Here is a 111,732-nt window from a genome sequence, read left to right as displayed (position 1 = left end):
TCATATTCTGGCATGGCGCGATTGGACCGAACCTGCGGATGTCGTAACCGAGGCCGGTGGCTTCGAACATTACGGCGTTCTAGACGCGCTGGACATTGCCCGAGGCATTGCCGAGCCTTTGCCGGGCGGAGGGCATCTATACATCGAACCCACCCGCGCGCTTATTGCGGTGGATGTAAACACCGGAGCCGACACGTCGCTGGCAGCCGGGACAAAAGCCAATTTCGCCTGCGCCAAGACCCTTCCTCGCGCCCTGAGGGTGCGCGGTCTGGGCGGGCAAATCACCATCGACATGGCCCCAATGCCCAAGAAAGAGCGTCGTGGTCTGGAGCAAGCCCTACGCGCCGCTTTCAAGGCGGACGGGATCGAAACGACGCTCTCAGGCTGGACACCGCTGGGCCATTTCGAGCTGCAACGCAAACGTGGGCGCATCCCTCTAAGCGAGGTGCTCGGATGACTTGCCCGATCTGTCAGGAAAAGACGGTTTCCAAATACCGCCCGTTCTGTTCCAAACGCTGTGCGGATCTGGATTTGGCAAAGTGGCTGAACGGATCTTACGCCGTACCCTCGCAGCGCGAAGAAGGTATCGAGGACGCGATTTCCGAACCCGAAGGCATCCCCCGCCGTCCGCACTGAAAAAATGTCAAAAAGCCTCTGGACACTGCTTGGTGCAAGTCATAGAAGGCGTCCACCCAATGGCTATTGCCATTCCCGTGCCCGGGTAGCTCAGGGGTAGAGCAGTGGATTGAAAATCCTCGTGTCGGTGGTTCGATTCCGCCCCCGGGCACCATTCCCAACAGGTAAGCTACTGTTTCCCTTCAGCTTTAACTGGAGCTGACCAAGGGTGTAGTACATGCTGGAGAGCAAAACCGCTGCCTTCTCATTTGTGAAAGCAGGCGGCTTGTACTTCACACGGCGGGTCCCGAAGGACCTCGATCACCACTATGCCACCGGAAAAATATCGTTCTCGCTGCGGACAAGATCAGCGGCGTCCGCAAAGTCCCGAGCGCAAAGAACATCTCAGCAATTGGATGATCACTGGTATCATCTACGTATCCAACACGTAGACCTACCGGGTAAGCATCTTCTGAGGATGACTGCCCTCTCTGGATGAGACGAGACTAGGTCCCGTCAGATTCACTAAACTTTCGACTCTATGATGTTTTGTATTCCAGACTTAGGGGATGCTTACCCTATGGGCCAGCGATGACCGCAGCGCCCAGTTCTCAGCGGTCAATATTTTCAGGGGTGACTGGAAACGAAGTCCAAACCGATATCAAGGCAGGGTGCGCTGTGGGTGATCCAGCCCATGGAAATCAGATCGACTCCGGTTTCAGCCACGACGCGCACGGTGTCGGGTGTGATCCCGCCGGAGGCTTCGGCAATGGCTCTCCCATCAATCATACCCACTGCTTCGCGCAAGGTGGCCGGGGTCATATTGTCGAGCAGCACAGCATCTGCACCAATTTCCAAAACCTGCTCCAACTGCGCGAGCGTATCGACCTCGATCTCGATCTTGACCATATGGCCGACCGTTTGTTTCGCGCTGGTCAGCGCTGGGCCGACGCCTCCGGCAATGGCGATGTGGTTGTCCTTGATGAGCACCGCGTCGCTTAGGGAATAGCGGTGATTCATGCCTCCGCCAGCGCGCACGGCATATTTTTCCAGCGCGCGCAGACCCGGGGTTGTTTTGCGGGTACAAGCGATCGAGGCACGTGTGCCTTCGACACGGCGCACCAGATCAGCGGTTACACTGGCAATGCCCGAGAGATGACCCATGAAATTGAGCACGGTCCGTTCAGCGATCAACAGGCTGCGGGACGGCCCTTGGAATGTTGCGATTTCAGTGCCGATTGCAACAGGGTCTCCGTCCTTGACGTGACGAGTCACCGTGATGGCCGGATCAACCAAGGCGCAGGCCAGTTCGGCACAGTCCAGACCGGCGATGCAACCGGGTTGACGAGCGCTCGCGACGACTTCGGATCGGTGATCTGGCGGAATGACGGCGGCAGAAGTGACATCGCCCGCCAGGCCGAGATCTTCATCCAGAGCGCACCGGATCATCGGCTCGAGCATCGTGCGCGGCAACGGGGAAAGGGGCATGGCAGTCATGGGTCAGGCTGTCCTCAGCTGGGGCTCTTGGTCGACCGAACCCGCATGCGACAGGATTTCGGTCAGGTTCATCAGGTTTGATCGCGGATTGGTCTCTGGAACAGGGAAGTCGCTACGATAGTGCCCGCCGCAGGAGCCCCGGCGCTTTTCGGCAAAAACCGCGATTGCAAGCGCCACCAGGGCCGGGTCCGAGGCAGGCTCGCATGACCGAACATGCGGCAACAGGTTCGAGATCGCGTTCCGCAGCCCAGCGCCATGGCGGATCACACCCAGATGCTGCGACATTATCGGCCGGACAGCGCCGGGATCGGGATCAGGCAATGCAGCGGGGTTGGGAACAAAGGACCGGGCGCGCATCGTGCTGGCGGCAACATCGCTGGCGGCGCGACGCGCCATCACAGCAGCCTCAAGCAGAGAATTGCTGGCAAGGCGATTGGCCCCGTGCAAGCCGGTCGCTGCACATTCACCGATGGCCCACAACCCGGGCAGCGTGCTCTGGCCGGTCTGGTTAACGGCAATGCCACCCATGTGGTAGTGCGCAGCCGGACGTATTGGAATCGGGTCGCGCGCAGGGTCGATGCCTTGGGCTGCGCACAGGGCCTGAATGCCGGGGAAACGTTTGGCAAAGCCCGCACCCAGCGCGGCACGAGCGTCAAGAAACGCGCGCCCTCCGCCTGCGATGACCTGATGCACAGTGCGGGCCACCACGTCCCGTGGGGCCAGTTCGGCATCCGCGATATGCGCCATGAACCGCTTACCAGTCTGGTCGATCAGAGTTGCCCCCTCGCCCCGCACCGCCTCGCTGATCAGGGCCAAGGGTGCTTGGGAGGTGGCCAGCGCGGTCGGGTGAAATTGCACGAATTCCATATCGCGCAGAGCAGCGCCTGCAGGTGCGGCCATCGCCAAACCCTGCCCGAAATTGACGGACGGATTGGTGCTGGCGTCGAACAGACCCCCGCAGCCTCCTGTCGCCATGATGACCTGAGCGGTTCGCAATACGGCCGCTTGACCCATCGCTTGCAGATGAACACCGGCGACGCACCCCTCGGCGGTCACAAGCCGCCGGGCTTCGACCCCCGTCAGACAGGTGATCGAGGGGCAATGCTGCACTGCGCGGGTCAGAGCGAACATGATCTCGGCCCCGGTCCGGTCGCCGCCAATGTGCAGAATGCGGCGGCGGGAATGCGCGGCTTCGCGCGCCAGGGCAAATGTGCCATCTTGCGCCCTGTCAAAGCGAACGCCGTATCGCTCAAGCACCTCGATCGCCTCGGCGGCCTCTGAAAGGATGCCTGAGGCGACCCTTGCATCACAAAGCCCGTCTCCGGCCCGCAGTGTATCGGCCAGATGCCGGGCAGGATCGTCATCGGGGCCCAACGCGGCTGCAATCCCCCCTTGCGCCCAGGAGCTTGAGCATTCCTGCCCCAGCCCGGCGCGGGTGATCAGCACCACAGGCTGCGGCACCAGTTCCAGTGCGGCTACCAGCCCTGCGATACCGCCACCGATGATGGCGATCCGGTCATGGAGCCGCTCAAGCCGGATCATTTCACGGCCAGCATCCGCTCGACCGAACGGCGCGCATCGTCGGCGATGGCCGGATCGACGGTAACTTCGTGGCGACCCAATTCCAAAGCTTCGCGGATATTGCCCAAACTGATGCGCTTCATATGCGGACACAGATTGCACGGGCGCACAAACTCCACATCTGGGTGGTTCAGTGCCACATTGTCGCTCATGGAGCATTCGGTCAGGAGGCAAACTCTTGCAGGTTTCTTTTCGCCGACGAAGTCCGACATCACGGCGGTAGAGCCTGAGAAATCCGCCTCGGCCACGACCTCGGGTGGACATTCCGGGTGGGCCAGCACCGTGACACCCGGCCATGCCTCGCGCATCGCCCGAATGTCGTCCGGGGTGAACAGCTCATGCACCTCGCAATGCCCGTGCCAGGCGATCAGTTCGACATCGGTCTCTTTGGCGACGTTCTTGGCAAGGTACTCATCCGGTATCATCAACACACGCGGCACCCCGAGGGATTCCACCACTTTCACCGCGTTACCCGAGGTGCAGCAGATATCTGAGGCGGCCTTCACCGCGGCCGATGTGTTGACATAGGTGATCACCGGCACACCCGGATGGGCTTCGCGCAACAGCGCGATATCTTCGGGCGTGATAGAATCTGCCAGCGAACATCCCGCCCCCATATCCGGGATCAGCACGGTCTTCTCCGGGTTCAGCAGCTTGGCGGTTTCGGCCATGAAATGCACGCCCGCCAGCACGATGACGTCAGCGTCGACCTCGACGGCTTCGCGCGCCAGAGCGAGGCTGTCGCCCACGATATCGGCCACGCCGTGAAAGATCTCGGGCGTTTGGTAATTGTGCGCAAGGATGACGGCATTCTTCTGCCGCTTCAGGTCGAGGATGGCTTCCAGATCCTCTTCGTACTGCATCCATTCAGCTGGCGGAATGATTTGTTTAACCCGATCGTACAACTCTGGCAGGCGGAAATCTTTCATTGGCTCCTCCATTTATACTCGATTCGAGTACATTCGAGCTGTGATTATTCTCGATTCGAGATTATGTCAAGCGCAACTCAGGATTTGGACAGAGGCAACCTTGCGCCCGACAGCATGCGGGCCTCAAGAATAGCAGGTCGATATCGGAACAGACGCGCCGGGCGGCCGCCGGTGCCGCTCGAGATTTCACCTGTTTCTTCAACAAGTTCCTGCTGGTCGATCTGGCGGCGGAAATTGGGTTTGTGCAAATGCAGACCCGACAGCGCCTCTACCGTGCGCTGCAATTGAAGCAGGGTAAAGCTCTCAGGCATCAGCTCGAACACGACCGGAGAATATTTGATCTTGGCCCGCAACCGCGAAATGCCAGTGGCAAGGATTCGGCGGTTGTCGCCCGCCATGGGCAGGCCAAACTCAGGCACATCGACCAGACCGGCCTCATACATCAGCTCATAGCGCTGCAGAACCAGTTCCTCGTTCCACGTCTTTCCGTTCAGACCGAACAGATAGTCGACACGCTGAGCCTTGAGCGGATCTGCCCCCGCCCAAGCCGTTAGGCCATCGGCGATGCGCGGCACTTCTTCGGGGATGCTGTCGCGATGATCTTCCCACGGGAAGTACCGGTACCAACTTCGCCAGGACGGGCGCCCTGCCCCGGCTGCATCCTGTTCGCGCACCAGCCCTAGATAGCTGATCGAGATCCGCTGCGAGGTTTCTACATCCCCAGACCGAGGATCGCGATCCCTGTCCGCAAAGGTATAAAGCTGTTCGAGATACCCCACAGGATGGCCGGTCTGCGCTTCAATCCAAGCACGCAGGCTGCTCTGTAGGCTGCGATGAGAGGATTCGAACGGCCCCGATGGCAGCGCCTCACCCCCCCGCAAGGTCATGACACGCGGCTGGTTGTCGGTCACGGCGACAAGGATTGCGATCAGTTCGGCAGGGGCTAGTCCGCTGGGCAAGAAGGTACCTGTGTATTGCGCAATGCCAGTCATTGACATCGTGTTTGATTTCTAACCCAGATTTCAAACCTTTGCTTGAGGAAAATGCCTTGGCGCCAACACCGACCTCAAGATGAGGTTTTCGCCGTTGATTGAAGGTATTTCCGACATCGGCAGTGGCGACCCCGGCAGGATTCGAACCTGCAACCTGCCCCTTAGGAGGGGGCTGCTCTATCCAGTTGAGCCACGGGGCCGTGCAAAGCCCTCTGTACCTTTGTTTTTTCGGCTTGTCATGGGGTTTACTGTGGGTTTGCTGTGGGCGTGCTGAACAGTTGTAAACTGCAGGGTGTTTACGCTAGCATCAGATAAAACAACAACGCAGGTGCCCTCCGTGAACACAGAAACAAAACGCCCGCTTACCCTTCGCGATGTCTCTGAGGCCTCTGGGGTATCCGAGATGACGGTCAGCCGGGTCCTGCGCAATCGGGGCGATGTGTCGGATGCGACGCGCACCCGCGTTTTGGCCGCCGCGAAAGAACTGGGCTATGTGCCCAACAAGATCGCGGGCGCGCTGGCCTCAAGCCGGGTCAATCTGGTGGCGGTTATCATTCCATCCCTGTCCAACATGGTCTTTCCCGAGGTTCTGACCGGCATCAATCAGGTGCTTGAGGACACCGATCTTCAGCCTGTGGTCGGCGTCACCGACTACCTGCCTGAGAAAGAGGAAAAAGTGCTGTATGAGATGCTCTCCTGGCGGCCCTCGGGGGTGATTATTGCCGGGCTCGAGCATACAGACGCGGCGCGGGCGATGCTGGATTCGGCCGGAATTCCGGTGGTCGAGATCATGGATACCGATGGCAAACCGGTTGATGCGATGGTCGGGATCTCTCATCGTCGTGCGGGGCGCGAAATGGCGCAGGCGATCCTGAAAGCGGGTTATGAACATATCGGCTTTATGGGCACCAAGATGCCGCTGGATCACCGGGCGCGGAAACGGTTCGAAGGCTTCACCGAGGTTATGGGCAAGCACGGGATCGAGATTGAAGATCGGGAGTTTTATTCCGGCGGCTCGGCTCTGGCCAAAGGGCGTGAGATGACGCAAGCCATGCTGGAACGCTCGCCAGATCTGGATTTCCTGTATTATTCCAATGATATGATCGGCGCTGGGGGGCTGTTGTACCTGCTAGAGCAGGGCATAGACATTCCCGGCCAGATCGGCTTGGCGGGTTTCAACAATGTCGAACTGCTGCAGGGCCTGCCCCGCAAACTGGCGACGATGGATGCCTGCCGACTTGAGATCGGACAGCAAGCGGCCAAGATCATCGCCACGCAGCTTGACGATCCGAATGCCGAGATCGAGACCCGCGTGACTCTGACCCCCAAGGTCAACTTTGGGGACACGCTAAAACGGCGCTGATATCGTGGCGCTGAAACGGCTGGACAATCGCACGGCGCGGGCGATCTTCATGGATCGCCACGCGCTGGCCGAACCTCCTTCGGGCGGCTCTAAAGGCACCGATCTGCTGGATCTGATCCAGAGGCTGGGCTTCGTTCAACTCGACAGCATCAATACGGTGGCGCGAGCGCATGACATGATCCTGTTCTCGCGCAGGCCCAGCTATCGCAGCGGGAACCTCAAGCGTTTGTACGAGCGGGACCGGGCGCTGTTCGAACACTGGACCCACGATGCCGCCGTCATACCGATGGAGTATTACGCGCATTGGCATCTGCGGTTTCAGCGCGATGCGGATCTGCTGAAATCGCGGTGGAAGAACTGGCGTCGGGATGGGTTTGAGCAGCAGTTCGAAACCGTTCTGAGCCATATCCGCGATCATGGGCCAGTGTCCTCGTCCGACGTGGGGAAGGATGAAAAGAAGGGCTCTGGCGGGTGGTGGGATTGGCACCCGTCCAAGACCGCGCTTGAGTATCTGTGGCGCTCGGGCGCGCTGACAGTTGTCGGGCGAGAGGGGTTTCAGAAACGCTATGATCTGACCGAGCGGGTGATCGAAACGCATCTCTGCCCCGGTCAGCGACCCTGTGATGCTGAGGCGACGGTTGATTGGCTGTGCAATTCGGCGCTGGACAGGCTTGGCTTTGCCACTTCGGGTGAGTTGGCGGCGTTCTGGGACACGGTCAGCGCGGCTGAGGCAAAGGCGTGGTGCGCCCGAGGTTTGCAATCAGGCGCATTGGAGGAGGTCGAGGTTGCTTGCGTCGACGGGCGCATGCGCAAACTGTTTGCTCGCCCCGATCTGACCGATGGTCTGAGCGATCTGCCCGCACCAACAGGCCGCATCCGGGTTCTCAGCCCGTTCGATCCGATGCTGCGTGACCGGAGCCGGGCCGAGCGACTGTTTGGTTTTCACTACCGGATCGAGGTCTTCGTGCCCGAGCCCAAGCGGACCTATGGCTACTATGTTTTCCCGCTGCTGGAAGGCGACAAGCTGATTGGCCGGATCGACATGAAAGCCCATCGCGATGAAGGTATTCTGCGTGTAAAAGCCTTGTGGCCGGAGCGCGCGATACGGTGGTCGGATGCGCGCACGCGACGGCTGGATTCCGAGTTGGACAGAGTGCGCCGGTTTGCCGGTCTTGATACGGTCGAATTTGCCAATGACTGGCTGAAAGAGCCTAAATAGGGTCTATTCTGCATCCGTCAGTGTCAGGTGAATGGGCTCCAGCCCATCAATCCCACCTTCAATTTCGTCCCCTGCAGCAACCGGACCGACCCCGGCAGGGGTGCCTGTCAGGACAACATCGCCGGGGCGCAGATGATAGAAACTGGACAGGTGGCAGATGATCTCATCAATTTTCCAGATCAACTCATGCAAAGTCGCGTCCTGCCGGACCTCGGCGTTGACGTTCAGGTGAATGCGCTTGTTGTCCTCCGGGGACCACTCGGTGGCTCGGGTCAAAGGCGCAAAAACAGCGCCGTTCTCCACATCCTTACCCAGATCCCAAGGGCGCTGTTTGTTGCGCTCGCGGATCTGAAGATCGCGGCGGGTCATATCCAGCGCGCATCCATAGCCATATACCGCTTCCCACGCCTCTGCAGGGGTGGCGCGGAACACGGAGCGACCGATGGCGACGGCCAGCTCCATTTCATGATGGTAGTTTTCGGTGCCCGGCGGGTACGGCACGCTCGCTCCGGTCAGAACGGCGTTTTCGGGCGACTTGGTGAAATAGAACGGTGCCTCGCGGTCTACCTCGTGGCCCATTTCGGCGGCATGCGCCGCATAGTTGCGCCCAACGCAGAAAATCCGACCGATGGGATAGGTTGCCTGTTCGCCGACCACGGGGATCGAGATTGGTTCGGGTAGAGAAAACAAATGTGGCATGGCGATCCCCTGAGTGTTGCGCCGCGCAGCTTATCGTCTGGCTCGCAACTGGCAAGCCGTAGCGATGCGCCGGTTCACGCCGACATCTGCAGCGAGATCAGGCGCAAAGCCGCCCAATTCCTACCGCGACGCATCTGGGCGTATGAATCCCTTGGAAACAGGTAAAATCGCGCTAGATGCCTTGTAGATTCAAGAATTGATGGCACCCCCACCACCTGCCCGGCACAGAAGTTCTGCCGGAAAGATCAATACGACTGAAGTGACCTGAAGATACCTCTTGCGGACGGCTAAACATGTCGGCATTGGGACGTGAACGTATCGGAGACGGCAGGCGAATACGCCCATCCCCCTGGGAGTTTCGCCCGCGTTAGACCCTGTTTCAGGGCTGAGGCGCCCTCCGACACGTGGGCCGGGCCGTCGGGTAAGACGACACGCAACGGCCTTGGGCCAGGCACAGAATCCAACCCGGGTCTGGCCACCCCGCCGGAGAATTCCCCCTACCTTCTCCGGCGGGGTTTTAATTCAGAGGGTCACTCTTCGAACTCTTTCAGCTCGTTGAGGATATCCAGAAGCGTTTCATGCTTTTCGGGACCAAGATGCGCGCGCATGCGATCGGCCTGTTGGACAATCCCCGTCAGATTGTCCTGAATGATCTGTTCCCCCTTCGCGGTGATCTCGACGATCTGACGCCTTCGATCCCTGGGGTGACAGCGGCGCTTAATCAGGCCCTTATCTTCCAGTTTTTGCAGGATGCGCGTCAGGCTGGGCAACAACAGGCAGGCCCGTTCCGAGATATCCGTCGGCTCACTTGCACCTTCTTCTTTCAGCAAGCGCAGCACGCGCCATTGCTGCTCGGTCACCCCGGCATCAATCAGTAATTTGCGAATAGGGCCCATCACCCTTTCTCGGGCGCGCAACAAAGCGATGGGCAGGGATCGCGATACCAAGGGGAGTTGATCGGACATGCTGAATCATTACTGAAAAAGCAGAAGGCCTCAAGCCACATAGCGAGGAAAGACCTATAAGGCGCTGATAAATATCAATTTAAAATCACTAGTGGCAAGCTACACTCGCATCGCCTCGGCAGCTTTTGCATATCCACCCGAAGCCCCATCCACGAAATGCACATGATCGTCACGCATGGCTGAGGGGACAAAGCAGGTCATCATCGCCTCATCCTGTACGTGCAATCCGTAGCGGATTTTGCCGCGTCCGCGGGCTTCATCCAGCATACGCTGGAGGCGATCCAACGTGGCAGGGTCACAGTCCAGTGTCATTTTCAGACCATCGTCGAATTTACGGTAATCCGCGTTTTGGCTGACCATGCGACGATAGTGACCGGGTTCGAACTGCCCCAACCGCTTGCCCGTCAGAAATAACAGGGCGATCAACAGGTTCTGCCCAAGCAGTTTCAGCTTTTGCGCAAACAGATTGCCCCCCGCGCGCGAGACATGAGCATCCAGCCCAACATCCGGAGGCGGCCATGTCATCGGAGGTCCGTTTTCCGGAACCGGATGCCCCGACCGATCCAGTTCGGCGGCCATGGTGACAACGGATTGCGCCAAATCCGCAAAATCCCGCTCGGTCGCCTGAGCCGTCGGCTGCACCACGACCGAGACAATCTGGCCATGCTGCGCAGGACTGTTGGACCAGCGGCAGGATAGGCCAGTCAGGTTTGGCTGCGCGTTGGGCGCCGCGGGGTCGACCGAATAGTGCCCGGATTTCATCTGTGCCTCGGCCCAGGCCAGTCCCCCGCCTGCGAACATGGCATAGTCCACCCCGGTGGACGGAGCATAGCGCGCGACCCTCAGGTCCTTCCCAGCTTTGCGCAGTTCCGCCACCGGAACGAGGGCCGCGCGCAACGGCATCTCAAACTCCTCTTCGGCCCAGCGCCGCAGGGTTGCCAACGCTCCCGCTGCTATATCCGCCGCACTGGGAGGCACGGCAAAGCCAGCCCCATCGCCACCAAAGACATAAGGAAAAGGCTTGCTTTCCAATGCATTGATCATGGCCGAGATCACTGCAGCACCGACCATGTTGACGGTTTTATACCGTCCCTGGGCGATCTGCGCGGTCGAATCCACAATGTCGGCAACACCCACAACCCAATCGTCCGGAACTGAGGCAAACTGCGCCGGGTCCGACAGAAGGGTAAAATCGCGCCAAAGCGGCAGGGACTCGTAAAAATCTGAATGGAGGTCTTTCATCGTCCCCCCTTTGTTCCAATTGGAGGTTAAGCTAGCCCGAATGTGATCGCTGTCCTCCCCTTGCAACATAGTACACGTGCTTGTGCGTTTTGCCACGGCGTGCCAATCAGGGCGGTGGAAATGCGCAGGAAAGGGCCGTTCATGCAGGCAGGTTTGGTTGTACTATGTCTGGCTTATGTCCTGAGCCAGTTTTTTCGCGCGTTCCTTGCCGTTCTCAGCCTTGATCTGGCGCGTGATATCGGCGCCTCGCCCGAAGATCTGGCCTTCGCCTCGGGCCTGTGGTTTCTCGTCTTTGCCGCGATGCAGCTGCCGGTGGGCTGGGCGCTGGACCGTATTGGACCACGGCTCAGCGCATCCGTCCTGCTGCTGATCGGTGGGGCCGGAGGGGCGCTTGTTTTTGCCGCCGCCACCAGCCCGCTGCATGTCAGCATTGCGATGGCCCTGATCGGTGTTGGCTGTTCCCCGGTTCTGATGGCCTCGTACTTCATCTTTGCACGCGAATATCCGCCGGCCCGGTTCGCCACGCTTGCGGCGCTGATGCTGGGCGTCGGGTCAGTTGGTAATCTGGTCGCGTCCTACCCAACCGCGCTGGCGGTCGAGCTGATGGGCTGGCGCGCCACGATGGTTGGGTTGGCGGTTCTGTCCGCCGCAATCGCCTTGGGCATCTGGTTCAGCGTGCGCGATCCGAAAAAGGTCGAGACCGACCACAAAGGATCTTTGCTGGACTTGCTGAAAGAGCCTGCCTTGTGGCTCATCTTGCCTTTGATGCTGGTCGCCTACGCCCCGGCAGCGGCATTGCGCGGGCTTTGGGCGGGGCCATATCTGAACGACGTGTTCAGCCTGACCACCACGCAGATCGGCACGGCCACGTTGGTGATGGGAACCGCAATGATCGCGGGAACTTTTGTCTACGGCCCGTTGGACCGTCTTCTGGGCACCCGCAAATGGGTGATTGTCGGTGGCAATGTCCTCTGTGCGGTCGCGCTTGGGCTTTTGTGCCTGTGGGTCGATAGCGCTGTCTGGGTGTCAGTCGCGATGTTGTCGTTGATCGGGTTTCTGGGCGCGAGCTTTCCGGTCATCATGGCCCATGGTCGAGCCTTCATCCCGCCGCATCTGACCGGGCGCGGCGTGACCTTGTTGAATCTCTTTGGCATCGGCGGGGTAGGGCTTGCGCAATTTGCCACCGGGCAGATTCACGCCGCCTATGCAGGCGTAAACCCTACGGCCCCCTATACGGCGATATTCGGCTTTTTCGCGGTGACCCTTGCCATTGGATGCCTGATCTATCTATTCAGCCGGGATAGCGTCGACTGACGCAACGATCAGGAGAGCCCGGTGAAAGACCCCGTCGTCATTGCCCCCAATCTCAAACGCAGGCTTTCGGGCGTGACCGCAACGATCGCACGGCTGGTCCCTTTGCAGGCGCAACAGATCGATATCGCCGCTACCGGACCGGGGCTGCCCGCCGACATTCCGCATATCCCGCTGGCCCGCCTGCCCTTCCTGTCCCGTCGCACGCTGCGGGTCTGGCATGCGCGCCGCAATACCGAGATGCTCCTGGGCCTGATCCTGCGCAATGTGTTACGGTTGAATCTAAAACTGCTGTTCACCAGCGCCTCGCAACGGGCGCATACGGGTTATACCAAATGGCTGATCGACAAGATGGATGCGATTGTCGCGACCTCGCGCAAGACCGCGGGCTATCTGGAACGAGACGCGCAGGTGATCATGCATGGCATCAACCTGGACGACTTTACCCCGCCTGAGGACAAAGCCGCCCTTCGCGCACGGCTGGGCCTGCCGGATGGCCTGCTTCTGGGCTGCTACGGTCGCATCCGCCACCAGAAAGGCACGGACGCGTTCGTCGACGCCATGATTGATCTGTGCGGTCGGTTCGAGGACGTCTCGGGCATCGTCATGGGCCGCGCGACGGAAAAACACACGGGTTTTCTGGCCGAACAAAAAGACAAGGTCGCCAAGGCGGGCCTGTCGGACCGTATCCTCTTTATGCCCGAGGTGACGGTCGATCAGATTGCCGAATGGTATCAAGTGCTAGACCTGTTCATCGCCCCCCAACGGTGGGAGGGTTTCGGCCTCACCCCGCTTGAGGCGATGGCCTGCGGTGTGCCCGTTGTCGCAACCGATGTCGGCGCGTTTTCCGAGATCGTGACCGACCCGTCTCTGGGCCGGGTGGTGACTCCGGGTGACATCCCGGCACTGGCCAATGCGGCGGCAGTAATGCTGGAAAACCGTGATTCCCTGTCTCAGGCCGGACAGGCCGCCCGCACCCATGTTGAGCAGAATTTCGACATCAACGGCGAGGCACAGACCCTCGTGGCCCTCTACAAGCGGCTGCTGAGCGAGTGAAGCGCCTCAAATCGGCGTCATTCGTCGAAATACGGTGCGAAAGCTCTTTTGTCCCGGCGGCAACGCGGCTATGAACGCGCGTCCTTAACTTTGGAGACATGAAATGGGCTATCGCGTCGTCGTCGTCGGCGCCACAGGTAATGTGGGCCGCGAAATGCTGAACATCCTGGCGGAACGCCAGTTCCCCGTGGACGAAATTGCCGTGCTGGCAAGCCGTCGTTCGCTGGGTACTGAGGTGACATTTGGCGACAAGACACTCACGACCAAAGACCTGGACACCTTTGATTTCACTGGCTGGGATATGGCCCTGTTCGCTGTAGGCTCTGCCGCGACCAAGGACTATGCACCCAAGGCCGCGGCGGCGGGCTGCGTGGTGATCGACAACTCGTCGCTTTATCGCTACGACCCCGAGATCCCGCTGATCGTGCCGGAATGCAACCCGCAGGCGATCCACGACTACAAGAACAAGAACATCATCGCCAACCCCAACTGCTCGACCGCGCAGATGGTCGTCGCGCTGAAGCCGCTGCATGACCGCGCCAAGATCAAACGCGTTGTCGTCTCGACCTACCAGTCGGTGTCAGGTGCAGGCAAAGAGGGCATGGACGAGCTGTGGGAACAGACCAAAGCCGTCTACAACCCGATCAACGAGGTTGAGCCGAAGAAGTTCCAGAAACAGATCGCCTTCAACGTCATCCCTCAAATCGACGTCTTCATGGAAGACGGCTCGACCAAGGAAGAGTGGAAGATGGTTGTCGAGACCAAGAAGATCGTCGATCCGTCGATCAAGGTCACGGCTACCTGTGTCCGCGTGCCTGTGTTCGTTGGCCACTCCGAGGCCGTGAACATCGAATTCGAGGAATTCCTCGACGAAGATGAAGCCCGCGATATCCTGCGCGAAGCGCCGGGCATCATGGTGATCGACAAGCGTGAGGCCGGCGGCTACGTCTCGCCCACCGAATGCGTTGGTGATTTCGCAACTTTCATCAGCCGCATCCGTCAGGACTCGACCGTTGAAAACGGCATCAACCTGTGGTGCGTCTCGGACAACCTGCGCAAGGGTGCCGCCCTGAACGCGGTCCAGATTGCCGAGCTTCTGGGTCGTGAGGTTCTGAAAAAGGGCTGATCCCTGACCTAATATTCTTCGCAAGGGGCCGTTTCGTCAGAAGCGGCCCTATTTCTTTGCTTGTGCTCAGCCATGATCCTGTTCAAGACAAAGGACAGACACAGCAATCCGTGCTAAGTTGCGCCCATAGCCTTAAGAAAACCATCCAAAGGGTTTCACGATGCGCATTTTCTCAGTTCCTTTCATAATACTCGCCACTCTTTCTCCGCTGTCCGCGACATCACAAGAGATAGCCGATACGATCTATTCCGGCGGTCCCATTCTGACGATCAATGATGACCAGCCCTCGGCCGAGGCCGTGGCGGTCCGCGATGGCCGCATTCTGGCAGTTGGATCGCTTGCAGATATGGCCGCGCATCAAGGCGATGGGACCACAGCGTTTGATCTGGCAGGGCGCGCAATGTTGCCTGGATTTGTCGACAGCCACGGGCACGTTGTGATGGGCGGGCTGCAAGCCTTGTCGGCCAACATGCTGGCACCTCCGGACGGAGAGGTGACAGACATCGCCAGCCTGCAGGCCACTCTGACAGCTTGGGCCGAGGCAAATGCCGAAGCCGTGGAAAACGCTAACATGATCATTGGCTTTGGGTATGACAATGCGCAACTGGCCGAATTGCGGCATCCCACACGCCAGGATCTGGACGCTGTTTCAACGACCATACCCGTCGTGATCATCCACCAATCCGGACATTTGGGCGTTGGCAACTCAAAAGCGCTGGAACTGGCGGGCATCACCGCCGAATCCGAGGCGCCGCCGGGTGGCGTTATTCAACGGGACGAGAACGGCGAACCTAACGGAGTGCTAGAGGAATACGCGTTTTTCGCCTTGTTAGTGCCTCTTCTTGGTGATCTGGGCGAAGACGGTCTGGCTGAATTTGCCCGCGCCGGCAGCGCGCTTTGGGCACGGTTCGGATATACAACCGGGCAAGAGGGCCGATCATCCGGTGAGATCGTCGAGGTGCTGAAAAAGGTTGGAGCCGATGGCGAACTGCCCATTGACGTGGTTGCCTTTCCCGACGTTCTGGAGGCGCAGGACTACATTGGCAGCAATGTCTCAGGGGACTACACGAATAGGGTCCGCGTCGGCGGCTGCAAGCTGACTATAGATGGCTCGCCCCAGGGTTTCACGGCGCTGCGCGACCGTCCCTACTACGATCCGGTTGGCTCTTACCCTGCAGGCTATGCGGGCTATTCCGCGATCACGATGGAGCAGCTTCAGGACGCGGTGAACTGGTGCTACGAGAACGGCATTCAGATCCTGGTGCATTCGAATGGCGAAGGCGCATCGGACATGCTGATCGCCGCTCTGGAAGAAGCCCAAATGAAATACGGCGACCCCGGAAACCGCCCGGTTCTGATCCATGGCCAGTTTCTGCGCGAGGATCAGGTCGTCAGTTTCAAGCGCTTGGGCGTTTTCCCATCTGTGTTTCCCATGCACACGTTTTATTGGGGAGACTGGCATCGCGACCATACCGTCGGCCCGATCAATGGTGAGAACATCTCACCAACCGGATGGATACGAGAGCGTGAAATGATGTTCGGAACCCATCACGACGCACCGGTCGCCTTGCCCAACAGCATGCGCGTTCTGGCCGCGACAGTGACGCGACGTACCCGGTCAGGCGACATTCTTGGCCCGCATCAACGTGTCGATGTCATGACTGCCCTCAAGGCCATGACGATTTGGCCCGCATGGCAGCATTTCGAAGAGGATCACAAGGGTTCAATCGAAGTTGGGAAGGTCGCCGACTTCGTCATCCTTTCGGACGATCCGACGGCGGTAGACCCGGAGACCCTGGCCGAGCTACAGGTTCTGGTGACCGTGAAAAACGATACAGTTGTCTACGAAGCTGAAGACGGCATCCAAGAAGGCAAGCTGGACGTCTCGCCCTTTTCCAGCGATCCGGTTATTGCGCATACTTTCCTGCACGCGATTTATCAGGGCATGAAAGTCGAACAGCCTTGGCTGACGACAGAGCCAAAACGCAATTGAAGGGCGTTTCCCAGGGCAGGGTTATCCCTGCCCTTCCACCAAAACCTTGAGGTTCATCAGACCGCGCTCATAGTCGGGGCCAAGCCAACGGTCCGTCATCACCCCCATCCAGCGAGACATCGGGTTCATGCCCAATTCAGACGTGAAGCCCCATGTCACCTGCGTCTGATCCCCATCGGGCTGCAGGAGGAACGCGGCCGAGGCTGTTCCCATCGGACCGAAATCAAGCGCGGTCTGGACGCTTTGGTTTTCGACGCTCGCCACGATCTCCTGCGATCCGGTACCGACCTGCGGGTCGTCAGAGCTCCAGTTCAAGATATTCCCCACCCCCGACTCTGGCCCGGAATAGGACAGCTTCGTCTCGGGGTCCCGGTGAAGCCAGGGCGACCAATGCTCGGTCTGCTGCATTGAGTTCACATAGGGAAAGATCGCCTCGGGTGGCGCGTTGATGGTGATGCTGCGGGATACATCAGCTTTTGAGGGCAGCAAGTACGCAATGCCGACCAGTGCCAGTACAAGAACGATCAGGCCAAGAAAAACGCGTTTAATCAATTTCATAATATGCTCCAAAGGGTAATTCCCTTGTCCGGAGCATATCATAGAAAATTGGATGGAACCGCCGCTTAACGCGAAACCGAGACGTCAGACCGGAACAAACTTTTTCTGATAAGGATCGAAACACTCCAACCCGCCCGCACCGATATCGGTCCACAGCCCGTGCAGGCTGAGCGTGTCGTTCTTGACCGCATCGGACACAAACGGGAAGGTCATCAGGTTTTCCAGCGACGCAACGACGGCCTGACGTTCAAACTGGCGGGCCTGCTCGACGCCATCTTCGATATCCGCAACCTGTTCAAACTTGGGTTTGAGGATGTCCATCCAACGGCCAACAAAGCTCTCTTTTGCTTCCAGCTGCGGGGCTTCACCCTTGCACATGTCAATGCAGCCCTGCACCCCTCCACATTGCGAATGGCCCAGCACGATCAGATGGGCCACTTTCAACGCGGTCACCGCATATTCGATGGCTGCACTGGTTCCGTGGTGATCCCCATCCGGGGCGTAAGGCGGCACGAGGTTGGCAATGTTCCGGTGAATGAAGAACTCACCCTGATCGGCACCGAAGATCGAGGTCACATGAACGCGGCTGTCGCAACAGGAAATGACCATTGCACGGGGGCGCTGCCCCTCATCCGCCAGACGTCGATACCAGACCTGATTTTCGGAATAGGTCGTCGCTTTCCAGCCGTGATACCGTTTCACCAGATAGGTTGGCAAAGGTTTGGCTATATCCATTTTCGGCATTCCCGTCTTTCGTTGTGTAGGCTGCTGTAAACCGAATTCAAGAAAAATTCGAGCCATTATCCAAAGTCATCGCAAGGTTTTGCAAAGGAATTCACAGCAAGGATTAATGTCACGCCGTGGGGGCGTCTAAACTAGGGTGAATGTGGTGGAAAACATACTCAGGCTTGAACACAAGGTAACCGTGCGACTGGATCTGGATCGCCTCAGCGGGCTGTACCGGCAATTGGGTGACAAGAACGCGTTGGACGTGCTGTGCCGCACGGTCGAGGAGCTGGCCGTGCGCTTGTCGAATTGCGAACGGCACTGGCGGCAGCGCGATTGGGAGGCATTGCGCAAATGCGCCAAATCGCTGGTGGCAATCGCCGATCAGATCGGAATGACGGCGCTGGCGCGGGTTGCGAGCGACGTCACCGGCGCCGTGGATGCGGGCGATGCGGTTGCAGCAGGTGCAACGCTGGGTCGGTTGATCCGGGTTGGAGAGCGCTCTCTGACTGCGATCTGGGATCAGCAGGACCTTTCGGTGTGACGGGGGTTGCGGGCAGACCGCAGGCGGATAGTCTGGTCGCAAATTCACTCAGCCCGAGACGTTTATGACCCTCAGCTTCGCCCAACCCTCTGACACCTCTGTGCCGCTGCATGTGGTGGCGCAACCTGATCTGGACGATTGGCTGGCCGGTCAGTCCGATCACATCCGAAATTGGGTTGCAGCGAACGGGTTCAAGGGCGCGCTGGGTCAGGTCCTGACGGTGCCAAGCACGGAGGGCGGTGCGGGGTTCGCGCTGGCTGGATATGGAACCGAGGGCAAGCGCGCCCGCAAGCGGTTCCCTCTGGCCGCTGCGGCGGATGCGCTGCCCGGAGGCAGCTACCACATCGCGGCAGGCGTCCCCGCCGAGCACCTGGAGATGGAGTGTCTGGGCTGGTTGCTGACCGGCTACGCCTTTGATCGTTATGCGCCTCAATCCGCCGCCAAGGCGCGACTGGTTGCCCCTGAAGGCGTTGATGCCGCGCGGTTGGAGGTACTGGCAAATGCCGAGGCGCTGACCCGCGATCTGGTCAACACGCCAGCCTCCGATATGGGGCCGGATCAACTGCAAGCGGCAGCCGAGGCGTTGGCGGACGAATTCGGAGCCACGTGCAAAACGATCACCGGCGACGCGTTGCTGGAACAGAATTTCCCGTTGATCCATACGGTTGGGCGAGCCGCAGATCAGGCCCCGCGCCTGATCGAGATGAATTGGGGCGCGACCGGGCCGACGCTGACGCTCGTCGGCAAGGGTGTGTGTTTCGATACCGGCGGGCTGAACCTGAAACCGGGCGCGTCGATGGGTCTGATGAAAAAGGACATGGGCGGGGCCGCCAATGTTCTGGGCCTTGCCCGGATGATCATGGCGCTGAACCTGCCGCTACAGCTGCGGGTGCTGATCCCGGCGGTCGAGAATGCGGTCGCAGGCAACGCCTTCCGCCCCGGCGATGTCCTGACCTCGCGCAAGGGTCTGACCGTCGAGATCAACAACACCGATGCCGAGGGGCGCTTGGTTCTGGCCGACGCGCTGGCGCTGGCGGATGAGGGGAAACCGGACCTCGTGATCTCGATGGCAACCCTGACCGGCGCGGCGCGCGTGGCCGTGGGCCCCGATCTAGCGCCGTTCTACACCGATGATGACCGCGTCGCCGGTGCATTAAGCAACGCTGCCACCCGGTCCGCTGATCCGGTCTGGCGCATGCCCTTCCACACGCCCTATGAGGCGATGATTGAACCCGGCATCGCCGATCTGGACAACGCGCCTTCGGGCGGGTTCGCGGGCTCCATCACCGCAGCCCTGTTCCTGCGCCGCTTTGTTGAAGACAGCAATTACATGCATTTCGACATCTATTCCTGGCAACCCAGCAAGCAACCGGGTCGCAGTAAGGGTGGTCTGGGGCAAGGCCCACGCGCCGTACTGACCGCACTGCCCGAGATTTTGGGCCTATGACCCGCCTAAGCGTCGTGGACCCCGTCATTGACCTGCTGCGCAGCCCAAACGGCCCGCGCGATCGTCAGTTGCTATTCGGAGACAAAGTACAGCTTTCAGAACAGCAAGATGGGTGGAGTCATATCAAGGCCGACAAGGACGACTATGTCGGTTGGGTTCGCTCGGCCCAATTGGGGCCGCGACAGACCGCGACCCACAGGATTGTTGTGCCTGCCACGCATGCCTATGAGCAGGCGGATATGAAAACCCGCGATCTGGCCTCGCTGAGTTTTGGCAGCTCCGTACATGCGCGCTCTGAAACGGATGGATTTGTTGAAACTGAGCTGGGATTCATCCCCAAGGTCCACACCGCCCCAATTGCCGAATTGAACCGTGATCCTGTCGCTGTGGCCGAGTTGTTTCTGGGCACTCCCTATCTGTGGGGCGGCAACAGTCGGTTCGGGATCGACTGTTCTGGACTGGTTCAGGTGGGGTTGCTGGCCTGCGGTATGGCGTGTCCCGGCGACAGCGGCGATCAGGAAAAGGCCCTTGGTATCAATCTGCCCGAAGGATCAGAGGCCAAACGCGGCGATCTGTTGTTTTGGAAAGGCCATGTCGCATGGGTTTCCGGGCCAAATATGCTGTTGCATGCCAACGCGCACCACATGGCAGTCGCGTATGAATCCTTGGATCACGCCATCACGCGCATTCAGGCGCAGGGTGACGGGCCTGTGACAGCTCACAAAAGACTCTAATCCGGAGAAACTGAGCGGATCAGCTTGCGCTCCAGCACCCTCAGAACGGTGCGCAGGTCATGGCCGCGTTTCAGGATCCGTCCGTCCATCCCCACAACGGAATACATCCCCTGCTTTTGGCGCAGACGGGGATGCTTTTCGATCCGGTAGATCGGATGCTCGGCGGTCCGTCGGAAGATCGAAAAAATCGCCATGTCGCGCAGGTTGGAAATTCCGTAGTCGCGCCATTCTCCGGCGGCGACCATCTTGCCATAGACGGACAGGATATGGGACATCTCGCGCCGGTCGAACGCGACGGGCATCTGGGCCGAGTTTGTTGGGAACCGGCTGGGAGGCTGCATGTTCATACCCCAAGCCTTGCCGGAAAACGCGGCTGAATCAAGCCCGATGCGCAAGCGGGCCATAATTCGTCAACGGGTGTTACCGCCGTCCGACTTGTCGACATATCAGGATCACAGGCAGCAATCCAACAGCCAGAATGACCAAGGATGGTACCGCCGCCCCCTCGAGCCGCTCGTCCGAGGCCAGCCGGTAGGCCTGCACTGCCAACGTGTCAAAGTTGAAAGGGCGCATGATCAGCGTTGCGGGCAATTCCTTCATCACGTCAACAAAGACGATCAACAGGGCCGTCAACAATGAGGGCGTCAGGATCGGCAAATGCACCCGCCTTAGCGTGCCCAGAGGCGTTTGCCCCAAGGACCGGGCTGCGGCGTCCATATTGGCGTGAACCGTACTCTGCCCGCCTTCATAGGCACTTAGGGCTGCCGCAAGGAACCGCACCATATAGGCTGCCACCAGAAGCCAGATGGACCCCGTTACCAACAGGCCCGTCGATACATCAAATGTCGCGCGCATCCACGCATCCAGCGCATTGTCAAAGCTAGCAAAAGGCACCAGCAGACCAACCGCGATCACCCCACCCGGCACCGCATAGCCCAGCCGCGCGATATAGCCCGCGATGGTCGAGGGCCGCCCCGGTCTCAAGCGCTGAAAGAACCCAACACTGACGGCCGCAATAACGGTGATGACAGCAGCCGTCCCGGCGAGGATAAGCGAATTCTGAATGAAGCCGAGGTAGCGGGGTGACAGCAGGTTCTGCTCAGATTTCAACCCCATCTCGAACAGAACAACCACCGGCAGCAGGAACCCGAAAAACACGGGAATGGCGCAGAGGGCAAAAGCCCCAATCGCGCGCCATCCAGTCAGTTGCGCCGCGGGCAGAGCTGCATGTTGCTTGCCCGCTTGATAGTACTTGGCCTTGCCGCGCCGCGTGCGTTCAGCCACCGCCAGCACAAGCGCGAAAGTCAGCAGGCACAAAGCCAGCTGTGCGGCGCCTGCGCGATCCCCTAGTGAGAACCAGCTGGTATAAATGCCCGTGGCGAAGGTCTGGACGCCGAAATACGAGACGGTTCCGAAATCGGCGATGGTCTCCATGATCGCCAGAAGAACGCCTCCGGCAATAGCAGGGCGCGCCATCGGCAGAGAGACCCGCCGAAAGGCCAACCAGGGGCTGTTTCCCAACGCCCGCGCCGCCAGAAATGCGGTTGCGCTTTGCTGCAGGAACGCTGCCCGCGCCAGCAGGTAGACATAGGGGTAAAGCACCAGCGTCAGCATCACCGCCGCGCCTTCGGTCGAGCGGATTTCGGGGAACCAATAGTCGCGCGGCCCCCATCCCGTCACATCGCGCAGCGTGGCCTGCACGATACCGGGATGATCCAGAATGAATGTGTAGGCATAGGCCAGAACGTAGGCCGGGAAGGCCAGCGGCAGGACCAGCGCGATTTCCAAAAGGCGCACGCCGGGGAACCGCGTCATCGTCACCAGCCACGCCGCTCCGGTCCCGATGCTGAACGTGCCAACAGCCACCAGAACCACCAATATGGCGGTGGTCATCGTGTAGCGGGGCAGCACGGTTTCAGCAAGGTGCGAGATGGTTTCCGTTCCACCGGTCAGCGCCGCCAGAACCACCGCGACCATCGGCAACAGACAGGCCGCCGCTACGATATAGGCAATGGCCGCCAACAGCCGCGTGCCACGCACGCCGCGGTTTCGTGATCCATTTTCAGAATATTCGATCTGGGCCATTGTCCGGGCTTGTAAGTGGCGAGGGCGTCCTCTTTCTCGACTAAAACACTAGGAAACGCCAGTGCCCAGAGCAATAAATCTAGCAACAAATCTGCGGCATCAAACGCCGCAGATATCAGTCATAGACGCGCTGATCCTCGATCACCAGGCCATCCTTGGGCAAGGACCCGGGGGCCACAACCTCGATTGCGCCTTTCAGCTTCAGCACTTCGGCCACGGATTTCGCATAGGCCATGTCATCGCCACCCGCGCTTTCGATCTGGACGGTCATCGTGTCCATCTCACCCTGACGGGCCGCGATCACGCGAGCTTTGACGATCTCGGCATGTTTGTCGACCAGCGCGGCCACCTGCTCGGGCCGGACGAACATGCCCTTGATTTTGGTGGTCTGATCGGCACGCCCCATCCATCCCATGATCCGATCGTTCGTACGACCACAAGGCGACTGACCCGGCATGATGGCCGACAGGTCGCCGGTCGCAAACCGGATCAGCGGGTAGTCTGGGTTGAGAGAGGTCACCACGACCTCACCAACCTCACCGGGCGCAACCGGAGTGCCGGTGCCGGGAGTGACAATTTCGACGATGACATGTTCGTCCAGAATCATCCCCTCCATCGCGGCGCTCTCATAGGCGATATTGCCCAGATCGGCCGTGGCATAGCATTGCAGACAGGCAATGCCGCGATCCGCATATTCCTGCCGCAACGACGGGAACAGCGCGCCACCACCCACAGCGGCCTTGGAGAAACTCAGCGCAACGCCCATGGCATCGGCCTTGTCCAGAATAACCTTCAGATAGTCCGGCGTGCCCGCATAGGCCGTGCATCCAACGTCGCGGGCGGCGGTCACCTGCAGCTCGGTCTGGCCGGTCCCGGCAGGTAGAACAGCCGCGCCAACCGCGCGAGCGCCGTTTTCAAAGATCATGCCCGCAGGCGTCAGGTGATAGCCAAAGCAATTCTGAACGATGTCGCCCGCGCCAACACCGGCGGCGTTCAGGAAGCGACCCATGCGCCACCAATCGTGGTCGGTGCTGCCCGGCTCATAGATCGGGCCGGGGGATTGGAACACATGGTGAAAGTGCCGCGCGGGTTTGACTGTAAATCCCCCAAAGGGCGGCCGCTCTCCTTGCGCGCGGGTCAGGTCCGACTTGCGCAACACCGGTAGCAAGGGCAGGTCTTCGGCCGTTTTCACCGTATTAGTGTCTGTTTCAGCGAAATGCGCCATAAACCCAGGTGCAGACCGCGCCCGCTCCAGTTGCGCCTGCAGCGCCACCGCCTGATCCGAGGCGCGCTGATCCGCCGAGCGCGTTTCGAGTGCGTCGAAATAGGTCATCGCCATATCCTCCATCAGATCACAACCACCGCTTGCGGCGGCGGTACGAGCGCACATCGCGAAAGCTTTTGCGGCCTTCATCTGACATGCCGAGATAGAATTCCTTCACATCCGGGTTCTCGCGAAGTTCGGCAGCAGGGCCGTCCATCACCACGCGGCCGGATTCCAGAATGTAGCCATAATGGGCAAACCTGAGCGCAACATTGGTGTTCTGTTCGGCCAACAGGAACGAGACGCCCTCTTTCTCGTTCAGGTCTTTTACGATGCCGAAAATCTCTTCGACCAGCTGCGGGGCAAGCCCCATTGAGGGTTCATCCAGCAGGATCGTCTCGGGCCGTGACATCAGCGCGCGGCCCATCGCGACCATCTGCTGTTCCCCGCCCGAGGTATAGCCCGCCTGACTTTTGCGGCGCTCTTTCAGGCGCGGGAAGTAATTGTAAACCAGCTCCAGGTCACTCTGGATCGCGGCATTACCGTCCTTGCGGGTATAGGCCCCGGTCAGCAGGTTTTCCTCGACCGTAAGGTGTTCGAAACAATGGCGTCCCTCCATCACCTGAATGACGCCTTTTTCCACCAGATCCGCCGGGTCGCTTTCATGCACGCTTTGGCCGCGATATTTGATCGAGCCTTTGGTGACCTCGCCCCGTTCAGAATGCAGTAGGTTCGACACCGCCTTGAGCGTCGTAGTCTTGCCAGCACCATTCCCCCCAAGCAGCGCCGTGATGCCGCCTTTGGGAACCGTCAGGCTGACGCCCTTCAGCACGAGGATCACGTGATTGTAGATCACCTCGATATTGTTGACCTCAAGCAGGGTTTCCGCCTGCACATCCGTGGTTTGGGCCGCATCCAGCATCAGCGCCTATCCTCGTTCGCGTGTTCGGGTCAGGGCGGCAGCAAACCGCCGCCCCGCTTGGTTCAGAGCGCCTTAGTTGCAGCGCGTTTCGATATTGTTTTCAGCCGCATAAGCCGCCGAGTCTTCTGCGATCAGAGCGTTGATGACTTCGGCATCTGTCGGTTTGAAGTCCTGAACCGGGTTCCAGGTTCCGGCTGCTGCATCCCACTGGACCACACCCACAAGACCGGGGCCGCCATGGTTTTCACATGAAACCGAGAATTCCGGTCCGAAACCGACCATGCCCAGACCTTCCATCTTGGCATTGGTGATTTCCAACGCTTCCATGCCATCGCGCATCATTGACGCGTCGATTTCGGCAGTGCCGTGCATTTCCTGCGCAGTCTTTACCGCTTCAGCCGCCAACATCGCAGCATAGAGACCGCGGTTGTACTGAACAGTGCCCAGTTGATCCCCTGCGCCTGCGGCTTTACCGGCATCGACGACGTATTTCTGCAGATCGTCATAGACCGGATAGTCCATACCTAGGCCCGTGAAGGTCAGGGCCTTGTAGCCGGTGGCCTTTTCACCTGCAGGCTCGACATCGAATTCAGCACCTGACCACCAGACGCCAATGAAGTTCTCCATCGGGAAGCGAATGTTGGCCGCTTCCTGAACCGCAACTTGGTTCATGACGCCCCAGCCCCACATGATCACAAAATCGGGCTTTTCGCGGCGGATTTGCAGCCACTGCGACTTCTGCTCCTGACCTGGGTGGTCGACGGGCAGCAGAGACAGCTCATAGCCGTGCTTTTCGGCCAGCGTTTCCAGAGTGCGGATCGGCTCTTTGCCGTAGGCAGAGTTGTGGTACACCAGCGCGATTTTCTTGCCGCTCAGGTCTCCGCCGTTTTCATCCAGCAGATAGTTGATCGCGCCCGAAGCTCCGTTCCAGTAGTTGGCCGGATAGTTGAACACGTGGCTGAACACCTCGCCATTCGCAGCCGAGGTCCGGCCATATCCCATCGTGTGCAGCGGGATGCCATCTGCCGTCACTTTCGGGATCAGCTGATAGGTAATTCCGGTGGACAGCGGTTGATAGACCAGAGCACCTTCGCCTTTGGTCGATTCATAGCATTCCACACCTTTTTCAGTGTTATAGCCGGTTTCGCATTCGATAACCTTGGCTGGAACACCCCCGATGCCGCCATCGCGTTCATTCAGCAGAGTGAAATAGTCGGCGTAACCGTCAGCAAACGGAATACCGCCTGCCGCGTAGGGACCCGTCCGGTAGCTGAGCGACGGGAACACAAGGTCGGCCATGACCGGACCTGCGGCCATCACGGCGCCCAGCGCCAGGGTTGCCAGTTTCTTGTTCATCGGGTGTCTCCTCCCTTGATTGATCCGATGGTGGTTTCGGGCGTTTGCACCCGTCTTTTTTGATTGGGCCTGTCCCTAGTGCGGGAACGGCCAGAGTCTGAGTTTCTCCTTGGCGACACGCCACAGCTGCGCCAGCCCATGCGGTTCGAGGATCAGGAACATGATGATCAGCCCGCCTACGATCACGAGGTTCAGGTGCGCCACGATGTCCGTGGGCCAACCCAGCAGGTCTACGCCGATCAGCTTCAGCACGACTGGCAACAGCACAAGGAAAGCAGCTCCCGCAAAGGACCCGAAAATAGACCCTAATCCGCCGATAATGACCATGAACAGCACCAGAAATGATTTCTGGATGCCAAAGACCTCACCGACTTCAACCGCGCCCAGATAGACCGCAAAGAACAGCGCCCCCGCGATGCCCACGAAGAATGAACTGACGGCAAAAGCGGTCAGTTTGGCTTTGAGGGGGTTCACGCCGATGATCTCGGCAGCGATGTCCATGTCGCGGATTGCCATCCAGGTCCGGCCCGTGGTGCCCCGCGTCAGGTTGCGTGCAAGGATGGCGCAAACGGTCAGGAAGATCAGGCAGAACAGATAGGTCGCCCATGCCGGAGCATTTGGGCCGGTGATGATGATACCAAACACATCCCGTTCCGGCGCGTTAATCTGCCCCGAAGCCGAGTAGTTGTAGAACCATGGCACCCGGTTAAACAGCCACACTAGGAAGAACTGCGCCGCCAGCGTCGCAACCGCTAGGTAGAACCCCTTGATCCGAAGGCTCGGCAGGCCGAACAGCACGCCCACAAAGGCCGTGATACCTCCAGCAAGGATCACGTGGATGAACATGCTGACATCCGGGAAAGCAGTCATCAGCTTGTAGCAGGCATAGGCACCCACAGCCATGAACCCTCCGGTCCCCAGCGAGACCTGCCCGCAATAGCCCACAAGGATATTCAGCCCGATCGCCGCGATGGCGTAGATCAGAAAGGGCAGCAGCAGGGCGTTCGCCCAATAGTCGTTTATGATGAAGGGAATGATCCCGAACGCAACTGCCAGCACGACATAATAGCGGTACCGGTCAAACTTGATCGGGAAAGTCTGGCTGTCAGCAATGTACGAGGTTTTGAAATCCCCGGCCTCACGATAGAACATGTCTTACTTTCCCCATTCTTCCTGCGCCCGGTTCCGGGCCGCGGCGTCCAATTGGTTTGAGCCCTTGGCGTATCCGCTCGCCTCAGACGCGCGGACCAGTTTCAAATAGGCCAGAACGCCCATGATCAGACCCGCAAAAGCCAGGATTGCCGCGATGGTCAGCTGGCCTTCGGAAAGATCGTCCGAGGTCAGGGCTATATACCCAAACGCCCAGAACCCGGCCCATGCGATGACGTTGATGATGGCGATCAGCTTGGTCATCGCTAAACCCTCTCGATGATCTTCTCGCCGAACAGGCCCTGAGGTCGGAACACGAGGAAGATCAGCGCCAGCACGTAGGCAAACCAGTTCTCAGTCGCGCCGCCCAGCGCAGGTCCTAAGGCGAATTCGAACAGCTTCTCACCCACGCCGATGATCAGCCCGCCGACGATGGCTCCGGGGATCGAGGTGAAGCCGCCCAGCATCAGCACCGGCAGCGCCTTGAGCGCGATCAGCGACAGCGAGAACTGCACGCCAGACTTGGTGCCCCACATGATCCCCGCGACCAGAGCGACGAAGCCGGCCACCGACCAGACCATGACCCATATGAAGTTCAGCGAAATCCCGACCGACAGCGCTGCCTGATGGTCATCCGCCACGGCGCGCATCGCCCGACCCTGTTTGGTGTACTGGCTGAACGCAACCAGAGCTGCCACCAGAAGCGCCGCGATGATCGTCGCCACGATGTCCAGATTGTCGATGAAGAAGCCGTAGTCGAAGATGATGTAGGTCGTCTCATCAATCCACAGGTTGATGCCCTGTGGCAGGCCTACATCCAGCGTCTTGATCTCAGACCCCCACATCAGGTCGGCCACGCCCTCAAGGAAATAAGCCAGACCAATGGTGGCCATGAACAGAATGATAGGCTCCTGTCCGACCAGATGGCGCATGACGAAGCGCTGCACCGCCCAGGCCAACAACACCATCACCGCCATGGTCAAAAGGATCGCCAAGAGCGCGGGCACGTTCCAGCCAAAATAGTGGATATGCGTCCCGAAAATCGCATTAATCAGGTGGGCAAAAGGCACTTGCCCCTTCATGATCCCCACCAGCGTCATCGCCGCAAAAAGCGCCATAACCCCTTGGGCATAGTTGAAAATCCCCGAAGCCTTGTAGATCAGCACAAAGCCCAGCGCGACCAGCGCATAAAGCACCCCGGCCATCAGACCGTTGAGGATGACCTCCATCGCAAATACGAGTTGTTCAGGCATAGGTGCCTCCCCAATTTACTACCCCGATGTCAGTCATGGCTGACCCCCAGATAGGCGTCGATGACCTCTTGGTTGTTGCGCACCTCGTCGGGCGTGCCGTCACCAATCTTCTTGCCGTAATCCATCACAACGACCCGGTCGCTCAGGTCCATCACCACGCCCATGTCGTGCTCGATCAGAGCAATGGTGGTGCCAAATTCGTCATTCACATCGAGGATGAAGCGGCTCATGTCCTCTTTCTCTTCGACGTTCATGCCCGCCATGGGTTCATCCAGCAGCAGCAGCTTCGGCTCCGCCGCCAAAGCACGCGCAAGCTCCACTCGCTTCTTCAACCCGTACGGCAGGCGTGACACAGGCGTCTTGCGGATGTGCTGGATCTCTAGGAAGTCGATAATCCGCTCAACCGCCTCACGATTCTCGGTCTCTTCCGCCTCGGCTTTACCCTTCCACCACGCCTGTTGAAGGATGTTGGTCTTCATAAAGCTCAAGCGTCCGGTCATGACGTTGTCCAAAACGCTCATGCCTTCAAACAAGGCGATGTTCTGGAAGGTCCGCGCAATCCCCTGCTGCGCGACCTCAAACGGCCGCATCGGAGGACGCTTGGAGCCGTGGAACCAAACCTCACCCTCCTGCGGGACATAAAACCCCGAGATCACATTCAACATCGAGGACTTACCCGCGCCGTTCGGCCCGATAATGGCACGGATTTCACCCTCTCGAATATCGAACGAGATGTCCTTGATCGCAACCACGCCACCAAAACGCAGGGTGATGTTTTTCATCTCCATGACCACACCGCCGATCTTGCGGCCGTCTTCGGTGACATATCCTTCGGAATTATCCAGCATCATTCGCCCACTTCACAATACGATTCAGGAAAAGGCAGCTAAGCACACCCGCTCCGAGATACCCGTAGATTGCGCCGCCATCGAAAGCCTTCGCGGGATAGGCAAGGGCGCTCAGCATACCCACGATCATGCCGATTAACCCGCTGACAACGTGGGAAAAGGCGTTCGAAACTCGCTCGGAAAAATAAATGACCGCTCCGGCACCAAAACCCACCGACAAAGCGACAAACAAGATTGGCAAAATGAAACTCATTCCGCCGCGACCTTGTGCTGCGCGACCGACACAACCGGCGCATCAACGATCTCTAGCGTTGCAGAAATCGACCCTTTGCGCCCATCCTCGTAGGTCACTTCGGTTGTCGTCGAAACGCTCGAGGACCCGTCATAAAGGGCGGCAATAATGTCGTGGAATTTGTCCTCGACAAAGCCACGTCGCACCTTGCGGGTCCGGGTCATCTCGCCATCATCGGCATCCAGTTCCTTATGCAGAACCACAAAGCGATGCACCTGACAGCCCGACAGCATCTCATCCGCAGCGACCGATTTGTTAACCTCTTCCACGTGGGCCTTAATCGTCTCTAACACACGCGGATGTCCCGCCAGTTCCTGGTAGGACGCGTAAGCTACGTTGTTGCGCTCGGCCCAGTTTCCGACCGCCGTCAGGTCGATATTGATGAAGGCCACGCAGCGATCCTTGCCGTTCCCGAACAGAACGACCTCAAGAATATCGGGATAGAATTTCAGCTTGTTCTCGACATATTTCGGCGCGAACATCGACCCGTCAGCCATTTTGCCCACATCCTTGGCGCGGTCGATGATCCGCAAATGGCCCGAGCTTTCCTCGATGAACCCGGCATCCCCGGTCGCAACCCAGCCCTCAGCATCCTTGGTCGAGGCCGTCGAATCCGGGTTGTTGTAGTATTCAACAAACACACCGGGCGAACGGTAATGGATCTCGCCACTCTCGTCGATTTTCAATTCGACCGCAGGGGCTGGAACGCCGACCGTATCTGCGCGCACCTCGCCATCCGGCTGCTGCGTGATAAAGACGGTCGCTTCGGTCTGACCATAGAGCTGTTTGAGGTTGATGCCCAAAGAGCGGTAGAAATCAAAGATTTCCGGCCCGATGGCCTCACCCGCCGTATAGCCGACGCGGAACCGGCCATAGCCGAGCGTATCCTTCAACGGGCCGTAAACCAGCATATTGCCAAGCGCGTATTTCAGCTTGTCGCCAAAGCCCACCGGCTTGCCGTCCAGCAACAGGCCACCGACCTTTTTGGCATGGGCCATGAAGTGATGAAACATATTGCGCTTCAGCTTGCCCGCATCCTCCATCCGGATCATCACATTGGTCAGCTGCGTTTCAAAAACGCGCGGCGGTGCAAAGAAATAGGTCGGTCCAATCTCGCGCAGGTCGGTCATCATCGTGTCGGCACTTTCGGGGCAGTTCACGCAGAAGCCGCACCAATAGGCCTGACCGATCGAGAAGATGAAATCGCCGACCCAGGCCATAGGCAGGTAAGACAGAATGTCTTCGTTCCGGGTCAGATGATCGAACTCAGCCGAGTTCTTTGCACTTTCAATGACATTCCGGTTCGACAGCACCACACCCTTGGGCTTGCCCGTCGTACCCGAGGTATAGAGCATCACACAGGTATCGTCATAGGTGATCGCCGCGATACGCTTGTCCAGCTCAGTATCGAACCGCGCGTGCCCTGCGCTGCCTTCGGCCATAATGTCCTCAAGCGCGTTCATCTGCGAGTGGTCATATTTCCGCATACCACGCTTGTCGGTATAGAGGATGTGTTTGACCTGATGCAGGTTTTCCTGAATCTCGATGACCTTGTCGACCTGCTCCTGATCGCCGCAAACGACAAATTTCGCGCCGCAATGTTCCAGCACATAGGCCATCTCTTCCGCGACCGAGTCCTGATACAGAGGCACCGGAACCGCGCCCACCATCTGAGCGGCCACCATCGACCAGTAATGCGCCGGACGGTTACGACCAATGACGGCGATGTGGTCGCCCTTCTCAACGCCCAACTCCAGGAACCCAAGCGCGATGGCGCGAATTTCCTTAGCGGCCTCCGCCCAGGTCCAGCATTGCCAGATCCCGAATTCTTTTTCCCGATAAGCCGGGGCATCCCCGAACTCTGTAGCATTGCGATGTAGCAGCGCCGGAAGGGAGTGCATCCCTTCAGCGCCCGACTGCGTCTGAGCCAATCTCTTTCTCCTCCCCACCCGACCCCTCCCCGGGCCGGAAATGGCGGGTCCGGGATGGTGCCCGAACGCCAATGCCCCGATTAGGAGCACAGTCACGATCAGCGTCAAGTTTTGCCTGATGTTTTCTCAATTCTTACGAATTGTAACAGGGTCAGGTGGACTCGTTTCGCACGATCGAACATGCGCTCTAAAGTTCAGCGCAATCGAATATCTGCACACATTTGAGCCAACGTCATTCCTGCTCGGCCTTGCAGGTTTATCCTAGGTCATTTTGAGATACGCACGTTTCAACGTACTCTGATTGGTGTTGAGTGACTGAGTGGCCAATTCAGTTGGCTGTTGTTTAAGGGGGAAACCAATGTCCATTCAAAAAACTGCACGAGAGTTCTTTGAGGCATGCGAAACCGGCAAAGGCTGGGACGGCTGTAAGGACTTCTGTCACGACGGTGCCACGTTTTCAGCGCAAGCCGATGCTCTGGTCGATGTTACGACACTGGAAGGTTACGCTGACTGGATGAAGGGGCTGCTAACTCCGATTCCAGATGGGCACTATGAGCTAAAATCGTTCTCGACTGACGATGAACGTGGAATCGTGAATGCATTTGCTGTTTTCCACGGAACCCATTCAGTAGATGGTCCAGTGCCGGCCACCGGCAAAACAATCGCGGCCGACTACGTTTACGCGATTGAATTCGATGGCGACAAAATTCGGCATATGACGAAAATCTGGAACGACGCGCATTCCTTGAAGCAGCTTGGCTGGGCTTAACGTTAGAAGATAGGAAACCCAGCGGAAAATCCCGCTGGGTTTCTTTTCTAATCTTTCATTTGAAAACCTTAACTCTGGTTTTGCCAGACGTTCACAACCAATCCCGCAGTATCGGAATCAGCGGCACATCTGCCGCTGGCATCGGGTAGTTGCGAAGATCGTTCGCCCGCACCCATTTCAGCGCCTGACCCTCCTTGGACTGCGGGATACCCTCCCACTTCCGGCAGGCAAACAACGGCATGAGCAGGTGAAAATCGTCGTAGCTGTGGCTGGCGAAGGTCAGCGGCGCGAGGCAGGAGGTCCAGGTGTTGATGCCAAGTTCCTCGTGCAATTCGCGGATCAGGGCGGCCTCGGGGGTTTCGCCGGGTTCGATCTTGCCGCCGGGGAATTCCCACAGACCAGCCATGGATTTGCCCTCGGGACGTTGGGCCAGCAAAACGCGGCCCTCGATGTCGATCAGAGCCACAGCAGACACTAGTACTGTCTTCATGAACGATAATCCGCGTTGATCTCGATATAGCCATGGGTCAGGTCGCAGGTCCAAACGGTGGATTGCCCTTCACCCAGCCCCAGATCGACTGCGATCACAAGATCTTGGCCTTTCATGTAGGCGGCCGCGTCTTCTTCACGATAGTCGGGGCTGACCCAGCCTTTTTCAGCGACCAGAATATCGCCGAAGGAAATGCTCAGCAGGTCGCGGTCGGCGGCGGCTCCGGATTTGCCGATGGCCATGACGACGCGACCCCAGTTGGGGTCCTCACCCGCGATGGCGGTTTTCACCAGAGGGGAGTTCGCAATCGCCAACCCGTGCACCTTGGCGTCTTCGTCCGAGGCGGCTCCGGTCACGCGGATTTCTACGAATTTCGTCGCCCCTTCGCCATCGCGCACAACTTGCTGCGCGAGGTCCAGCATCACGGTTTCCAACGCCACTGCGAAGGCCGCGTTCCCGGTAGCATCAACACCCGACGCGCCGGTTGCGCACAGCAAAAGGCTGTCCGATGTCGAGGTATCGCTGTCCACGGTGATGCAGTTGAAGGTCCGGTCTGTCTGCGCGCCCAGCATGGATTGCAGCGCCGATTGGTCAACCACCGCATCGGTGAAGATGTAGACCAGCATCGTCGCCATATCGGGCGCGATCATGCCGGACCCCTTGGCAATCCCCGCAATAGAGACTGTTTTGCCGTCAATCTCGACCTGCGCCGAGGCCCCTTTCGGGAAGGTATCGGTGGTCATGATCGCCCGCGCTGCGTCCTCAATCGCGTGACGGCTAAGGCCGGATTTCAGCGCCTCAAGCTGCGAGACAATACGATCATGCGGCAGAGGTTCACCGATCACACCGGTGGATGAGGTGAAGACCCTCTCAACCGGAACGCTGGTCGCCTTTGCCACGGCTTGCGTCACCTCAGCGACCGAGTTTTGGCCGTAGTGGCCGGTGAAAGCATTGGCATTGCCCGAGTTCACCAAAATCGCCGCTGGCCCATCGCTGGCGCCGCCGATCTTATCCTGACAGTCCAGCACCGGAGCGGCGCGGGTGGCCGAGCGGGTAAACACCCCGGCCACGGACGTGCCGGGATCGAGAACCGCCAACATGACGTCGGTCCGGCCTGTGTAGCGCACACCCGCCTCGACGGTTGCAAAACGCACTCCGTCAATCGCGGGCAGGTCGGGAAAACCGGCAGGGGCCAGTGGCGAGGTTTTGGTGATCGTGGCCACGGGTGTTTACTCCTGAATCAGGTCCAGCTGGCGGATGACTTCAGGACCAACCCCTTCAAGGGCGGTGCGTTCGATCTGAGCCTGTTGGGTCAGCTCATCAATATGGGCCTGAATAGCCTCTTGCTGAATGGTCTGGGCAAGCTCATCGCGCACGGCCTCAAGCGCAGGGGCTTCAGATTTGCGCTTGTCGTTCAGGATGACCAGATGCCAGCCGAACTGCGTTTGCACCGGCTCGGAAATCTGACCTTTTTCAAGGCCTAGCACGGCTTTTTCAAACTCGGGCACCATCTGGCCCTTGCCGAACCAGCCCAGCGCACCGCCATTGGGGCCGGACGGACCCGTCGAATGCTCGCGCGCCATCTCGGCAAAGTCGGCACCGTCATCCAGTTGCGCCTTGAGGGCTTTGGCCTCGTCCTCGGATTCAACCAGAATATGGCTGGCATCGAACTCGTCTTCACCTTCAAACTCAGCAAACTGCGCGTCATAGGCCGCTTGTACCGCCTCATCCGTCACAACATCGTTGGTCAGCGCGTTCACAGTCTGCACCGCCAGCAAAGAGCGTGTCTCATTGTCCAGCGTCAGAGCGTTTTGCTGGGTCAGCTCTTCCTGCTGTTGGCCCAGCAATTGCTGCTGGATCAGTTGCTCAAGCACGAAGTCATACAGCACGTCGTCCTCGATCTGCTGATATTGCTGCGGCAACGCCGCGACGGTGGCTACAACGTGACCCAATGTGATCTCGTCACCGTTGACCGTGGCCAGAACGGTGCCTGCATCTGGCTTGGTTTCGGCGGCCAGCGGCAGCGCCATCACGGCGGTCAAAGCCAGCGATGGCAGAAAAGTGAGGCCTTTGGGCATGGAATCATCCTATTTCTTTGCCGCGACAGGGCGCAGCGTTGACACTTCAGAACCTGCCGCTTACATCGCTTTGAAGCCTTGGACAGGGCCGCCTTTCACCCCCCGTATCTATGGGTTGCGCGCAAGGTGGGCAAGCCTGTCGCAACCAAGACAAGAACAGATCCGCTGGAGTGAACATGCTGGGACTCGGAACGCTCGCCAAAAAGGTGTTCGGAACACCGAACGACCGCAAGATCAAGGCGACCCGCCCCCTTATCGAAAAGATCAACGCGCTGGAACCCGAGTTCGAAAAACTCTCTGACGAGGGTCTGATCGAAAAGACCGCCGAACTGCGCAAACGTGCGCTGGATGGCGAGAGCCTGGATGACCTGCTGCCCGAAGCTTTTGCCAACGTGCGCGAAGGTGCCAAACGCGCACTGGGTCTGCGGGCCTTTGATGTGCAGCTGATGGGCGGCACCTTCCTGCATCAGGGCAATATCTCGGAGATGAAGACGGGTGAGGGCAAGACGCTGGTCGCCACTTTTCCCGCCTACCTGAACGCCCTGACCGGCAAGGGCGTGCATGTCGTCACGGTCAACGAATACCTGGCCAAACGGGATGCTGAATGGATGGGCAAAGTCTTCGCCGCGTTGGGTATGACCACCGGTGTGATCTGGTCGGGCCAGCAAGATGCCGAGAAGAAAGCCGCTTATGCCTGTGACGTGACTTACGCCACGAACAATGAGCTTGGCTTCGACTATCTGCGCGACAACATGAAGGCCGATATGGCCGATATCTATCAGAAATACCACAATTTCGCGATTGTGGATGAGGTCGACTCGATCCTGATTGATGAGGCGCGGACGCCGTTGATCATCTCGGGTCCGGCGCAGGACCGTTCTGATCTGTACACCGCGATTGACGCGCTTATCCCGAGCCTGAGTGACGATCACTATTCGCTGGACGAAAAATCCCGCAACGTGACTTTCACCGATGAAGGCAACGAGTTTCTGGAACAGCAACTGATCGCCGCGGGCCTGATCCCCGAGGATCATTCTCTGTACGATCCCGAAAGCACCACCGTGGTGCATCACGTCAATCAGGGCCTGCGTGCGCATAAACTGTTCCAGCGCGACAAGGACTATATCGTACGTGATGGCAATGTGGTTCTAATCGACGAATTCACCGGCCGTATGATGCCGGGTCGTCGCCTGTCGGAAGGTCTTCACCAAGCCATCGAGGCGAAAGAAAACGTCCAGATTCAGCCTGAGAACGTGACTCTGGCCAGCGTGACCTTCCAGAACTATTTCCGCCTCTATGACAAGCTGGGCGGCATGACCGGGACCGCGCTGACCGAAGCCGAAGAATTCCAGGAAATCTATGGTTTGGGCGTGGTCGAAGTGCCCACCAACCGTCCGATTGCGCGTCTGGACGAGGACGATCAGGTCTATCGCACCGCGATGGAGAAATACGGCGCGATTATCTCTGAGGCGAAGGAAGCCCAGGAAAAGGGTCAACCGGTTCTGATCGGCACCACCTCAATCGAGAAATCCGAAGTTCTTAGTCAGATGCTGACCAAGGAAAAGATCGAACACAACGTTCTGAACGCACGCCAGCATGAACAAGAGGCCCAGATCGTGGCCGATGCGGGCCGCTACAGTGCGGTCACCATCGCCACCAACATGGCCGGTCGTGGTACCGACATTCAACTGGGCGGCAATGTCGAGATGAAGGTTCTGCAGGCCCTGGCCGAAAACCCCGAGGCCGACCCAGCCGAGCTGCGCGCCGCGGAAGAGGCCAAGCACGCCGAGGAAAAACAAAGAGTTCTGGATGCGGGTGGTTTGTATGTCATGGCCTCGGAACGCCATGAAAGCCGCCGCATCGACAACCAGCTGCGCGGCCGCTCGGGCCGTCAGGGCGATCCGGGACGCACTGTGTTCTACCTCAGCCTCGAAGACGACCTGATGCGCATCTTCGGCTCGGAACGTCTGGACAAGGTACTGACCACGCTGGGCATGAAAGAGGGTGAGGCCATCGTTCACCCCTGGGTCAACAAATCGCTAGAACGCGCGCAGTCCAAGGTCGAAGGCCGCAACTTTGACATGCGCAAGAACGTTCTGAAATTCGACGACGTGATGAACGATCAGCGTAAGGTGATCTTCAGCCAACGGCGCGAGATCATGTCAGCCGACGACCTGTCCGAGATCGTCTCGGATATGCGCGAGCAGGTGATCGACGATCTGATCGACGAATATATGCCGCCCAAATCCTATGCAGATCAGTGGGATACCGATGGGCTGCATGAGGCGATCAAGGAAAAGCTGACCATCGATGCCCCGGTTCAGGACTGGGCCGCCGAAGAAGGTGTAGATGACGAACAGGTGCGTGAGCGTCTGGTCAAGGCCGCCGATGAGATGATGGCGCAAAAGGCTGTGGCCTTCGGCCCCGAGAACATGCGCAACATCGAAAAGCAGGTTCTGTTGCAGACCATCGACGGCAAATGGCGCGAGCATCTTCTGACGCTGGAACATCTGCGCTCGGTCGTCGGATTCCGGGGCTACGCCCAGCGCGATCCGCTGAACGAGTACAAGAACGAAAGCTTCCAGCTGTTCGAAGGTATGCTGGACAGTTTGCGCGAAACCGTGACTCAGCAATTGTCGCGCGTGCGTCCGCTGACCGAGGAAGAACAGCGCGAGATGTTGGCGCAGATGGCGGCCCAGCAAGCGCAAGCTCAGCAGGCCGTTGATCAGGCCGCAGGTGCCGCCGAAGCCAAGGCCGAGGCCGTCGCGTCAGGCGATGCACTGCCCGGCTTTGACGAGAATGACCCATCGACCTGGGGCAATCCCTCACGCAACGATCAATGCCCCTGTGGCTCGGGCAAAAAGTTCAAACACTGCCATGGCAGATTGACCTAACGTCAACAAATATCAGTCACAATCGCTCCGCTTCGCGGCCACAAATTGGCCGCGATTGTTAACGAAAGTGCGACTCGCTCCTTCAACTGGGGAGGGTGTTTTGTTCGTAGTAAGAAATTACGTGACCATGTGCGGCACGGTCGCCTGTGCCCTGGGTATTGGTTACCTGATGCAATATGGTGCGCCTGCGCAGCCGAATGGCGCGCAGGAACCTGTCGCCGTGGCCTCTGTCGCGGATCAGGCCTCGGTCATCGCGGGGCTTGAGCGTATCGTGCAAACCTCTTCCTCTGACGAGACCCCCTCTCAACCGATTGAGCGCCCTGCGCCGAAGGCGGCACAAAAGCACACCAATTGCAGTATCAGCGCGCGTGCCTCCGCCCAAATGGGTGCCAATGCACGGCTGCGGATCAAGGCCCCCTGCCGCAGCAACGAACGTGTTGAAATTCACCACAGCGGTCTGACGCTGACGCAGCAAACCGACGAAAACGGTGCCTTGGACCTGACCATTCCAGCCCTATCCGAATACGCCATTTTCCTAATCTCTTTTGAGGATCAAACCGGCACGGTCGCCACCACTCACATCATGGACATTGACCAGTTCGACCGGGTCGCATTGCAATGGCAGGGTCGGACCGATCTGCAAATCCACGCCTTGGAGTTCGGCGCCAGCTATGGTGAGCAGGGGCATATCTCGGCCAATAGCGCATCGCAGGGCGCGGGTTCCGTGGTCCATCTGGGAAGTGCGGGCTTCCATGATGGGCAGAATATCCAGATCTATTCCTTCCCAGCTGCGCGTTCGGAACAGACCGGCTCGGTCGCCTTGACGGTTGAAACCGAAGTGACTGAGGCCAATTGTGGCCGAGATCTGAACGTTCAGTCTTTGGAACTGCGCAGTGATCGCCGGCTGCGGTCGCGCGATCTGATCCTGACTATGCCGATGTGTACCGAAGTCGGTGAGTTTCTGGTGTTGAATAATCTGTTCCAAGACCTGACAATCGCGGCAAATTAAACCGCAGGCAGGCTCGACCTTCTCATGACACGTATTCGTGCGGCGCTGGCCGTACTGTTTTCTGTTTCGCTGGCTGTTTCAGCCGCAGCACAGGATATTGTTCTGACATCGCATGATGGCAAGATCGAAGTCTCCGGCACCCTGCTGGGCTTTGACGGTGAATTCTACCGTGTCGACACCCAGTTCGGAGAGTTGACAATTGATGGCTCTGGCGTCATATGCGACGGCCCGGCCTGCCCCAGCCTGACCGATTTCGTGGCCGAGGTCCGGTTCTCGGGATCGTCCGTCATGGCTGAGACGGTCCTGCCTGCCCTGATCATCGGCTTCGCTCGGCAAGAGGGTCTGACAGCAACCCCATCGCGTGTGGATGAACGCAGCTTTGCCTATGAGCTGCGCCAGCCAGACCGCACGGCCCCTCTGGCCCGCCTGTTCTTTCGCGTTGGAACGACGGATCAGGGGTTTGCCGACCTGATGGACAACTACGCCGATATCGTGATGGCGCAACGCGAAATCCGGGATGAGGAACGCAGCGCGGCCGAGGCCGCAGGTCTGGGAGACCTGACCCACCCCCGCCGCGCGCGGATTGTGGCGCTAGATGCGATCGTGCCGGTGGTTGCGCCAGAGAACACCGTTCAACAGATCTCACCTGCGGATCTGGTCCGTGTTCTGTCGGGCGAGATCACCAATTGGACAGATCTGGAAGGGCCGGACGCTCCGATTGCCTTACACATGCCAGACGCTGGGTCAGGCTTGTCCCAGGATGTCGAGGACCAGCTGCTGCGCCCCGCTCAGGCTGAGCTATCCGAAGGCGTTCTCCGCCACCAGCGCAATCGCGATCTTGTCCAAGCAGTGGCCAACGACCCATTCGCGATCGGCATCACGACGCAGACGGCCTCGGGCCCGACCCGCGCACTGCCTTTGGCTGGAGGCTGCGGACATGCCCTTGCGGCGACCCGCCAGTCAATCAAAACCGAGGACTACCCGCTGACCTCTCCGATGTTTCTCTACCTGCCACAACGCCGCCTGCCGCGGATCGCACGCAAGTTTCTGGCCTATACCCGCTCAGCCGACGCGCAGATGGCCATACGGCAGGCCGGGTTTGTCGATCAAGCGACCGAGAACCTGCCCATAGGGCTGCAAGGCAATCGGCTCGCCAATGTCATCGTTTCTGGTGGAGCCGAGGTCGGATTGGAAGAGCTTCAACACATGGTCGAAACTCTTCGGCCATTGTCTAGGCTGTCGATCTCCTTCCGATTCGAGCCGGGAAGCTCTCGCCCAGATGCACAATCGCGGTCCAATATTCTGCAATTGGCCCAGGCGCTTGAGTCCGGCAGTTTGACCCCTCGTAAACTTGTCTTCGCCGGGTTCAGCGACGGTGATGGAAGCGCAAGCGCCAATGCCCGGATAGCTCATCGCAGGGCACAAACGGTGCGCAATGCTGTTCTGGCCGCCATTGAAACCGAAATCCCCGACAGTATCGAGATCACAACCGAAGGCTTCGGAGAGGCGATGCCCATGGCCTGCGATGACACGGAGTGGGGCCGAAAAACAAACCGCCGGGTTGAGGTGTGGGTGAACTAGAGGGTGACGATATCGGACAGAAACTCGGACGAAACCGCCTCTGCAAGCAATGAGGGTTCCGCCCAGCCGCGCGGAGACCATGTCTGATCTCTAGATACACGACGCTTTTTGCGGTGAGAAGCAACACCATGCACAAACCCTGTGACGCATTTGGATAGAGGCAACATGGGCGAAAGCGAGAAACTGTCCTCATCGAAATGAATAGGCCAAAGTGGAACTCTCAACCCAGACAACAACTTCAGTCGTTAGGACAATCAACTGAAAACACAACTCTTCCCGTCACAAATACCCCTCGGATCGAAAGCTCAGCTCGGTTGATTTTCCGATAATCAGATGATCGTGCAGCGTCAGCCCCAAGGCCGTGCAGGCTTCCTGAATGCGGTTGGTCATGTCGATATCCGATTGCGACGGCGTGGGGTCGCCGGAGGGATGGTTATGCACCAAAATCAGGGCCGAGGCGTTCAGCTCCAGCGCTCGTTTTGCCACCTCGCGCGGGTAGACCGGGACATGATCAACAGTGCCCTTCGCCTGCTCCTCATCCGCGATCATCACGTTCTTGCGGTCAAGGTAGAACACGCGAAACTGCTCGATCTCTCGATGCGCCATCGTTGTGTGGCAATAGTCCAGCAAAGCATCCCAGCCTGAAATCACGTGGCGCTGCATCACCCGCGCGCGGGCCATGCGATGGGCGCAGGCTTCAAGGATTTTCAGATCGGTGATGACGGTTTCACCGACGCCTTTGATTTGACGTAACCGCTCCTCTGGCGCGGTCAATACGCGGTTGAAGTCGCCAAACGTATCCATCAGCAGCCGGGCCAGAGGTTTCACATCCTGACGCGGGATAGATCGGAATAGCACCAGTTCCAGCAACTCATAATCCGGCATAGCGCCCGAGCCGCCAGACATGAACCGTTCGCGCAACCGCTTGCGATGGTCTTTGATGTAGGAGGGTAACCGACCCGTCGGCAGCGGCTGCGCTGGCGCTTCGTCCGTATCGAAAAGCATTGGGGCTTCGGCAAAGGCGTCCTGTGTCATGGGCCTCACCTTGGCGCAGAATCGGTTTCTGAAAGGTTAACGCGCCTCACCGGCCATGCGGGCCGTGGCGCGGCGTACCAGCATGTGCAGCAGGATCGAGAACACGCCCAAAGTCAGCATGGCCGCGAACATCAGATCGGTCTTGGCCCGGCCATTGGCCAGCAGCATCAGGTAGCCCAACCCTTGCGAGGACCCGACCCATTCGCCAATAACCGCGCCAATCGGGGCATAGACCGCCGCCAATCGCATCCCCGAGGCCAGCGAAGGCAGCGCTGCCGGGATACGTATGTGCCACAGAACCGAACGCGGGCTTGCCTGCATCGTGCGCGCAAGATCGAGATACCCGGGCGGGGTCCTCATCAGACCGTCAAAAAACGAAGAAGTGATCGGGAAGTAGATGATCAGAACCGCCATCGCGACCTTGGACCAGAGGCCATAACCCAGCCACAAGGTCAGCAGCGGCGCCAGCGCAAAGACCGGCAGAGCCTGAGTGAAAACCAGCATCGGCTGCACCAACACCCGTGCGGCCCGCGAATTGGCCAGTTGCAGCGCGGTGACGACGCCCAGCACGGTACCAACCGCCAGGCCAATCACGACCTCAACTGCGGTAATCCAAGTGTGTTCCGCAATCACCCAGCGGTTCTGCCACCACGTTTCGGCCACAAGCGCCGGGCCGGGCAGGATGAATTTGGGCAGGCCGGTCAGGCTGACAATCGCTTGCCAGACGGCCAGCGCGAACAAGGTTGCGGCGAGGGCGGAGAGGAGTTTCATGCCGCCTCTCTCAATAGTTTCAGCAGCGCGCCTTGGGTTTCCAATGTCTGCAGATCATCCACATGGCGCGGTGCAGGTGCGGCAGGTGGGGCGCAAGGGGTCAGCCCTTGCTGCGTCATCACGACGATGGATTGGCCCAGACGTGCGGCCTCGGCCGGGTCGTGGGTGACCAGAAGGACTGTCCGACCCTGCAGCGCCTCTGCGGCCAGATCCTGCATGTCCGCGCGGGTGCGCGCGTCGAGCGCCGAGAATGGCTCATCCAGCAGCACGATGGGGCGATCCTCCATCAGGGTCCGCGCCAAGGCGACGCGCTGTCTCTGGCCGCCGGACAGTTCCGACGGTTTCTTGGCCATGTGGTCTTGTAAGCGCATCCGCTCGATCAGGCGATCCCGGCGATCCAGATCGGGTTTCTCACCCCGCAACCGCGCTCCGAGCGAGACATTTTGCGCCACCGTCGCCCAAGGCAGCAGCAAGTCATCCTGCGCCATATAGGCCACGCGGGTCGGGACGGTTTGGCCATCGCTGGCCATGATCTGACCAGTGAAATCAGCGCCTGTCTCCAACCCGGCAATCAGGCGCAGAACCGTGGTTTTGCCAACGCCCGATCCACCCAACAGACAAGTCCACTGCCCCGCCCCAAGGGTCAGGGTCAGCGGTGCGAATAAGGGCGTATCGCCAATGCTCGCGTGTCCGCTGATGGTGAGATCGGGCGCCGGGGTCATGGAGTCAGACCCATTTGCCAGAAATTGACCTCTAGCTCCGTGGCGGTTCGGAAGGTTTGGCACAGACGATCCCATCGCGGAGAAGCCTCGAAATCCGCTCCAATACGCCTTGTTAGAGCCGAATCCAACAATTCACCAACCGCCTTGCACGCGCCCTGGTAGTCCTCACCAGCATAGGTGTTGATCCAGTCGCGATAGGTCTCGGATGTGGCCTCGGAGGCCAGTCGAGACCCGAGTTCTCCGTATCCCATCACACAGGGTGCCAGCGCTGCCAGCAAGTCCAACAGATCGCCACTGTACCCGGCCTCAAGCACGAACCGCGTATAGGCCAGATTTTCGGCACGTTCCGGGGTTGCAAACAGCTCCTCCTGAGAGATTCCGGCCGCTTCGCAGATCCCGATATGCAGCTGCATCTCTTCGGCGACCAAGGCGTTCACGGTGCCCACAGCCGTCAGCATTTCGGAATGCGTTTCTGATTTCGCCACCGCCAGCGCCCAGGCGCGGCTGAAATGGATCAGGAACACATAATCCTGACGCAGGTAATGCAGGAATGCCTCGCGGGGCAGAGAGCCGTCCTTCATCCCTTCGACAAAGGCGTGGCGGGTGTAGTCCTGCCACGGCCCCTGCGCCGCATCACGCATCAGCGTAAAGGCTTTGCCATATTCGCTCATTGCGCGGTCACGTCGATGGTTATGTCGCTGACCGGCAGTACGCTGTCGATCATACCGCTTTCGTTCAGGAAGGTTTCGAACCGGGCGTAACGGCCTGCATCAAAACCCGCCGGGCGCAGAGCGAAACGTGGCAGAGTGTCGACCCATGCGCGGGCGTTCAGCTCATCCTGCAACTCGGGCGAGGTCGCGGCGAAGATCTCCCAGCTTTTCTCCGGGTTGTTGACGATGTACTGGGTCGCTTTTTCGGTTGCTGCCAGGAAACGCGCGATCTTGTCCTTGTCCATCGTCTCGGGGTTGGCGACGTAGATCAGCTCGTCATAAGACGGCACGCCCTCTTCCTCGATATAGAAGCAGGTGCCGGGACGGCCTTCGATATCCATCTGGTTCAGCTCGAAGTTCCGATAGGCGCCGATCACCGCATCCACTTGGCCGGTCATCAGCGACGGTGAGAGCGAGAAGTTCACGTTGATCAATTCAACATCGTCCAGAGTCACGCCATATTTACCCAGAACGGTGGTCAGAACAGCCTCTTCCACGCCCGCGACCGAGAAACCGATTTTCTTGCCCTTCAGGTCCGCAGGCGACTTGATCGGGCCGTCTTCCAGAACCAGCAGGCAGTTCAGAGGAGTCGCGACCAGCGTGCCGACGCGTTTCAGCGGCAAGCCTTCGTGGATTTGCAGGTGCAGTTGCGGTTGATAAGATACGGCCAGTTCGGCCTGACCAGCAGCCACCAGACGCGGCGGGGCAGACGGGTCGGCGGGCGGAACGATCTCGACCTGCAACCCTTGCTCGGCAAAATAGCCGTTTTCCTGCGCCACGATGATCGGGCCGTGATCAGGGTTGATGAACCAATCCAGCAGAACGGTCATCTTGTCTTCGGCCCAGGCCGGCGCAGCGGCCAGAAGGGCGATGGCTGTCATCAGCTTTTTCATGTCTCGCGTTTCCTTTTCACTCACGAGGTTGAGGCCGCAACGAGGACAATCTCGCCCGGCCAATCCGGTTCAATCTGTTCAGCCGCACGCCAGGCGCGCAGGCCGGTTGCACAGCACAAAGCCAGTCGTTTTGCCTTGTTAGGCTCTGATTTCAGGTGTTCCACGCTTAGACGACGTGCCAGAGGGTGGATGGGTTGTGGGGCTTCGTCTTCGTCCCGAAGCTCAACAATTACATCATCTGAAGACAACTGCGAGGCGGCAACGAAGGCGAAGGACTGCTCAGGCTCAGGCGCTGCGTCAAAACGGAAGCTGGAGCTTCGGAAGGTCTGGGCGTCTACCTGCACCATCTGGCCAAGGGGCGACGGGTTGAGGCCGAGGATCAAAGCCAACGCCATCTGCGCCTGCATCGCGCCGATCATGCCCACCACCGGCCCCAGCACACCTGCCGTGGCACAACTCGCCCCGCTAGTCGGGGCCTCGGGGAACACGGCCCGCAGTGACGGCGCACCGCCGCAGAACGCACCAATATAGCCAGACAGGCCCAACACCGAGGCACTGACCAAAGGTTTTCCCGAGGTCAGGCAGATATCCGACAGCGTGTAGCTGGCGGCATAGCTGTCCGCACAGTCGAGAATCACATCGGCCTGTGAAACAAAACCGGCCGCATTCTCCTTTGTTAGAGCCTGTTTTTGCGCGACGACGTCGATATCAGAATTCAAAGCACGGCAGCGATCGGCTGCAACTTCGGCCTTTGGGCGCCCGCAATCTGCCTCGGTAAACAGCGTCTGGCGATGCAAGTTCGACAAGACCACATCATCCGCATCGAGGATCGTCAGATGCCCAACGCCTGCCCCGGCCAGCAAAGGCAGGACCGGAGCCGCCAGACCGCCCGCCCCGACAACCAAGACCCGCGCCTTGGACAGGCGCGCCTGCCCTTCGGCCCCGACCTCGGGCAGGATCATCTGGCGGGCGTAGCGGCTCATCTGGTGGCCTCGATCCACTGGCGCACCCGCGCCTCGGGGTCGGCGTTCAGGGTAATGTCTGTGACGACCGAGACAATGTCGGCACCCGCCTCACGCACGCCGGGCGCGCGTTCGACGCTCATACCACCGATCCCCACCAGAGGGATATCGCCCACACGGGCCTTCCACTCGGTGACGCGCGGCAGGCCCTGCTGCTCCCACTTCATCTTTTTCAGGATCGTCGGATAGACCGGCCCCAGCGCGACATAGTCGGGGTCCATGGCGAGAACACGCTCCAACTCATCATCGTCATGGGTGGAAACGCCCAGCTTTAGACCCGCTTTTCGGATCGCCTTGAGGTCGGCATCATCCAAGTCTTCCTGCCCCAGATGAATCCAGTCGCAGCCCGCATCAATGGCGGCCTGCCAAAAGTCGTTCACCACCAGAACCGCACCATGCTGATTGCACAGATCGCGAGAGGTTGCGATCTCGGCCCGGACGACATCGTCCGGCTGATCCTTCATGCGCAGCTGCACCAGCTTTACACCCAAGGGCAGCATCCGCCGCAGCCAGTCGGAGTGGTCAAAGATCGGGTAGAAACGGTCCAAACTCATGACAGAAACGCCTTTCCAACGACGGGGGTTGAGGGTTCGGCCATGTCGCGGGCCTCGATCGGGTCGGCCTGATGGGCCAGCTGCCCGGCCTCAACCGCACGCATCATGGCCTTTGCCATCAAGGCCGGATCGCCGGCGCGGGCGACGGCAGTGTTCAGCAACACGGCGTCATATCCTAGCTCCATCGCGTGGGCCGCATGGCTGGGCAGGCCGATCCCGGCATCAATCACAAGCGGCACATCCGGAAACTCGGCCCGCATTGCGCGCAAGGCGTATTCATTGTTCAGCCCCCGGCCCGAGCCGATGGGCGCGCCCCAGGGCATCAGAACCTCGCACCCGGCCTCAAGCAGCCGCTCGCCCACGATCAGGTCGTCGGTGGTATAAGGGAAGACCTCGAACCCATCCTCGGTCAGGATGCGCGCGGCTTCGACCAGCTGGAAGACGTCAGGCTGCAGACTGTCGGTATGGCCGATCAGCTCCAGCTTGATCCACTTGGTCTCAAACACTTCGCGGGCCATATGCGCGGTAGTCACCGCCTCTTTGATCGTATGGCACCCGGCAGTGTTAGGCAGCACCAGCACGCCCAGATCACGAATCATCTGCCAAAAGGTCTGACCCGCCCCGGCTTCCCGCCGCAAAGAGACAGTCGCCACACCCGCGCCGCTGTCGCGGAACGCCTGTTCGAGGATAGCAGGGCTGGGATATTGCGCGGTGCCCAGCATCAGCGGGTTGGGCAGATCGACGCCATAAAAGCTTTTCATCCTCACCCTCCTTGCATCGGCGACAGGATTTCGACTCGGTCACCTTCGGACAGGGCATGGGCAATGCGCAGGCTTGAGGGCACGAATTCCTCGTTCACTGCCGTTGCGACACGGCCCGAGACACCGCATTCCTCTAGCAGCTCTGCCAAGGTAGAGGCCATTACCTCCTTGGGGTCGCCGTTAAGCACGATCTTCATCGACCATCTCCGAATGTTTGTTCTCAAGCGCCAGATCGGCCACGCCCTGTGCCAAGGCAGGGGCCAACAGGTAGCCATGGCGGTAAAGGCCATTGGCATAGATCGTCCGACCCAGGCGCCGGATACGCGGTAGGTTGTCAGGAAAAGCAGGGCGCAGATCGACGCCGATTTCCAGCACCTCAGCCTCACCGAAGGCCGGGTTCAGAGCGTAGGCCGCGCTGAGCAGTTCCAGCATTGAGCGCGCAGTGATCCGGCTGCTGTCTTCGCTTTCGATCATGGTCGCGCCCAGCATGTAAATGCCCTCGCCACGCGGCACGATGTAGAGCGGCATCCGCGGATGCAGCAGGCGCACGGGACGTGTCAGCGTCACGTCAGGGCAGCGGACAACGAGCATCTCGCCCTTTACGCCGCGCAGATCATGCAGATATTCCCGCGCGTGCAGACCTCGACAATCGATGGCGTTCTCCAGCTGTGCAGGTGCGAGTTTGCGGTGGAATTCAACGCCCTTGTCTTTGAGTCCTCGGTGCAGGTCCAGCAGCGCCTGACGGGGGTCAAGATGCGCTTCTTGATCGAAGTACAGTCCCTTTCCGAATCCATGCAAATCAGGCTCTAAATTGGCGATTTTTGCCCGATCTACTTCGGAATAAGAATTCGTCCGACGGGCAAATCTACGCAAATCCGGAATGTCCCGCGCATTTGCCACGACCAGAGTACCGCATCGTCGCACAGGTGTTCGGGAGGCCCACCACTCGATGGCGGATTGACCCAGCCTGAGGACAGGTTCCTCCGCGTTTTCATACTCGCACCACGGGGCTAACATACCGCCCGCCCACCAGGAACATCCATGCGGACCCGGAGGGCCGCCGGGATCAAAAACCTGCACCTTTGCCCCGCGCGAAACCAGCTCGGACGCGACAGCCAAACCGGCTACACCGGCCCCTATGACGGACCAGAGGCTCACGCAGACCACACCCGGTGGAAATGATGAACAGGTCCGTGGCCCGCACCGATCTTCAGCTCATCGGCCCGCGCGATGGCGCCCTGCAGATACTCATGCGCCTGCGCCACAGCATCGACAAGCGTCAGCCCCTTGGCCAAACCGGCAGCGATGGATGAAGACAGGGTGCAACCCGTTCCATGGGTGTTTCGGGTTGCTTTCCGTGGGGCCTGAAATTCGGCAATCACCCCGGTTTCGTCGATCAGCAGATCATGGCAAACATCCCCCTTGCCATGACCGCCCTTCATCAAAACCGCTTTTGCACCCAACGCACACAGAGCTTTGCCCTGTTCAACCATCGCCTCGGGCGTGTCGGCATCACCTTGATCCAGCAAACATGCTGCCTCGGGCAAGTTTGGCGTCAGAACTGTTGCACGGGGCAGCAGAACGTCGCGTAGCGTTTGAACTGCCTCATCGGCCAGAAGGGCATCACCGGATTTCGCAATCATCACGGGGTCCAGAACGACCGGTCCTTGAAACTCGGAAATCCCCTGCGCCACGGTCTCAATAATCTCCGGCGTCGCCAGCATTCCGATCTTGATAGCGCGCACATCCAGATCGCTGAGCACCGCTTGGATCTGGGCCGAGATGACCTCCGACGGAATACCATGCACGGCCGTAACCGCCTGTGTGTTCTGAGCGGTGACGGCGGTGATCACGCTGGCCCCGAAGACACCCAAAGCCGACATCGCCTTGAGATCGGCCTGAATGCCCGCGCCGCCTCCGCTGTCAGATCCTGCTATGGTCAAGGCAATAGGTGCCACGTCGTTGCTCCATCTTTTGTGAGCAACTCGGGCATGGAAAACGTCTGTTTGCTTTAGACCGTTCCCTACGCCGGAATTGCCCGGATCAGGTTCGATGGGTTAGCGCTTGCGCCTCTCAGCCCTTCGATAAGGGCACCCCAACGGTTGATGCGGACAATCTCAGGACCAGTCTGGAAAATCAAGCCTCAATCCGCGTATCGTATGGCCAATATCTTCAATAAAATAAGGCCAGAGGAGCGGTGGAGTTTGCGGGAATCTGCCGCAAGCTTTGAAGCTATTTGCGACAGATGAATGAAGGATCACATCGTTTGCGAGACCGAGCCACCTGGCGACAGATACGTGGGGCGGCGAGATCAGAATCTCGATTCAAAAAGGCCGCCCCAGTTGGAGCGGCCTGAACTTAGCTTTTCATCCCGTCCCAGAAGGACTTCACGGATGAGAAAAAGCTTTTTGATTCTGGATGGTTATCCTCACCTAAATCATCGAACTCACGCAAAAGTTCTTTCTGGCGAGAGGTAAGGTTGACCGGTGTTTCCACAGCCAGTTCGATGAACATGTCGCCGATGCCACCACCCCGCAACGCGGGCATACCCTTTCCGCGCAGGCGCATCTGGCGACCGGATTGGCTGCCCGCCGGAATCTGCACCCGTCCGCGCCCGCCATCAATGGTCGGTACCTCGATGGACCCGCCCAGCGCGGCTTTGGCCATGCTGACAGGCACGCGGCAATAGAGGTTCACGCTGTCACGTTCGAACAGTTTGTGATCCGAGACCTCAACAAAGATATAGAGGTCGCCCGGAGGGCCGCCGCGCATCCCAGCCTCGCCCTCACCCGCGAGGCGGATGCGTGTACCGGTCTCAACACCGGCGGGGATGTTGACCGACAGGGCGCGTTCTTTTTCCACACGACCCGCGCCATTGCAGGATTTACAGGGGTTTTTGATGATTTGTCCCAGACCCGAACAGGTCGGGCAGGTGCGTTCAACTGTGAAAAAGCCCTGCTGAGCCCGAACCTTACCCATGCCAGAGCAAGTTGGGCATGTCGTAGGTTCTACACCACCCTCAGCGCCCGAGCCGTCACAGGCCGAACAAGCCACGGCGGCAGGAACGTTGATGGTTTTCTGCAGGCCCGAAAACGCCTCTTCCAGTGTCACGCGCAGGTTATAGCGCAGGTCGGACCCGCGTGCGGCCCGGCGTCCGCCACCACCACCACGTTGGCCGCCCATGAAATCGCCGAAGAGATCATCGAACACATCCGAGAACGCGCTGGAGAAGTCACCCTGCCCAAAGCCACCGCCCGGACGGCCACCACCGCCCATGCCGTTTTCAAAAGCGGCGTGACCAAAGCGGTCGTAGGCGGCTTTTTTGTCGGCATCGCGCAGCACGTCATAGGCTTCGTTCGCTTCTTTGAACTGCGCTTCGGCATCCGGGTTGTCTTTGTTGCGGTCGGGATGCAATTCCTTGGCTTTCTTGCGAAAACCTTTCTTGATCTCATCCGCAGATGCGCCCTTGGTTACACCAAGCACATCATAGTAGTCGCGTTTTGACATCAGTTTTCCCTTCTGCCTCAACGTAATCGGGCCGGCCCGGCAAGCGGACCGGCCCAGATTGGCCCGGTTACCGGTTACTTACGCTTGTCGTCGTCCAGATCTTCGAACTCGGCGTCGACAATGTCATCATCCACAGGACCCGCATCTGCCGCTGCAGGCTCTTCCTCGCCCTCTTCGGCTTGCGCCTTGTAGATGGCTTCGCCCAGCTTCATAGCTGCTTCGGTGACGTTTTGGATGCCAGACTTGATCTTGTCGGCGTTCTCTGTTTCCAGCTCGTCCTTCAGCGCGGCAATTGCCAGCTCAATGGCTTCGATGGTGGTCGGATCGACCTTGTCGGAGTGCTCTTCCATCGACTTCTCGGTCGAGTGGATGAGGCTTTCCGCCTGGTTCTTGGCGTCGACCAGCTCGCGGCGTTCCTTGTCGGCTTCCGCGTTCTCTTCGGCGTCCTTGACCATCTTTTCGATGTCCTCGTCGGACAGACCGCCCGAGGCCTGGATGGTGATCTTCTGCTCTTTGCCGGTGCCCTTGTCCTTGGCCGAAACCGAGACAATGCCGTTGGCGTCGATGTCAAAAGTCACCTCGATCTGAGGCATACCGCGCGGTGCCGGCGGGATATCTTCGAGGTTGAACTGACCCAGGATTTTGTTGTCCGCAGCCATTTCACGCTCACCCTGGAACACGCGGATAGTCACGGCGTTCTGGTTGTCCTCGGCGGTCGAGAAGACCTGAGACTTCTTGGTCGGGATCGTGGTGTTGCGGTCGATCAGGCGGGTGAACACGCCACCCAGAGTTTCGATGCCCAGCGACAGCGGGGTCACGTCCAGCAGAACCACGTCCTTGACGTCGCCCTGCAGAACACCGGCTTGGATAGCCGCGCCCATGGCAACCACTTCGTCCGGGTTCACACCTTTGTGGGGCTCTTTGCCGAAGAATTTGGTGACCTCTTCGATCACTTTCGGCATCCGGGTCATACCACCGACCAGAACAACTTCGTCCACGTCGGCAGCCGACAGACCGGCGTCTTTCAGAGCGGCGGCGCAAGGCTTCATCGACTTTTTGATCAGGTCGGAAACCAGCGATTCCAGCTTGGCACGGGTCAGCTTCATGACCATGTGCAACGGCTGACCGTTCGACCCCATTGAGATGAACGGCTGGTTGATTTCGGTCTGCGAGGTCGAGGACAGCTCGATCTTGGCTTTTTCAGCGGCTTCTTTCAGACGCTGCAGGGCCATTTTGTCTTGCGACAGGTCGACACCGTGTTCCTTTTTGAACTCGTCCGCCAGGTAGTTGACGATGCGCATGTCAAAGTCTTCACCACCCAGGAAGGTGTCACCATTGGTCGATTTGACCTCGAACAGGCCGTCATCGATCTCCAGGATGGTCACGTCGAAGGTACCACCACCAAGGTCATAGACCGCGATGGTTTGGGTTTCTTCTTTGTCCAGACCATAGGCCAGAGCAGCCGCAGTCGGTTCGTTGATGATCCGCAGCACTTCCAGACCGGCGATTTTGCCGGCGTCTTTGGTGGCCTGACGCTGTGCGTCGTTGAAGTATGCTGGAACGGTGATAACCGCTTGCGTGACTTCCTCACCCAGATAGCTTTCTGCGGTTTCCTTCATCTTGCCCAGAGTGAAGGCCGAGATTTGGCTTGGGGAGTACTTTTCACCACGGGCTTCAACCCATGCGTCCCCGTTGCCGCCATTGACGATGGCATAGGGCACCATTTTCTTGTCTTTTTCGACTTCGGCATCATCCACACGACGACCGATCAGACGCTTGACGCCAAAAATCGTGTTGTCGGGGTTGGTGACCGCCTGACGTTTTGCAGGCTGACCGACCAGTCGCTCATCTTCGGTGAAGGCGACGATCGAGGGCGTGGTCCGCGCTCCTTCGGCGTTTTCGATGACCTTCGGCTGCGAGCCATCCATGATCGCAACACACGAGTTGGTGGTGCCGAGGTCAATCCCGATTACTTTTCCCATATTTTCAATCCCTTTCTCTTCAAGGCGATGTCCCGAGGGCCGGACCCGTTATGGCATCCCGTCCCCGATCTGATGTGCGCGACAGCACTACACCATCGCGCGTCCCGGCGTATATAAGGGCCGGACCAGAGGCCTGCAAGCATTCTGAATTGCAGGTTTTCGGGAATCTGCGGCCTTTTTTGGCAAGGATTTGGTAAGGAATGAGGAATCCGGCATGGCTCGGCTGCTTTTACAGGGATTTGAGATCAGGAAAGGCTATCTGGACAATGCCGCCCAGAGCCAGTTGATCGACGCGCTGCGCCCGATTCTGAAATCCGCACCCCTGTTCCGCCCCGTGACACCATCGGGCAAAGAGATGTCGGTGCGCATGACCTCGGCCGGGGCATTGGGGTGGGTGACGGACAAGGCGGGCTACCGTTATCAGGACCAGCACCCAAAGGGCGTAGACTGGCCCAAGATCCCCGAACCTGTCCTTGCGATCTGGCAGGATCTGGTGGGGCTTGATCGCGCGCCGGATTGCTGCCTGATCAACTATTATGGCGAAGACGCGAAGATGGGCCTGCATCAGGACAAGGATGAGGTCGATTTCTCGTGGCCGGTGTTGTCAGTCTCACTCGGCGATGACGCGCTCTTCCGCATCGGCAACACAACACGTGGAGGCAAGACGGAATCCCTTTGGCTGAACTCGGGCGATGTGGTGATCATGGGCGGCCCTGCGCGGTTGACCTATCACGGTGTGGACCGCATCCGGTTCAAATCATCCAAACTGCTGCCCAAAGGCGGGCGGATCAACCTAACCCTGCGCGTTGCGCGTTAGCGGCGCGCGCTCCAGCTTTGTGAAACATGTTTCTTGGTGAAGAAAGCGCCCAATAGGCCGATCATCACCAGTGCGACGCCAACCCAGACCGCATATTCCCAGCTTGTGTTGCGCGGGTAATAATTGCGGAACACATAGCCGCGACACTGGTCGATCAAATGAAACAGTGGGTTCCACGCGAATAGCATCAACATGTATCCGCCCAGCGCATTGGCCAGAAACATCTTGCCCGAGAAGATCATCTGCAACCGTCGGTACACTGTCGTCAAAATGCTCGCCGTCATCGGAAACCAAGGTCGCAGCGCCATAAGAACCAGCCCTACAGCGCATCCGGTGAACCACGACAAAAGAACCATCGCGAAAGCAGGCCCCGGCTGCTCGATCACCAACGGTTTTACTGCGGCATGGTAGAGGAATAGGATGATGAACATCGTCACCATCATCGTATAGAGCGTCCCCAACGCCGTGGCCACGATCGTGATCACCATGTTCATAGGTGAGTGCAGCATCATTGGGTTGTTACCCGCCCCGACACCCGCAACCTTTTTTACCGATTTAATGTGCAGCACAAACAGAAACACACCAGACAAGAGGTAGAGAACAATGTCGCCACGCACCTTGGCCACCCGCGTGCCCATAAAGGACATGATCAGGTAAAACACCAGAACCATCGCAAGGACCTGAACAATGCTGCGGATAATCGCGACCACTGCGTTTGAGTGCTGGGTCCGGATATCGCGTACAACGGCATGAAAGATCAGCTCGACCGTGGTGAATGCACCACCCAGCAGGGTCTTGTTATTCCTGAAATAGAACACGTGTGGGGTCTTTCCTGCTCTGTTGACCTCAGTCTTTCACGAATACCTTGCCGTTCGGTAACCAGCACATCATAAGTCCGTCACCACATTCGATCAACAAACCACCAAATCGGAGCTTTTTTGTGACCTACGACGCCCTTATCCCTGTCATCCGACGTCTGGCACTGGAAGCCGGTGACAAGATCATGGAGATCTACAACTCGGATTCGTTCGATGTGAAGGTCAAATCCGACGAAAGCCCCGTGACCGAGGCTGATGAGGCCGCCGATGCGTTGATCTCAGAAGGGCTGCGCGCCGCCTTCCCCAACATCCTGCTGGTGACCGAAGAACAGGCCGCCTCGCATTCCGAGAAGGGCGATACATTTCTGATCGTTGACCCGCTGGATGGCACCAAGGAGTTCATCAACCGGCGCGGGGATTTCACGGTCAATATCGCTCTGGTCGAAAACGGTACCCCCACGCGCGGCGTCGTTTATGCCCCTGCGCGCGGCCGCATGTTCTACACCCAAGCCGATGGGCAATCGGTCGAGGAAACCGGAGCATTGGACAAGGCCCACGCCGGAGAGGTCGCGCCGATTTCAGTCTCTAATCCAGACAATTCCGCCCTTTTGATCGTCGCCTCCAAATCGCACCGGGATCAGGCAACCGAGGACTACATCAACAAATACCAGGTCCAGGACAGCAAGAGCGCGGGCTCGTCCCTCAAGTTCTGTCTGGTCGCTACGGGTGAGGCGGATCTCTACCCACGGGTCGGACGCACGATGGAGTGGGACACCGCCGCCGGGCACGCTGTACTGGCAGGGGCTGGTGGTCAGGTGGTCCGGTTCGACAACCACACACCGTTGACCTATGGCAAGGACGGCTATGCAAACCCGTTCTTCATCGCCTACGCTCCGGGTGTTGAGTTGATGGAGGCCTGATGTCTGTTCTGATCGCCATTCCCGCCCGCTATGCCTCATCCCGTTATCCGGGCAAGCCCTTGGTGCCACTGACCGGTGCAACGGGCAAAGCCATGACACTGATCGAACGCTCATGGCGGGCGGCCAAGTCCGTGTCAGGCGTAGACAAGGTGGTTGTCGCCACAGATGACGACCGCATTCGCGAGGTCGCCGAAGGGTTCGGCGCCGAGGTCGTGATGACCTCGGAAGCCTGCCAGAATGGCACCGAGCGCTGTGCTGAAGCGCATGAGGTTTTGGGTGGTGGTTATGAGATCATCGTGAACCTGCAAGGCGACGCCCCGCTGACACCGCATTGGTTTGTCGAGGACCTGATCTCGGGCCTGCGCGCCGCGCCCGAGGCCGGTGTCGCCACACCCGTTCTGCGCTGCGACGGAGACGCCCTGAACAGCCTGCTCAATGATCGCAAACACGGACGCGTTGGCGGCACGACGGCCGTTTTTGCCAGCGATAATAGCGCGATGTATTTCTCGAAAGAAGTGGTGCCCTTCACGTCCGACAGCTATGCGGGTGCGGATCCAACCCCGGTGTTTCACCATGTCGGCGTCTACGCCTACCGCCCGGATGCGTTGGCTGCCTACCCCAGCTGGCCCACCGGCCCGCTAGAACAGTTGGAAGGTCTGGAACAGCTGCGGTTCATGGAAAACGGCCGCAAGGTTCTATGCGTCGAGGTCGAAGCAAACGGCCGCCAGTTCTGGGAGCTGAACAACCCTCAGGACGTGCCAAAGATCGAAGCGATGATGGCAGATATGGGGCTGGAGTGATCTCTTTTCCCCCTGACCGAGCCTGCCAATCTGTCGTAGTAGCGCCCAACTATGACCAATAGACCTGATATGAAAACGATCCTTGTTACGGGCGGCGCAGGCTATATCGGCTCTCACGCTTGCAAGGCTTTGGCGCGGGCGGGTTTTGTGCCTGTGACCTACGACAATCTTGTCACCGGCTGGCAGGATGCGGTCAAGTTTGGCCCGTTTGAACAGGGCGATCTGTTGGACCGTTCTCGGCTGGACGAGGTTTTTGCAAAATATCAACCTCAGGCCGTGATGCATTTCGCAGCGCTCAGCCAGGTTGGCGAGGCTATGAAAGAGCCCGCGCGCTATTGGTCGAACAATGTGACGGGCTCGCTGACGCTGATCGAGGCCGCAGTTGCCGCAGGCTGTCTGGATATCGTATTTTCCTCAACCTGCGCGACCTATGGCGATCAGGACAATGTGGTGCTGGATGAGGATACACCTCAGCACCCGATAAACGCTTATGGCGCCTCGAAACGCGCGATTGAGGATATCCTGCGGGATTTCGAGGCCGCTCATGGCCTGCGCCATGTGATCTTCCGCTATTTCAATGTGGCCGGCGCCGATCCCGAAGGCGAGGTTGGAGAGTTCCACCGCCCTGAGACCCATCTGATCCCTCTGATGCTGGATGCGATTGATGGCAAGCGGGATGGCTTGACCGTATTTGGCACAGACTACGACACGCCAGACGGCACCTGCATCCGCGACTACGTGCATGTCTGCGATCTGGTCGACGCGCATGTTTCAGGTTTGAACTGGCTGCAACAGGGCAAGGACAGCCGTGTGTTCAATCTGGGCACCGGCTCGGGGTTCTCGGTTCTTGAGGTTATCGAGCAGTCCAAAACCGTTACCAACCGCGTTGTTCCCTACAGCGTCGGGCCGCGCCGCGCAGGGGATTGTACCAAGCTGGTATCAGGCTCGGTCCGGGCCGAAGGAGAACTAGGCTGGAGGCCAAAACGCTCAACGTTAGAGACGATGATCACCGACGCGTGGCGCTGGCACCAAACCGGCTCCTACGAGAAATGAGCCGCCGTTGACCCCCGTCAGCGCTCAGCTTCCCCGCATCAGCCCGGTCCAGAAATATCGGCTGCGTTGGAAACGGCGGAGGCTGCTGTGGCAATCCTGGCGCAGCCGCCACCAGTTGACCTGTTTGCAGAACAGAACCTCGGATATTCCACCCGGAGGCATTCTGGCTTTCGTCACCCTGCGTAACGAGTTGGAACGTATTCCGTGGTTCTTCCGGCACTACCGCGCCCTGGGCGTCGACCATTTTCTGTTCGTGGACAATGGCAGCGACGACGGATCGGCCGAGTTTCTGGCACAACAGCCTGACGTATCGCTCTGGCACACTCAGGCCAGCTACCGCGCCGCGCGTTTTGGGCTGGACTGGCTGACCTCGCTGCAAATCCGGTACGGCCACGGCCATTGGTGCCTGACAGTCGACGCGGATGAGCTTCTGATCTACGCGCATCACGACACCCGATCTTTGCAGAACCTGACCCGCTGGCTGGACAGGCAAGGCCGCGTTGGGTTCGGTGCTTTGATTCTAGATCTCTATCCGAAAGGCCCGCTGGGGTCGCAAACCCATGACCCGGAAAGTGATCCAACCGAGACCTTGAACTGGTTCGACGCCGGTCCCTACCGCGCGCAGCGGCAGACGCCTATGGGCAATCTATGGGTCCAGGGCGGCGCCCGTGAGCGGGTGTTTTTCGCCAATACACGCCAGCGTTCACCGACATTGAACAAGATCCCTCTGGTCAAGTGGTCCCGGCGCTTTGCCTATGTAAACTCGACCCATTCCGCGCTGCCACGTCGCCTGAATGCGCTCTATGATGGGCCTAACGGAGCCGCTCCGTCGGGCGTGCTTTTGCACACGAAGTTTCTGCCCGAGATCACCGCAAAGTCGCAGATCGAGAAACAGCGCCGCCAGCATTTTCATGATCCCGACCAATTCCAGACATACTATGATGGCATCATCGCGCAGCCGGATATGTGGACCAAGCAGTCCGCGGCCTATACCGGCTGGTTAAAACTACAACAGCTGGGGCTTATGAATGCAGGGGACTGGTCGGATCAGCAGGGCTGAGACGTATATAACTAACCTGTTGTAAATAAATTGCCCCTCAAGATGAAAAAATGGCATAGTCGGTGGAACCCGGATGTTGCACACTCAGCAATCAATCCGGGGAAGCTCGCGTCAATAACAAGGGTTGGGCAGTCGCGTGGGCCTTTTGGAGTCTTATCGTATGAGGTTGCGGCGCAAGCGCCGTCTCGTGCGCTGCGTCAAAAGACGGCGTGAGCTGAAGCCCATCAGCACGAATACAGCCGCCATCCGCCCGGACGATGTGTTGCTGATGAGCGTTGTCCGCAACGAAAAGATCCGCCTGCCCTTCTTTCTGGACTACTACCGCAAGCTGGGCGTGAACCATTTTCTGTTTGTCGATAACGAAAGCGATGACGGCAGTCTCGAGTTTCTGCGCACGCAGCCCGATGTCTCGGTTTGGCAGACGAAAACCAGCTACAAAAAGGCGGGGTTCGGGCTGGACTGGTCCAACTATCTGCTGCGCAAATTTGCGCATGGGCATTGGGTTCTGACCGTCGATCCTGATGAGTTCTTTATCTATCCGTTCTGCGACACCCGCCCGATCAGCGCGCTGACCGACTGGCTGGACAGCTGTGCGGTGCGCAGTTTCGGCACCATGCTGATCGACATGTATCCCGAAGGTCCCGTAGACGACGAACCCTATCACGAGGGTCAGGACCCGTTTGAAATCGCGCGTTGGTTCGATGCCGGGAATTACATGATTTCCAAGAACCCCGAATATAAGAACCTGTGGATTCAAGGTGGCCCAAGGGCACGTGTTTTCTTTCAGGACAACCCCTCGAAGGCCCCGGCGCTGAACAAGATACCCTTAGTGAAGTGGGATCGTCGCTACGTCTATATCAGCTCGACCCATTCGCTGCTGCCGAGGGGTTTGAACCAAGTTTATGACGAATGGGGTGGGGAAAAGACCAGTGGCGCGCTGCTGCATGCCAAGCTGATCAACACGCTTGGCGACAAGGCGCGCGAAGAGATGCAGCGCAATCAGCACTATCGCGGGTCCGGTGAGTACAAGGCCTACGCCAAACAGCTAGAGGAGCAGCCCATTTTTCGCTGCGATTGGTCCGAACAATACATCAACTGGCGACAGCTTGAGATTCTGGGCCTCATGTCGAAAGGCAACTGGGCATGAGTTCGCTGGGCATCGTCATGCTGGTGCATACGGCCCTAGACCGGGCCGAGCAGGTCGCCCGCCACTGGACCGCTGCGGGCTGCCCGGTTGTTATCCATGTGGACCGCAAGGTCGCGGAAAAGACGTGTTCAAACTTTGTCGCCTCCTGCGCGGACAACCCCCTGATCAGTTTCTCGGATCGTCATGCGTGCGATTGGGGCCGTTGGGGTATCGTGGCCGCCTCACAATCCGCTTCCGAGCAGATGCTGGACAGCTTCCCGGACGTGCGGCATGTCTTCCTGTCGTCCGGCGCGTGTCTGCCTCTGCGCCCGGTGCAAGAGCTGATCGACTACCTGTCAGACCGTCCCCGCGTCGATTTCATCGAAAGCGCTACAACCGCTGATGTCAGCTGGACAATCGGTGGGCTGGATCATGAACGCTTTACCCTGCGGTTCCCGTTTTCATGGCGCAATCAGCGCAAACTGTTTGACGCCTATGTAAAACTGCAACGGGCGACTGGTATGCGCCGCCGCATCCCCGACGGTTTGACCCCACATATGGGTAGCCAATGGTGGTGCCTGACGCGGCAGACCCTCTCGGCAATTTTGCAGGACCCTAGGCGCAAGGTCTATGACCGCTATTTCCGCCATGTCTGGATACCGGATGAAAGCTATTTTCAGACCCTCGCGCGCCTCTATTCCACGCATATCGAAAGCCGGTCACTGACCCTGTCGAAATTCGACTACCAGGGGCGGCCCCACATCTTTTACGATGATCATCTGCAACTGCTGCGCCGGTCGGACTGCTTTGTTGCCCGTAAAATCTGGCCCCGGGCCGAGAGGCTGTATCACTCTTTCCTGACCGACCAGTCCAGCGCGATGCGACCGGCCGAGCCGAACCCGGGCAAGATCGACCGCGTCTTCTCGAAGGCAGTCGAGCGGCGCACCCATGGGCGCGATGGCCTCTATATGCAAAGCCGCTTTCCCCGCCACGGCAGCGAGAACGGCCTGACGGCCGCAGGGTATTCGGTGTTTCAGGGCTTCTCGGACCTTTTTGAGGAGTTCGAAACCTGGCTGGAAACTGCGACCAACACTCGGGTTCACGGGCACCTTTTTGCCCCGAACCGCGCCGAATTCGCACAGGGTGAGGCGATCACCAATGGCGCGCTCAGTGACAGTGCCACGTTGCGCGACTATAACCCCAAGGCGTTCCTGTCGAACCTGATCTGGAACACGCGCGGCCAACGCCAGTGTTTTCAGTTCGGCCCGCAGGACGCGCAGGACATCAACTGGTTTCTGGCGCGGGACAAGAACGCGCAGATCTCGGTGATTACCGGGGCGTGGGCGATCCCGCTGTTCCGGTCAAACATGAACTTCGCCGATATCCGGTGCGAAGCCGCCCGCTTGCAACAGATCGAGAGCAAACAGCTTGAAGTGCTGAGCTCGGTTTGGACAAAGGCGCGTGTACGGAGCTGGACACTGGCAGATTTCATTGAGGCCCCAATGGAGCCTCTTCAAACCATTCTGGACGAGATCGCGCCACAGACGGCTCGCCACCTGACCGAGGCCCCGCTGATGGTCGATCTGGCGGGCTTTGGGCAGTTCCTCCAGAACCTCAAGAACCAAGGTATGCATCCGCAACTGATGGGCGACTTCCCCGTCGATGATGTGTTTGGCACCCGCACCAAGCCTTTCCGCAAACCTTATTTGGTGCAGTGAACCCCGATGGCCGGTCCCTTTGAATCCTTCGTGATCCTGGGTGCGATGCGCACCGGATCAAACCTGTTAGAGGCCAACCTGAACCGGATCGACGGCCTCACCTGCCATGGCGAGGCCTTCAACCCGCAATTCATCGGGCGGGTGCAATCCGACCAGATTCTGGGTCTAACGCAGAGCGAAAGGGACGAAGATCCGGACAGACTTCTGGCAGCCATCCGCGCAGCCCCGGACGGTTTGCACGGGTTTCGGTATTTTCAGGAGCACGACCCGCGTGTCTTGCCTGAGGTCCTGAACGACCCGCTCTGCGCCAAAATCATCCTCAGCCGCAATCCGCTGGACAGTTACTTGTCGCTGAAGATCGTTCGGAAAACCAAGCAATGGCAGTTGAAGAATATCAAGCGCCGGTTGGAGGAAACGGTTGAATTCGACGCGGCTGAGTTCTCGGAATATGTCGACGCACTTGCCTCTTATCAGACTTCTCTGCTGAACCACCTGCAAAGATCGGGTCAGACCGCCTTTTACATCAACTATGATGACCTGGGTGATCTTAGGGTTTTGAATGGTCTCGCCAAGTGGCTGGGAATCGATGGGCGGTTGGATGCGCTGGACGATACGCTCAAGCCGCAGAACCCGTCAGCCGCCGTGACCAAGGTGAACAACCCGGACGAGATGGCGCGTGCAGTGTCAGGGATGGACCGTTTCGCCCTAAACCGCACGCCAGATCTGGAACCAAGACGCGCGCCAAAGCTGCAAAAATGTATCGCGGCTCCGACAACACCGCTGCTGTTTCTACCTATTCCCGGCGGATTAGAGCCTGTTATTGCCCAGTGGCTGACCCGGCTGGATGGGTGCGACGAGGGCGCATTGCACGACACCTCTGACGCAGTCAAAAGCTGGATGCAAACCCATTCCGGGCACCGCAAATTCACCGTTCTGCAACATCCGATCGCCCGCGCGCATACTGCGTTTTGCGACTATGTTCTGGCCAAGGACCATGACGACTATGCAGATATCCGCCACATGCTGCGCAATCGGTTCAAACTGCCGATCCCCGGACAGCTGCGTGAAAAGAACTACCCGAAGGATCAGCACCATGCGGCATTTACGGATTTCCTGACTTTCCTGCACCACAATCTGAACGGCCAAACCCCGATCCGGGTCGATGCGATGTGGTGCAGCCAGTCCAAAGTGATCGAAGCGATGGCGCCTATCGCCCTACCCGATCTGATCCTGCGCGAGGATGACCTAGGGACCGCTCTGCCCGATCTCGCCTCAAGCTTGGGGTACACAAACCCACCGGCGCCGGAACGACGCGCAGCAGACACGCCCTATCGATTGGAAGAGATCTACGACGCACAGCTCGAAGCGCTGGCAGCAAAAGCCTACCAGCGCGACTATGCGAAATTCGGATTTGGGCCCTGGCGCTAGGGGCGTAGGGTGATCAGCGTACCTTTGTTGACCATCGCATAGATCTCTTCGATCTCGTTATTCTTGACGGCGATGCATCCGGCGGTCCAGTCCGGGGTCTTCTTGGCACGCTTAAGTTCCGACCGCAGATTGGGCTGACCGTGGATAAAGATATCACCACCCGGATCAACGCCCGCCGCCTTGGCCTGAGCTACATCCTGTGAGTTGGGATAGGAAATACCCAAAGACAGATGATAGCGGCTTCTCGGGTTGCGCCGGTCGATCAGATAGCTCCCCTCGGGGGTCCGACCATCACCACGCTTGGTTTTGGTGCCATTGGGCGCAAAGCCCAGATCAACATCATATTCCCGCAAAACATGCTCATGATGCAAAAGGTACATCTTGCGCGCGCTCTTGTTGACGACCAGAGAGGTCACCTCGGGTCCATCATATGTTAGAAATCTGGGGCTGGCTGAGGCACAAGCCGAAAGGCTCAGCGTTGCCATTGCACCCAATCCAAATGCTCGACGATCCATGATTCACTGCCTGCTGCTTTTTTTTGGTTATTATGCCAAAAACTGAAAAAACTGAAATCACTTTTTGATGTTTGATTGCTCAATTAGTCGGCGTTCTATGGCTTCCAGGCGCTCTAGCACCTCATCTCGGTAGGCATCGGTCTTCACTTCGTCCTCGGCGTGGTGCGCATCCTGCATCGAATTCACGATCAGACCGACTAGCAAGTTCACAACCGCGAAGGTCGTAACCATGATAAAGGGCACAAAGAACAGCCAGGCGTAGGGGTAAACCTCCATCACCGGGCGCACGATGCCCATGGACCAGCTTTCCAGCGTCATGATCTGGAACAGCGTATAGGCTGACAGGCCCAGATCCCCAAACCAAGCCGGGAAGGAATAAGAGAACAGCTTGGTCGAGATCACCGCGCCAATATAAAATAGAATCGCCATCAGCAGGAACACGCTGGCCATGCCCGGGAGGGCCGAGATAAAGCCTTCGACCACCCGGCGCAGGCGCGGCGCGACCGAGATCACGCGCAAGACCCGCAGGATTCGCAGGGCCCGCAGCACCGACAATCCGCCCGCGCTTGGGACCAGAGCGATGCCGACGATCGTGAAATCGAACAGATTCCAGCCGTTCTTGAAGAAGTTGCGACCTGAGACGATCAACTTCATCGCGATCTCGATCACAAAAACCGCAAGGCATAGCTTATCGAGAATGACGATCAGTGGCCCAGCCGCGTCCATCAGCGTGGGTGAGGTCTCCATCCCCAGCAGAATTGCGTTGAAAATGATCACAGCCGTGATGAACTGCCCGAAGAGGGGGGCTTCGATGATGCTCTGCAAGCGCTGTTTGAACGCCATGGGTTGCTGTCTCCTTAACGTGCGGGGTTCAGCACAAACCGCGCGGCCAGTTCCGTATGGGACGACCACCGAAATTGGTCAACGACCTGCACCCATTCAAGGGTGTAGCCTGCATCAACCAGCGTTTTTGCATCCCGCGCAAAGGTTATCGGATTGCACGAGACATAGGCGATCACCGGCGGCTGCGCCTGCGCCAGTTCCGCCACCTGCGCTTCGGCCCCCGCACGCGGCGGGTCAAGGACCACAGCATCAAAGCCCTTGAACTCATCCGGCATCAGCGGGCGCCGGAACAGATCACGGGCCTCACAAGTGACGCGTTTCAGCCCCGAGGCTTTGCGCCATCCCTGATCAAGTGCCTGCGTCATCGCAGATTCGCCTTCCACCGCGTGAACTTCAGCCTCTTGCGCGAGCGGGAGAGAGAAGGTTCCACTCCCGGCAAACAAGTCCACAACCCGCTTTGCACCTTGCGTTGCTTCCAAAACAGCCTGTGTTAGAGCCTGTTCTCCGTCCTTTGTGGCCTGCAGAAAGGCCCCCGGTGGCGGGATGACCCCGGCGATTCCAAAGCGCTGGACAGGCGGTTGCCGCATCGCGATCACCTCACCATCCCAGCTGAGGCGCGCCAGCCCCTGTTTCTCGGTCGCTTGTGCCAAGGCCAGCTCCAGCGGGCCGTCCAGAGGCTTGCCCCCTGACACCGCGATATCCAAACCACCCTCGGACAACGTCAGCGTAACCGCCAGTACACCTTTGCGGCTGCCACCCAGAAGCGCCAGCGCCTCGGCAACCGGGATCGCGGCGATCAGGGCCGGGTCCAGAAGATGGCAATCCGGGATTTCGGTGATCGTGTCGGATGCGCGGCCATGAAATCCGGCCAGCATGCCTTTCTTCGTCCGCCGCACCGCAATCGTTGCCCGCCGACGAGACCGCTCGGGCGAGGTATGGATTGGCCGCATCGGGGCCTTGAGGCCTTGTGCCGACAGCGCTGCGCGCACGATTTCCACTTTCCAATCCGCTACAAAGGCGTCCGAGGCGTGCTGCAGCTGGCAGCCTCCGCACGCTTTGTAGTGGCGGCACGGGGCTTTAACCCGTTGATCTGACGGGGTTTCCACCCTCATGTCTTCCAGTAGCTGGCCGACCAGAGTTCCGCTGACCACTTCGCCCGGCAAAGTCCGAGGGATATAGACGGGGCCGTCTGCGATGCCGTCGCCCTGATGACCAAGGCGATTTATGGTGAATTGCTGCGTCATGGGGGCCTGATAGCCGGGCTTTGCCTGCAACAAAACCCTTATTCTGCGGCCTCGGCCTGAATGAAACCACCCGACTGGCGATGCCAGAACCGCGCATACAGCCCGCCCTGATCCAAAAGCGCCTCATGCGTGCCGGCCTCAACAATCCGCCCCTGATCCAGCACCACGATCCGGTCCATCTCGCTGAGGGTCGACAGGCGATGCGCGATGGCCAGCACGGTTTTACCCTCCATCACCCGGTGCAGCGCAGTTTGGATCGAGGCCTCGACCTCGGAATCGAGCGCCGAGGTCGCCTCGTCCAGCACAAGGATAGGCGCGTCCTTCAGAATGGCACGGGCCAGGGCGATCCGCTGCCGTTGTCCACCGCTGAGCTTTACGCCCCTCTCACCCAAATGCGCGTCGTAACCTTTCCGACCCTGCGCGTCTTCGAGGCTCAGGATGAACTCATGGGCTTCAGCCTTCTCGGCGGCCTCGATCATCTCGGCCTCGGACGCATCGGGGCGGCCGTATAGGATGTTCTCACGCGCCGAGCGGTTGAACATGGCGGTTTCCTGCGTGACCATCCCGATCTGGCGGCGTAGGCTGTCTTGCGTCACCTGCGACACATGCTGTCCGTCAATCAAAATTGCGCCTTTTTCCCCGTCATAGAGCCGCAACAACAGCGAAACGAGGGTGGATTTTCCTGCACCAGAGGCTCCGACGATTCCCAGCTTTTCGCCCGGTGCGATCGTTAGGTTCAGATCGGAAACGCCGCCGATATCCCGTCCATAGGCAAAGCTGACGGACTCAAACGCAATGCCGCCCTGAGACACGGCAAGGTCCTTGGCTGCTGCGGCATCCTCAACCCGGTCCCGCTTGGCCAGCGTTTTCATGCCGTTTTCGATCTCGCCAACATTGGCGTAGAGACCCATCAGCGTGAAGCTAACCCAACCCGTCATCTGGGAAATGCGGATCGCAACTGCACCCGCCGCCACGATGTCTCCGGCCGTTGCCATGCCCAGTTGCCAAAGCCAAAGCGTTGCACCCAGTAGCATCACGGGCAGAACACCTGCCAGAACCATGAGGATGAACCGAAACATGGCGGAGAGTTTCCCGAAATCCAGAGACCTCTCGCGCAGGTCGACCATCGCATTTCGCGCTGTCTGATCTTCGAACGCAGAGTGGGCGAATAGCTTGACGGTTTTGATATTGGTGATCGTATCCACCACCTGACCCGACACCATTGCCCGTGCGCCCGCCCGTGCGGCCGAGCGTTTGCGAATGCGGGGCAGATACCAGCGGACCAGCATGAAATAGACCACCAGCCAACCAGCAAAGGGTAGCATCACTAACGGGTGAATAGACCCTAACAAAAGCAAAGAACCAACGAGGGAAGCCAAAGCAAAGACAATCGCACTGATCGTTTCCGACACGACCGAGGCCATCGCGTTCGAGGTTTGCATCTGTTTCTGGGCAATCCGACCGGCAAAATCGTCGTCGAAATAGGTGACCGACTGGCCCAAGGTCCAACGGTTCAGCTTGGCCAGAACCAAGGGAGGGATGTTCGGCATGACGATATAGTTGTTCGACACCGAGGACAGACCAAACAGGATCGGGCGGATCACCATGAAGAACACCGCCGCGCCGACAATCATCCAGATATTCTCAGCGGTCAGAAAATGCTCGGGCCCGCCCGAGGTGGCGACGTCAATAACGCGGCCCAGAATCCACGCGGTGGCGGCCTCCATCGCGCCAGCGATCGCCGAGAACGCCGCCGCGACAAACAGCATGGGCCAGGCGCCTGACAGACTCCAGCGAATGAACGCCCCCAGCGTTTGTGGTGGGGGCGTCTCGATGTTCTTGAACGGGTTGATGAGGTCGGCAACCCTCATTCAGCGGCCTCCGGATTCATGAAGCCGCCAGATTGCCGCGCCCAGAACTGCGCGTAAAGGCCACCCTGCGCCAAAAGATCGGCATGCGCGCCCTCTTCCACGATCCGGCCCGCATCCATCACCAGAATACGGTCCATCTGAGCGATAGTGCTGAGCCTGTGGGCAATGGCGATCACGGTTTTTCCCTGCATCATCCCGTAAAGGGTTTCCTGAATGGACGCTTCAACCTCGGAATCTAGGGCGGATGTCGCCTCGTCCAACAGCAAAATCGGCGCGTCCTTCAGAATGACCCGCGCCAGCGTCACTCGCTGTCGTTGACCACCAGACAGCTTAACGCCACGCTCACCCACATGCGCGTCATACCCGGTTCTGCCCTGAGGGTCCTGCAGGTCGAGGATGAACTCATGCGCTTCGGCCTGTTTGGCCGCGGCGATCATCTGATCCTCGGTCGCGTCGGGGCGGCCATAGAGGATATTGTCGCGTACCGACCGGTGCAGCAAGGCGCTGTCCTGCTGGACCATGCCGATACGGCTGCGCAAACTGTCCTGCGTGACCTGCGCGATGTCCTGATCATCGATCAGAATGGCCCCTCGTTCAACGTCGTAAAACCGCAAAAGAAGCTTTACTAGGGTCGATTTTCCGGCCCCGGAGCGCCCGATCAGGCCAATCTTCTCACCCGGTTGAATGGTCAGATGGATGTGGTCCAAACCTCCAGCTTCGCGGCCATAGTGGTGCGACAGATCGTTGATTTCAATCTTACCCTCGTTCAGTTGCAATGGCTTCGCTGTAGGCGCATCTAGCAAGTCGATGGGCTGGGCAATTGTTTCCATCCCCTCAGCTACGATCCCAAGCTGGCGGAAGAAGCTGGTCAGCGCCCACATGATCCACCCGGTCATCGCGTTCAGGCGCAGCGTCAAGGCCGTTGCTGCCGCTACGACACCAACCGAAGCCGTGCCCTGCATCCACAAGGAAATCGCCCATCCCACAACGCCGACAATCAGCAAGCCATTCAGAGTAACCAAAACCGCGTCCATGATGGTGAAGATCCTCATTTCGATCTGGAATGTGCGGCGCGTCTCTTCGATGGCTTCGCGGGCATAGTCCATCTCTTGCCGGCCATGGGCGAACATCTTGACCGAGTGAATATTGGTGTAGCTGTCCACCACACGCCCCGTCACGGTCGAACGCGCATCGGACGCCGCCTTGGATGCCGGGCCAACGCGCTGGATCGTCCAGCGCACCAACAGCGCATAAAGCGCAAACCAGATCAGCAGGGGGATCAGCAATCGCGGGTCCGCTGCATAAAGCAAAATCGCCGCGCCGATCAGATAAGCCAGCGAGAACGAAATCGCGTCAAAGACCTGAAACACCACCTCGCCCGCGGCAGGAGGGGTCTGCATGATCCGGTTGGCAATTCGTCCGGCAAAGTCATTCTCGAACCAGCCAACCGACTGGCGCAGAACATGTTTATGCGCCCGCCAGCGGATCAGTGTGCCAAAATTCGGCAGGATCGTGTTGTTGAGCAGCAGTACGTCGATCAAATGCAGCAAGGGACGCAGCAGCAGGACAAACGCAGCCATCAGCAACAGCTCGGTCCCGTGGTTTTCCCAGACCTCGGCCGGAGTGCCGCCCAGCAGATCGACCACGCGACCCATATAGGCGATCAACCCGATCTCAACCCCGGCCACGATGATCGAGATCAACGCCGCCCAGGCAAACACCCGATAGAACGGGCGTGAATAGTCCAGCATGAACGGCCACAGCCGCGTCGGCGGTGCGTCGGCCTCCTTGTAGGGGCCAAAAGGGTCAACGAGGTTTTCGAAATAGCGAAACATAGAGGAGTGCTCCGATTGAGCAGAAAATTAGACATGCGAAGAAGAATGGCGCCTGAACACCACCCTATACGGGGTAAGCGTCCCGGCTTTAGCCGAACCAGATCCCGTAATACATTCGCAGTCCTCCATCCATGTGACAGGCGCACGTAAGCACAAACGTTCTGATTTGTCATCCCCTTTTGAGACTTCGCGCTACCCGGCCAGCAAATCCTCGCGCGTCAGGGTAAAGCCGGATGCGATCCAGCTTGCCTCAAGATCGGCCAGTTTCTTGCCAAGCGCAGGACCAGAGAAGCTGGGAATTAAATCCGTCGCCTTGATCGGGAACTGCGCGGTGGCCCCGGAATGCAGCGCCGCGCGCAGATCCTCGGACCACGGGCGCTCCAGAAACGCACATCGCAACAGTGTTTCGTGCAAGCCCCCCTCGTCGCCATAGCGGTAGCCCAGTTCGGCCACACTGGTCGAGGCCTGCGCCTCCTCCCGCATCCGGGTCAGTCGTTGCAGTTGGTTGCGACTCAGGCGCAGCGTCGCCGCGTCCTCAGGCGCGGCGATGGCCGCCAGTCTGCGCACCGCGTCCGGTTCGGCACCTGCCGCCTGTTCAATGGCGACCAAAGGCGCCAAGGCGCGATCATCCGCGCCCGGCAGAAGCTGCGCCAGTACTCCCGTGCTGCGCATTGCGGCAACGGAAGGGGCCGGCTCGGGCGCGCCCAACAGTTTCAACAACTCGGCCCCGACACGTTCCCGCGACAAGGTGGACAAACCGTCCAGGTTCGCTGCAATCGCGGCCAGACCATCCGGATCGAACCCGGCCTCGACATCTCCGTACCAGGCATGAAACCGAAAATAGCGCAGGGATCGCAGGTAGTCTTCGCGGATGCGGTTTTCTGCGGTCCCGATAAACCGCACACGGCGCGCCTGAAGGTCCGGCAGGCCCAAAAGCGGGTCTAACACGGCGCCATTTGGCTTTGCGTAGATCGCGTTCATGGTGAAATCGCGCCGGGCTGCATCCTCTTCCACCTTGTCCGAGAAGGCCACAACCGCGCGGCGGCCATCGGTTTCCACGTCGCGGCGAAAGGTGGTGATCTCATGCGGGATGTGATTGCAGACCACAGTGATCGTGCCGTGATCAATCCCTGTGGGAATCGCCTTGAGCCCGGCGCTCTGCGCCAGCTCCAGAACCCTTTTGGGATGTGCATCCGTTGCGATATCAATGTCCGACACCGGCGCGCCCAAAAGCGTGTTGCGCACGCATCCCCCCACAAACAGCGCTTGCGCGCCGCCATCCGTGAGGGCTGCGCATACCTTTTGTGTCGCAGGGTCCGAAACCCAAGCCGCGCTGATTTGCTTCATTCACTCACCCGTGCTGCAAGCCCGCGCAATATGCGGGCGGTCGCGCCCCATATGTAATAAGGGCCATAGGGCACGGCAAAATACTTCCGTCTTGTCCCCTGCCAACGGCGCGACTCGATCAAATAATTCGCAGGGTTCAGAACATGTGCAAGGGGGACCGAGAAAATTTCGTCTACTTCGCCCGGCTCCGGCACCGGTTCGAAACCCTGCCGGATAATCGCCACCACCGGAGTCACCGAGAAGGACGTGACGGTTTCATGCGTGGGCAAAAACCCTACAACCTCGGGCAGGTCAGTGGGCAGACCGACCTCTTCCCGCGCCTCGCGCAGGGCAGCGGCGGTGACATCCGCGTCACCTTCATCCTGCTTGCCGCCAGGAAAGGCGATCTGACCGGGGTGGTGCTTCAAAGCCGAGGAGCGTTTGGTCAGGATCAGCCGTGGCATCCCGTCCGCAACGGTGATCGGCACTAGCACCCCCGCGGGGCGCAGTTTACGGCCCGGTGGCAGCACGGTGTCTGGGTTCAGGTCAAAATCACTGGACCCATTGCCCGGACGCCCCAAGGCCGTCCGGAGTTGTGTCTCTAACTTAGACACTTTTGCTTTCTTCGGCGTCAAACCCAACGGTAGCAGGGTCCAGCACGTAGTGCGCACCGCAGAACTGACAATCGGCCGTAACCTGACCCTCAGACGTGGTCATCTTTTCGATGTCCTTGGCCGAATAGATCGACAGGCTTTGGCGCACACGCTCTTCCGAGCAGGTACAACCGAACTGTACCTGCTGCGCGTCATAGACCCGTGGGTTTTCCTCGTGGAACAGACGCACCAGCAGATCGGTTGGAGCAATCGAGGGGCCGATCAGCTCAAGATCCTCGACCGTGTCCAGCAGGATGTTGACGCGGCCCCAGTTCTCACCCTCTTCGCCATCGACAAGATCAGTGGCGGTCAGGATCTCTCCGGTGCCTTCACTGGACGCCGCAAAAGGCGAAGCTTTGGGCATATGCTGCAACATAATGCCGCCCGCGCGCCAATGCTCACCCACACCTGGCTCGGTCGATTTGCCGAAGCTCAGCGAGAACCGGGTCGGTAACTGCTCGGACTGCGCAAAATAGGCTTCGGCGCAGGCACTGATCGAGCCTCCGGCCAGCGGAGTGATGCCCTGATAAGGCTGCGTACCCTCGCCCTGGTCGATCATGATCGCGAAATAACCCTCGCCCACCTGATCGAACGGCGCGCCATCGGTCAGACGATCGCGGTCGAAACTGGCATAAGCGCGGATGCGGGCCGGCTCACCCTCTTTCTGTGGTGCGTAGTAGTCGGTGGCAATCATGCGCACCGGACCCTTGGACTGCACCTGCAGCGACAGCTTCCAGCGAAGCGAGACCGTCTGGCCGATCAACGCGGTCAGCAGAGCCATCTCGGCCACCAAGGCCTCAACCTTTTCCGGATAGTCATGCTGTTTCAGGATGCCGTCCAACACGCCATCCAGACGGGCCACGCGCCCGCGCATGTCCGATACATCGAGTTGAAAGGGCAGGACAGTATCGTCCCACGCGATTTTTGTTCCAAGTGACATGGGGTTTCCTTACACGCCAAGGGTTGGCATACCGGCACCATATAGGTCGCAGAGATTGGGTTGTAAGGGGCCATACATGATCAGACGGTTCGGCGAAAGCCCTGAACCCGGGCGCAAGTACACTCGGCGGGTCGGTGTCTACGCTTTGCTGCCCCGCTCCGGGCACCTTCTTCTGACCTGCCAGACCGAACCGGGGCCGGATCTGCAATTGCCCGGCGGCGGTATTGATCCGGGCGAATCGCCTACAACGGCCCTGCACCGGGAAGTGTTCGAGGAAACAGGCTGGCTGATCGCTGCACCACGTCGAGTCGGCGCGTTCCGTCGGTTCACCTATATGCCGGAATATGACCTTTGGGCCGAGAAGGTCTGCCTGATCTATCAAGCGCGTCCTGTGCGACGTTTGGGGCCACCAAGCGAGCCGTTCCACGAAGCGCTCTGGATGCAAGCCGCCGACGCGGTTGAAACGCTGGGCAACGATGGCGATCGCCATTTCGCGACGCTGCATCTTCGCGGGCTTTAGATCGTTTCGGGTTTAACCTGCGACACGAATACCCTGCCACACTTTCAGTGTTCTCAGGACATTCGTGTCACTTGATGATTCAGGTAAACCCGAAACACTTTAGGCGCCATTGTATTCAAAGAAGACTGCCGAGACATCGTCCCCCATACCGCTGTCAGGCGACATAACCTGCGTCAGGCGCCAGAACAGATCGTCCAGAAACTCAGGCCCGCCGCGACCCGCCGCACAGTCGAGCGCCATATCCCGCAAGCCATCCTCATCCAGCAATCCGCCTTCGGCCAAAGCACATTCTGTGAACCCGTCTGAATGAAGCAGCAACCGGTCTCCCGGCTCCATCTTCGCCTCTATCTGCTGAAACTTCACATCCGGGATCAACCCGATGGGTAGCCCACCTTCGCCCAGAGACTCAGTCGTGCCATCGCGTCGGAGCACTATAGGATGTGGATGCCCGGCCTGAACCATCCTGATATGCCCGTTGCGCAGATCTACGATGGCATAGACCATGGTAAAATATTCTTCGATCCCCGCGTCCGCCAGCAATCGGGAATTCAGCATCCCTGCGACCTCGTCCGGAGGAAGCAGGGCGTAGAATTTATCAAACCGCTTTTCCATGGCGACGTTCTGTTCGAAATGTTTGCTGGACAGATAGCCGCCCAACCGCGCTGTCATCATGGCCGAGGTGATGCCATGACCGGACACATCAATGCTGTAGAACCCAAGGCGGTTCGGACCGGGTGAGAACATCCCCACCAGATCGCCTCCGATATGCCCGCAAGGCTTCAACAACAGACTGACGCGCGATTTACCGAACTCTTGCGTGAGGTCAGGCACCAGCGATTCCTGTATCTTGCGGGCTTGGATCAGGTCCTTGTCGATGGCCTCATGCGCCAGTTTCAACTCTTGCAGCGCGGATTCAATCAGGCGGTTTTTCTCAGACAACTCACGTTGCATATCCAGAATCCGCGCCCCGGCCGAGATACGCGCGCGCAACTCGTCCGCCTCAAGCGGTTTGATCAGGAAGTCATCCGCGCCCGCGTCCAGACCCCGCGCCACCTCCTGCTTTTCGCTTTTGGAGGTGAGCAGGATGAAATAGCTGTAATGTTCCGCCTCAAGCGCACGGAAGGCGCGGCAGAACTCAAGCCCGCTCATCCCCGGCATGACCCAATCGCTGAGAACAAGGTCTGGCGCGGCTTCGGTGCAGATATCTATCGCCGCCTCACCATTGTCGGCCTCAAGAACCTCAAATCCCCATTTCTTGAGCGAAGCCACCAGAATGCGCCGTTGCAGGCGGCTGTCATCCACAACCAGCACCCTCCGGATTGCACCGAAGTCCAGATCGGGTCTGGTTTCATCAAGACTTGCCGCTGGCACTCTGCAACCCCACACGCTTCCTTTTCTCGGGATGGTGCGACCCTACGCGTCTGGGGCTTAACATCGGGTGAAGGCCAATTGAGGCCGACGCTTAACCTGACATTTACTCAAACTGGGCTACCAAGGATCCATTCAATTCCGATGCAGGACGCGACCCATGATCCACTGGCCCCGAGTTCGACAGTTACGCGACGAGGTTGGCGCTGATGAGTTCAATGAGGTTGTCGAGATCTTTCTGGACGAGGTGCAGGAGGTCATCGCCCGCCTGCACGCAGACACCGCGCGTCAGGATCTTGAACAGAACCTGCATTTCCTGAAAGGCAGCGCCCTGAGCCTTGGGTTCGAGGTGTTTTCGAAGCTCTGTCAGGATGGCGAAAGGCTGGCGGCCTCGGGTGAGGCGGCAAAAGTCGATCTATCCGAAGTCCTTGCAGCGTTTGATGCATCGAAATCAGTATTTCAGGCCGAATTGACTGACAATCTGCACTAGATCACAAACTGCGCCAGCGTCTCGTCTTCAGTGATGTCGGTATACGTAAACCCGGCCTCGTCCAGATGCGCAAAGAGGCGGGCGAAATTCTCGGGCTTGCGGGTCTCGATCCCGATCAGGACCGAGCCGAAGTTTCGCGCCGATTTCTTCATGTATTCGAACCGCGCGATATCGTCTTCGGGGCCGAGGATGCTCAGGAACTCTTTCAGCGCGCCGGGGCGCTGTGGCAGGCGAAGGATGAAGTACTTTTTGACCCCGGAATAGCGCTGCGCTCTTTCCTTGACCTCGGGCAGACGCTCAAAATCGAAGTTGCCGCCAGAGGTGACGCAGACAACTGTTTTGCCGCGGATAAAGCTTTGCACATCGGCAACCGCCTCAATCGCCAACGCGCCAGCAGGTTCCAGCACGATGCCTTCCACGTTTAGCATCTCGATAATAGTGGTGCAGATGCGATCCTCTGACAGGACCAGCACATCCGACAGGTGGCGGTCTTTCAACAGCTCAAAGGGCTTGGCCCCGATCTTGCCGACCGCCGCGCCATCGACGAAATTGTCTACGTGATCCAAGGCAACCGGATGTCCCGCAGCCATTGCCGCGTGGAGGCACGCCCCACCTTTGGGTTCGACAAACAAACAGTGGGTCCGATCCCCGAACCAAGTAGCTACGCCCGACGACATACCGCCGCCGCCGACTGGCAAGATCACATGGTCGGGCACACGGCCCAGCTGTTCCTCGATCTCGACCGCCAGAGAGGCCTGACCTTCGATCACATCCTCATCATCGAACGGCGACAGGAAATGCCCCCCTTCCTTTGCGCACCAGGCTTGTGCCGCAGCAAGCGTATCGTCGAAATAGTCACCGCTGAGGTGAACCTCGATATTGTCGCCGCCGAAAATACGGGTCTTCTGGATCTTCTGCTGAGGCGTGGTGACCGGCATGAAGATCACCCCCTTCACATCCAGATGCTTGCACATGAAGGCCACACCCTGCGCATGGTTTCCCGCGCTGGCACAGACAAACAGATCCTGCCCTTGCTGCTTGCGCATGGCATTGAACGCGCCCCGGATTTTGTAGGAGCGCACCGGGCTGAGGTCCTCTCGCTTGAGCCAGATGTCAGCACCGTAGCGGTCAGACAGATGGGCATTCCGCTGCAAAGGCGTTGCTGGAAACACAGAGCGCATCGCCTCTTCGGCAGCGCGGGCACGGGTCATGAAATCGCTCATGCCGGTTTCAGTGGCTTATCCTAAACAAAAGGGCAAGGAATACATATGTGTACGAACTACGACAGCGTGCGTTTTTCGATGAAGACGCCATAGAACGTTGTCAGGATGCTGACATTGATCAAAGGCACGATCAGCATACTGGCGAAAACCACCACCAAAGCGCCAATCACTGGGATGATCAGAAGCGCAGCGAACAGAAGCTGAAGCCCCATCTGGAACAACACCAGCAACACAACCAGCGCCACTATGGTGCCGTTCGCTCCGTCAGTTGCCCGCCACGCGTCAGTCAGTTTTAGCGGTTCACCTATTGCTGCGGCAGGCATGATCGGAGACACCCGGTAAAAGGCCACGGAAAGACCCACAACAACCAGAAGCCACGCCAATATGCCCATCGCAGCCGAGGCCTGCGTCAAAAATCCGATGACAAGCATTGCCGGGATCAGGACGACCGCACCCAGCAAGGCCAGCATCGCCATCCGCCCAATGTAGGCGAGCATTCGATCCGATCTGAACGCGGGCAGAAAACCGGCCGGGTATTCTTCGAGCAGCACAAAACGATGCCAAGACACGACAATCCAAACCATGATCGCAAAAAGGGATGCCAGCACACAGAACAGGAAAGCGGTGACCGCACCCGGCGACGCTGCATCCGGCAGGCCGTTTGGTTCAGTCGAGATATCTTCGAAGGAAATACCAAACAGAAGACTGAATGCGATGATGGCCAAACCGCCGATCAATGCGGGGATCAACGTGATCTGAATCGCCTGTTTCAGATTCCGCAAAACCATCTTGATCGAATGCATGAAAATCTCGAACGCCAACATTTGGAAATGCCCCTGCTCAACTATCTCTTGTTCTTTGTCCAGCCGTTTCACCCCAATTCCCGGCCTGCGTCAATCCACACAGCTTGCCCCCGCCCACAAAACCCGTTAGGGGCCAATCGTCTTGCGAATAAGGGGAAGTCAGATGTCCGCGCCTAAGAAAGTTGTTCTGGCCTATTCCGGTGGCCTTGATACCTCGATCATTCTGAAATGGTTGCAGACCGAGTATGGTTGTGAGGTCGTCACCTTCACTGCCGATCTGGGTCAGGGTGAGGAACTGGAGCCCGCCCGCCAAAAGGCTGAGATGCTGGGAATTAAACCCGAAAACATCTATATCGAGGACATCCGCGAAGAGTTCGTGCGCGACTTCGTTTTCCCGATGTTCCGTGCAAATGCGCAGTATGAAGGCCTGTACCTGCTGGGCACTTCGATTGCGCGGCCCCTGATCTCGAAACGTCTGGTAGAGATCGCTCAGGAAACCGGTGCTGATGCCGTAGCACATGGCGCGACCGGCAAGGGCAACGATCAGGTTCGCTTTGAATTGGCCGCCTACGCACTGAATCCCGAAATCAAGGTCATCGCCCCTTGGCGCGAGTGGGATTTGACCAGCCGTACCCGTCTGATCGAATGGGCAGAAGCACATCAGATTCCGATCGCCAAGGACAAGCGCGGCGAGGCGCCCTTCTCGGTCGACGCCAACCTGCTGCACACCTCCTCCGAGGGCAAGGTTCTGGAAGACCCCGCCGATATGGCACCCGATTATGTCTATCAGCGCACCGTCCACCCCGAGGACGCGCCGAACGAGCCCGAATTCATCGAGATCGGTTTCGAAAAAGGCGACGCGGTTAGCATCAATGGCGAGGCGATGAGCCCGGCCACCATCCTGACCAAGCTGAACGAGTATGGCGGCAAGCACGGCATCGGTCGTCTGGACTTGGTCGAAGGCCGTTTTGTTGGCATGAAGTCGCGCGGTATCTACGAAACTCCGGGCGGCACCATCCTACTGGAAGCACACCGTGGGATCGAATCCATCACCATGGACCGTGGCGCGATGCACCTGAAAGACCAGCTAATGCCGCAATATGCCGAGCTGATCTACAACGGTTTCTGGTACTCGCCCGAACGCGAGATGCTGCAGGCTGCCATCGACAAAAGCCAAGAGCATGTCACCGGCACCGTGCGCGTGAAACTGTATAAAGGTCTGGCCTCGACCGTTGGCCGCTGGTCCGATCACTCGCTGTATTCCGAGGCGCATGTGACCTTCGAGGAAGACGCTGGTGCCTATGATCAAACAGACGCCGCAGGCTTTATCCAGCTGAACGCGCTGCGTTTGAAACTGCTGGCGGCACGCGACAAACGTCTGTCCAAGTAACCTGGCCAACAGTTTAGAATTCAAAACCCCGGCAATCACACTTTTGCCGGGGTTTTCTTTTGCCCACCGGACCCAGCGTCATGCTTGCCGGATGTGGGGCCATGTCTTTACGCATACGTCAAGTTTGAAAGGACAGACCATGCTGCAAGAGATCGCCGACGGAATTCAAAAAGGGCTGGATGGCAAAAGCTTTGACGGATCGCTCAAGTTCGATTGCGGCGACGCGGGTGTGATCGTGCTGGCCGACAATCGGGCCACCACGCAGGATCAGGATACCGATTGCACCATCCGTATCTCGCAGGACAACCTGACCAAGCTACTCACTGGCAAACTAAACCCGATGACCGGCGTTGCTTTGGGCAAGCTCAAAATCTCGGGGAATATGGGTGTGGCGATGAAGCTGGGACAGCTGCTGGGTTAATCGCCTTCCGAGAACACATCAAACGCCTTCAGCGCCTTGGCACTGTAGGCAAAAGACGGGCCCCCGCCCATATAGGTCGCCATCGAGAGCGCCTCACACAACTGCTCGCGGGTGGCGCCAAGACGCACCAGCGATTTCACGTGAAACCCGATGCAACTGTCGCAACGCGTGGCGATGGCAATGCCCAGCGCGATGAACTCTTTGGTTTTTTCGCTCAGGGCACCATCGGTTTTGGCCGCTTTGCCCATCATTCCGAAACCACGCACCGTTTCGGGTACCTCTTTCGAGAGGGTACCGATATTGGCCTCGGTCTCAGCCATGAAGTCTTTCCAGTCCATACTGTGCCTCCTTATCCGCGCTCGTCCGCGCCCATGCGGCGTTCCAGCCAGCGTACCCCTGCGCTGATGATCAGAACCAGGATTAGGTATTCAAATATCAGCAAGGTGTAGATTTCCAGCGGGCGGTATTCTGTCACCACCAGCTCATTCGCACGGCGGGTCAATTCCTGCATGCCAATCACACTGGCAAAGGCGCTCATCTTGACAATGTAGATGAACTGGTTAGCCAAGGGCGGCAGGATACGCCGGATCGCTTGCGGCAGGATCACGTAGCGCATGGTTTGCACGTAGTTCAGCCCGATGGTCTGGGCCGCCTCGCGCTGGCCGCGCGCGATGGATTGGATGCCGGCGCGGTAGATCTCGGCCGTGAAGGCACTGTCGGAAATCGCCAGAGTGATGATCGCGCCCCAGAATGGGTCAATCGGAATATTCAGGCCCATCGACTGGAACACGATCGGCAGGCCGTAGAACACCCAGAACAGCATGGGCAGCAGCGGAATGGCGCGAATGAACTCGACATAGACCCTGTTTAGCAGCCGCCAGCCGCGTTTCTCGGACAATCCGGGCAAGGCAACCAACAGGCCAATCACAATCGACAGCGCCGCCGCGATCAGAGAGATCAGGATCGTCGCGCCCATGCCTGAGATCAGGAATTTCACATTGGTCCAGCCCGCGTCAGTCCGCGGGTCAATGACATACCAGCCCCATGTCTGGGATGAGGAACAGCCTGCCAACAGCAGAAGCGGTATGAGGAGAAGTGCTTTTTTCATCATACCCACTCAGTGCTGCAGAATCTGACTGAGAAACTTGCGGCACCGCTCCGAGGTCGGATTGGTGAAGAAATGCTCTGGCTTGCCCTGCTCCACGATCTCGCCCTCATCCATGAAGATCATCTTGTCGGCGACCTTGCGGGCAAACCCCATCTCATGGGTGACAACGACCATGGTCATGCCTTCATGTGCCAGCTCAACCATCACGTCCAGCACCTCGGCGATCATTTCCGGATCGAGGGCCGAGGTCGGCTCATCAAACAAAAGAACTTTCGGCTCCATGCAAAGGGATCGGGCAATGGCGACGCGTTGTTGCTGACCGCCGGACAGTTGGATGGGGCGTTTATCGGCCTGATCGGGGATGTGAACACGCTCAAGATAGTGGCGCGCGCGCTCTTCGGCCTGCGCGCGGCTCAGGCCCCGCGCCTTAACCGGGCCGAGGGTCAAGTTGTCCAGAACGCTCAGATGCGGGAACAGGTTGAACTGCTGAAACACCATGCCGACCTCGGACCGGATGGTGGCCGCAGATTTGGCATCATCCTTCAGCTCGACCCCGTCAATTCGGATGGTGCCTTTCTGGTGTTTCTCCAACTGGTTGATACAGCGCACGACCGTGGACTTGCCCGAGCCGGACGGCCCGCAGATCACAACCTTTTCACCCCTATTGACCGTGAGGTTGATATTCTTGAGGACATGGAACGTATCGAACCACTTGTTCACATCGACAAGCTCGATGGCGGGGTCTGGCATTGGTCGATCTGTCCCTAGTTTGCGCGGGTGGATTGATTTATTGGGCCTGCGCCCCCTATCCCGCTTAAAACAACGAACTATATATGGCAGCAAGTCCCAGCTGCCACCAACAGGAGAATTAAATGAACACAATCTGGAGAGCAGCCGCAGCCGCTGCGCTTGGTCTGGTCTTGTCAGGCGCAGCCCATGCGCAATCGGCACTGAACGAAATCCTGGATTCCGGTGTGTTGAAGGTCGGCACGACCGGTGATTGGAACCCGATGTCCCTGCGGGATCCGGCCACGAACAGCTACAAAGGCTATGACATCGACATCATGAACGAACTCGCCGCCGATTTGGGGGTTGAGGTCGAATACGTCCCGACCGATTGGAAAACACTGGTGAATGGCGTTGTGGCGAAGAAATACCACCTGACCGGCTCGGCCTCGATCTCGCCGCCGCGGATGAAGGTTGCCGGATTCTCGGACAGCTATATCTCGGTTGAGCTTTTCCCTTACACGACCAAGGACAAGGCCGACAAATTCGACGGCTATGAGTCGATCAACCAGCCGGGTGTGACGGTCGCAACAACGCTGGGCACAACCTTTGAGAAACGCGTGCGCGAATGGTTCCCGAATGCTGAGATCAAAGTGGTCGAGGCCCCCGCGCGTGGTTTTCAAGAGGTGATCGCCGGACGGGCGGATGTGTTCATCACATCGAATATCGAGGGCTCCACCCTGGAAGAGAAGTTCCCGATCGAGCGTGTGAAAAACGCCGGTCCACGCTCGCCTTCACCAATCGCGATGATCCTGCCGCAGGATGATCAGGTCTGGATCAACTATGTGAACAACTGGATCGAGGTGAAGAAAGCCCAGGGCTTCTTTGAGGAAAACCAAAAGAAATGGGGTCTGTGATCCTACCAACGCCCGGCCTAACAGCCGGGCGTTTTGTTGCCCTCCCCATGAGTAAACAGGTCGGTCAATAAACTCGGGTCACCAGCGCGTGACATTCCATGTCAGGCAATTGCAACCTGTCGAAACACCGGTCACCTTGAGTCTCGGAAGGAGACATAACATGACCCGGACTGCATATCTCGACTACCTTAAACCCGCCTTGTTGTTCACCTTGATTGCATTGGCCGCCACCTTGCGCGCCGTTCCGGCCCCGGCTGCAGGGACCGAGACCCTGACGGTTGCCGGCGGATGCTTCTGGTGTGTTGAATCCGATTTCGAATCCGTACCCGGCGTCATAGGCGCTGTGTCCGGATTCACGGGCGGCTCTGTCTCGAACCCGACCTATGATCAGGTGACCAAAGGCGGCACGGGTCATTACGAGGCGGTTCAGATCACGTTTGACCCCGCGCGCGTCTCACGTGAAACGCTGCTGAACATGTTCTTCCGCTCGGTCGATCCTACAGATGCAGGCGGTCAGTTCTGCGATCGGGGAGAGAGCTACCGCACGGCAATTTTCGTCTCTAACTCAGGGGAAAAAGCGCTTGCGCAACAGGCAAAGACCAACGCGCAACGAGCGCTTGGCCAAACGGTCGTCACCCCGATCCTACAAGAAGGCGCGTTTTATCCGGCTGAAGCATACCATCAGGACTACTACAAAGGCGACAAGCTGGTGTTCACCCGCTTTGGCCCCAAACGCCAGAAGAACGCCTATAAAGCCTACCGCAATGCCTGCGGTCGGGATGCTCGGGTGAAGCAGCTTTGGGGAAGTGACGCGCCCTTTGCCGGATCTTAATCCAACTGCGCGTCCCGGACTTCCCTCAGATCCGGAATGACATCCGCAGTGCCGTGCCGCGTGACCATCAGGGCCGCGGCGCGGTTTGCTTGTAAAATAGCCTGCTCCATCGGCATGCCACGGTCCATCCCGGCCAGAACATAGCCGGTGAACGTGTCCCCCGCGCCCGTCGTATCCACCGCCTGCACCTTATGAGCCGCGAAATCAACAGGATCACAACCCTGTTGCAGATACCGCGCACCTTTCGACCCAAGCGTAACGATCACATGGCGCACCGGCAGTTCCGCTGCATCCAACCCGGTTTCCCGCCGCAATTGCTCGGCCTCGACCTCGTTGAGGATCAAGAAATCCAGATAGGGCAAAACCTCTTGTACCGTTTGCGCCTGAAACGGCGCGGCGGCGTAGCAGACGGTTAGGCCAAGCTCATGCCCCAGACGGGCCGCTTCGACCTGAGCGTTGGTTTCGTTCTGTAAAACCAGAATATCCCCGGTATTGGCCGAGGCGAGCGCCTGCCCGATCTGCGCGCTGTCCAACGCATGGTTGGCACCGGGGTAAAGGATGATCAGGTTCTCTCCCTGCGCGTCCACAGCAATGATCGCGTGACCGGTCGGCACATCCACCTCAGCGATGAACCGCGTGTCGACGCCATATTCCGTCAGCCGATCCTTGGCCCAGCGCCCATCCGGACCTATGGCACCGATATGGCTGACACGGGATCCCGCGCGCGATCCCGCAACGGACATATTGGCCCCTTTGCCGCCCAGAAACCGCTCTAGCCCCTCTGCCGCCAAGGTCTCACCTGCCGCAGGCAAGTGCGGCAGGCCGTAAACCATGTCGGCATTGATCGAGCCCAGGTTCCAGATCGTCATGATTTTCCAATATCGCAGGAGGCCAGAATGGCCATGTTCAAAATATCATTCGCCGTCGACACGGTCGAGCAGATCTGGATCGGCTTGTCGACACCGGACAGGATCGGCCCGATCACGGTGGCTCCACCCATTTCCTGCATCAGTTTGGTCGAGATCGAGGCCGAGTGCCGCGCAGGGACGATCAGGATATTGGCCGGGCCCGTCAGGCGCTGGAACGGATATCCGGCCTGCTGATCCACGTTTAGGGCAACATCGACGGTCATCTCGCCTTCGTATTCGAAATCAACGCCGCGCTGGTCGAGAACCGCAGGCGCGCGGTGCATCTTTTCGGCCCGCTCTGAGACCGGATAGCCAAAGGTCGAGAAGCTGACAAAAGCCACGCGGGGTTCAAGCCCCATATGGCGGGCCACGTCGGCCGAGCGTTCAGCGATATTGGCCAAGTCGTTTTCATCCGGCCATTCATGCACCAGAGTGTCACCGATCAGAACAATGCGCCCCTTGTGAAGCAACGCCGTCACGCCCGCCGCGCCATGAGCAGCGTCAGCGTCGAAAACATGGTTGATCCGGTCCAACACATGGGCCGATTTGCGCGTTGCCCCCGTCACCAGGCCGTCGCCATGCCCATGTGCGAGCATCAGGGACGAGAACACATGCCGGTCCCGGGCCGCCAGACGGTGGATATCCTTGGGGTCAAAACCTTTGCGTTGCAATCGGTTGTACAGGAAATTCGAATAGGTCTCGAGATGCGAGGTGTTAGCGGCGTTCACCACCTCAAGTTCACGCACCGCATCGCCCAGACCAGCCTCTTCCAGCTTGGTTTTCACATCATCAGGGCGGCCCACAACCAGCGCCTTGCCAAAGCCCGAGCGCTGATAGGTCACCGCAGCGCGCAACACGCGTGGATCGTCGCCCTCGGCAAAGATCATGCGGCTTTGTGCCTGGCGGGCGCGGGCGTTCAAGCCGCGCAGGATGCTGGCGGTCGGGTCCATGCGGGACTTGAGGCTCAGCTCATAAGCCTCCATGTCGATGATCGGACGGCGGGCCGCTCCGGTATCCATCCCGGCCTTTGCGACCGCCGGAGGGATGCGGTGGATCAGGCGCGGGTCAAACGGCGTCGGGATGATGTAGTCGCGGCCAAAGGTCAGCGATTTGCCATAGGCCATGGCGACCTCGTCCGGCACATCCTCACGCGCCAGACGGGCCAGAGCATGGGCGCAGGCAATCTTCATCTCGTCATTGATGGCGCGCGCATGGATATCTAGCGCACCGCGGAACAGGTAGGGGAAGCCCAGAACGTTGTTCACCTGGTTCGGATAGTCGCTGCGCCCGGTGGCAACGATCGCGTCAACGCGGACCTCATGCGCCTCTTCCGGCGTGATCTCAGGATCCGGGTTCGCCATCGCGAAAATCACCGGATTGTCGGCCATGCTGGCAACCATATCCTGCGTCACAGCCCCCTTGACCGAAACGCCCAGGAATACATCCGCACCCTTCATGGCATCTTCAAGCGACCGCAAATCGGTTGAGATCGCATGGGCCGACTTCCACTGGTTCATACCCTCGGTCCGGCCCTGATAGATCACGCCCTTTGTGTCACAGACAATGCAGTTCTCATGCCGCGCGCCCATCGACTTGAGCAGCTCGATACAGGCGATGCCCGCAGCACCCGCACCGTTCAGCACGATCTTAACGTCTTCAATCTTTTTGCCCGAGATATGCAAAGCGTTCAGCAGACCCGCCGCACAGATCACCGCCGTGCCGTGCTGGTCATCGTGGAAGACCGGGATGTCCATCTCTTCTTTCAGGCGCTGTTCGATGATGAAACATTCCGGCGCCTTGATGTCTTCGAGATTGATGCCACCAAAGGTCGGCCCCATCAGACGCACGGCGCGGCAGAACTCATCCGGGTCCTCAGTATCCAACTCGATATCGATCGAGTTCACGTCGGCGAACCGTTTGAACAGGACGGATTTCCCCTCCATCACCGGTTTCGATCCTAGCGCGCCAAGATTGCCGAGACCCAGCACGGCGGTCCCGTTCGAGATCACAGCGACCAGATTGCCCTTGTTGGTATAGTCATAAGCGGTCTCGGGCGCTTCGGCGATGGCTTCACATGGAACAGCGACGCCGGGGCTATAGGCCAGCGAAAGATCGCGCTGTGTGGTCATGGGAACGGTGGCCTGCACCTCCCACTTGCCGGGGGTCGGGTCGAGGTGAAAGGCCAGCGCCTCTTCTTTGGTGATCTTCGCTTTGGGCATCTTAAATGTCGTTTCCATGACTTCGGGGCTGATGCGTCATAGCGCAGCCACGCGCGGGCCTCAACGAGAATGAGTTTTCGGCTTTTACAGAAGATGGGGGATTTGTAAGGTCACGTCCGGAACACGCCAGAAGGGGGCCGCTTTTGTCCACAGTCACGCCGATGATGGCGCAATATCTCGAGATCAAAGAGGCCCATGCCGACGCCCTGCTGTTCTACCGCATGGGCGATTTCTACGAGATGTTCTTCGAGGACGCCGTCAACGCCGCCGAAGCGCTGGACATCGCTCTGACCAAGCGCGGCAAACACAATGGCGACGATATCCCGATGTGCGGTGTCCCGGTGCATGCGGCTGAGGGCTATTTGCTGACCCTCATCCGCAAAGGGTTTCGCGTGGCCGTCTGCGAACAGATGGAAAGCCCGGCTGAAGCGAAGAAAAGAGGCTCTAAATCGGTGGTAAAGCGCGATGTCGTGCGTCTAGTAACGCCCGGCACGCTGACCGAAGACGCCCTGCTGGAAGCCCGCCGCCATAACTTTCTGGCCACTTATGCCGAGGTCCGTGATGAGGCCGCACTCGCCTGGGCCGATATCTCGACCGGGGCGTTTCACGTGATGCCTTTGACCTCCGTGCGCCTCAGCCCAGAGTTGGCACGTTTGGCGCCATCCGAGTTGATCGTTGCTGACGGGATGGAGCAGTCGCTGAACGAAACCGTCCGCGATCTGGGAATCTCGCTGACGCCTGTTGGACGGGCCAGTTTCGACAGTACCGCGGCGGAAAAACGCATCTGCGGGCTGTTTCACGTGGGCGCGCTGGAGGCGTTCGGCTCCTTTGGACGGGCCGAAGTGTCGGCCATGGGTGCCCTGATCGACTATCTTGAGATCACGCAGAAGGGCAAACTGCCCCTGCTGCAAACACCCTTGAAGGAATCCGAAGACCGCGTGGTGCAGATCGATGCCGCCACGCGCCGCAATCTGGAACTAACCCGATCTCTGTCGGGCGGTCGCGCCGGATCGTTGTTGTCGGTGGTCGACCGCACCGTCACACCCGGCGGGGCACGATTGCTGGAACAGCGCCTCTCAAGCCCGTCTCGCAATCTGGATGTGATCCATTCCCGTCTCGACGCCGTCAGCTTTGCCGCCGAAGACAGCCTGATCTCCTCGGACCTGCGCGAGGCCCTGCGCAAAACCCCAGATTTGGACCGCGCCCTGTCTCGCCTGTCGCTTGAACGTGGCGGGCCTCGCGATCTGGCCGCCATCCGCAACGGCCTGACCCAAGCCGCTGCAATTGCGGGCATTTGCGAAGGGCAGGATCTGCCGGTCCTGCTGACAACCGCCTTACAAAACCTTGTTGGCTTCGACGACCTCCTGAACTTGCTGGATGAGGCTTTGGTGGCCGAACCACCTCTGCTGGCCCGCGACGGTGGCTTCATTGCTCCCGGCTTTGACCCCGAACTGGACGAAGCGCGCACCCTGCGCGACGAAGGCCGGTCTGTCATCGCCGGGTTTCAGCAGAAATATGCGGAACACACCGGGATCACCTCACTGAAGATCAAGCACAATAACGTGTTGGGCTATTTCATCGAAACCACGGCCACCCATGCGGAGAAGATGCTGAACCCGCCGTTCTCCGAGACCTATATCCACCGGCAGACCACCGCGAACCAAGTCCGGTTTACCACGGTGGAACTGTCCGAGATCGAAACCCGTATCCTGAACGCCGGAAACTTGGCTTTGGAGATCGAAAAGCGGCTCTATAAAAGGCTTTCTGACGAGATTCTGGCCCTTGCCGCTCGCCTCAACCAAGCCGCCCGAGGATTGGCCGAGCTAGATCTGACCACCGCTCTGGCCGATCTTGCACGCGGTGAGAATTGGTGTCGCCCACAGGTCGACACCTCGCGCTCCTTTGAGGTTCAGGGCGGACGCCACCCGGTGGTCGAACACGCGCTGCGCCAGCAAAGCGGCGATGCCTTCGTCGCAAATGACTGCGATCTCAGTGCCGAAGACGGGGCCGCAATTTGGCTGCTGACCGGTCCCAACATGGCCGGTAAATCAACCTTCCTCCGCCAGAACGCCCTAATCGCCCTACTGGCCCAAATGGGCAGCTACGTACCTGCGGAACAGGCCTATATCGGCCTTGTCAGCCAGCTTTTCAGCCGGGTCGGAGCCTCTGACGACTTGGCCCGAGGCCGCTCGACCTTCATGGTCGAAATGGTCGAAACCGCCGCTATTCTGAATCAGGCCGATGACCGCGCCCTCGTCATTCTGGATGAAATCGGCCGCGGGACCGCCACCTATGACGGCCTCTCCATCGCCTGGGCCACGCTGGAGCACCTGCACGCCGCCAACCAATGCCGCGCATTGTTCGCCACGCATTACCACGAGCTCACTGCGCTTGCTGGAAAGCTCAAAGGCGTCGACAACGCCACCGTGGCCGTGAAGGAATGGGAAGGAGAAGTCATTTTCCTGCACGAAGTCCACAAAGGCGCCGCCGACCGGTCTTACGGTGTGCAGGTCGCCCAACTGGCGGGCCTACCTGCCTCAGTCGTCGAGCGTGCCCGCATCGTGTTGGATCAACTGGAAAAAACCGAGCGTGAGGGCGGTAAACAAAAATCCCTGATCGACGACCTCCCGCTCTTCTCAGCCGCACCACCGCCGCCGCCCGCCCCCAAAACATCACCGGTCGCGGATATGCTGAACGACATCCTGCCAGACGAGCTGACCCCCCGCGAAGCACTCGACCTGATCTACAAACTGAAAGAGGCGGCCAAATCCTGACCGCCCTTTCATCTTTTCAAAAATACTCTCGCCGGAGGCTTGGCCTCGCAGAGGACAATCAGCTCGCAGGTGTCGACGACACACCAACCTGCGCCGGGCGCAGCAAACGGTCGTGCAACATAAACCCTTCTGCAGACACCTGAATGATGTCCCCTGCGCGGGTTCCAGGTACCGGCGCTTCAAACATCGCCTCGTGCACATTCGGATCGAACCGATCCCCAACCTCAGGCGTGATCACTTCGATGCCGTGCTTTTGGAACACATCCTTCAGTGCCCGCATGGTCAGCTCAACACCTTCCAGCAAACCAGCAGCCACTTCTTTCTGCTCATCGGTCGCTGCTTCAAGCGCGCGTTTCATGTTGTCATATACGGGCAGCATGTCGCGAGCCAGTTTCGAGCCACCATATTGCTCCGCGTCCCGACGGGCCTTGTCGCCACGCTTGCGCGCGTTTTCCGCATCAGCCAAAGCGCGCATGAACTTGTCTTTGTAGTCATCCCGCTCGGCGCGCAACTCATCCAGTTCCAGTGCCTCATCGCTGATCTCAGCGAACTCTTCAGCCAGCTCTTCTGCTTCGGCCGCCATGATGTCGTCCAGAAATTCTTCGTTCTTGGGCTCTGCCATCTCTTACCCTCTAGCTCCGGTCGGATATCAGCTTGCCGACCAGTTGCGCCGTATAATCCACGATCGGTACGATCCGTCCATAATTCAAACGTGTGGGTCCAATGACCCCAACCGCACCAATTATCTTACGATCAGCGTTCATATAAGGAGACACCACCAAAGAGGAACCCGAAAGTGAGAAAAGTTTGTTCTCAGAGCCAATAAAAATGCGCACACCCTCGCCTTCCTCGGTCAATTCAAGGAATTCGGCAATGTCGCGCTTGCGTTCCAGATCATCGAACAGGGTGCGAATGCGGTCCAACTCCTCGGCCTCACCCGAATCTGCCAAAAGATTCGCCCGACCGCGCACGATAAGACGCGCCGAGTCGCTTCCATCCCCGTCCCAGGCCGCAATCCCGCTTTCCACCATTTCGCGGGCCAGTACGTCGATCTCTTGCCGACGCGCATCAATCTGCGACAGCATCTGACGCCGCACTTCGCTGAGCGTTCGCCCCTCGATCAGCGCATTCAGGAAATTTGCCGCCTCTCGCATCGAACTTGGCGTCTGACCCGGCGGCGGTGTGAACAGCCGATTTTCGACATGCCCATCCGAGAAAACTAGAACCACCAGCGCCCGATCATGCGCCAATGAGACAAACTCGATATGCTTGATCTCGGCCTCGTGTTTTGGCGTCAAAACCAGTGATGCGCCATGTGTCACGTGTGACAAAGCCGAGCCCAAGCGATCCAGCATTCCGCCAACATCGCCTGCGTTAGAGCCTAAAGTCTCATCCAGTTTCTGCCGATCGTCGGCGCCCAGATCGCCGACCTCAAGCAAACCGTCCACGAACATCCGCAGGCCCTGCTGCGTCGGAATTCGCCCTGCGCTTACGTGTGGACTGTCAAGAAGACCCAGAAACTCAAGATCCTGCATCACATTGCGCACGGTCGCGGCGCTGACTTTTTCGGACAAGGTCCGCGTCAGGGTGCGGCTTCCCACCGGCTCACCGCTTTTCAGATAGCTTTCGACGATCAGCCGAAACACCTCACGCGACCGGTCGTTCATCTCTGACAGAATTCTGCTGGCTTCGCTCATTCTCGGTCCCCTGCTGGACTGCCATTAAATCGCAGGTAAATGAAAGGTCAATCGGGGTTGCATCGTAATGCCGCAGGACGTTATCCCCAACCCAGCAAACAAAGGAATTCCCATGCGACCCTCAGGACGTGATCTAAACGAAATGCGCGCCGTTTCAATCGAGACGGGCTTCACCAAACATGCCGAAGGGTCTTGCCTGATCAAGATGGGCGACACCCACGTGCTGTGTACTGCCACGATCGAGGATCGCGTGCCGCCCTTCATCAAAGGTTCGGGCCTGGGTTGGGTCACTGCCGAATACGGTATGCTGCCCCGCGCAACCAACACCCGGATGCGGCGTGAGGCGGCCTCGGGCAAGCAAGGTGGTCGTACCGTTGAAATCCAGCGCCTGATCGGTCGCGCCCTGCGTGCCGGTGTCGACCGGGTTGCTTTGGGTGAGCGTCAGATCACCGTCGATTGTGATGTCATCCAGGCGGATGGCGGCACCCGCTGCGCCTCGATCACCGGTGGCTGGGTGGCGCTGCGGCTGGCTGTCAACAAGTTGATGAAATCGGGCGATGTGATCTCGGACCCTTTGGTAGACCCTGTTGCAGCTGTTTCTTGTGGTATCTACGCGGGTCAACCGGTGCTGGACCTCGACTACCCCGAAGACAGCGAGGCGGGCGTGGATGGTAACTTCATCATGACCGGCTCGGGTAAGCTGATCGAAGTTCAGATGAGCGCCGAAGGCTCCGTTTTCAGCCGCGCGCAGATGGATCAACTGATGGATTTGGCCGAAAAAGGCGTGGGTGAACTAGCCGCAGCCCAAAAGGCAGCAACCGCATGACCCGCAAGTTCGACAGCGACAGGCTGCTGGTTGCCACGCACAACAAAGGCAAGCTTGAGGAGATGGCCCATCTCCTCACCCCCTTTGGCGTGACGGTGGTCGGCGCGGGTGAAATGAACCTACCTGAACCGGAAGAGACCGAGGATACATTCGTCGGCAATGCCCGGATTAAGGCGCATGCCGCCGCCAAGGCCACTGGCCTGCCTGCCCTGTCGGACGATTCCGGGATCACCATCGACGCGCTGGACGGTGCGCCGGGCGTCTATACAGCCGACTGGGCAGAAACCGACAATGGCCGCGATTTCATGATGGCCATGACCCGTGCCAACAACGAACTAGAGGCCAAGAACGCTCCTCACCCACGCACCGCGCAGTTCCGCTGCACATTGGTCCTGGCCTGGCCCGACGGTCATGACGAAGTGTTCGAAGGCATCGCGCCCGGTCATCTCGTCTGGCCAATCCGCGGCAAGGACGGCTTCGGTTATGACCCTATGTTTGTCCCCGAAGGCCACGATATTACCTTTGCCGAGATGGATCGTTGGGAAAAGAACAAGATCAGCCATCGTGGTCGCGCGGTAGAGATGTTCGTGAAGGGCTGCTTTGGCGGATGATTGGCGCAACGGGGGCTTTGGCCTGTATGTGCATTGGCCCTTTTGCGAGGCCAAGTGCCCCTATTGCGATTTCAACAGCCATGTTTCGAAAAATATTGATCAAAAACAATGGCTTGATGCTTATCTAGCCGAACTGCGCCGATCAGCCAGTGAAACGCCCGACAGGGTTCTCAATACGATCTTCTTTGGCGGTGGCACCCCGTCACTGATGAACCCCGACACCGTTTCAGCCGTCATTGACGAAGCCCGCAGCCTCTGGCGGCCCGCCAACGATATGGAAATATCGCTCGAGGCCAACCCCGGTTCGGTCGAGGCCGGGCGCTTTTCCGCCTATCGTGACGCGGGCGTCAATCGGATTTCGATGGGTGTGCAGGCGCTGAATGATAAAGACCTCCGCCGCTTGGGCCGCATCCATACGGTCGCCGAAGCACGCGCCGCTTTCGACATCGCCCGCGCCTGTTTCGACCGCGTCAGCTTTGATTTGATCTACGCGCGCCAACATCAAACCCTTGAAGCTTGGCAGGCCGAGTTGACCGAGGCCCTCTCTATGGCCGTCGATCACCTGTCGCTCTATCAGCTGACGATCGAGGAGGGCACCGCCTTTGGGGATCGCTACGCGGTCGGCAAATTACGCGGTTTGCCCAAGGACGACCACGCCGCCGATATGTATCTGGCCACGCAAGAAGTCTGCGAGGCTAACGGCTTGCCCGCCTATGAAGTCTCCAACCATGCCCGCCCCGGCGCCGAGTCGCAGCACAACCAGATCTATTGGCGCTACGGCGACTATGTTGGGATCGGACCCGGCGCGCATGGCCGTGTCACATTGAATGGACGTAAATTCGCGACGGAAACCCATTTGTCGCCAAATACCTGGCTAAATGCGGTTTCCAACGGATCCGGAGAAAGTGATCGAACCGAGGTTCTTCCGGCCGAACAGGCAGCTGAATACCTTATGATGTGTCTGCGTCTGACTGAAGGCCTAGATATGGAGAGGTTCAGCATTCTCTCTGGACACCATCTCTCCAAAGACAAGCTCGACTCTCTGTCTGACCTTGGCATGATCGAGATGTCAGACACACATCTGAAAGCAACCAAAGACGGGCGTGCCATTCTGAACGCGGTGATCCGCGAGTTGTTGGAGTAGCCGATGCAGTACCTTTGGGCCGGTCTCGGTTTGCTCTGCGTCGCGCTCGCCATGGTCGGGGTGGTCTTGCCCCTTCTCCCAACCGTTCCCTTTCTGCTGCTGGCCGCGTTTTTCTTTGCCCGCTCATCGTCCCGGCTACACAATTGGCTTCTAACACATCAAGTGTTTGGTCCGATGATTATCGATTGGCAAAGCTCCGGCGCGATCCGTCCGAGCGCAAAAAAGGCGGCCACCGTGTCGGTCGCCGCCGTATTTGGCATCTCGGTTCTGCTGTCTTTGCCGTCCCACGTCCTGATCATTCAGGCCGTGGTTCTAAGCGGCGTCATGATCTTTATCTGGACCCGCCCTAACGGCTGAGCTTGGCGCAAAGATCGTCCAACTGATCCAGGTTCTCATAGGTTAAAACAACCTGACCCGTTTCCGTCCCCGCTTTGTGGTTGATTGCGACCTTCATAGCCAAAATGGCCGAAAGGTCTTTCTCCAATGCGCGGGTATCTGCATCTTTGCCTGCATTCAGATCGCGAGACCTCGGTGCAGGACGATCTCCTGTATCCTGCTGTTGCTTTTTCACCAGGGCTTCTGTGGCTCGCACCGAAAGCCCATCTTTCACGACCTGCTTGGCCAGCTCGAATGGATTCTCGGCTGTGATCAAAGCTCGTGCATGGCCCGCGGACAATTTCCCTTCGACCACTAGGGCTTGCACATCCATCGGTAGAGATAAAAGCCGCAAGAGGTTAGCGATATGGCTGCGACTTTTACCCAAAGCCTCGGCCAGTTTCTCCTGCGTGTGGCCGAAACGATCCATGAGCTGCTTGTAACCAGCCGCTTCTTCGACGGAATTCAGATCCGCTCGTTGGATATTCTCGATAATCGCGACTTCCAGAACTTCGGTATCATCAAAATCACGAATAATAACTGGAATATCATGCAGTTGCGCCATCTGCGCAGCGCGCCAGCGGCGTTCACCCGCAACGATTTCATACTCTCCAGCACCGATTGACCGCACGATCAATGGTTGGATGATTCCCTTTTCCTTGACCGAGGATGCCAATTCATCCAACTGCTCCGGCTGGAAAGTCCGGCGCGGCTGGTTCGGGTTTGCCTTCAGCTTTTCGATGGGAACCGTCATGTCCGGCCGACGCGGCTCAGCCGGTGAGCGTCCATCGGTTTCCTGCGTGACATCCGCCATAAGGGCCGAAAGACCGCGACCAAGACCCCTGGGTTTCGCTTTTTTGGCGCTCATGTCGCCCTCCTCATTGTCGCTTAAGCGGCGACTTTGTTGTTCTTGTGCATGACTTCGCGGGCCAGATGACGATATGCCATCGCCCCAAGCGAGCCCGAGTCATATTGCAAAACTGGCAACGCGTAAGACGGCGCCTCACTGACCCGCACATTTCTGGGTATCTTGGTCTTAAAAACCATCTCACCCAAATTGTCACGTGCGTCTTTTTCGACCTGACGGGACAAGTTGTTGCGGTTGTCATACATAGTCAACACAATCCCTTCGATTCTCAGGTCTGGATTCGCAGTTTGGCGAACCTCTCGGATCGTCAGCATCAGCTGAGACAAACCCTCCAGAGCAAAGAACTCACTTTGCAATGGAACGAGAACCGAATGCGAGGCTACCATCGCGTTCACCGTCAGCAGGTTCAAGGACGGTGGGCAGTCAATCAAGACGAAATCCAGCTCGAATCCATCTATTGAGGTTTGTCGCAACGCGTCATGCAATAAGTAGCTGCGTTTTTCGTTTGAAATGAGTTCGATATCCGCCGAACTCAGATCGACAGTGGCCGGAATGACGAAAAGACCACCTATCTCAGTCTCTTGTATGACCGCCTCGAGCGGTGCGTCGTCCAAAACAAGATCGTAAGTGGTCCAATCTCGGTCTTCGACACCCAATCCAGTCGACGCGTTGCCCTGCGGATCGAGATCAACAACTAGAACCCGGCAGCCAGCTTCGGCCAAACCCGCAGCCAGATTGATCGCCGTCGTGGTTTTCCCAACTCCGCCCTTCTGATTGGCAACCGCAATTATCCGGGGCCCTGAAGGACGAGAAAGATCAACCACGAGATACTCCTTTGATTTTAAGGATTACGGCTTGGGGCTCTGTTAAACTTGTAATCGGCTCAACATCGAATTTCCATTCTTCCTGAGCCTCTGACAGTTCTTTTTTCCAGTTCGCGCCTTTCGGCAACAAAGCAGTTCCGTTCTCGCTTAAATGCCTGTCACAAAAGGACAATAATGTGCGCAGATCTGCCAAAGCACGGGCCGATAGAATATCAGCTTCAAGTGGATCAACGGATTCGATTCGTTTTGAAATGACTTGACACATCACCCCACATTCACGAGCAACGTTCCTTAGAAAAGCCGATTTCCTCTGATCACTTTCAACAAATTGGAAACGGGTATTGGGTGACTCTTCCAATGCCATAATCGCACACACCATTCCCGGAAATCCGCCTCCGGTTCCGATATCAACCCAGGTACCTGCAGCCGTTGTACACCGGTATACCTGGACGGAATCCAGAATATGTCGATCCCAGATATCCTCCAGACTGTTTCTTGAAACCAAGTTGATCTTGGGATTCCAGCGTTTCACCAGCTCTACATACGTATCCAGCCGGTCGAATGTTTCACGTGAAACATCAAACTTGGAAAATTCAGGCTTCATGCTTGTTTAACTTTTTGATCACGCCGAAGTTTTGCCAAAACCAAGGTCAAGGCCGCGGGTGTAACACCTTCTACCCTACTGGCCTGAGCAATATTTCCGGGTTTTGCCTGAGACAGCTTTTGCTTCATTTCAGATGAAAGCCCATCCAAAGCAAAATAGTCGAAATCCCTGGGAATCTGATAGGCTTCATCCCTCTTCATCGCTTCGACATCCCGCTGCTGCCGTGCGATGTAGTTTGCGTATAACGCATCCCTAGCGACCTGAAGCCGGATTTCTGGCGTCACCGTGTCCAGTTCGGGTATCAAGGGCAGCAGGTCCTCAAAAGCCACATCCGGAAAAGCCAAAATCGCCATTCCATCACGCCTATTCCCATCCTGATTGACATTGATACCGGCGGCCAGAACTTCTTTCGGCGTAAAGGTTCTATCGCTAAGAAGAGATTTCGCGTTGCTCAATTGATCCATCTTTTCTGTGAAAGCTTGTCGACGCCTGCTTCCAACACACCCCAACTGCAATCCAATTGGGGTCAAACGCTGATCTGCATTATCTGCTCGAAGTGACAATCTAAACTCCGCACGAGAGGTGAACATCCGATACGGTTCAGCAACGCCTCGGGTGGTAAGATCATCTATCATGACACCGATATAGCTATCGGCGCGGGTGAAATGGACCGGGTCTTTACCTTGAACAGCCAAAGCCGCATTGAGGCCAGCAACCATCCCCTGAGCGGCAGCTTCCTCATATCCTGTGGTTCCGTTGATCTGACCCGCTAAATATAGGCCTGGAATCTCGGGCAAGGCCAAAGTCGCTGATAGGACACGGGGGTCTACATAATCGTACTCGATGGCATAGCCGGGTTGTAGGATATCAGCAATCTCCAGACCTTTGATCGAGCGAACATATTGTAGCTGCACATCCTGCGGCAGAGACGTTGAAATACCGTTGGGGTAAATCGTGTGATCATTCACCCCTTCGGGTTCAAGAAAGATCTGATGTGATTCTTTCTCTGCAAACCGAACAATCTTGTCTTCGATCGACGGGCAATATCTTGGGCCAACGCCATCTATATGCCCACCATACATCGCTGACTTGCTTAGGTTCTTTTCAATTATTTCATGTGTCTGAGCGTTCGTATGGGTAATCCCACACGAAATCTGCGGCGCAACAACTGAAGTCGACAGGAACGAGAACAAGGTTGGTTCGTCGTCACCGTCCTGACGTTCCAACCCTGACCAATCTATGGTACGTCCATCCAGCCTCGGTGGGGTTCCCGTTTTCAAACGTCCCGTTGGAAGATCATATGCGTCCAAACGTTCCGCCAGCCTCACGGAAGGGCGATCTCCCATGCGACCACCGGGTCGCGAAACATCTCCGATGTGAATGACGCCTCGAAGGAAGGTGCCGGACGTAAGAATGACAAACTTTGCCGAGATTTCTGATCCGTCGCCCAACCTAACGCCAGCAACTCGATCCTGATTCATCAGAAAGTCTACGACTTCACCAACAATGACAGACAGGTTTTCTTGCCTATCCGTTTCCTTTTGCATCGCGGCTCGGTAAAGCGCCCTATCCGCTTGCGTCCGTGGACCCTGTACTGCTGGCCCTTTTCGGCGGTTCAGCAGCCGGAACTGGATTCCTGCCTGGTCTGCAACACGTCCCATGACGCCGTCCAGGGCATCTATCTCGCGAACCAAGTGGCCTTTACCCAATCCTCCGATTGCAGGATTGCAGGACATCACACCGATATCTGCGGCGGATAGCGTGACCAATGCTGTCGAAACGCCCATTCGGGCTGCAGCATGCGCAGCCTCGGTGCCCGCGTGCCCCGCGCCAATGACGACTACATCGAAGTCTGAATGTTTCACGTGAAACACTCCCTATTTTCCCAGACAGAAGCTCGAGAATATTTCATCTAACAGATCCTCGACGCCTATTCTTCCCACCAAAGATTCAAGTGCGCGGATCGCAGTGCGCATCTCTTCTGCAGCGATATCATACAGGTCCGGTCCCGATTCCAGAACCGACATTGCCGCCGTCAGAGCATCCAGTGCTTTAGTCAAAGCAATACGATGGCGTTCTCGTGTCGCAATACCATGGCTAGTGGTACGATCACTCAGTACACGCGATATGTTGGAGATAAGTTGATCAATCCCCTGACCCGTTTTCCCGGAAACCCCACCGTCTTCTGGGTTTCGAAGGTCCGCTTTCGGTGCCACCTCAATATCATCTGGCTGAATATCAACACCAAGACTCAACGGGTCGTCAGAAAGAAAAACACGCAAATCAGCAGATTCAGCGCGTTTCTTAGCCAATGCGATACCAAGGCTTTCAACGTGGTCGTCCGTATCACGCAGCCCGGCGGTGTCCAGTAGTGTCACTGGGAGTCCTGCCAAATCCATTCGGACTTCGATGACGTCCCGCGTTGTCCCCGCATATTCTGATGTAATTGCAGCGTCTCGCCCCGCCAAAGCATTCAGCAAGGTAGACTTGCCCGCGTTGGGAAGGCCAACGATTGCAACTTCGAAACCGGTTCGGATGCGTTCCGCGATCTGAACGCCATCTGCTTCGCGCTTCAAATCAGCCTTAACGCCCGAGATCAGGTCGCGCACCTCAGGGGTGACGTCGGTCGGAACCTCTTCATCGGCAAAGTCGATCACGGCCTCTAACAGAGAGGCGGCGCGGATCAGGTCCCTCCTCCATCGCTCGGCCAGGTTTCCCAACTCACCAGCGAGGATCGTTTGCGCCTGTTTCCGTTGGGCTTCTGTCTCGGCGTCAATCAAATCGGCAAGGCCTTCGACCTGGGCCAAATCCATCTTGCCGTTTTCCAACGCGCGGCGGGTGAACTCCCCTGGATCGGCAAGGCGTAGACCATCCGTTTCCGACAAGCAGCGCATGACAGCATTAACCGAGGCCGTACTTCCGTGGATCTGCAGCTCTGCCACATCTTCACCGGTGAAGCTGGCCGGAGCCTTAAACGTCAACACCAGCCCATCATCCAGACGAGCACCGTCAGCATCCCGCAAAGTCCGCAAAGACATCCCACGCGCCGGAAGTGCGCCGCCGGTCATCCCAGCCGCGGCACGATGCGCGTCAGGACCAGAGAGGCGGATGACCGCCACCCCGGCTTTGCCTTGCGCGCTGGCCAAGGCGAATATCGTGTCCATTCGAAGGCCTCGCGTCAGTTAAGACCTGTGTCAGGTGTTCATCGAATCGAAGAACTCGCCGTTTGTCTTCGTCTGTTTCAACTTGGACAACAGGAACTCGATTGCGTCAGTCGTGCCCATCGGGTTGAGGATGCGGCGCAAAACGAAGGTCTTGGCCAGATCGCCCTTGTCCACCAGCAGGTCCTCTTTCCGAGTACCGGATTTAAGGATATCGATCGCCGGGAACACGCGTTTGTCTGCGATCTTACGATCCAGAACAATTTCCGAGTTACCGGTGCCTTTGAATTCTTCAAAGATCACTTCGTCCATGCGGCTGCCGGTGTCGATCAGCGCAGTGGCGATGATGGTTAGCGAGCCACCCTCTTCGATGTTCCGCGCCGCACCAAAGAACCTCTTGGGCCGTTGCAGAGCATTCGCGTCCACACCACCGGTCAGAACTTTACCCGATGATGGGACCACGGTGTTAAAGGCCCTACCAAGTCTTGTGATCGAGTCAAGAAGAATAACAACATCTCGTTTATGTTCGACCAAACGCTTGGCTTTTTCGATCACCATTTCGGACACGGCGACGTGGCGCGTTGCAGGTTCGTCAAAGGTTGAGGACACGACCTCACCCTTCACCGAGCGCTGCATGTCGGTCACCTCTTCCGGGCGCTCGTCGATCAGCAGGACGATCAAGTAACATTCCGGGTGGTTCTGTTCGATGGAATGGGCGATGTTTTGCAGGATCACGGTTTTACCGGTCCGCGGAGGCGCCACGATCAGCGACCGCTGACCCTTACCGATGGGTGAGACCAGGTCGATCACACGGGCCGACTTGTCTTTGATGGTGGGATCTTCGATCTCCATCTTCAGACGCTCATCCGGGTAGAGCGGCGTCAGGTTGTCGAACAGGATCTTGTGCTTGGCCTTCTCAGGATCTTCAAAGTTGATCTTGGTGACCTTGGTCAGCGCAAAATACCGCTCGCTATCGTCGGGTGCTTTGATTTCACCTTCAACGGTGTCACCGGTACGCAGCGAATGCTGACGGATCATGTCAGGCGAGACATAGATGTCGTCTGGACCCGGCAGATAGTTCGCCTCGGGTGAGCGCAGGAAGCCGAAGCCGTCTTGCAGGACCTCAAGAACACCGTCACCGCCGACGGTCCAGCCCTCATCCGCGCGTTCGCGCAGGATCTGGAACATCATCTCGCCTTTACGCATGGTCGAGGCGTTTTCGATCTCCAGCTCTTCGGCCATTGCCAGAAGGTCTTTGGGGCTTTTGGCTTTCAGGTCGGCCAGATTCAGGGATTCATTGGACATGATGCATACCTTCACCGCAGACTGCGGTTCGAAGTGGAATTTTAGTACGGAAAATACGCCGCCCGGACGGGCGTGTTGACCCCTACATAGTTGCGTCGATCTGCGGAGTCAAACAGGGCCTTGCTGGAATGGCTCTCAGAACTTCAGAATGACCGCCAGAACGATGACAACCATCAGAACGGTCGGAACCTCGTTCATCATGCGATACTGCCGCCCAGTGAGCTTATTTCGCCCCTCAGCGAAATCCTTGCGGCGGGCCAACAGCCAATGATGAAACCAGGTCATGCCAATCACGGCTGCGCCTTTGAGCCAGGGCCAGGCAAAATCCCAGCCGACGATACCGGGCGTGAATACCATGATCAGACCACAGACCCAGGCCACAATCATCGCAGGGCGCATGATTACGTGAAGCAGCTTCTCTTCCATTTCAAAGAAGATGGTTTCCGCACCGTTAACCGATTGTGCCTTTTCTACGTGATAGACGAACAGACGGGGAAGGTAGAACAGTCCTGCCATCCACGAAATCACCGCCATGATATGAAGGGACTTCACCCACGGGTAAATCGTGAAAAGAAGATCAGTCATCTTGGCTCCGGGTACTGCTCGGAACTCTCCCTAATAAAAAAATTAGAAAGAAGAAAGGAAGATGGTTTTGTAGGGTGGGTAAAATCCGTGGATTAATTTTTTACCCATTGGTTTTCCCCAGGTGGACAGTTTTGTGTGAGATTTGATTGATTCTGTGAATTTCAAAAATAATGTATATAAAACAATTGGTTAAAAACGAAGTCCGAGGATGCATCTGGGGATAACACCTTGAACAACTCCAGATGTCCCGGTTATCCGATGTTTCCAAGTTATCCTTACCCCGATTGGATGATGTTTGAGCGACTCAGGGAAGTTTTTCGCGAAATTCCCGGGCTTGCGTGTCAATCTGAAAACCATACAAAGCGTCCAAGACCGCTCAACGATTTGCCCACGGGGTTGTCCACATGTCTGTCCCCATCGTCCTGGCCTCAGGATCCTCCATTCGCGCGCAACTGCTGGAAAACGCAGGCGTGCCTTTCTCTGTTCAGATCGCGCGCGTGGACGAGGATAGCATAAAGCGTGCCTTGTTGGCCGAAGGCGCCTCACCGCGTGATATTGCCGATGCGCTGGCGGAAATGAAAGCGCGCAAGGTGAGTGACAAGACACCCGGAGCGATGGTGCTGGGCTGCGATCAGGTTCTGGATTTCGACGGGCAGCTGTTGTCAAAGCCTCAGACGCCCGAGGATGCGTTTGCCCAGCTGAAGATGATGCGGGGCAAGCGGCACATGCTGCTCTCCGCAGCGGTGATTTATCAGGACGGAGAGCCGATCTGGCGCCATGTCGGTCAGGTGCGCCTGCGGATGCGGATGAGCTCGGATGCCTACCTGCGAGACTATGTCGACCGCAACTGGGACAGCATCCGCCACGCGGTGGGCGCATATAAGCTTGAGGAAGAAGGCGTGCGCCTGTTCGCCACCATTGACGGTGATTACTTTAACGTTTTGGGTATGCCACTGTTGGAGCTTCTCAACTATCTGGCTGTCAAAGGGGTGATTGATCAATGACGGACCACAAGATTCCTCTGGCCGGAGTGATCGGGCACCCGGTGGGCCATTCCCGTTCGCCCAAATTGCATGGGCATTGGTTGGAGACCTATGGGCTAGAGGGGCACTACGTCCCCATGGACGTTGCCCCGGCTGATCTGGAGACCGTTTTGCGCACCCTGCCCAAAGCCGGTTTTGTGGGAACCAACGTGACGGTGCCGCATAAAGAGGCTGCTTTGCGTATTGCTGACCATGTCTCGGACCGAGCGACCGTGATCGGGGCCGCGAATACGCTGGTTTTCCGCGAGGATGGCTCGATCCATGCGGACAACACCGATGGCTATGGGTTCATGGAGAACCTGCGCGCTGGGGCACCGGATTGGAACGCCAAGGATGGCCCCGCCGTGGTCTTTGGCGCGGGCGGAGCGGCGCGCGCCGTTTTGCAGGCGCTGGCGGATGCGGGCGTGCCAGAAATCCTGCTGACCAACCGGACCCGTGCCCGAGCTGATCATCTGAAAGAAGAATTCGGCCAGCGCATCACTGTTGTGGATTGGGTACAGGCCGGAAACGTGATCGAAAACGCTGAACTTGTGGTCAACACGACATCTCTGGGCATGCAGGGCCAGCCCGAGCTGCGGGTGCCATTGGATGGGTTGCAGCCGGGTGCCGTGGTGACCGATCTTGTCTACGCGCCGCTCAAGACCAACCTGCTGAAAACAGCGGAAGAGGCCGGATGCACCGTGGTCGATGGGTTGGGCATGCTGCTGCATCAGGCCGTTCCGGGCTTTGAACGTTGGTTCGGCGTGCGCCCCGAGGTCAATGATGATTTGCGCGTGGCCGTACTGGCATGAGGTTTGCGCTTGGCCTGACAGGCTCGATCGGGATGGGCAAAAGCACCACGGCGCGGATGTTCGTCGATGAAGGCTGCGCGCTTTGGGATGCGGATGCGGCAGTACATCGTCTCTATTCTAAAGGTGGCGCGGCGGTTGGGCCAATGGGTGAGGGTTTTCCCTCGGCTATCGTAGAGGGCGCAGTCAGCCGCGAGGCATTGAAACGGATTATCTCAGAAGACAGGTCTGCGTTGAAACGGATCGAAGGGATCGTTCACCCTCTGGTCGCTGCAGATCGCGCGGCATTTCGCGAAAGCGCCTCGGCCGATATTTTGGTGTTCGACATCCCTCTTCTGTTCGAAACTGGCGGTGAGGCCGCGATGGATGCGGTCGCCTGCGTTCGGGTATCTCCTGACGAACAAAAACGCCGTGTGATGGAACGCGGTACAATGTCCGAAGCGCAATTCGAACAGATCCGCGCCAAGCAAATGCCGAATGACGAGAAATGCGCGCGCTCAGACTATGTGATCGACACCGACACTCTGGACCATGCCCGCGCGCAGGTGCAGGATGTGATCAGGCAGATACGGGCGGGGATGGCTGATGCGTGAGATTGTACTCGATACCGAAACCACGGGCTTTGATCCTGAAAGCGGTGACCGGATTGTCGAGATCGGCGCGGTCGAGCTGTGGAACCACGTGGCCACGGGCGAGACCTATCATGTTTATATCAACCCCGAACGCGGCATGCCGGAAGAGGCGTTTGGCGTGCATGGTATCGGCCCTGACTTGCTGGAAACCCCGCGCCCGCCCGAAAAGGGTGAGGTGACGCTGAAAGACAAACCGGTTTTTGCGAAGGTCGGTCAAGGGTTTCGCGAGTTTGTCGGCGACGCGAAATTGGTGATCCACAACGCCTCGTTCGACATGAAGTTCCTGAATGCCGAGCTGAAATGGATGGGCCTGCCGCCGATTCCGATGGATCAGGCGCTCGATACGCTCGCCATTGCGCGCAAGCGGTTTCCGGGCTCTCCGGCCTCGTTGGATGCACTGTGTCGGCGGTTCAATATCGACAACTCGAACCGGGTGCTGCACGGCGCGCTTTTGGACTCGGAGATCCTGGCCGAGGTTTATCTAGAGCTGATCGGCGGACGCCAACCGGATTTCGGCCTGTCTACCTCGGCCGCGTCCGGCGCAGGTGGGGCAGATGACTGGCGTCCGACACCACGCGCGACGCCGCTGCCATCCCGGATCACCGAGGATGAGCGCGCAGCGCATGACGCATTTGTCGAGAAACTGGGCGAAAGCGCCCTGTGGACCCGCGCCTGATCCGGTCAGGCACGGGGCTCAAGGGATTTAGGCGTCGGTCTGCTCGGCCTGTTCCGCCTGAGCGGCCTGACGGCGCATTAGCTCGTTGCGGTAAAGTGCAACGAAATCAATGTTGTCCAGGTTCACCGGTGGATAGCCACCATCGCGGGTGACGTCGCTGACGATACGGCGCAGGAACGGGAACAGCATGCGCGGGCATTCGATCATCAGGAACGGGTGCAGCTGATCTTCTGGCACACCTTCCACGTGGAACAGCCCGCAATAGTCCAGCTCACATAGGAACAGGACATCGTCCATGCCTTTGGCTTTCGAGGTCAGCTTCAGCTTGATCGAAACTTCGTACTGATGCTCGACCTGACGCTTTTTCGCGTCCAGGTTTACCTGAACCTGAATCTCGGGCTGTACGTCACCGGACACGCCTTTTTGCGCCATGACGTTTTCAAAGGACATATCACGAATGAACTGTCCCAGAACGCGCATCTGAACCTGAGGGGCGGCTTGAGCCGCAGTGTTTTCTGCAGCGTTTTCTTCGGCCATGGATCTACTCCAAAAATGAAATTCGACACTGCTTAGCAAGTTGCGCGCGGCACCTCAATGCTGGTGGGGGCCTTCCACCCATTTTGACGGTTTCGAGGGGTCCTTGCGTGGGCGCACTTCGGTAAACTCGCCGTCAATCACGTCGCCCTGATCAAACGGTTCGCGCGGCTGTTGAAAGCCCGCGCCGGGCCCCATCTGGAACTGGGTCACGGTCACTTTGGTCTTCAGATAGCGGAAAACGGCGATCCGCACGCCGGGGATTAACAGTGCAAACCCAACGGCATCGGTGAAAAAGCCGGGTGTCAGCAGCAACGCGCCGGATAGAAGGATCATTGCGCCATGTGCCAAGGGCTCGGTCGGGTCGTCCAGAGTGGCGAAGGATTGCTGCAATTGCCCAAGCGCCATGCGACCTTGTGTCCGCACCAATGTGGTGCCCAAAACCGCTGTCAGAACCACGATGGCAAGGGTTGGCCACAGGCCGATCAGACCGCCAACCTGGATGAACAGGGCGATCTCGAGGATCGGAACCAATAAAAATGCCAAGAACAGGTACATTTGCGTTATCCTTTACCTATGGCCGAACTGTGGACTTGCCACCAACTGTCACCTACATAGTGGCAGGAGGCCGCGTACACAAAGTCTCGGTTCTGAAAAGAGGATGAAATGAACGAACCCATGATCCAGTTGCTGGTACTGGCCGGAATTGCCGTTTTCCTGATCCTGCGTTTGAAAAGCGTGCTGGGAACGCGTGAAGGTTTCGAAAAACCCCCTGTTCCGCATCAGCCCGATGCGGGCGCGTCCCGTCGTGATTTCGAGGTGATCGAAGGCGGTCCGGATCATGACATCACAGACCACGTTCCCGAAGACAGCGATCAGGCCCAGACCCTGGCTGCGATGAAGCGGGTCGAGCCCAGTTTCTCGGTAAGTGAATTTGTTCAGGGCGCCCGTGGCGCCTATGAGATGATCGTGATGGGTTTTGAGAAGGGCAATTTGGATGAGATCCAGCCCTTCCTTGCCGAAGATGTGTTCGAGACCTTCGTCTCGGTTGTATCCGCCCGCGAGGATCAAGGCCTGACGATCGAGGCTGAGTTCATCGGCGTGCGCGAAACAACCCTGGCAGATGTGTCCTTTGACAAGGATACGAATGAGGCAGAAATCACCATGAAGTTCATTGGTGAGCTGACTTCGGTCGTGCGGGATCGCGGTGGTGACATCATCGAAGGCAACCCGAACACCGTGAAACGCCAAAAGGACAGCTGGACCTTCGCCCGCGTGATGGGCAAAGACGATCCGAACTGGCTGCTTGTTGCCACGGACGCATGATTGCCACGCTCCGGTCGCTTTTTCTGGTTGGCGCGATGGCCACTGCCAGCGCCGCCGGAGCCGAGGCGACGCGATCCGTTCTGTCGTTTAATGACCTTCAGGGCTGGGCCGAGGATGACCACGGCGCGGCCCTTTCCGTTTTTCTGAACACCTGCGGTGATCTTAACGACCTGGATTGGCGTGCGCTTTGCGGTGTCGCCCGGACCTATGAGGGAGATGCCGCGCGCTCCTTCTTTGAACTCTTCTTCCGACCCGTTTTGGTCGAAGACGGCAAGGATGGTCTGTTCACTGGGTATTTTGAGCCAGAGCTTGATGGCTCCAGAACCCGGACGGATCGGTTCAAGTACCCGATCTACAAGATGCCGCCCGAGGCGCGGGACGGACCGTGGCTCAGCCGGCGCGAGATCCTGACCAGTGATGTGATGCAGGGCCGCGGGCTTGAGATCGCGTGGGTCGATGACCCGGTTGAGCTGTTCTTTCTGCAAATTCAGGGTTCTGGCCGGGTACGCCTGCCTGATGGCGGTGCCTTGCGTGTGGGATATGGCGGCGCGAACGGGCAGCCCTACCGCTCGATCGGGGTTGAGCTGGTCCGGCGCGGCGCTTTGGGCGCCCATGCGGTCAGCGCGCAGATGATCCAGGCCTGGGTACGCAAGAACCCCGAAGCCGGGGCTGAGCTCTTGTTCCACAACCCCTCTTACGTGTTCTTCCGCGAGGTTAGCCGGGTTGCGCCGGAACTGGGGCCTTTAGGTGCTATGAACCGCTCGATCACGACCATGCGCAGCATCGCGGCCGATCCGGCCTATACGCCGCTAGGTGCTCCAGTCTGGGTTGAGAAAGACGGCAAGAAGCCCTTGCGCCGCCTGATGATCGCGCAGGATACCGGCGCGGCGATCAAGGGCGCGCAACGCGCTGATATCTTCTTTGGAACCGGCGATGATGCCGGGCAAGCTGCTGGTCGGTTGAAGGACCCCGGTCGTATGTTGGTGTTGCTGCCGATCCAGCGTGCCTATGCCATGGCGACGGATGACTACTGATGACCCGGCGCAAACTGACCAGTGACGAGATCGAGCTGTGGCGCAAGGTCGCCAAACAGGCTGAGCGGCTGCACCCCGAGATCCCTCAGACCGTGCATCCGACAACTCTGCCCAAACCCACCCCCAAGAAACTGCCAAAACCCCGGATCGAAGCGTTCGAGGTAGGGCAGAACCAACCTTCCAAGCCTTCTGCCAACCGGTTGAAGCCGTCGATTACCGAGACGCTGCGCGCCGCCCCCGTTCAGATGGACACCAAGGCTTTTGGCCGTATGAAGCGTGGCAAGCTCAAGCCCGAGGGCAAGCTGGACCTGCACGGGATGCGGATAGACACCGCTCATCCGGCGCTCGTGCGCTTTGTGCTAACGGCGCAAGCGCAGGGTAAGCGCCTGGTTCTGGTGATCACGGGCAAGGGGAAAGACCGCGACGAGCCAGGGCCGATCCCGACCCCGCGCGGTGTGTTGCGCAATCAGGTGCCACATTGGCTGTCGATCCCGCCTCTGGCGCAGGCGGTGATGCAGGTGACACCTGCGCATATCAGTCACGGTGGGGATGGTGCCTATTACGTCTATCTGAGACGGGTCCGCTAGGCTCAGCCCGCCGACCGAAATAGTTAGAGACCCTCTGGCAAACCCTTGAATCCTACTGAGTAGCGACCTGCGCCTGTCCGGTCTCAGACAGAACAACCTCGGTCGCACCCGAGGGGTTGCGTTGACTGTTGGGGATCAAATAGTCGATGCCCCGGCGTCGGTTTCCAAGGGTGTTTCCAACACGCCGGGCCGAACTGAGCAGCGACAGCAAGGCGGGTGAAGTTGCAGCAACGAAATGCGAGGACTCGGCATCGCTGTTGAACGCGGTCGCGTCGATCACCTCGATCGGATACTCGGCCAACGCCTCGATGGTGCTGATATTGCCCAGCCGTTCACTCCCCGGTGTACCGCGAATCCGGGCCGAGATATTCAGGATTTTGTCCTTTTGCGATATCATCACGACAAAGGGATCGGGCGGAGTTTTTATGCTGTCCATTTGCGAACGAAACACGTCAATATCTAGATCGGGCGAGATCAGGAACACGCCATCAAGGTTGCGCCGTGACCAGCCGGGGGAGCGAAGCTCGGCCTGACGCATCATCTCCATCGACAGGGCACCGCCCATAGAGTGGGCGACCAGCACAACCCGTTTCACGCCGATGGATTTCAGATCCCGGATTGTCTTCTCCAACCCGTCGCGGGCAAACAGCATGCTGTCCAGATCATAGGCATACCCTGCCCCGCGCGCCTGACTGGGCCAGGAGTAAATCAGGACCGATCCGGGAATATCCAGATCATGCGCCAACTGCGCCGCGCGAAACGCGGTCTCGGTATGGGTCGAGTTATACCCGTGCACAAAGATCGATACATCGTCCTCTCCGCGCAGCTGGTTTGCCAGCTCACGCGGGCCGGACAGGTCCGTTGTGTTGGCCAGAACAAACTGCTTTTCCGGTTTCGGATTTGCGTAAGAAAACTCCAGCGTGCCCGGCGTGCGGTTTGGCGGGATCGAGACCGTCATTTTGTGGTACTGAACCCGCTCGCCGCGATCGGCGTTGAACGTCCCGTCGGGGTTCCGCCCCCGGGTTGTGGCCGCATAGACGGTTTCTGCGGACCCCACATTCAACGCGGATGGCACAGTCACCTGCGCAGTTCTGTCGACGCAAGCGCTCAGTGTAGCAACAGCAAGAAAGGCAATACTCAAACGCAACACGGCTCAACCCTCAAAGAAACAGAGTTTGAGTCACGGTTACCAGTTTCTGGTGCAAGGTCCAGCCGGAACGGAAATTCGCCGCCAAATCGGCGGCGAAATACAGCTAGATTTGTTACAATACGTAACGGCTGAGGTCAGCTGATTTCGTCAACTCACCCAGATTGTCATCTACGAATTGCGCGTTCACCGTGATCTCGGTTCCGGCCTGATCGGGCGCGGTGAACGAGAGTTCTTCGAACACACGCTCCATCACCGTGTAAAGCCGCCGCGCGCCGATGTTTTCTACGGTTTGGTTCACATCCGCTGCAATCTTGGCCAGCGCCGCGATGCCGTCATCGGTGAAGCTGACGGTGACCTCTTCGGTGCCCATAAGGGCGGTGTATTGGAGGGTCAGCGCGTTGTCCGTCTCGGTCAGGATGCGGACGAAATCCTCTTCTGTCAGCGCGCGCAACTCCACCCGGATCGGTAGACGACCCTGAAGCTCGGGCAACAGGTCCGAGGGTTTGGCGATATGGAACGCGCCCGAGGCAATGAACAGGATATGGTCGGTTTTCACCGGGCCATGTTTTGTGGACACGGTCGTGCCCTCGATCAGAGGCAGCAGATCGCGCTGCACCCCTTCGCGACTGACATCGCCGCCGCGCGCTTCTGCGCGCGCGCAAACCTTGTCGATCTCGTCCAGAAACACGATGCCGTTCTGTTCGACCGACTCCAGTGCCACGCGGTTGACGGTTTCGTCGTCCAGCAGCTTGTCGGCCTCTTCCCCGATCAACAGGTCATAGCTTTCGGCCACTGTTACTTTCTTTTTAACCGTGCGGCCGCCAAACGCCTTGCCGAAGATATCGCCCAGATTCATCATGCCCATCTGGCTGCCGGGCTGGCCGGGTACGTCGAACATCGGCATCGGGTTTGAGGTGTCCGAGACTTCAAGTTCGATCTCTGTGTCGTCCAGCTCACCCGATTTCAGCTTTTTGCGGAACATTTCACGGGTCGCCTCGCGGGCATCGGTGCCAGCGATGGCTTCAATCACGCGATCCTCGGCGGCCTGATGGGCGCGGGCCTTCACGTCCTCACGCATATATTCGCGGGTCTGGATGATCGCGGCATCGGCCAGATCGCGCACGATCTGTTCCACGTCACGGCCGACATATCCAACCTCGGTGAACTTGGTGGCCTCGACCTTGATGAAGGGTGCGCGGGCCAGTTTGGCCAGACGACGGCTAATCTCGGTCTTGCCGACGCCGGTGGGGCCGATCATCAGAATGTTCTTGGGGTAGACTTCATCGCGGATATCATCCGCCAACTGCTTGCGCCGCCAGCGATTGCGCAGAGCTACGGCCACGGCGCGTTTGGCGTCTTTTTGCCCGATGATGAAGCGGTCCAGTTCCGAGACAATCTCGCGCGGGGTCAGGTCGGTCATATGTGTTTTATCCGTCTGTTTCGAAGCGGAACCTAATCATACGTCGCGAAAACACAAGCCGATCACGAAAACATCACGACAACTCACAGAAGACACACGGATATTCGTAGTGATGTGAATCGCCATGCGAGGGTCGCGTGCGGCATAAAAAATGACGACGGGCAAACAGGCCCGTATCTATCATATGGAGATACCTGATCATGATGACTCGTCGTTCTCTTTTCTTGAAAGCTGCTGCCACCGGCGCTGCCCTGACCCTGGCCGGCACCACTACTGCTGTGGCCGGTGGAGCCAAAAAGAAAGGCACGTTTGAGGGCCGTTCGAACCATATCACCACCGGTTCGGTGAAACTGGTCAAGGATGGCGATCGGTACATCGTTGAACTGGGGGATGACTTCTCGCTGGACAACGGCCCCGACCCGCGCGTTGCATTTGGGAAAGACGGCACTTATGCGCCGGACAGCAAACTTGGGGCGCTGCTGCACCTTGCAGGTAAGCAATCCTATGCAGTCCCGCCGACCATGGATGTGTCGGGATACAACGAAGTATACATCTGGTGCGAGGTTGCTGGAGTGCCTTTGGGCGTAGCATCGCTAAAGTAGTCACGTCGTCAGAGGTCGGGTTCTCCGGCCTCTGACACACCGTTAGGTAACGGCACAACTGTCTGTTACACTCGCCCCAAGTTATTGGAACCGGGGGCGTTTTTCATGACCAAGATTGCCAAGATCACCCTGCTGTTTGTGGTGTTTGTGGATCTGATCGGACAGGGGCTTGTCTTTCCGATCATCAACTCTCTGATCATGGAAACGAAATCCGGGTTCCTACCGGAAGGAACCCCCGATGGCCGCCGCCATTTTTACTACGGGCTAGTGATTGGGTGTTTCTTCTTGTCGTGGTTTCTGGGGGTCGTTTACGTCTCGAAGGTATCGGATTCCATTGGGCGCAAGAACGCGCTTCTGGTTTGTCTTGGCGGAGCGTTGGCAGGCTACGCCATTACCATCGCCTCGCTCTATCTCGACAGTCTGCTGTTGCTGATCCTGGGCCGGTCGATCACTGGCTTTACGGCGGGCAATCAGCCCATCGCGCAGGCAGCTATGATCGATGGCAGCACTGATGCGGCAGACCGCGACCGCAATATGGGGTATATCGTGACCGGCGTCAGCTTTGGCCTTGTCGGAGGGCCGATCATCGGGGCAGTCTTGTCGGATTCCGCCCTGTTAGGCAGTTTTGCCACGCTCAGAACGCCCTTTTATGGTGCCTTCGTTCTGGTGCTGATTGCCATTTTCCTCGTGGTGGCCTTCTTCAAGGACACCCGCAGCGAACGCGAGCCCTTTGTCTTTCGTCCGCGCGATATCACCGACAGCCTGATCGCGGTGCGGGGTCACCCGATGGTTCTGAAAATCCTGCCGGTCTACTCGTTCTTCATGATTGCCAACGTCACCTTCTACGTGTTTGTAGACAATTTCCTGACCAGCCGGTTCGGCTTTGGCGTAATCGGGGGCAGCATGGCGATGGTCGTCATCGGCTTTGCGCTGGCCTTTTCCAGCACCTTCCTTGTGAAACCAGCGCAAGAGAGGTTCAGCAAGCACAAGATCATCTATGTCTCACTGATCACGATGGTGATCTGCGGGCTTGCCTTTGCCTTCAGCCCCAGTGGCGCGCTGAGTTATATTCCGGTCTTCTTCTTCTATTTCTTTTTCGGTGTTTCATACCCGACCCTTCTGGGCCTGTTTTCATCCAGCGTCAGTGAGGCGGATCAAGGTTGGGTCATGGGTGTGACCACTGCAGTCTTCTGCCTTGCAGGAGGGATCATGTCCCTGATCGGCGGCGGGCTGATGAGCATCGACATCCGCGTGCCCTACTACATCGTGATCATTGCAGCGATCTTCGGCCTGATCGGAATGCACCGCCGATGGAAAGGGAAAGAGATCAAGGCGCTGTTAGCTTGAGGCCGTTTTGCGTTTGATTTGAATCGAAATTCGCTGCCTCTCCGTTCGGTAGAGCGCGCATTTCGATACAGTGTTTTGGTGAAACGCAGAACGCCCTAGATTGTCTCGACCGTAAGGTTGCCGTTGGTATAGACGCAGATATCAGCGGCAATCGCCATGGCTTCGCGTGCAACCGTTTCGGCGGGCTTGTCGCTGTCCATCATCGCGCGCGCAGCGGCGAGGGCGAAGTTGCCGCCCGATCCGATGGCGGCCACGTTGTGTTCCGGCTCGAGCACGTCCCCTGCCCCGGTGATCACCAGCAAGTCCTTGCCATCGGTGACGATCAGCATCGCTTCGAGCTTTTGCAGGTATTTGTCGGTGCGCCAATCCTTGGCCAGCTCGACCGAGGCGCGGGCCAGTTGGCCGGGGGTGGCCTCAAGCTTGGCCTCCAGCCGCTCGAGCAGAGTGAACGCATCCGCCGTCGATCCGGCAAAGCCTGCCACGACCTCGAATCCACCGGGTGACAAGCGGCGGACCTTGCGGGCGGTGCCCTTGATCACGGTCTGGCCCAGGCTGACCTGTCCGTCGCCGGCAATCACCACCTGGCCGTCTTTCTTGACGCCAATGATCGTTGTGCCATGCCAACCGGGAAAATCGCTGTCTGCCATCAGGGCCTCCGTTCATCACTGGCACCCTATATGGGCCGGAGCCAGCGCCAACGCAACTGTTCACAAACTGCCCAAAAGATATGCAAGAAACGCAGATCGGGTCTACCAGACTGGCAATTGTGAGACTCAGATCGCTGCACTACATGAGCCTTACAACCGACATTGGGTCGGCTGTTTCAGTTTGAAGGACTGCGCAAATGGCAAATACTGCACAAAACACTGCGCCGCTCGGAGCAGCTACCATCCTGCACGTAGTGGACGCGTTCACTGTGGCTTTCGAAAAAGCGGTTGAGTGGAACGAAACTCGTAAGACACGCAAGGCGTTGTCGCAACTGAGCGACGCTCAGCTGGAAGATATCGGTCTGACCCGCAAAGACATCATCACCATCTGATCCGTTTCAGATCAGCCGTAGTAAAGATGAGCCGCTCGTCCGAGCGGCTTTTTCTTTTTAAACCAGCCTGTATTTACCAAATATATCAGGCAGATAGGCCTCAATCGCTGCGGTTGCGATGACGTGGCGGGTGCCCGCATCGCTGTCCTCGACATCCAGCCCGCCCAACACGGCCTGCACCTCGGCCCTGCCCCGTGGCAAATCCTGCGCGACCAGATCGCAATCCACGGCCTCGGGCTGTTGCACGCCAATCGTCACCACGACGCGCATCTCCTTGTGGTCCACGCCCAAGCGCGAAAACAGAGTGATCGAGGAATGATGCAGCGCGTCCTGCACCGCCCGCCGTGCGGCTTTGGTGTAATCCTGACCATAGAGGTCATTGCCGGTGCCCATCTCAAGAATGATACGTTTCT

General features: G+C 58.5%; 113 protein-coding genes, 2 tRNA genes and 1 riboswitch (2 of these 116 running past the window's edge). Of the genes, 46 read left to right on the top strand and 69 right to left on the bottom strand.

From position 1 onward, the window contains the following. The 4 genes from ACR0AI_RS08310 to ACR0AI_RS08295 all read left to right on the top strand — a co-directional run. Positions 1–457, top strand: partial view of a ribonuclease E/G gene (locus ACR0AI_RS08310; RefSeq protein WP_480673110.1) — the 3' portion only. 566 nt of this gene lie to the left of the window's left edge; the window shows 457 of its 1,023 coding nt (coding positions 567–1,023); the start codon falls outside the window, past its left edge; it ends in the stop codon at positions 455–457. Then, positions 454–636: a DNA gyrase inhibitor YacG gene (locus ACR0AI_RS08305; protein WP_480673108.1), complete on the top strand. Its 183-nt coding sequence runs from the start codon at positions 454–456 to the stop codon at positions 634–636. Before ACR0AI_RS08310 ends, ACR0AI_RS08305 begins: the two co-directional genes overlap by 4 nt. Positions 637–715: 79 nt before the next feature. Beyond that, positions 716–790, top strand: a tRNA-Phe gene (locus ACR0AI_RS08300). Positions 791–853: 63 nt separating this feature from the next. Then, positions 854–1,114: a DUF6538 domain-containing protein gene (locus ACR0AI_RS08295; RefSeq protein WP_480673106.1), complete on the top strand. Its 261-nt coding sequence runs from the start codon at positions 854–856 to the stop codon at positions 1,112–1,114. A 128-nt stretch (positions 1,115–1,242) separates the two neighbouring features. Here ACR0AI_RS08295 and nadC read toward each other — a convergent pair whose 3' ends face one another. The 5 genes from nadC to ACR0AI_RS08270 all read right to left on the bottom strand — a co-directional run bounded on the left by nadC (position 1,243) and on the right by ACR0AI_RS08270 (position 5,814). Beyond that, positions 1,243–2,112 carry a carboxylating nicotinate-nucleotide diphosphorylase gene (gene nadC / locus ACR0AI_RS08290; protein WP_480673104.1) on the bottom strand — a complete coding sequence of 290 codons (870 nt, stop codon included), beginning with the start codon at positions 2,110–2,112 and terminating at the stop codon, positions 1,243–1,245. A gap of 3 nt (positions 2,113–2,115) precedes the next feature. Then, positions 2,116–3,654 carry an L-aspartate oxidase gene (locus ACR0AI_RS08285; RefSeq protein ID WP_480673102.1) on the bottom strand — a complete coding sequence of 513 codons (1,539 nt, stop codon included), beginning with the start codon at positions 3,652–3,654 and terminating at the stop codon, positions 2,116–2,118. Beyond that, positions 3,651–4,622 (bottom strand): quinolinate synthase NadA, encoded by a 972-nt coding sequence (gene nadA, locus ACR0AI_RS08280; RefSeq protein WP_480673100.1) that lies wholly within the window; start codon positions 4,620–4,622, stop codon positions 3,651–3,653. The genes ACR0AI_RS08285 and nadA overlap by 4 nt, the downstream gene beginning before the upstream one ends. A gap of 77 nt (positions 4,623–4,699) precedes the next feature. Further along, a complete protein-coding gene (locus tag ACR0AI_RS08275) occupies positions 4,700–5,614 on the bottom strand; it encodes an NUDIX hydrolase (RefSeq protein ID WP_480673098.1) in 915 nt (304 codons plus the stop codon). A gap of 123 nt (positions 5,615–5,737) precedes the next feature. Further along, positions 5,738–5,814 (bottom strand) — tRNA-Arg (locus ACR0AI_RS08270). A gap of 137 nt (positions 5,815–5,951) precedes the next feature. Here ACR0AI_RS08270 and ACR0AI_RS08265 point away from each other — a divergent pair. After that, positions 5,952–6,977, top strand: a complete 1,026-nt coding sequence (locus ACR0AI_RS08265; RefSeq protein WP_170380279.1) for a LacI family DNA-binding transcriptional regulator — start codon at positions 5,952–5,954, stop codon at positions 6,975–6,977. 4 nt (positions 6,978–6,981) lie between these two features. Further along, positions 6,982–8,196 carry a winged helix-turn-helix domain-containing protein gene (locus ACR0AI_RS08260; RefSeq protein ID WP_480673096.1) on the top strand — a complete coding sequence of 405 codons (1,215 nt, stop codon included), beginning with the start codon at positions 6,982–6,984 and terminating at the stop codon, positions 8,194–8,196. A gap of 3 nt (positions 8,197–8,199) precedes the next feature. Here the strand turns inward: ACR0AI_RS08260 and ACR0AI_RS08255 are convergent, their stop codons facing one another. From ACR0AI_RS08255 to ACR0AI_RS08245, 3 genes are all read right to left on the bottom strand, one after another. After that, positions 8,200–8,895, bottom strand: a complete 696-nt coding sequence (locus ACR0AI_RS08255; RefSeq protein ID WP_480673094.1) for a fumarylacetoacetate hydrolase family protein — start codon at positions 8,893–8,895, stop codon at positions 8,200–8,202. 530 nt (positions 8,896–9,425) lie between these two features. Next, entirely contained in the window at positions 9,426–9,860 is a 435-nt protein-coding gene (hpaR, locus tag ACR0AI_RS08250) for a homoprotocatechuate degradation operon regulator HpaR (RefSeq protein ID WP_480673092.1), read from the bottom strand. A gap of 99 nt (positions 9,861–9,959) precedes the next feature. After that, a complete protein-coding gene (locus tag ACR0AI_RS08245; protein WP_480673091.1) occupies positions 9,960–11,102 on the bottom strand; it encodes a DUF3095 domain-containing protein in 1,143 nt (380 codons plus the stop codon). Positions 11,103–11,243: 141 nt separating this feature from the next. Here ACR0AI_RS08245 and ACR0AI_RS08240 point away from each other — a divergent pair, with 141 nt between their 5' ends. The 4 genes from ACR0AI_RS08240 to ACR0AI_RS08225 all read left to right on the top strand — a co-directional run bounded on the left by ACR0AI_RS08240 (position 11,244) and on the right by ACR0AI_RS08225 (position 16,588). After that, positions 11,244–12,416, top strand: a complete 1,173-nt coding sequence (locus ACR0AI_RS08240) for an MFS transporter (RefSeq protein ID WP_480673353.1) — start codon at positions 11,244–11,246, stop codon at positions 12,414–12,416. Positions 12,417–12,437: 21 nt separating this feature from the next. After that, a complete protein-coding gene (locus ACR0AI_RS08235) occupies positions 12,438–13,469 on the top strand; it encodes a glycosyltransferase family 4 protein (RefSeq protein WP_480673089.1) in 1,032 nt (343 codons plus the stop codon). 103 nt (positions 13,470–13,572) lie between these two features. Continuing rightward, entirely contained in the window at positions 13,573–14,595 is a 1,023-nt protein-coding gene (locus ACR0AI_RS08230; RefSeq protein WP_170380274.1) for an aspartate-semialdehyde dehydrogenase, read from the top strand. A gap of 160 nt (positions 14,596–14,755) precedes the next feature. Next, the gene (locus ACR0AI_RS08225; RefSeq protein ID WP_480673087.1) at positions 14,756–16,588 is read left to right on the top strand and encodes an amidohydrolase; all 1,833 of its coding nucleotides are present in this window, start codon (positions 14,756–14,758) and stop codon (positions 16,586–16,588) included. A gap of 21 nt (positions 16,589–16,609) precedes the next feature. Here the strand turns inward: ACR0AI_RS08225 and ACR0AI_RS08220 are convergent, their stop codons facing one another. Together ACR0AI_RS08220 and ACR0AI_RS08215 are read right to left on the bottom strand one after the other, a co-directional pair. Further along, positions 16,610–17,146 carry an SRPBCC family protein gene (locus ACR0AI_RS08220; RefSeq protein WP_480673085.1) on the bottom strand — a complete coding sequence of 179 codons (537 nt, stop codon included), beginning with the start codon at positions 17,144–17,146 and terminating at the stop codon, positions 16,610–16,612. An 84-nt stretch (positions 17,147–17,230) separates the two neighbouring features. Then, positions 17,231–17,881 (bottom strand): carbonic anhydrase, encoded by a 651-nt coding sequence (locus ACR0AI_RS08215; protein WP_480673083.1) that lies wholly within the window; start codon positions 17,879–17,881, stop codon positions 17,231–17,233. A gap of 145 nt (positions 17,882–18,026) precedes the next feature. Between ACR0AI_RS08215 and ACR0AI_RS08210 the strand changes: the two genes are divergently transcribed. From ACR0AI_RS08210 to ACR0AI_RS08200, 3 genes are all read left to right on the top strand, one after another. Beyond that, the gene (locus ACR0AI_RS08210; RefSeq protein ID WP_480673081.1) at positions 18,027–18,416 is read left to right on the top strand and encodes a hypothetical protein; all 390 of its coding nucleotides are present in this window, start codon (positions 18,027–18,029) and stop codon (positions 18,414–18,416) included. A gap of 64 nt (positions 18,417–18,480) precedes the next feature. Further along, a complete protein-coding gene (locus tag ACR0AI_RS08205) occupies positions 18,481–19,863 on the top strand; it encodes a leucyl aminopeptidase family protein (RefSeq protein ID WP_480673079.1) in 1,383 nt (460 codons plus the stop codon). Next, positions 19,860–20,597, top strand: coding sequence for a C40 family peptidase (locus ACR0AI_RS08200; protein WP_480673077.1), 738 nt, complete (start codon positions 19,860–19,862; stop codon positions 20,595–20,597). Before ACR0AI_RS08205 ends, ACR0AI_RS08200 begins: the two co-directional genes overlap by 4 nt. Here ACR0AI_RS08200 and ACR0AI_RS08195 read toward each other — a convergent pair. From ACR0AI_RS08195 to ACR0AI_RS08145, 11 genes are all read right to left on the bottom strand, one after another. Next, positions 20,594–20,944, bottom strand: coding sequence for a DUF2794 domain-containing protein (locus ACR0AI_RS08195; protein ID WP_170380289.1), 351 nt, complete (start codon positions 20,942–20,944; stop codon positions 20,594–20,596). The genes ACR0AI_RS08200 and ACR0AI_RS08195 overlap by 4 nt on opposite strands. 73 nt (positions 20,945–21,017) lie before the next feature. Next, entirely contained in the window at positions 21,018–22,682 is a 1,665-nt protein-coding gene (locus ACR0AI_RS08190) for an ABC transporter permease (RefSeq protein WP_170462905.1), read from the bottom strand. Between the two features lie 115 nt (positions 22,683–22,797). Then, positions 22,798–24,015: a phenylacetate--CoA ligase family protein gene (locus tag ACR0AI_RS08185; RefSeq protein WP_480673351.1), complete on the bottom strand. Its 1,218-nt coding sequence runs from the start codon at positions 24,013–24,015 to the stop codon at positions 22,798–22,800. A gap of 19 nt (positions 24,016–24,034) precedes the next feature. Next, positions 24,035–24,868, bottom strand: a complete 834-nt coding sequence (locus ACR0AI_RS08180; protein WP_170470807.1) for an ABC transporter ATP-binding protein — start codon at positions 24,866–24,868, stop codon at positions 24,035–24,037. Positions 24,869–24,940: 72 nt separating this feature from the next. Further along, positions 24,941–26,224 (bottom strand): ABC transporter substrate-binding protein, encoded by a 1,284-nt coding sequence (locus ACR0AI_RS08175; protein WP_170380266.1) that lies wholly within the window; start codon positions 26,222–26,224, stop codon positions 24,941–24,943. Positions 26,225–26,299: 75 nt separating this feature from the next. Beyond that, a complete protein-coding gene (locus ACR0AI_RS08170; protein ID WP_170380265.1) occupies positions 26,300–27,376 on the bottom strand; it encodes a branched-chain amino acid ABC transporter permease in 1,077 nt (358 codons plus the stop codon). A gap of 3 nt (positions 27,377–27,379) precedes the next feature. Next, positions 27,380–27,637: a hypothetical protein gene (locus ACR0AI_RS08165; RefSeq protein ID WP_170380264.1), complete on the bottom strand. Its 258-nt coding sequence runs from the start codon at positions 27,635–27,637 to the stop codon at positions 27,380–27,382. A 2-nt stretch (positions 27,638–27,639) separates the two neighbouring features. Continuing rightward, positions 27,640–28,626, bottom strand: coding sequence for a branched-chain amino acid ABC transporter permease (locus ACR0AI_RS08160; RefSeq protein WP_480673074.1), 987 nt, complete (start codon positions 28,624–28,626; stop codon positions 27,640–27,642). Positions 28,627–28,655: 29 nt separating this feature from the next. After that, on the bottom strand, positions 28,656–29,474 hold the full coding sequence (locus ACR0AI_RS08155; protein ID WP_170380262.1) for an ABC transporter ATP-binding protein: 819 nt from the start codon (positions 29,472–29,474) through the stop codon (positions 28,656–28,658). After that, the gene (locus ACR0AI_RS08150; protein WP_480673072.1) at positions 29,464–29,727 is read right to left on the bottom strand and encodes a hypothetical protein; all 264 of its coding nucleotides are present in this window, start codon (positions 29,725–29,727) and stop codon (positions 29,464–29,466) included. The genes ACR0AI_RS08155 and ACR0AI_RS08150 overlap by 11 nt, the downstream gene beginning before the upstream one ends. Beyond that, positions 29,724–31,667, bottom strand: coding sequence for an AMP-binding protein (locus ACR0AI_RS08145; protein ID WP_480673349.1), 1,944 nt, complete (start codon positions 31,665–31,667; stop codon positions 29,724–29,726). Before ACR0AI_RS08145 ends, ACR0AI_RS08150 begins: the two co-directional genes overlap by 4 nt. Before the next feature lie 388 nt (positions 31,668–32,055). On the opposite strand from ACR0AI_RS08145, the gene ACR0AI_RS08140 reads away from it, so the two are divergent. Then, positions 32,056–32,466, top strand: a complete 411-nt coding sequence (locus tag ACR0AI_RS08140; protein ID WP_170479942.1) for an ester cyclase — start codon at positions 32,056–32,058, stop codon at positions 32,464–32,466. Positions 32,467–32,557: 91 nt separating this feature from the next. Here the strand turns inward: ACR0AI_RS08140 and mutT are convergent, their stop codons facing one another. Genes mutT through ACR0AI_RS08125 form a run of 3 tightly spaced genes read right to left on the bottom strand, consistent with a single transcriptional unit; the run spans position 32,558 to position 35,034 of the window. Further along, positions 32,558–32,956, bottom strand: a complete 399-nt coding sequence (gene mutT / locus ACR0AI_RS08135) for an 8-oxo-dGTP diphosphatase MutT (RefSeq protein ID WP_170462898.1) — start codon at positions 32,954–32,956, stop codon at positions 32,558–32,560. Then, positions 32,953–34,179, bottom strand: a complete 1,227-nt coding sequence (gene argJ, locus ACR0AI_RS08130; protein ID WP_480673070.1) for a bifunctional glutamate N-acetyltransferase/amino-acid acetyltransferase ArgJ — start codon at positions 34,177–34,179, stop codon at positions 32,953–32,955. Before argJ ends, mutT begins: the two co-directional genes overlap by 4 nt. 6 nt (positions 34,180–34,185) lie before the next feature. Then, on the bottom strand, positions 34,186–35,034 hold the full coding sequence (locus ACR0AI_RS08125; RefSeq protein WP_480673068.1) for a peptidylprolyl isomerase: 849 nt from the start codon (positions 35,032–35,034) through the stop codon (positions 34,186–34,188). A gap of 176 nt (positions 35,035–35,210) precedes the next feature. Between ACR0AI_RS08125 and secA the strand changes: the two genes are divergently transcribed. The 3 genes from secA (at position 35,211) to ACR0AI_RS08110 (ending at position 40,518) form a co-directional block, all read left to right on the top strand. Then, entirely contained in the window at positions 35,211–37,928 is a 2,718-nt protein-coding gene (gene secA / locus ACR0AI_RS08120; RefSeq protein ID WP_480673066.1) for a preprotein translocase subunit SecA, read from the top strand. Between the two features lie 100 nt (positions 37,929–38,028). Next, positions 38,029–38,937 (top strand): hypothetical protein, encoded by a 909-nt coding sequence (locus tag ACR0AI_RS08115; protein ID WP_480673065.1) that lies wholly within the window; start codon positions 38,029–38,031, stop codon positions 38,935–38,937. A 24-nt stretch (positions 38,938–38,961) separates the two neighbouring features. Then, a complete protein-coding gene (locus ACR0AI_RS08110) occupies positions 38,962–40,518 on the top strand; it encodes a phosphate ABC transporter substrate-binding/OmpA family protein (RefSeq protein ID WP_480673063.1) in 1,557 nt (518 codons plus the stop codon). A 279-nt stretch (positions 40,519–40,797) separates the two neighbouring features. Here ACR0AI_RS08110 and radC read toward each other — a convergent pair whose 3' ends face one another. From radC to dnaK, 13 genes are all read right to left on the bottom strand, one after another. Continuing rightward, entirely contained in the window at positions 40,798–41,553 is a 756-nt protein-coding gene (gene radC, locus ACR0AI_RS08105; RefSeq protein WP_480673061.1) for a RadC family protein, read from the bottom strand. A gap of 36 nt (positions 41,554–41,589) precedes the next feature. Continuing rightward, positions 41,590–42,324, bottom strand: a complete 735-nt coding sequence (locus tag ACR0AI_RS08100) for an ABC transporter permease (protein ID WP_170643454.1) — start codon at positions 42,322–42,324, stop codon at positions 41,590–41,592. Beyond that, the gene (locus ACR0AI_RS08095; RefSeq protein ID WP_480673059.1) at positions 42,321–43,046 is read right to left on the bottom strand and encodes an ABC transporter ATP-binding protein; all 726 of its coding nucleotides are present in this window, start codon (positions 43,044–43,046) and stop codon (positions 42,321–42,323) included. The genes ACR0AI_RS08100 and ACR0AI_RS08095 overlap by 4 nt, the downstream gene beginning before the upstream one ends. Beyond that, the gene (gene tenA / locus ACR0AI_RS08090) at positions 43,043–43,717 is read right to left on the bottom strand and encodes a thiaminase II (protein WP_480673057.1); all 675 of its coding nucleotides are present in this window, start codon (positions 43,715–43,717) and stop codon (positions 43,043–43,045) included. Before tenA ends, ACR0AI_RS08095 begins: the two co-directional genes overlap by 4 nt. Then, on the bottom strand, positions 43,714–44,649 hold the full coding sequence (locus tag ACR0AI_RS08085; protein ID WP_170640945.1) for an ABC transporter substrate-binding protein: 936 nt from the start codon (positions 44,647–44,649) through the stop codon (positions 43,714–43,716). The genes tenA and ACR0AI_RS08085 overlap by 4 nt, the downstream gene beginning before the upstream one ends. Before the next feature lie 20 nt (positions 44,650–44,669). After that, on the bottom strand, positions 44,670–45,632 hold the full coding sequence (locus tag ACR0AI_RS08080; protein WP_480673055.1) for a HesA/MoeB/ThiF family protein: 963 nt from the start codon (positions 45,630–45,632) through the stop codon (positions 44,670–44,672). Then, positions 45,629–46,225 carry a thiamine phosphate synthase gene (locus ACR0AI_RS08075; RefSeq protein ID WP_480673053.1) on the bottom strand — a complete coding sequence of 199 codons (597 nt, stop codon included), beginning with the start codon at positions 46,223–46,225 and terminating at the stop codon, positions 45,629–45,631. Before ACR0AI_RS08075 ends, ACR0AI_RS08080 begins: the two co-directional genes overlap by 4 nt. Continuing rightward, the gene (locus tag ACR0AI_RS08070; RefSeq protein WP_480673051.1) at positions 46,222–46,986 is read right to left on the bottom strand and encodes a thiazole synthase; all 765 of its coding nucleotides are present in this window, start codon (positions 46,984–46,986) and stop codon (positions 46,222–46,224) included. Before ACR0AI_RS08070 ends, ACR0AI_RS08075 begins: the two co-directional genes overlap by 4 nt. A gap of 2 nt (positions 46,987–46,988) precedes the next feature. Continuing rightward, the gene (gene thiS / locus ACR0AI_RS08065; protein WP_480673049.1) at positions 46,989–47,183 is read right to left on the bottom strand and encodes a sulfur carrier protein ThiS; all 195 of its coding nucleotides are present in this window, start codon (positions 47,181–47,183) and stop codon (positions 46,989–46,991) included. Then, on the bottom strand, positions 47,167–48,144 hold the full coding sequence (locus ACR0AI_RS08060; RefSeq protein WP_480673047.1) for an FAD-dependent oxidoreductase: 978 nt from the start codon (positions 48,142–48,144) through the stop codon (positions 47,167–47,169). Before ACR0AI_RS08060 ends, thiS begins: the two co-directional genes overlap by 17 nt. Continuing rightward, a complete protein-coding gene (thiD, locus tag ACR0AI_RS08055; RefSeq protein WP_480673046.1) occupies positions 48,141–48,944 on the bottom strand; it encodes a bifunctional hydroxymethylpyrimidine kinase/phosphomethylpyrimidine kinase in 804 nt (267 codons plus the stop codon). The genes ACR0AI_RS08060 and thiD overlap by 4 nt, the downstream gene beginning before the upstream one ends. A gap of 45 nt (positions 48,945–48,989) precedes the next feature. Beyond that, a riboswitch (TPP riboswitch) is annotated at positions 48,990–49,094 on the bottom strand. A 250-nt stretch (positions 49,095–49,344) separates the two neighbouring features. Beyond that, on the bottom strand, positions 49,345–50,493 hold the full coding sequence (dnaJ, locus tag ACR0AI_RS08050) for a molecular chaperone DnaJ (protein ID WP_170380244.1): 1,149 nt from the start codon (positions 50,491–50,493) through the stop codon (positions 49,345–49,347). A gap of 74 nt (positions 50,494–50,567) precedes the next feature. Beyond that, a complete protein-coding gene (gene dnaK / locus ACR0AI_RS08045; protein ID WP_170640934.1) occupies positions 50,568–52,475 on the bottom strand; it encodes a molecular chaperone DnaK in 1,908 nt (635 codons plus the stop codon). 214 nt (positions 52,476–52,689) lie between these two features. On the opposite strand from dnaK, the gene ACR0AI_RS08040 reads away from it, so the two are divergent. Continuing rightward, positions 52,690–53,292 carry an alpha-ketoglutarate-dependent dioxygenase AlkB family protein gene (locus ACR0AI_RS08040; protein ID WP_480673044.1) on the top strand — a complete coding sequence of 201 codons (603 nt, stop codon included), beginning with the start codon at positions 52,690–52,692 and terminating at the stop codon, positions 53,290–53,292. Here ACR0AI_RS08040 and ACR0AI_RS08035 read toward each other — a convergent pair. Further along, on the bottom strand, positions 53,289–54,110 hold the full coding sequence (locus ACR0AI_RS08035; protein WP_480673042.1) for an ABC transporter permease: 822 nt from the start codon (positions 54,108–54,110) through the stop codon (positions 53,289–53,291). The two genes, ACR0AI_RS08040 and ACR0AI_RS08035, sit on opposite strands and share 4 nt — an antisense overlap. Positions 54,111–54,232: 122 nt before the next feature. On the opposite strand from ACR0AI_RS08035, the gene cysQ reads away from it, so the two are divergent. The 7 genes from cysQ (at position 54,233) to ACR0AI_RS08000 (ending at position 62,215) form a co-directional block, all read left to right on the top strand. Continuing rightward, positions 54,233–55,030 (top strand): 3'(2'),5'-bisphosphate nucleotidase CysQ, encoded by a 798-nt coding sequence (gene cysQ / locus ACR0AI_RS08030; protein WP_480673040.1) that lies wholly within the window; start codon positions 54,233–54,235, stop codon positions 55,028–55,030. Next, positions 55,030–55,830, top strand: coding sequence for a 3-deoxy-manno-octulosonate cytidylyltransferase family protein (locus ACR0AI_RS08025; RefSeq protein WP_480673038.1), 801 nt, complete (start codon positions 55,030–55,032; stop codon positions 55,828–55,830). The genes cysQ and ACR0AI_RS08025 overlap by 1 nt, the downstream gene beginning before the upstream one ends. Positions 55,831–55,899: 69 nt before the next feature. Next, complete coding sequence (galE, locus tag ACR0AI_RS08020) at positions 55,900–56,883, top strand: UDP-glucose 4-epimerase GalE (protein WP_480673347.1); 984 nt, start codon at positions 55,900–55,902, stop codon at positions 56,881–56,883. A 7-nt stretch (positions 56,884–56,890) separates the two neighbouring features. Next, complete coding sequence (locus ACR0AI_RS08015; protein WP_480673036.1) at positions 56,891–57,943, top strand: glycosyltransferase family 2 protein; 1,053 nt, start codon at positions 56,891–56,893, stop codon at positions 57,941–57,943. 160 nt (positions 57,944–58,103) lie between these two features. Continuing rightward, entirely contained in the window at positions 58,104–59,090 is a 987-nt protein-coding gene (locus tag ACR0AI_RS08010) for a glycosyltransferase family 2 protein (RefSeq protein WP_480673034.1), read from the top strand. After that, a complete protein-coding gene (locus ACR0AI_RS08005) occupies positions 59,087–60,787 on the top strand; it encodes a DUF5927 domain-containing protein (protein ID WP_480673032.1) in 1,701 nt (566 codons plus the stop codon). Before ACR0AI_RS08010 ends, ACR0AI_RS08005 begins: the two co-directional genes overlap by 4 nt. A gap of 6 nt (positions 60,788–60,793) precedes the next feature. After that, entirely contained in the window at positions 60,794–62,215 is a 1,422-nt protein-coding gene (locus ACR0AI_RS08000) for a nodulation protein NodH (protein WP_480673030.1), read from the top strand. Here the strand turns inward: ACR0AI_RS08000 and ACR0AI_RS07995 are convergent. The 8 genes from ACR0AI_RS07995 to hslO form a co-directional block, all read right to left on the bottom strand. Then, entirely contained in the window at positions 62,212–62,730 is a 519-nt protein-coding gene (locus tag ACR0AI_RS07995; RefSeq protein WP_480673028.1) for a L,D-transpeptidase family protein, read from the bottom strand. The two genes, ACR0AI_RS08000 and ACR0AI_RS07995, sit on opposite strands and share 4 nt — an antisense overlap. Before the next feature lie 57 nt (positions 62,731–62,787). After that, complete coding sequence (locus ACR0AI_RS07990) at positions 62,788–63,573, bottom strand: ion transporter (RefSeq protein ID WP_480673026.1); 786 nt, start codon at positions 63,571–63,573, stop codon at positions 62,788–62,790. Between the two features lie 14 nt (positions 63,574–63,587). Next, positions 63,588–64,817 carry a class I SAM-dependent RNA methyltransferase gene (locus ACR0AI_RS07985; RefSeq protein ID WP_480673024.1) on the bottom strand — a complete coding sequence of 410 codons (1,230 nt, stop codon included), beginning with the start codon at positions 64,815–64,817 and terminating at the stop codon, positions 63,588–63,590. Between the two features lie 38 nt (positions 64,818–64,855). Further along, positions 64,856–66,688: an ABC transporter ATP-binding protein gene (locus ACR0AI_RS07980; RefSeq protein WP_480673022.1), complete on the bottom strand. Its 1,833-nt coding sequence runs from the start codon at positions 66,686–66,688 to the stop codon at positions 64,856–64,858. Beyond that, on the bottom strand, positions 66,685–68,523 hold the full coding sequence (locus ACR0AI_RS07975; protein WP_480673020.1) for an ABC transporter ATP-binding protein: 1,839 nt from the start codon (positions 68,521–68,523) through the stop codon (positions 66,685–66,687). The genes ACR0AI_RS07980 and ACR0AI_RS07975 overlap by 4 nt, the downstream gene beginning before the upstream one ends. 192 nt (positions 68,524–68,715) lie before the next feature. Beyond that, positions 68,716–69,870, bottom strand: coding sequence for a CCA tRNA nucleotidyltransferase (locus tag ACR0AI_RS07970; RefSeq protein ID WP_480673018.1), 1,155 nt, complete (start codon positions 69,868–69,870; stop codon positions 68,716–68,718). Next, the gene (locus ACR0AI_RS07965; RefSeq protein WP_480673016.1) at positions 69,867–70,463 is read right to left on the bottom strand and encodes a CoA pyrophosphatase; all 597 of its coding nucleotides are present in this window, start codon (positions 70,461–70,463) and stop codon (positions 69,867–69,869) included. Before ACR0AI_RS07965 ends, ACR0AI_RS07970 begins: the two co-directional genes overlap by 4 nt. After that, on the bottom strand, positions 70,456–71,442 hold the full coding sequence (gene hslO / locus ACR0AI_RS07960; protein ID WP_480673014.1) for an Hsp33 family molecular chaperone HslO: 987 nt from the start codon (positions 71,440–71,442) through the stop codon (positions 70,456–70,458). Before hslO ends, ACR0AI_RS07965 begins: the two co-directional genes overlap by 8 nt. A 76-nt stretch (positions 71,443–71,518) precedes the next feature. Here hslO and ACR0AI_RS07955 point away from each other — a divergent pair, with 76 nt between their 5' ends. After that, on the top strand, positions 71,519–71,962 hold the full coding sequence (locus tag ACR0AI_RS07955) for an NUDIX hydrolase (protein WP_480673012.1): 444 nt from the start codon (positions 71,519–71,521) through the stop codon (positions 71,960–71,962). Positions 71,963–72,061: 99 nt separating this feature from the next. On the opposite strand, the gene ACR0AI_RS07950 is transcribed toward ACR0AI_RS07955, so the two are convergent. After that, the gene (locus tag ACR0AI_RS07950; protein WP_480673010.1) at positions 72,062–73,333 is read right to left on the bottom strand and encodes a PP2C family protein-serine/threonine phosphatase; all 1,272 of its coding nucleotides are present in this window, start codon (positions 73,331–73,333) and stop codon (positions 72,062–72,064) included. A 157-nt stretch (positions 73,334–73,490) separates the two neighbouring features. Here ACR0AI_RS07950 and ACR0AI_RS07945 point away from each other — a divergent pair, with 157 nt between their 5' ends. After that, positions 73,491–73,820, top strand: coding sequence for an Hpt domain-containing protein (locus ACR0AI_RS07945; protein ID WP_480566072.1), 330 nt, complete (start codon positions 73,491–73,493; stop codon positions 73,818–73,820). Here the strand turns inward: ACR0AI_RS07945 and ilvA are convergent. Both ilvA and ACR0AI_RS07935 read right to left on the bottom strand, forming a co-directional pair. After that, positions 73,817–75,043 carry a threonine ammonia-lyase IlvA gene (gene ilvA / locus ACR0AI_RS07940; RefSeq protein ID WP_480673008.1) on the bottom strand — a complete coding sequence of 409 codons (1,227 nt, stop codon included), beginning with the start codon at positions 75,041–75,043 and terminating at the stop codon, positions 73,817–73,819. The genes ACR0AI_RS07945 and ilvA overlap by 4 nt on opposite strands. Positions 75,044–75,099: 56 nt before the next feature. Next, positions 75,100–75,918 (bottom strand): hypothetical protein, encoded by an 819-nt coding sequence (locus tag ACR0AI_RS07935; protein ID WP_480673006.1) that lies wholly within the window; start codon positions 75,916–75,918, stop codon positions 75,100–75,102. Positions 75,919–76,009: 91 nt separating this feature from the next. Here ACR0AI_RS07935 and ACR0AI_RS07930 point away from each other — a divergent pair, with 91 nt between their 5' ends. Continuing rightward, a complete protein-coding gene (locus tag ACR0AI_RS07930) occupies positions 76,010–77,236 on the top strand; it encodes an argininosuccinate synthase (protein WP_170470725.1) in 1,227 nt (408 codons plus the stop codon). Positions 77,237–77,375: 139 nt separating this feature from the next. Beyond that, positions 77,376–77,657 carry an SCP2 sterol-binding domain-containing protein gene (locus ACR0AI_RS07925; RefSeq protein ID WP_480673004.1) on the top strand — a complete coding sequence of 94 codons (282 nt, stop codon included), beginning with the start codon at positions 77,376–77,378 and terminating at the stop codon, positions 77,655–77,657. Here the strand turns inward: ACR0AI_RS07925 and ACR0AI_RS07920 are convergent. From ACR0AI_RS07920 to ACR0AI_RS07910, 3 genes are read right to left on the bottom strand one after another with little or no spacing between them, the layout of a single operon-like run. After that, the gene (locus ACR0AI_RS07920) at positions 77,654–77,995 is read right to left on the bottom strand and encodes a carboxymuconolactone decarboxylase family protein (protein ID WP_480673002.1); all 342 of its coding nucleotides are present in this window, start codon (positions 77,993–77,995) and stop codon (positions 77,654–77,656) included. The two genes, ACR0AI_RS07925 and ACR0AI_RS07920, sit on opposite strands and share 4 nt — an antisense overlap. 11 nt (positions 77,996–78,006) lie before the next feature. Continuing rightward, a complete protein-coding gene (locus tag ACR0AI_RS07915) occupies positions 78,007–78,765 on the bottom strand; it encodes an amino acid ABC transporter permease (RefSeq protein ID WP_480673000.1) in 759 nt (252 codons plus the stop codon). A gap of 9 nt (positions 78,766–78,774) precedes the next feature. Next, positions 78,775–79,515, bottom strand: coding sequence for an amino acid ABC transporter ATP-binding protein (locus ACR0AI_RS07910; RefSeq protein ID WP_480672998.1), 741 nt, complete (start codon positions 79,513–79,515; stop codon positions 78,775–78,777). A 122-nt stretch (positions 79,516–79,637) separates the two neighbouring features. On the opposite strand from ACR0AI_RS07910, the gene ACR0AI_RS07905 reads away from it, so the two are divergent. Both ACR0AI_RS07905 and msrA read left to right on the top strand, forming a co-directional pair. Further along, positions 79,638–80,408 carry a transporter substrate-binding domain-containing protein gene (locus tag ACR0AI_RS07905; RefSeq protein WP_170462855.1) on the top strand — a complete coding sequence of 257 codons (771 nt, stop codon included), beginning with the start codon at positions 79,638–79,640 and terminating at the stop codon, positions 80,406–80,408. Between the two features lie 160 nt (positions 80,409–80,568). Next, positions 80,569–81,240 (top strand): peptide-methionine (S)-S-oxide reductase MsrA, encoded by a 672-nt coding sequence (gene msrA, locus ACR0AI_RS07900; RefSeq protein ID WP_480672996.1) that lies wholly within the window; start codon positions 80,569–80,571, stop codon positions 81,238–81,240. On the opposite strand, the gene ACR0AI_RS07895 is transcribed toward msrA, so the two are convergent. Beyond that, the gene (locus ACR0AI_RS07895; protein ID WP_480672994.1) at positions 81,237–82,109 is read right to left on the bottom strand and encodes a ribokinase; all 873 of its coding nucleotides are present in this window, start codon (positions 82,107–82,109) and stop codon (positions 81,237–81,239) included. The genes msrA and ACR0AI_RS07895 overlap by 4 nt on opposite strands. Next, positions 82,106–84,367 carry an NADP-dependent malic enzyme gene (locus ACR0AI_RS07890; protein ID WP_170380213.1) on the bottom strand — a complete coding sequence of 754 codons (2,262 nt, stop codon included), beginning with the start codon at positions 84,365–84,367 and terminating at the stop codon, positions 82,106–82,108. The genes ACR0AI_RS07895 and ACR0AI_RS07890 overlap by 4 nt, the downstream gene beginning before the upstream one ends. A 161-nt stretch (positions 84,368–84,528) precedes the next feature. Between ACR0AI_RS07890 and mutS the strand changes: the two genes are divergently transcribed. Further along, positions 84,529–87,141 (top strand): DNA mismatch repair protein MutS, encoded by a 2,613-nt coding sequence (gene mutS / locus ACR0AI_RS07885; RefSeq protein ID WP_480673345.1) that lies wholly within the window; start codon positions 84,529–84,531, stop codon positions 87,139–87,141. Positions 87,142–87,199: 58 nt separating this feature from the next. Here the strand turns inward: mutS and ACR0AI_RS07880 are convergent, their stop codons facing one another. Then, positions 87,200–87,763, bottom strand: a complete 564-nt coding sequence (locus ACR0AI_RS07880) for a nucleotide exchange factor GrpE (protein ID WP_170470713.1) — start codon at positions 87,761–87,763, stop codon at positions 87,200–87,202. A 10-nt stretch (positions 87,764–87,773) separates the two neighbouring features. Further along, positions 87,774–88,838, bottom strand: coding sequence for a heat-inducible transcriptional repressor HrcA (gene hrcA / locus ACR0AI_RS07875; RefSeq protein ID WP_480672992.1), 1,065 nt, complete (start codon positions 88,836–88,838; stop codon positions 87,774–87,776). Positions 88,839–88,950: 112 nt separating this feature from the next. Here hrcA and rph point away from each other — a divergent pair, with 112 nt between their 5' ends. From rph to ACR0AI_RS07855, 4 genes are read left to right on the top strand one after another with little or no spacing between them, the layout of a single operon-like run. After that, positions 88,951–89,664, top strand: a complete 714-nt coding sequence (rph, locus tag ACR0AI_RS07870) for a ribonuclease PH (protein ID WP_480672990.1) — start codon at positions 88,951–88,953, stop codon at positions 89,662–89,664. Further along, on the top strand, positions 89,661–90,275 hold the full coding sequence (rdgB, locus tag ACR0AI_RS07865) for an RdgB/HAM1 family non-canonical purine NTP pyrophosphatase (RefSeq protein WP_480672988.1): 615 nt from the start codon (positions 89,661–89,663) through the stop codon (positions 90,273–90,275). The genes rph and rdgB overlap by 4 nt, the downstream gene beginning before the upstream one ends. Continuing rightward, complete coding sequence (gene hemW, locus ACR0AI_RS07860; RefSeq protein ID WP_480672986.1) at positions 90,265–91,419, top strand: radical SAM family heme chaperone HemW; 1,155 nt, start codon at positions 90,265–90,267, stop codon at positions 91,417–91,419. The genes rdgB and hemW overlap by 11 nt, the downstream gene beginning before the upstream one ends. Before the next feature lie 3 nt (positions 91,420–91,422). Further along, positions 91,423–91,776 carry a YbaN family protein gene (locus ACR0AI_RS07855; RefSeq protein ID WP_170643420.1) on the top strand — a complete coding sequence of 118 codons (354 nt, stop codon included), beginning with the start codon at positions 91,423–91,425 and terminating at the stop codon, positions 91,774–91,776. On the opposite strand, the gene ACR0AI_RS07850 is transcribed toward ACR0AI_RS07855, so the two are convergent. From ACR0AI_RS07850 to ACR0AI_RS07820, 7 genes are all read right to left on the bottom strand, one after another. Further along, complete coding sequence (locus ACR0AI_RS07850) at positions 91,766–92,662, bottom strand: ParB/RepB/Spo0J family partition protein (protein WP_480672984.1); 897 nt, start codon at positions 92,660–92,662, stop codon at positions 91,766–91,768. The genes ACR0AI_RS07855 and ACR0AI_RS07850 overlap by 11 nt on opposite strands. 20 nt (positions 92,663–92,682) lie before the next feature. Then, positions 92,683–93,486 (bottom strand): ParA family protein, encoded by an 804-nt coding sequence (locus ACR0AI_RS07845; protein ID WP_480672982.1) that lies wholly within the window; start codon positions 93,484–93,486, stop codon positions 92,683–92,685. Then, complete coding sequence (rsmG, locus tag ACR0AI_RS07840) at positions 93,479–94,090, bottom strand: 16S rRNA (guanine(527)-N(7))-methyltransferase RsmG (protein ID WP_480672980.1); 612 nt, start codon at positions 94,088–94,090, stop codon at positions 93,479–93,481. Before rsmG ends, ACR0AI_RS07845 begins: the two co-directional genes overlap by 8 nt. Beyond that, a complete protein-coding gene (gene mnmG / locus ACR0AI_RS07835; RefSeq protein WP_480672978.1) occupies positions 94,087–95,955 on the bottom strand; it encodes a tRNA uridine-5-carboxymethylaminomethyl(34) synthesis enzyme MnmG in 1,869 nt (622 codons plus the stop codon). The genes rsmG and mnmG overlap by 4 nt, the downstream gene beginning before the upstream one ends. 12 nt (positions 95,956–95,967) lie before the next feature. Next, positions 95,968–97,254: a tRNA uridine-5-carboxymethylaminomethyl(34) synthesis GTPase MnmE gene (mnmE, locus tag ACR0AI_RS07830; protein ID WP_480672976.1), complete on the bottom strand. Its 1,287-nt coding sequence runs from the start codon at positions 97,252–97,254 to the stop codon at positions 95,968–95,970. Positions 97,255–97,284: 30 nt separating this feature from the next. Then, positions 97,285–98,556, bottom strand: coding sequence for a transcription termination factor Rho (rho, locus tag ACR0AI_RS07825; protein WP_170462843.1), 1,272 nt, complete (start codon positions 98,554–98,556; stop codon positions 97,285–97,287). 135 nt (positions 98,557–98,691) lie between these two features. After that, the gene (locus ACR0AI_RS07820) at positions 98,692–99,141 is read right to left on the bottom strand and encodes a CopD family protein (protein ID WP_480672974.1); all 450 of its coding nucleotides are present in this window, start codon (positions 99,139–99,141) and stop codon (positions 98,692–98,694) included. Positions 99,142–99,545: 404 nt separating this feature from the next. Between ACR0AI_RS07820 and ACR0AI_RS07815 the strand changes: the two genes are divergently transcribed. From ACR0AI_RS07815 to dnaQ, 4 genes are read left to right on the top strand one after another with little or no spacing between them, the layout of a single operon-like run. After that, complete coding sequence (locus ACR0AI_RS07815; RefSeq protein WP_170660985.1) at positions 99,546–100,145, top strand: nucleoside triphosphate pyrophosphatase; 600 nt, start codon at positions 99,546–99,548, stop codon at positions 100,143–100,145. Next, complete coding sequence (locus ACR0AI_RS07810; protein WP_480672972.1) at positions 100,142–100,975, top strand: shikimate dehydrogenase; 834 nt, start codon at positions 100,142–100,144, stop codon at positions 100,973–100,975. Before ACR0AI_RS07815 ends, ACR0AI_RS07810 begins: the two co-directional genes overlap by 4 nt. Then, complete coding sequence (coaE, locus tag ACR0AI_RS07805; protein WP_480672970.1) at positions 100,972–101,565, top strand: dephospho-CoA kinase; 594 nt, start codon at positions 100,972–100,974, stop codon at positions 101,563–101,565. Before ACR0AI_RS07810 ends, coaE begins: the two co-directional genes overlap by 4 nt. Beyond that, positions 101,558–102,280: a DNA polymerase III subunit epsilon gene (gene dnaQ / locus ACR0AI_RS07800; protein ID WP_419740589.1), complete on the top strand. Its 723-nt coding sequence runs from the start codon at positions 101,558–101,560 to the stop codon at positions 102,278–102,280. Before coaE ends, dnaQ begins: the two co-directional genes overlap by 8 nt. Before the next feature lie 27 nt (positions 102,281–102,307). Here dnaQ and secB read toward each other — a convergent pair whose 3' ends face one another. Next, positions 102,308–102,817, bottom strand: coding sequence for a protein-export chaperone SecB (gene secB, locus ACR0AI_RS07795; RefSeq protein WP_170380195.1), 510 nt, complete (start codon positions 102,815–102,817; stop codon positions 102,308–102,310). Between the two features lie 54 nt (positions 102,818–102,871). Continuing rightward, complete coding sequence (locus ACR0AI_RS07790; RefSeq protein WP_170380194.1) at positions 102,872–103,372, bottom strand: FxsA family protein; 501 nt, start codon at positions 103,370–103,372, stop codon at positions 102,872–102,874. Positions 103,373–103,480: 108 nt separating this feature from the next. Between ACR0AI_RS07790 and ACR0AI_RS07785 the strand changes: the two genes are divergently transcribed. Genes ACR0AI_RS07785 through ACR0AI_RS07775 form a run of 3 tightly spaced genes read left to right on the top strand, consistent with a single transcriptional unit; the run spans position 103,481 to position 105,761 of the window. Beyond that, complete coding sequence (locus ACR0AI_RS07785; RefSeq protein WP_480672968.1) at positions 103,481–104,140, top strand: Tim44/TimA family putative adaptor protein; 660 nt, start codon at positions 103,481–103,483, stop codon at positions 104,138–104,140. Then, positions 104,137–105,174, top strand: coding sequence for a murein transglycosylase A (gene mltA / locus ACR0AI_RS07780; RefSeq protein ID WP_480672966.1), 1,038 nt, complete (start codon positions 104,137–104,139; stop codon positions 105,172–105,174). Before ACR0AI_RS07785 ends, mltA begins: the two co-directional genes overlap by 4 nt. Further along, entirely contained in the window at positions 105,174–105,761 is a 588-nt protein-coding gene (locus tag ACR0AI_RS07775; protein WP_480672964.1) for a Smr/MutS family protein, read from the top strand. Before mltA ends, ACR0AI_RS07775 begins: the two co-directional genes overlap by 1 nt. Before the next feature lie 52 nt (positions 105,762–105,813). Here the strand turns inward: ACR0AI_RS07775 and ACR0AI_RS07770 are convergent, their stop codons facing one another. Then, complete coding sequence (locus ACR0AI_RS07770) at positions 105,814–106,842, bottom strand: alpha/beta hydrolase (protein WP_480672962.1); 1,029 nt, start codon at positions 106,840–106,842, stop codon at positions 105,814–105,816. Between the two features lie 181 nt (positions 106,843–107,023). Beyond that, on the bottom strand, positions 107,024–108,331 hold the full coding sequence (gene hslU, locus ACR0AI_RS07765; RefSeq protein WP_480672960.1) for an ATP-dependent protease ATPase subunit HslU: 1,308 nt from the start codon (positions 108,329–108,331) through the stop codon (positions 107,024–107,026). A 200-nt stretch (positions 108,332–108,531) separates the two neighbouring features. Here hslU and ACR0AI_RS07760 point away from each other — a divergent pair, with 200 nt between their 5' ends. Then, complete coding sequence (locus ACR0AI_RS07760; protein WP_480701289.1) at positions 108,532–108,933, top strand: DM13 domain-containing protein; 402 nt, start codon at positions 108,532–108,534, stop codon at positions 108,931–108,933. A gap of 105 nt (positions 108,934–109,038) precedes the next feature. Continuing rightward, on the top strand, positions 109,039–110,280 hold the full coding sequence (locus tag ACR0AI_RS07755) for an MFS transporter (RefSeq protein ID WP_480672956.1): 1,242 nt from the start codon (positions 109,039–109,041) through the stop codon (positions 110,278–110,280). Positions 110,281–110,375: 95 nt separating this feature from the next. On the opposite strand, the gene hslV is transcribed toward ACR0AI_RS07755, so the two are convergent. Then, on the bottom strand, positions 110,376–110,927 hold the full coding sequence (hslV, locus tag ACR0AI_RS07750; protein ID WP_170462831.1) for an ATP-dependent protease subunit HslV: 552 nt from the start codon (positions 110,925–110,927) through the stop codon (positions 110,376–110,378). 197 nt (positions 110,928–111,124) lie between these two features. On the opposite strand from hslV, the gene ACR0AI_RS07745 reads away from it, so the two are divergent. Further along, entirely contained in the window at positions 111,125–111,319 is a 195-nt protein-coding gene (locus ACR0AI_RS07745) for a DUF1127 domain-containing protein (protein WP_170380185.1), read from the top strand. Between the two features lie 57 nt (positions 111,320–111,376). Here the strand turns inward: ACR0AI_RS07745 and ACR0AI_RS07740 are convergent, their stop codons facing one another. Beyond that, positions 111,377–111,732, bottom strand: partial view of a Lin0512 family protein gene (locus tag ACR0AI_RS07740; RefSeq protein WP_480672954.1) — the 3' portion only. 7 nt of this gene lie beyond the right edge of the window; 356 of the gene's 363 nt are visible here — the last part of the coding sequence; the start codon falls outside the window, past its right edge; the stop codon is at positions 111,377–111,379.

This window comes from Ruegeria sp. BG3, from assembly GCF_056538485.1.
This window is presented reverse-complemented; position numbering and strand designations above follow the sequence as displayed.

Excerpts from the sequence above, each read along its gene's own strand:
- ACR0AI_RS08095 (WP_480673059.1), bottom strand. The coding sequence starts at position 43,046 with ATGACCCCGGCGCCCGATCTCACCATCAGCGGACACGCGAGCATTGGC.
- ACR0AI_RS07790 (WP_170380194.1), bottom strand. The coding sequence starts at position 103,372 with ATGTACCTGTTCTTGGCATTTTTATTGGTTCCGATCCTCGAGATCGCC.
- ACR0AI_RS07980 (WP_480673022.1), bottom strand. The coding sequence starts at position 66,688 with ATGAGGGTTGCCGACCTCATCAACCCGTTCAAGAACATCGAGACGCCC.
- ACR0AI_RS07995 (WP_480673028.1), bottom strand. The coding sequence starts at position 62,730 with ATGGATCGTCGAGCATTTGGATTGGGTGCAATGGCAACGCTGAGCCTT.
- ACR0AI_RS08180 (WP_170470807.1), bottom strand. The coding sequence starts at position 24,868 with ATGCTGGATGCGGCCCAAACCACGGATGTGCAGGCGGAAACCCTGCTT.
- ACR0AI_RS08005 (WP_480673032.1), top strand. The coding sequence starts at position 59,087 with ATGAGTTCGCTGGGCATCGTCATGCTGGTGCATACGGCCCTAGACCGG.
- ACR0AI_RS07810 (WP_480672972.1), top strand. The coding sequence starts at position 100,142 with ATGACGGACCACAAGATTCCTCTGGCCGGAGTGATCGGGCACCCGGTG.
- ACR0AI_RS07925 (WP_480673004.1), top strand. The coding sequence starts at position 77,376 with ATGCTGCAAGAGATCGCCGACGGAATTCAAAAAGGGCTGGATGGCAAA.
- ACR0AI_RS08285 (WP_480673102.1), bottom strand. The coding sequence starts at position 3,654 with ATGATCCGGCTTGAGCGGCTCCATGACCGGATCGCCATCATCGGTGGC.
- hslU (WP_480672960.1), bottom strand. The coding sequence starts at position 108,331 with ATGACCGACCTGACCCCGCGCGAGATTGTCTCGGAACTGGACCGCTTC.
- thiS (WP_480673049.1), bottom strand. The coding sequence starts at position 47,183 with ATGAAGATCGTGCTTAACGGCGACCCCAAGGAGGTAATGGCCTCTACC.
- nadC (WP_480673104.1), bottom strand. The coding sequence starts at position 2,112 with ATGACTGCCATGCCCCTTTCCCCGTTGCCGCGCACGATGCTCGAGCCG.
- ACR0AI_RS08245 (WP_480673091.1), bottom strand. The coding sequence starts at position 11,102 with ATGAAAGACCTCCATTCAGATTTTTACGAGTCCCTGCCGCTTTGGCGC.
- rdgB (WP_480672988.1), top strand. The coding sequence starts at position 89,661 with ATGACCCGCAAGTTCGACAGCGACAGGCTGCTGGTTGCCACGCACAAC.
- tenA (WP_480673057.1), bottom strand. The coding sequence starts at position 43,717 with ATGAGCGAATATGGCAAAGCCTTTACGCTGATGCGTGATGCGGCGCAG.
- ACR0AI_RS07755 (WP_480672956.1), top strand. The coding sequence starts at position 109,039 with ATGACCAAGATTGCCAAGATCACCCTGCTGTTTGTGGTGTTTGTGGAT.
- hpaR (WP_480673092.1), bottom strand. The coding sequence starts at position 9,860 with ATGTCCGATCAACTCCCCTTGGTATCGCGATCCCTGCCCATCGCTTTG.
- ACR0AI_RS08205 (WP_480673079.1), top strand. The coding sequence starts at position 18,481 with ATGACCCTCAGCTTCGCCCAACCCTCTGACACCTCTGTGCCGCTGCAT.
- rsmG (WP_480672980.1), bottom strand. The coding sequence starts at position 94,090 with ATGAAGCCTGAATTTTCCAAGTTTGATGTTTCACGTGAAACATTCGAC.
- ACR0AI_RS07955 (WP_480673012.1), top strand. The coding sequence starts at position 71,519 with ATGATCAGACGGTTCGGCGAAAGCCCTGAACCCGGGCGCAAGTACACT.
- ACR0AI_RS08100 (WP_170643454.1), bottom strand. The coding sequence starts at position 42,324 with ATGAAACTCCTCTCCGCCCTCGCCGCAACCTTGTTCGCGCTGGCCGTC.
- hslV (WP_170462831.1), bottom strand. The coding sequence starts at position 110,927 with ATGGCAGACAGCGATTTTCCCGGTTGGCATGGCACAACGATCATTGGC.
- ACR0AI_RS08010 (WP_480673034.1), top strand. The coding sequence starts at position 58,104 with ATGAGGTTGCGGCGCAAGCGCCGTCTCGTGCGCTGCGTCAAAAGACGG.
- radC (WP_480673061.1), bottom strand. The coding sequence starts at position 41,553 with ATGACACAGGACGCCTTTGCCGAAGCCCCAATGCTTTTCGATACGGAC.
- ACR0AI_RS08160 (WP_480673074.1), bottom strand. The coding sequence starts at position 28,626 with ATGCCTGAACAACTCGTATTTGCGATGGAGGTCATCCTCAACGGTCTG.
- ACR0AI_RS07985 (WP_480673024.1), bottom strand. The coding sequence starts at position 64,817 with ATGACGCAGCAATTCACCATAAATCGCCTTGGTCATCAGGGCGACGGC.
- ACR0AI_RS08165 (WP_170380264.1), bottom strand. The coding sequence starts at position 27,637 with ATGACCAAGCTGATCGCCATCATCAACGTCATCGCATGGGCCGGGTTC.
- ACR0AI_RS07820 (WP_480672974.1), bottom strand. The coding sequence starts at position 99,141 with ATGACTGATCTTCTTTTCACGATTTACCCGTGGGTGAAGTCCCTTCAT.
- ACR0AI_RS08175 (WP_170380266.1), bottom strand. The coding sequence starts at position 26,224 with ATGAACAAGAAACTGGCAACCCTGGCGCTGGGCGCCGTGATGGCCGCA.
- rph (WP_480672990.1), top strand. The coding sequence starts at position 88,951 with ATGCGACCCTCAGGACGTGATCTAAACGAAATGCGCGCCGTTTCAATC.
- ACR0AI_RS08085 (WP_170640945.1), bottom strand. The coding sequence starts at position 44,649 with ATGAAAAAGCTGATGACAGCCATCGCCCTTCTGGCCGCTGCGCCGGCC.
- ACR0AI_RS07855 (WP_170643420.1), top strand. The coding sequence starts at position 91,423 with ATGCAGTACCTTTGGGCCGGTCTCGGTTTGCTCTGCGTCGCGCTCGCC.
- ACR0AI_RS07915 (WP_480673000.1), bottom strand. The coding sequence starts at position 78,765 with ATGAAAAAAGCACTTCTCCTCATACCGCTTCTGCTGTTGGCAGGCTGT.
- ACR0AI_RS07970 (WP_480673018.1), bottom strand. The coding sequence starts at position 69,870 with ATGAAGCAAATCAGCGCGGCTTGGGTTTCGGACCCTGCGACACAAAAG.
- ACR0AI_RS07975 (WP_480673020.1), bottom strand. The coding sequence starts at position 68,523 with ATGTTTCGCTATTTCGAAAACCTCGTTGACCCTTTTGGCCCCTACAAG.
- ACR0AI_RS07760 (WP_480701289.1), top strand. The coding sequence starts at position 108,532 with ATGATGACTCGTCGTTCTCTTTTCTTGAAAGCTGCTGCCACCGGCGCT.
- ACR0AI_RS07990 (WP_480673026.1), bottom strand. The coding sequence starts at position 63,573 with ATGGCGTTCAAACAGCGCTTGCAGAGCATCATCGAAGCCCCCCTCTTC.
- ACR0AI_RS08040 (WP_480673044.1), top strand. The coding sequence starts at position 52,690 with ATGGCTCGGCTGCTTTTACAGGGATTTGAGATCAGGAAAGGCTATCTG.
- ACR0AI_RS08070 (WP_480673051.1), bottom strand. The coding sequence starts at position 46,986 with ATGAAAAGCTTTTATGGCGTCGATCTGCCCAACCCGCTGATGCTGGGC.
- ACR0AI_RS08230 (WP_170380274.1), top strand. The coding sequence starts at position 13,573 with ATGGGCTATCGCGTCGTCGTCGTCGGCGCCACAGGTAATGTGGGCCGC.
- msrA (WP_480672996.1), top strand. The coding sequence starts at position 80,569 with ATGACCCGGACTGCATATCTCGACTACCTTAAACCCGCCTTGTTGTTC.
- ilvA (WP_480673008.1), bottom strand. The coding sequence starts at position 75,043 with ATGAGCGATTTCATGACCCGTGCCCGCGCTGCCGAAGAGGCGATGCGC.
- ACR0AI_RS08025 (WP_480673038.1), top strand. The coding sequence starts at position 55,030 with ATGTCTGTTCTGATCGCCATTCCCGCCCGCTATGCCTCATCCCGTTAT.
- dnaK (WP_170640934.1), bottom strand. The coding sequence starts at position 52,475 with ATGGGAAAAGTAATCGGGATTGACCTCGGCACCACCAACTCGTGTGTT.
- ACR0AI_RS07890 (WP_170380213.1), bottom strand. The coding sequence starts at position 84,367 with ATGCCCAAAGCGAAGATCACCAAAGAAGAGGCGCTGGCCTTTCACCTC.
- mutS (WP_480673345.1), top strand. The coding sequence starts at position 84,529 with ATGATGGCGCAATATCTCGAGATCAAAGAGGCCCATGCCGACGCCCTG.
- ACR0AI_RS08080 (WP_480673055.1), bottom strand. The coding sequence starts at position 45,632 with ATGAGCCGCTACGCCCGCCAGATGATCCTGCCCGAGGTCGGGGCCGAA.
- ACR0AI_RS07920 (WP_480673002.1), bottom strand. The coding sequence starts at position 77,995 with ATGGACTGGAAAGACTTCATGGCTGAGACCGAGGCCAATATCGGTACC.
- ACR0AI_RS08275 (WP_480673098.1), bottom strand. The coding sequence starts at position 5,614 with ATGACTGGCATTGCGCAATACACAGGTACCTTCTTGCCCAGCGGACTA.
- ACR0AI_RS08200 (WP_480673077.1), top strand. The coding sequence starts at position 19,860 with ATGACCCGCCTAAGCGTCGTGGACCCCGTCATTGACCTGCTGCGCAGC.
- ACR0AI_RS07945 (WP_480566072.1), top strand. The coding sequence starts at position 73,491 with ATGATCCACTGGCCCCGAGTTCGACAGTTACGCGACGAGGTTGGCGCT.
- hslO (WP_480673014.1), bottom strand. The coding sequence starts at position 71,442 with ATGTCACTTGGAACAAAAATCGCGTGGGACGATACTGTCCTGCCCTTT.
- ACR0AI_RS08140 (WP_170479942.1), top strand. The coding sequence starts at position 32,056 with ATGTCCATTCAAAAAACTGCACGAGAGTTCTTTGAGGCATGCGAAACC.
- ACR0AI_RS08110 (WP_480673063.1), top strand. The coding sequence starts at position 38,962 with ATGACACGTATTCGTGCGGCGCTGGCCGTACTGTTTTCTGTTTCGCTG.
- galE (WP_480673347.1), top strand. The coding sequence starts at position 55,900 with ATGAAAACGATCCTTGTTACGGGCGGCGCAGGCTATATCGGCTCTCAC.
- ACR0AI_RS07785 (WP_480672968.1), top strand. The coding sequence starts at position 103,481 with ATGAACGAACCCATGATCCAGTTGCTGGTACTGGCCGGAATTGCCGTT.
- hrcA (WP_480672992.1), bottom strand. The coding sequence starts at position 88,838 with ATGAGCGAAGCCAGCAGAATTCTGTCAGAGATGAACGACCGGTCGCGT.
- secA (WP_480673066.1), top strand. The coding sequence starts at position 35,211 with ATGCTGGGACTCGGAACGCTCGCCAAAAAGGTGTTCGGAACACCGAAC.
- ACR0AI_RS07775 (WP_480672964.1), top strand. The coding sequence starts at position 105,174 with ATGACCCGGCGCAAACTGACCAGTGACGAGATCGAGCTGTGGCGCAAG.
- ACR0AI_RS08255 (WP_480673094.1), bottom strand. The coding sequence starts at position 8,895 with ATGCCACATTTGTTTTCTCTACCCGAACCAATCTCGATCCCCGTGGTC.
- ACR0AI_RS07880 (WP_170470713.1), bottom strand. The coding sequence starts at position 87,763 with ATGGCAGAGCCCAAGAACGAAGAATTTCTGGACGACATCATGGCGGCC.
- ACR0AI_RS08150 (WP_480673072.1), bottom strand. The coding sequence starts at position 29,727 with ATGAGTTTCATTTTGCCAATCTTGTTTGTCGCTTTGTCGGTGGGTTTT.
- ACR0AI_RS08185 (WP_480673351.1), bottom strand. The coding sequence starts at position 24,015 with ATGACCTATTTCGACGCACTCGAAACGCGCTCGGCGGATCAGCGCGCC.
- ACR0AI_RS07930 (WP_170470725.1), top strand. The coding sequence starts at position 76,010 with ATGTCCGCGCCTAAGAAAGTTGTTCTGGCCTATTCCGGTGGCCTTGAT.
- ACR0AI_RS08170 (WP_170380265.1), bottom strand. The coding sequence starts at position 27,376 with ATGTTCTATCGTGAGGCCGGGGATTTCAAAACCTCGTACATTGCTGAC.
- mutT (WP_170462898.1), bottom strand. The coding sequence starts at position 32,956 with ATGAAGACAGTACTAGTGTCTGCTGTGGCTCTGATCGACATCGAGGGC.
- ACR0AI_RS08215 (WP_480673083.1), bottom strand. The coding sequence starts at position 17,881 with ATGGATATAGCCAAACCTTTGCCAACCTATCTGGTGAAACGGTATCAC.
- coaE (WP_480672970.1), top strand. The coding sequence starts at position 100,972 with ATGAGGTTTGCGCTTGGCCTGACAGGCTCGATCGGGATGGGCAAAAGC.
- ACR0AI_RS08075 (WP_480673053.1), bottom strand. The coding sequence starts at position 46,225 with ATGAGTTTGGACCGTTTCTACCCGATCTTTGACCACTCCGACTGGCTG.
- secB (WP_170380195.1), bottom strand. The coding sequence starts at position 102,817 with ATGGCCGAAGAAAACGCTGCAGAAAACACTGCGGCTCAAGCCGCCCCT.
- rho (WP_170462843.1), bottom strand. The coding sequence starts at position 98,556 with ATGTCCAATGAATCCCTGAATCTGGCCGACCTGAAAGCCAAAAGCCCC.
- ACR0AI_RS08155 (WP_170380262.1), bottom strand. The coding sequence starts at position 29,474 with ATGCTGGATAATTCCGAAGGATATGTCACCGAAGACGGCCGCAAGATC.
- dnaQ (WP_419740589.1), top strand. The coding sequence starts at position 101,558 with ATGCGTGAGATTGTACTCGATACCGAAACCACGGGCTTTGATCCTGAA.
- ACR0AI_RS07910 (WP_480672998.1), bottom strand. The coding sequence starts at position 79,515 with ATGCCAGACCCCGCCATCGAGCTTGTCGATGTGAACAAGTGGTTCGAT.
- dnaJ (WP_170380244.1), bottom strand. The coding sequence starts at position 50,493 with ATGTCAAAACGCGACTACTATGATGTGCTTGGTGTAACCAAGGGCGCA.
- mnmE (WP_480672976.1), bottom strand. The coding sequence starts at position 97,254 with ATGGACACGATATTCGCCTTGGCCAGCGCGCAAGGCAAAGCCGGGGTG.
- ACR0AI_RS07905 (WP_170462855.1), top strand. The coding sequence starts at position 79,638 with ATGAACACAATCTGGAGAGCAGCCGCAGCCGCTGCGCTTGGTCTGGTC.
- ACR0AI_RS08305 (WP_480673108.1), top strand. The coding sequence starts at position 454 with ATGACTTGCCCGATCTGTCAGGAAAAGACGGTTTCCAAATACCGCCCG.
- ACR0AI_RS08145 (WP_480673349.1), bottom strand. The coding sequence starts at position 31,667 with ATGCACTCCCTTCCGGCGCTGCTACATCGCAATGCTACAGAGTTCGGG.
- ACR0AI_RS08240 (WP_480673353.1), top strand. The coding sequence starts at position 11,244 with ATGCAGGCAGGTTTGGTTGTACTATGTCTGGCTTATGTCCTGAGCCAG.
- ACR0AI_RS08000 (WP_480673030.1), top strand. The coding sequence starts at position 60,794 with ATGGCCGGTCCCTTTGAATCCTTCGTGATCCTGGGTGCGATGCGCACC.
- ACR0AI_RS07815 (WP_170660985.1), top strand. The coding sequence starts at position 99,546 with ATGTCTGTCCCCATCGTCCTGGCCTCAGGATCCTCCATTCGCGCGCAA.
- mltA (WP_480672966.1), top strand. The coding sequence starts at position 104,137 with ATGATTGCCACGCTCCGGTCGCTTTTTCTGGTTGGCGCGATGGCCACT.
- ACR0AI_RS07745 (WP_170380185.1), top strand. The coding sequence starts at position 111,125 with ATGGCAAATACTGCACAAAACACTGCGCCGCTCGGAGCAGCTACCATC.
- ACR0AI_RS08195 (WP_170380289.1), bottom strand. The coding sequence starts at position 20,944 with ATGAACATGCAGCCTCCCAGCCGGTTCCCAACAAACTCGGCCCAGATG.
- ACR0AI_RS07850 (WP_480672984.1), bottom strand. The coding sequence starts at position 92,662 with ATGAGCGCCAAAAAAGCGAAACCCAGGGGTCTTGGTCGCGGTCTTTCG.
- ACR0AI_RS08295 (WP_480673106.1), top strand. The coding sequence starts at position 854 with ATGCTGGAGAGCAAAACCGCTGCCTTCTCATTTGTGAAAGCAGGCGGC.
- ACR0AI_RS08190 (WP_170462905.1), bottom strand. The coding sequence starts at position 22,682 with ATGGCCCAGATCGAATATTCTGAAAATGGATCACGAAACCGCGGCGTG.
- ACR0AI_RS08125 (WP_480673068.1), bottom strand. The coding sequence starts at position 35,034 with ATGCCCAAAGGCCTCACTTTTCTGCCATCGCTGGCTTTGACCGCCGTG.
- ACR0AI_RS08225 (WP_480673087.1), top strand. The coding sequence starts at position 14,756 with ATGCGCATTTTCTCAGTTCCTTTCATAATACTCGCCACTCTTTCTCCG.
- ACR0AI_RS08220 (WP_480673085.1), bottom strand. The coding sequence starts at position 17,146 with ATGAAATTGATTAAACGCGTTTTTCTTGGCCTGATCGTTCTTGTACTG.
- ACR0AI_RS07895 (WP_480672994.1), bottom strand. The coding sequence starts at position 82,109 with ATGACGATCTGGAACCTGGGCTCGATCAATGCCGACATGGTTTACGGC.
- nadA (WP_480673100.1), bottom strand. The coding sequence starts at position 4,622 with ATGAAAGATTTCCGCCTGCCAGAGTTGTACGATCGGGTTAAACAAATC.